Origin of the sequence: Actinomadura sp. NPDC048394, from assembly GCF_040651755.1 — a bacterium.
GTDB lineage: Bacteria > Actinomycetota > Actinomycetes > Streptosporangiales > Streptosporangiaceae > Spirillospora > Spirillospora montaniterrae.
Genome location: NZ_JBEZJL010000008.1, coordinates 1 through 110284, shown reverse-complemented (window position 1 = coordinate 110284; position 110284 = coordinate 1). Strand labels below are relative to the sequence as shown.

The 110284-nt window shown below is 73.8% G+C and carries 108 protein-coding genes, 1 pseudogene and 1 riboswitch (1 of these 110 cut by a window edge); of the genes and pseudogenes, 51 read left to right on the top strand and 58 right to left on the bottom strand.

The features are described 5' to 3' along the window. On the top strand, nucleotides 1-258 hold the final stretch of the coding sequence (locus tag AB0C78_RS07465) for a TetR family transcriptional regulator (RefSeq protein WP_360743143.1). Its footprint begins 339 nt before the window's first position; only the last 258 of its 597 coding nucleotides appear in the window; the start codon falls outside the window, past its left edge; its stop codon occupies nucleotides 256-258. On the opposite strand, the gene AB0C78_RS07460 is transcribed toward AB0C78_RS07465, so the two are convergent. The 6 genes from AB0C78_RS07460 to AB0C78_RS07435 form a co-directional block, all read right to left on the bottom strand. Next, nucleotides 251-913: a hypothetical protein gene (locus tag AB0C78_RS07460; protein ID WP_360743140.1), complete on the bottom strand. Its 663-nt coding sequence runs from the start codon at nucleotides 911-913 to the stop codon at nucleotides 251-253. The two genes, AB0C78_RS07465 and AB0C78_RS07460, sit on opposite strands and share 8 nt — an antisense overlap. An 80-nt stretch (nucleotides 914-993) precedes the next feature. Then, nucleotides 994-1665 (bottom strand): response regulator transcription factor, encoded by a 672-nt coding sequence (locus AB0C78_RS07455; protein WP_360743364.1) that lies wholly within the window; start codon nucleotides 1663-1665, stop codon nucleotides 994-996. Further along, the gene (locus AB0C78_RS07450; protein WP_360743137.1) at nucleotides 1662-2837 is read right to left on the bottom strand and encodes a sensor histidine kinase; all 1176 of its coding nucleotides are present in this window, start codon (nucleotides 2835-2837) and stop codon (nucleotides 1662-1664) included. The genes AB0C78_RS07455 and AB0C78_RS07450 overlap by 4 nt, the downstream gene beginning before the upstream one ends. Nucleotides 2838-2886: 49 nt before the next feature. Next, entirely contained in the window at nucleotides 2887-3294 is a 408-nt protein-coding gene (locus AB0C78_RS07445) for a VOC family protein (protein WP_151540508.1), read from the bottom strand. A 48-nt stretch (nucleotides 3295-3342) separates the two neighbouring features. Beyond that, complete coding sequence (locus tag AB0C78_RS07440) at nucleotides 3343-3681, bottom strand: helix-turn-helix transcriptional regulator (protein WP_360743361.1); 339 nt, start codon at nucleotides 3679-3681, stop codon at nucleotides 3343-3345. A gap of 93 nt (nucleotides 3682-3774) precedes the next feature. Beyond that, nucleotides 3775-5160: an MFS transporter gene (locus AB0C78_RS07435; RefSeq protein WP_360743133.1), complete on the bottom strand. Its 1386-nt coding sequence runs from the start codon at nucleotides 5158-5160 to the stop codon at nucleotides 3775-3777. A 104-nt stretch (nucleotides 5161-5264) separates the two neighbouring features. On the opposite strand from AB0C78_RS07435, the gene AB0C78_RS07430 reads away from it, so the two are divergent. Next, on the top strand, nucleotides 5265-6158 hold the full coding sequence (locus AB0C78_RS07430; protein WP_360743130.1) for a LysR substrate-binding domain-containing protein: 894 nt from the start codon (nucleotides 5265-5267) through the stop codon (nucleotides 6156-6158). 7 nt (nucleotides 6159-6165) lie between these two features. Here the strand turns inward: AB0C78_RS07430 and AB0C78_RS07425 are convergent, their stop codons facing one another. Continuing rightward, nucleotides 6166-7902, bottom strand: a complete 1737-nt coding sequence (locus AB0C78_RS07425; protein ID WP_360743127.1) for a pyruvate dehydrogenase — start codon at nucleotides 7900-7902, stop codon at nucleotides 6166-6168. A gap of 117 nt (nucleotides 7903-8019) precedes the next feature. On the opposite strand from AB0C78_RS07425, the gene AB0C78_RS07420 reads away from it, so the two are divergent. The 4 genes from AB0C78_RS07420 (at nucleotide 8020) to fahA (ending at nucleotide 11913) form a co-directional block, all read left to right on the top strand. Beyond that, nucleotides 8020-8550 carry a MarR family winged helix-turn-helix transcriptional regulator gene (locus tag AB0C78_RS07420; RefSeq protein WP_360743124.1) on the top strand — a complete coding sequence of 177 codons (531 nt, stop codon included), beginning with the start codon at nucleotides 8020-8022 and terminating at the stop codon, nucleotides 8548-8550. Nucleotides 8551-8702: 152 nt separating this feature from the next. Continuing rightward, entirely contained in the window at nucleotides 8703-9905 is a 1203-nt protein-coding gene (locus AB0C78_RS07415; RefSeq protein ID WP_360743121.1) for a homogentisate 1,2-dioxygenase, read from the top strand. Next, nucleotides 9902-10744, top strand: coding sequence for a hypothetical protein (locus tag AB0C78_RS07410; protein WP_360743118.1), 843 nt, complete (start codon nucleotides 9902-9904; stop codon nucleotides 10742-10744). Before AB0C78_RS07415 ends, AB0C78_RS07410 begins: the two co-directional genes overlap by 4 nt. Next, nucleotides 10741-11913 carry a fumarylacetoacetase gene (gene fahA, locus AB0C78_RS07405; RefSeq protein WP_360743115.1) on the top strand — a complete coding sequence of 391 codons (1173 nt, stop codon included), beginning with the start codon at nucleotides 10741-10743 and terminating at the stop codon, nucleotides 11911-11913. The genes AB0C78_RS07410 and fahA overlap by 4 nt, the downstream gene beginning before the upstream one ends. Here the strand turns inward: fahA and AB0C78_RS07400 are convergent. Together AB0C78_RS07400 and AB0C78_RS07395 are read right to left on the bottom strand one after the other, a co-directional pair. Continuing rightward, nucleotides 11869-13125, bottom strand: coding sequence for an MFS transporter (locus AB0C78_RS07400; RefSeq protein WP_360743112.1), 1257 nt, complete (start codon nucleotides 13123-13125; stop codon nucleotides 11869-11871). The genes fahA and AB0C78_RS07400 overlap by 45 nt on opposite strands. Further along, complete coding sequence (locus AB0C78_RS07395; RefSeq protein ID WP_360743109.1) at nucleotides 13122-13985, bottom strand: MBL fold metallo-hydrolase; 864 nt, start codon at nucleotides 13983-13985, stop codon at nucleotides 13122-13124. Before AB0C78_RS07395 ends, AB0C78_RS07400 begins: the two co-directional genes overlap by 4 nt. Before the next feature lie 108 nt (nucleotides 13986-14093). Between AB0C78_RS07395 and AB0C78_RS07390 the strand changes: the two genes are divergently transcribed. Then, the gene (locus AB0C78_RS07390; RefSeq protein ID WP_151540500.1) at nucleotides 14094-14522 is read left to right on the top strand and encodes a MarR family transcriptional regulator; all 429 of its coding nucleotides are present in this window, start codon (nucleotides 14094-14096) and stop codon (nucleotides 14520-14522) included. Nucleotides 14523-14594: 72 nt separating this feature from the next. Here AB0C78_RS07390 and AB0C78_RS07385 read toward each other — a convergent pair whose 3' ends face one another. Then, nucleotides 14595-15203, bottom strand: coding sequence for a hypothetical protein (locus AB0C78_RS07385; RefSeq protein ID WP_360743105.1), 609 nt, complete (start codon nucleotides 15201-15203; stop codon nucleotides 14595-14597). A 149-nt stretch (nucleotides 15204-15352) separates the two neighbouring features. Continuing rightward, nucleotides 15353-15937 (bottom strand): hypothetical protein, encoded by a 585-nt coding sequence (locus AB0C78_RS07380; protein WP_360743102.1) that lies wholly within the window; start codon nucleotides 15935-15937, stop codon nucleotides 15353-15355. 378 nt (nucleotides 15938-16315) lie between these two features. Between AB0C78_RS07380 and AB0C78_RS07375 the strand changes: the two genes are divergently transcribed. Then, complete coding sequence (locus AB0C78_RS07375; protein ID WP_360743099.1) at nucleotides 16316-17419, top strand: helix-turn-helix domain-containing protein; 1104 nt, start codon at nucleotides 16316-16318, stop codon at nucleotides 17417-17419. Between the two features lie 31 nt (nucleotides 17420-17450). On the opposite strand, the gene AB0C78_RS07370 is transcribed toward AB0C78_RS07375, so the two are convergent. Together AB0C78_RS07370 and AB0C78_RS07365 are read right to left on the bottom strand one after the other, a co-directional pair. After that, nucleotides 17451-18461, bottom strand: coding sequence for a nitronate monooxygenase (locus AB0C78_RS07370; RefSeq protein ID WP_360743096.1), 1011 nt, complete (start codon nucleotides 18459-18461; stop codon nucleotides 17451-17453). After that, the gene (locus AB0C78_RS07365; RefSeq protein ID WP_360743093.1) at nucleotides 18458-18853 is read right to left on the bottom strand and encodes a hypothetical protein; all 396 of its coding nucleotides are present in this window, start codon (nucleotides 18851-18853) and stop codon (nucleotides 18458-18460) included. Before AB0C78_RS07365 ends, AB0C78_RS07370 begins: the two co-directional genes overlap by 4 nt. 53 nt (nucleotides 18854-18906) lie before the next feature. On the opposite strand from AB0C78_RS07365, the gene AB0C78_RS07360 reads away from it, so the two are divergent. Further along, entirely contained in the window at nucleotides 18907-19839 is a 933-nt protein-coding gene (locus tag AB0C78_RS07360; RefSeq protein WP_360743090.1) for a 2-hydroxyacid dehydrogenase, read from the top strand. A 26-nt stretch (nucleotides 19840-19865) separates the two neighbouring features. On the opposite strand, the gene AB0C78_RS07355 is transcribed toward AB0C78_RS07360, so the two are convergent. From AB0C78_RS07355 to AB0C78_RS07340, 4 genes are all read right to left on the bottom strand, one after another. After that, complete coding sequence (locus AB0C78_RS07355) at nucleotides 19866-20960, bottom strand: NAD(P)-dependent alcohol dehydrogenase (RefSeq protein WP_360743087.1); 1095 nt, start codon at nucleotides 20958-20960, stop codon at nucleotides 19866-19868. A 12-nt stretch (nucleotides 20961-20972) separates the two neighbouring features. Next, complete coding sequence (locus AB0C78_RS07350; protein WP_360743084.1) at nucleotides 20973-22220, bottom strand: cytochrome P450; 1248 nt, start codon at nucleotides 22218-22220, stop codon at nucleotides 20973-20975. Nucleotides 22221-22456: 236 nt separating this feature from the next. Then, complete coding sequence (locus tag AB0C78_RS07345) at nucleotides 22457-23227, bottom strand: crotonase/enoyl-CoA hydratase family protein (protein WP_360743081.1); 771 nt, start codon at nucleotides 23225-23227, stop codon at nucleotides 22457-22459. Nucleotide 23228: 1 nt separating this feature from the next. Continuing rightward, the gene (locus AB0C78_RS07340; RefSeq protein ID WP_360743078.1) at nucleotides 23229-24995 is read right to left on the bottom strand and encodes an acyl-CoA dehydrogenase family protein; all 1767 of its coding nucleotides are present in this window, start codon (nucleotides 24993-24995) and stop codon (nucleotides 23229-23231) included. Between the two features lie 112 nt (nucleotides 24996-25107). On the opposite strand from AB0C78_RS07340, the gene AB0C78_RS07335 reads away from it, so the two are divergent. Further along, nucleotides 25108-25839 (top strand): PaaX family transcriptional regulator C-terminal domain-containing protein, encoded by a 732-nt coding sequence (locus AB0C78_RS07335; protein WP_151540489.1) that lies wholly within the window; start codon nucleotides 25108-25110, stop codon nucleotides 25837-25839. A gap of 70 nt (nucleotides 25840-25909) precedes the next feature. On the opposite strand, the gene AB0C78_RS07330 is transcribed toward AB0C78_RS07335, so the two are convergent. Continuing rightward, nucleotides 25910-26623, bottom strand: coding sequence for an SDR family oxidoreductase (locus tag AB0C78_RS07330; RefSeq protein WP_360743073.1), 714 nt, complete (start codon nucleotides 26621-26623; stop codon nucleotides 25910-25912). 82 nt (nucleotides 26624-26705) lie between these two features. Between AB0C78_RS07330 and AB0C78_RS07325 the strand changes: the two genes are divergently transcribed. Together AB0C78_RS07325 and AB0C78_RS07320 are read left to right on the top strand one after the other, a co-directional pair. Next, entirely contained in the window at nucleotides 26706-27101 is a 396-nt protein-coding gene (locus AB0C78_RS07325; protein ID WP_360743070.1) for a helix-turn-helix domain-containing protein, read from the top strand. 34 nt (nucleotides 27102-27135) lie between these two features. Then, on the top strand, nucleotides 27136-28554 hold the full coding sequence (locus AB0C78_RS07320; protein ID WP_360743067.1) for an amino acid permease: 1419 nt from the start codon (nucleotides 27136-27138) through the stop codon (nucleotides 28552-28554). Here AB0C78_RS07320 and AB0C78_RS07315 read toward each other — a convergent pair. The 4 genes from AB0C78_RS07315 to AB0C78_RS07300 form a co-directional block, all read right to left on the bottom strand. Beyond that, nucleotides 28541-28960, bottom strand: coding sequence for a thioesterase family protein (locus AB0C78_RS07315; RefSeq protein ID WP_360743064.1), 420 nt, complete (start codon nucleotides 28958-28960; stop codon nucleotides 28541-28543). The two genes, AB0C78_RS07320 and AB0C78_RS07315, sit on opposite strands and share 14 nt — an antisense overlap. 138 nt (nucleotides 28961-29098) lie before the next feature. Further along, nucleotides 29099-29731 carry a superoxide dismutase gene (locus tag AB0C78_RS07310; protein WP_360743061.1) on the bottom strand — a complete coding sequence of 211 codons (633 nt, stop codon included), beginning with the start codon at nucleotides 29729-29731 and terminating at the stop codon, nucleotides 29099-29101. Nucleotides 29732-29802: 71 nt separating this feature from the next. Further along, nucleotides 29803-33195 (bottom strand): DUF4132 domain-containing protein, encoded by a 3393-nt coding sequence (locus tag AB0C78_RS07305; protein WP_360743058.1) that lies wholly within the window; start codon nucleotides 33193-33195, stop codon nucleotides 29803-29805. Nucleotides 33196-33237: 42 nt separating this feature from the next. Then, nucleotides 33238-33873: an MBL fold metallo-hydrolase gene (locus tag AB0C78_RS07300; RefSeq protein WP_360743055.1), complete on the bottom strand. Its 636-nt coding sequence runs from the start codon at nucleotides 33871-33873 to the stop codon at nucleotides 33238-33240. Nucleotides 33874-34014: 141 nt separating this feature from the next. Between AB0C78_RS07300 and AB0C78_RS07295 the strand changes: the two genes are divergently transcribed. Further along, a complete protein-coding gene (locus AB0C78_RS07295; RefSeq protein WP_360743052.1) occupies nucleotides 34015-34494 on the top strand; it encodes a MarR family winged helix-turn-helix transcriptional regulator in 480 nt (159 codons plus the stop codon). Nucleotides 34495-34513: 19 nt separating this feature from the next. Here AB0C78_RS07295 and AB0C78_RS07290 read toward each other — a convergent pair whose 3' ends face one another. The 3 genes from AB0C78_RS07290 to AB0C78_RS07280 form a co-directional block, all read right to left on the bottom strand. Beyond that, nucleotides 34514-35440: a LysR family transcriptional regulator gene (locus tag AB0C78_RS07290; protein ID WP_360743049.1), complete on the bottom strand. Its 927-nt coding sequence runs from the start codon at nucleotides 35438-35440 to the stop codon at nucleotides 34514-34516. A gap of 11 nt (nucleotides 35441-35451) precedes the next feature. Then, nucleotides 35452-36405, bottom strand: coding sequence for an EamA family transporter (locus AB0C78_RS07285; RefSeq protein ID WP_360743046.1), 954 nt, complete (start codon nucleotides 36403-36405; stop codon nucleotides 35452-35454). Between the two features lie 89 nt (nucleotides 36406-36494). Then, entirely contained in the window at nucleotides 36495-37343 is an 849-nt protein-coding gene (locus AB0C78_RS07280) for a helix-turn-helix transcriptional regulator (RefSeq protein ID WP_360743043.1), read from the bottom strand. A 120-nt stretch (nucleotides 37344-37463) separates the two neighbouring features. Here AB0C78_RS07280 and AB0C78_RS07275 point away from each other — a divergent pair, with 120 nt between their 5' ends. Further along, the gene (locus tag AB0C78_RS07275) at nucleotides 37464-38447 is read left to right on the top strand and encodes an aldo/keto reductase (RefSeq protein WP_360743040.1); all 984 of its coding nucleotides are present in this window, start codon (nucleotides 37464-37466) and stop codon (nucleotides 38445-38447) included. A 76-nt stretch (nucleotides 38448-38523) separates the two neighbouring features. Here AB0C78_RS07275 and AB0C78_RS07270 read toward each other — a convergent pair whose 3' ends face one another. From AB0C78_RS07270 to AB0C78_RS07260, 3 genes are read right to left on the bottom strand one after another with little or no spacing between them, the layout of a single operon-like run. Beyond that, nucleotides 38524-38820 carry a hypothetical protein gene (locus AB0C78_RS07270; protein WP_360743037.1) on the bottom strand — a complete coding sequence of 99 codons (297 nt, stop codon included), beginning with the start codon at nucleotides 38818-38820 and terminating at the stop codon, nucleotides 38524-38526. A 59-nt stretch (nucleotides 38821-38879) separates the two neighbouring features. Next, nucleotides 38880-39878 carry a ribonucleotide-diphosphate reductase subunit beta gene (locus tag AB0C78_RS07265; RefSeq protein ID WP_360743034.1) on the bottom strand — a complete coding sequence of 333 codons (999 nt, stop codon included), beginning with the start codon at nucleotides 39876-39878 and terminating at the stop codon, nucleotides 38880-38882. After that, nucleotides 39878-42148 carry a ribonucleoside-diphosphate reductase subunit alpha gene (locus tag AB0C78_RS07260; RefSeq protein WP_360743031.1) on the bottom strand — a complete coding sequence of 757 codons (2271 nt, stop codon included), beginning with the start codon at nucleotides 42146-42148 and terminating at the stop codon, nucleotides 39878-39880. The genes AB0C78_RS07265 and AB0C78_RS07260 overlap by 1 nt, the downstream gene beginning before the upstream one ends. A 93-nt stretch (nucleotides 42149-42241) precedes the next feature. Beyond that, a riboswitch (cobalamin riboswitch) is annotated at nucleotides 42242-42468 on the bottom strand. 108 nt (nucleotides 42469-42576) lie between these two features. Between AB0C78_RS07260 and AB0C78_RS07255 the strand changes: the two genes are divergently transcribed. From AB0C78_RS07255 to AB0C78_RS07240, 4 genes are all read left to right on the top strand, one after another. After that, nucleotides 42577-43191, top strand: coding sequence for a hypothetical protein (locus tag AB0C78_RS07255; RefSeq protein WP_360743028.1), 615 nt, complete (start codon nucleotides 42577-42579; stop codon nucleotides 43189-43191). A 76-nt stretch (nucleotides 43192-43267) separates the two neighbouring features. After that, the gene (locus tag AB0C78_RS07250; RefSeq protein ID WP_360743025.1) at nucleotides 43268-43984 is read left to right on the top strand and encodes a YcnI family protein; all 717 of its coding nucleotides are present in this window, start codon (nucleotides 43268-43270) and stop codon (nucleotides 43982-43984) included. Beyond that, on the top strand, nucleotides 43981-44529 hold the full coding sequence (locus AB0C78_RS07245) for a copper resistance CopC family protein (protein WP_360743022.1): 549 nt from the start codon (nucleotides 43981-43983) through the stop codon (nucleotides 44527-44529). Before AB0C78_RS07250 ends, AB0C78_RS07245 begins: the two co-directional genes overlap by 4 nt. A gap of 63 nt (nucleotides 44530-44592) precedes the next feature. Then, nucleotides 44593-45372 carry an antibiotic biosynthesis monooxygenase gene (locus AB0C78_RS07240; protein ID WP_360743019.1) on the top strand — a complete coding sequence of 260 codons (780 nt, stop codon included), beginning with the start codon at nucleotides 44593-44595 and terminating at the stop codon, nucleotides 45370-45372. Nucleotides 45373-45375: 3 nt separating this feature from the next. Here AB0C78_RS07240 and AB0C78_RS07235 read toward each other — a convergent pair whose 3' ends face one another. Further along, nucleotides 45376-45972, bottom strand: a complete 597-nt coding sequence (locus tag AB0C78_RS07235) for a hypothetical protein (RefSeq protein WP_360743016.1) — start codon at nucleotides 45970-45972, stop codon at nucleotides 45376-45378. Between the two features lie 11 nt (nucleotides 45973-45983). Beyond that, nucleotides 45984-46679, bottom strand: a complete 696-nt coding sequence (locus tag AB0C78_RS07230; RefSeq protein ID WP_360743013.1) for an NAD(P)H-dependent oxidoreductase — start codon at nucleotides 46677-46679, stop codon at nucleotides 45984-45986. 78 nt (nucleotides 46680-46757) lie between these two features. On the opposite strand from AB0C78_RS07230, the gene AB0C78_RS07225 reads away from it, so the two are divergent. Further along, nucleotides 46758-47612, top strand: coding sequence for a sigma-70 family RNA polymerase sigma factor (locus tag AB0C78_RS07225; protein WP_360743010.1), 855 nt, complete (start codon nucleotides 46758-46760; stop codon nucleotides 47610-47612). On the opposite strand, the gene AB0C78_RS07220 is transcribed toward AB0C78_RS07225, so the two are convergent. After that, on the bottom strand, nucleotides 47574-48233 hold the full coding sequence (locus AB0C78_RS07220) for a class I SAM-dependent methyltransferase (protein ID WP_360743007.1): 660 nt from the start codon (nucleotides 48231-48233) through the stop codon (nucleotides 47574-47576). The genes AB0C78_RS07225 and AB0C78_RS07220 overlap by 39 nt on opposite strands. Nucleotides 48234-48450: 217 nt before the next feature. Between AB0C78_RS07220 and AB0C78_RS07215 the strand changes: the two genes are divergently transcribed. Genes AB0C78_RS07215 through AB0C78_RS07205 form a run of 3 tightly spaced genes read left to right on the top strand, consistent with a single transcriptional unit; the run spans nucleotide 48451 to nucleotide 52667 of the window. Beyond that, nucleotides 48451-50133, top strand: coding sequence for an AMP-binding protein (locus AB0C78_RS07215; RefSeq protein ID WP_360743004.1), 1683 nt, complete (start codon nucleotides 48451-48453; stop codon nucleotides 50131-50133). Continuing rightward, nucleotides 50130-51773: an AMP-binding protein gene (locus AB0C78_RS07210; protein WP_360743001.1), complete on the top strand. Its 1644-nt coding sequence runs from the start codon at nucleotides 50130-50132 to the stop codon at nucleotides 51771-51773. The genes AB0C78_RS07215 and AB0C78_RS07210 overlap by 4 nt, the downstream gene beginning before the upstream one ends. Before the next feature lie 12 nt (nucleotides 51774-51785). Next, a complete protein-coding gene (locus AB0C78_RS07205) occupies nucleotides 51786-52667 on the top strand; it encodes a helix-turn-helix transcriptional regulator (protein ID WP_360742998.1) in 882 nt (293 codons plus the stop codon). Here the strand turns inward: AB0C78_RS07205 and AB0C78_RS07200 are convergent. Next, nucleotides 52613-54064: an MFS transporter gene (locus AB0C78_RS07200; RefSeq protein ID WP_360742995.1), complete on the bottom strand. Its 1452-nt coding sequence runs from the start codon at nucleotides 54062-54064 to the stop codon at nucleotides 52613-52615. The two genes, AB0C78_RS07205 and AB0C78_RS07200, sit on opposite strands and share 55 nt — an antisense overlap. 387 nt (nucleotides 54065-54451) lie before the next feature. On the opposite strand from AB0C78_RS07200, the gene AB0C78_RS07195 reads away from it, so the two are divergent. Continuing rightward, complete coding sequence (locus AB0C78_RS07195) at nucleotides 54452-55222, top strand: TetR/AcrR family transcriptional regulator (RefSeq protein ID WP_360742992.1); 771 nt, start codon at nucleotides 54452-54454, stop codon at nucleotides 55220-55222. 54 nt (nucleotides 55223-55276) lie between these two features. On the opposite strand, the gene AB0C78_RS07190 is transcribed toward AB0C78_RS07195, so the two are convergent. Then, the gene (locus AB0C78_RS07190; protein ID WP_360742990.1) at nucleotides 55277-56536 is read right to left on the bottom strand and encodes an alanine racemase; all 1260 of its coding nucleotides are present in this window, start codon (nucleotides 56534-56536) and stop codon (nucleotides 55277-55279) included. 144 nt (nucleotides 56537-56680) lie between these two features. Between AB0C78_RS07190 and AB0C78_RS07185 the strand changes: the two genes are divergently transcribed. Continuing rightward, nucleotides 56681-57187, top strand: a complete 507-nt coding sequence (locus AB0C78_RS07185; protein ID WP_360742987.1) for a helix-turn-helix domain-containing protein — start codon at nucleotides 56681-56683, stop codon at nucleotides 57185-57187. On the opposite strand, the gene AB0C78_RS07180 is transcribed toward AB0C78_RS07185, so the two are convergent. Beyond that, nucleotides 57111-57920 (bottom strand): ABC transporter permease, encoded by an 810-nt coding sequence (locus AB0C78_RS07180; protein WP_360742984.1) that lies wholly within the window; start codon nucleotides 57918-57920, stop codon nucleotides 57111-57113. The two genes, AB0C78_RS07185 and AB0C78_RS07180, sit on opposite strands and share 77 nt — an antisense overlap. 107 nt (nucleotides 57921-58027) lie before the next feature. Here AB0C78_RS07180 and AB0C78_RS07175 point away from each other — a divergent pair, with 107 nt between their 5' ends. After that, entirely contained in the window at nucleotides 58028-58870 is an 843-nt protein-coding gene (locus AB0C78_RS07175; protein WP_360742981.1) for a polysaccharide deacetylase family protein, read from the top strand. Here the strand turns inward: AB0C78_RS07175 and mca are convergent. Beyond that, a complete protein-coding gene (gene mca / locus AB0C78_RS07170) occupies nucleotides 58851-59756 on the bottom strand; it encodes a mycothiol conjugate amidase Mca (protein ID WP_360742978.1) in 906 nt (301 codons plus the stop codon). The genes AB0C78_RS07175 and mca overlap by 20 nt on opposite strands. 61 nt (nucleotides 59757-59817) lie before the next feature. After that, nucleotides 59818-61281, bottom strand: coding sequence for a DHA2 family efflux MFS transporter permease subunit (locus AB0C78_RS07165; protein WP_360742975.1), 1464 nt, complete (start codon nucleotides 61279-61281; stop codon nucleotides 59818-59820). Nucleotides 61282-61476: 195 nt separating this feature from the next. Here AB0C78_RS07165 and AB0C78_RS07160 point away from each other — a divergent pair, with 195 nt between their 5' ends. Then, on the top strand, nucleotides 61477-62613 hold the full coding sequence (locus tag AB0C78_RS07160; RefSeq protein ID WP_360742972.1) for an RDD family protein: 1137 nt from the start codon (nucleotides 61477-61479) through the stop codon (nucleotides 62611-62613). Between the two features lie 21 nt (nucleotides 62614-62634). On the opposite strand, the gene AB0C78_RS07155 is transcribed toward AB0C78_RS07160, so the two are convergent. Then, complete coding sequence (locus tag AB0C78_RS07155; RefSeq protein WP_360742969.1) at nucleotides 62635-64839, bottom strand: MMPL family transporter; 2205 nt, start codon at nucleotides 64837-64839, stop codon at nucleotides 62635-62637. A 196-nt stretch (nucleotides 64840-65035) separates the two neighbouring features. Between AB0C78_RS07155 and AB0C78_RS07150 the strand changes: the two genes are divergently transcribed. The 3 genes from AB0C78_RS07150 (at nucleotide 65036) to AB0C78_RS07140 (ending at nucleotide 67928) form a co-directional block, all read left to right on the top strand. Then, nucleotides 65036-66364: a sensor histidine kinase gene (locus AB0C78_RS07150; protein WP_360742966.1), complete on the top strand. Its 1329-nt coding sequence runs from the start codon at nucleotides 65036-65038 to the stop codon at nucleotides 66362-66364. Next, the gene (locus AB0C78_RS07145) at nucleotides 66328-66972 is read left to right on the top strand and encodes a response regulator transcription factor (protein WP_360742964.1); all 645 of its coding nucleotides are present in this window, start codon (nucleotides 66328-66330) and stop codon (nucleotides 66970-66972) included. The genes AB0C78_RS07150 and AB0C78_RS07145 overlap by 37 nt, the downstream gene beginning before the upstream one ends. 83 nt (nucleotides 66973-67055) lie before the next feature. After that, nucleotides 67056-67928, top strand: a complete 873-nt coding sequence (locus AB0C78_RS07140; RefSeq protein ID WP_360742961.1) for a hypothetical protein — start codon at nucleotides 67056-67058, stop codon at nucleotides 67926-67928. 21 nt (nucleotides 67929-67949) lie between these two features. Here AB0C78_RS07140 and AB0C78_RS07135 read toward each other — a convergent pair whose 3' ends face one another. Further along, nucleotides 67950-68711: an enoyl-CoA hydratase-related protein gene (locus AB0C78_RS07135; protein ID WP_360742958.1), complete on the bottom strand. Its 762-nt coding sequence runs from the start codon at nucleotides 68709-68711 to the stop codon at nucleotides 67950-67952. Between the two features lie 202 nt (nucleotides 68712-68913). Here AB0C78_RS07135 and AB0C78_RS07130 point away from each other — a divergent pair, with 202 nt between their 5' ends. Together AB0C78_RS07130 and rho are read left to right on the top strand one after the other, a co-directional pair. Next, complete coding sequence (locus AB0C78_RS07130) at nucleotides 68914-69675, top strand: PEP/pyruvate-binding domain-containing protein (protein WP_360742955.1); 762 nt, start codon at nucleotides 68914-68916, stop codon at nucleotides 69673-69675. Between the two features lie 507 nt (nucleotides 69676-70182). Continuing rightward, nucleotides 70183-71280 (top strand): annotated as a pseudogene (rho, locus tag AB0C78_RS07125) (transcription termination factor Rho); the annotation flags it as partial. Here the strand turns inward: rho and AB0C78_RS07120 are convergent. The 3 genes from AB0C78_RS07120 to AB0C78_RS07110 form a co-directional block, all read right to left on the bottom strand. Next, nucleotides 71277-72854 (bottom strand): serine/threonine-protein kinase, encoded by a 1578-nt coding sequence (locus AB0C78_RS07120; RefSeq protein ID WP_360742952.1) that lies wholly within the window; start codon nucleotides 72852-72854, stop codon nucleotides 71277-71279. The pseudogene rho and the gene AB0C78_RS07120 overlap by 4 nt on opposite strands. Before the next feature lie 135 nt (nucleotides 72855-72989). Further along, the gene (locus AB0C78_RS07115) at nucleotides 72990-74564 is read right to left on the bottom strand and encodes an acyl-CoA synthetase (protein WP_360742949.1); all 1575 of its coding nucleotides are present in this window, start codon (nucleotides 74562-74564) and stop codon (nucleotides 72990-72992) included. Nucleotides 74565-74736: 172 nt separating this feature from the next. Further along, nucleotides 74737-76038, bottom strand: a complete 1302-nt coding sequence (locus AB0C78_RS07110) for an esterase-like activity of phytase family protein (RefSeq protein WP_360742946.1) — start codon at nucleotides 76036-76038, stop codon at nucleotides 74737-74739. 177 nt (nucleotides 76039-76215) lie between these two features. On the opposite strand from AB0C78_RS07110, the gene sigE reads away from it, so the two are divergent. The 3 genes from sigE (at nucleotide 76216) to AB0C78_RS07095 (ending at nucleotide 78414) form a co-directional block, all read left to right on the top strand. Then, the gene (gene sigE / locus AB0C78_RS07105) at nucleotides 76216-76746 is read left to right on the top strand and encodes an RNA polymerase sigma factor SigE (RefSeq protein ID WP_360743358.1); all 531 of its coding nucleotides are present in this window, start codon (nucleotides 76216-76218) and stop codon (nucleotides 76744-76746) included. Between the two features lie 132 nt (nucleotides 76747-76878). Next, nucleotides 76879-77694 carry an alpha/beta fold hydrolase gene (locus tag AB0C78_RS07100; RefSeq protein ID WP_360742943.1) on the top strand — a complete coding sequence of 272 codons (816 nt, stop codon included), beginning with the start codon at nucleotides 76879-76881 and terminating at the stop codon, nucleotides 77692-77694. A 171-nt stretch (nucleotides 77695-77865) separates the two neighbouring features. Continuing rightward, the gene (locus tag AB0C78_RS07095) at nucleotides 77866-78414 is read left to right on the top strand and encodes a YceI family protein (RefSeq protein ID WP_360742940.1); all 549 of its coding nucleotides are present in this window, start codon (nucleotides 77866-77868) and stop codon (nucleotides 78412-78414) included. A 108-nt stretch (nucleotides 78415-78522) separates the two neighbouring features. On the opposite strand, the gene AB0C78_RS07090 is transcribed toward AB0C78_RS07095, so the two are convergent. Beyond that, nucleotides 78523-79872, bottom strand: a complete 1350-nt coding sequence (locus AB0C78_RS07090; RefSeq protein ID WP_360742937.1) for an ATP-binding protein — start codon at nucleotides 79870-79872, stop codon at nucleotides 78523-78525. Between the two features lie 150 nt (nucleotides 79873-80022). Here AB0C78_RS07090 and AB0C78_RS07085 point away from each other — a divergent pair, with 150 nt between their 5' ends. From AB0C78_RS07085 to AB0C78_RS07075, 3 genes are all read left to right on the top strand, one after another. Further along, nucleotides 80023-81492 (top strand): glutamate--cysteine ligase, encoded by a 1470-nt coding sequence (locus AB0C78_RS07085; protein WP_151543871.1) that lies wholly within the window; start codon nucleotides 80023-80025, stop codon nucleotides 81490-81492. Nucleotides 81493-81558: 66 nt separating this feature from the next. Beyond that, a complete protein-coding gene (locus AB0C78_RS07080; RefSeq protein WP_151543870.1) occupies nucleotides 81559-82242 on the top strand; it encodes a response regulator transcription factor in 684 nt (227 codons plus the stop codon). Then, nucleotides 82242-83288: a HAMP domain-containing sensor histidine kinase gene (locus tag AB0C78_RS07075; protein WP_360742932.1), complete on the top strand. Its 1047-nt coding sequence runs from the start codon at nucleotides 82242-82244 to the stop codon at nucleotides 83286-83288. Before AB0C78_RS07080 ends, AB0C78_RS07075 begins: the two co-directional genes overlap by 1 nt. 68 nt (nucleotides 83289-83356) lie before the next feature. Here the strand turns inward: AB0C78_RS07075 and AB0C78_RS07070 are convergent, their stop codons facing one another. After that, nucleotides 83357-83911, bottom strand: coding sequence for an NUDIX hydrolase (locus AB0C78_RS07070; RefSeq protein WP_360742929.1), 555 nt, complete (start codon nucleotides 83909-83911; stop codon nucleotides 83357-83359). 2 nt (nucleotides 83912-83913) lie between these two features. After that, nucleotides 83914-84663, bottom strand: coding sequence for a GntR family transcriptional regulator (locus AB0C78_RS07065; RefSeq protein ID WP_360742926.1), 750 nt, complete (start codon nucleotides 84661-84663; stop codon nucleotides 83914-83916). A gap of 120 nt (nucleotides 84664-84783) precedes the next feature. Between AB0C78_RS07065 and AB0C78_RS07060 the strand changes: the two genes are divergently transcribed. Beyond that, the gene (locus tag AB0C78_RS07060; protein WP_151543866.1) at nucleotides 84784-85011 is read left to right on the top strand and encodes a hypothetical protein; all 228 of its coding nucleotides are present in this window, start codon (nucleotides 84784-84786) and stop codon (nucleotides 85009-85011) included. Between the two features lie 186 nt (nucleotides 85012-85197). Here the strand turns inward: AB0C78_RS07060 and AB0C78_RS07055 are convergent, their stop codons facing one another. After that, nucleotides 85198-86475: a helix-turn-helix domain-containing protein gene (locus tag AB0C78_RS07055; protein ID WP_360742921.1), complete on the bottom strand. Its 1278-nt coding sequence runs from the start codon at nucleotides 86473-86475 to the stop codon at nucleotides 85198-85200. 265 nt (nucleotides 86476-86740) lie between these two features. On the opposite strand from AB0C78_RS07055, the gene AB0C78_RS07050 reads away from it, so the two are divergent. Next, nucleotides 86741-88402, top strand: a complete 1662-nt coding sequence (locus AB0C78_RS07050) for a ubiquinol-cytochrome c reductase cytochrome b subunit (protein WP_360742918.1) — start codon at nucleotides 86741-86743, stop codon at nucleotides 88400-88402. Nucleotides 88403-88480: 78 nt separating this feature from the next. Here AB0C78_RS07050 and AB0C78_RS07045 read toward each other — a convergent pair whose 3' ends face one another. Both AB0C78_RS07045 and AB0C78_RS07040 read right to left on the bottom strand, forming a co-directional pair. Beyond that, entirely contained in the window at nucleotides 88481-89983 is a 1503-nt protein-coding gene (locus AB0C78_RS07045; protein ID WP_360742915.1) for a UbiD family decarboxylase, read from the bottom strand. An 11-nt stretch (nucleotides 89984-89994) separates the two neighbouring features. After that, complete coding sequence (locus AB0C78_RS07040) at nucleotides 89995-90576, bottom strand: UbiX family flavin prenyltransferase (RefSeq protein WP_360742913.1); 582 nt, start codon at nucleotides 90574-90576, stop codon at nucleotides 89995-89997. Between the two features lie 62 nt (nucleotides 90577-90638). Between AB0C78_RS07040 and AB0C78_RS07035 the strand changes: the two genes are divergently transcribed. Next, nucleotides 90639-91547 carry a LysR family transcriptional regulator gene (locus AB0C78_RS07035; RefSeq protein WP_360742910.1) on the top strand — a complete coding sequence of 303 codons (909 nt, stop codon included), beginning with the start codon at nucleotides 90639-90641 and terminating at the stop codon, nucleotides 91545-91547. A gap of 3 nt (nucleotides 91548-91550) precedes the next feature. Here AB0C78_RS07035 and AB0C78_RS07030 read toward each other — a convergent pair whose 3' ends face one another. From AB0C78_RS07030 to AB0C78_RS07020, 3 genes are all read right to left on the bottom strand, one after another. Beyond that, nucleotides 91551-92807, bottom strand: coding sequence for a cation:proton antiporter (locus AB0C78_RS07030; RefSeq protein ID WP_360742907.1), 1257 nt, complete (start codon nucleotides 92805-92807; stop codon nucleotides 91551-91553). A gap of 6 nt (nucleotides 92808-92813) precedes the next feature. Beyond that, on the bottom strand, nucleotides 92814-93296 hold the full coding sequence (locus AB0C78_RS07025; RefSeq protein ID WP_192809322.1) for a cation:proton antiporter regulatory subunit: 483 nt from the start codon (nucleotides 93294-93296) through the stop codon (nucleotides 92814-92816). 191 nt (nucleotides 93297-93487) lie between these two features. Next, nucleotides 93488-94264, bottom strand: a complete 777-nt coding sequence (locus tag AB0C78_RS07020) for a helix-turn-helix domain-containing protein (protein WP_360742903.1) — start codon at nucleotides 94262-94264, stop codon at nucleotides 93488-93490. Between the two features lie 19 nt (nucleotides 94265-94283). Between AB0C78_RS07020 and AB0C78_RS07015 the strand changes: the two genes are divergently transcribed. Further along, nucleotides 94284-94736 carry a hypothetical protein gene (locus AB0C78_RS07015; protein ID WP_360742900.1) on the top strand — a complete coding sequence of 151 codons (453 nt, stop codon included), beginning with the start codon at nucleotides 94284-94286 and terminating at the stop codon, nucleotides 94734-94736. Nucleotides 94737-94765: 29 nt separating this feature from the next. On the opposite strand, the gene AB0C78_RS07010 is transcribed toward AB0C78_RS07015, so the two are convergent. Further along, nucleotides 94766-95308, bottom strand: a complete 543-nt coding sequence (locus tag AB0C78_RS07010) for a hypothetical protein (RefSeq protein ID WP_360742897.1) — start codon at nucleotides 95306-95308, stop codon at nucleotides 94766-94768. A 212-nt stretch (nucleotides 95309-95520) separates the two neighbouring features. Next, entirely contained in the window at nucleotides 95521-95868 is a 348-nt protein-coding gene (locus AB0C78_RS07005) for a hypothetical protein (RefSeq protein ID WP_360742894.1), read from the bottom strand. Between the two features lie 271 nt (nucleotides 95869-96139). On the opposite strand from AB0C78_RS07005, the gene AB0C78_RS07000 reads away from it, so the two are divergent. Together AB0C78_RS07000 and AB0C78_RS06995 are read left to right on the top strand one after the other, a co-directional pair. Next, complete coding sequence (locus tag AB0C78_RS07000; RefSeq protein ID WP_360742891.1) at nucleotides 96140-97222, top strand: S1 family peptidase; 1083 nt, start codon at nucleotides 96140-96142, stop codon at nucleotides 97220-97222. Between the two features lie 116 nt (nucleotides 97223-97338). After that, nucleotides 97339-97809: a carboxymuconolactone decarboxylase family protein gene (locus tag AB0C78_RS06995; RefSeq protein WP_360742888.1), complete on the top strand. Its 471-nt coding sequence runs from the start codon at nucleotides 97339-97341 to the stop codon at nucleotides 97807-97809. 40 nt (nucleotides 97810-97849) lie between these two features. On the opposite strand, the gene AB0C78_RS06990 is transcribed toward AB0C78_RS06995, so the two are convergent. After that, nucleotides 97850-98416 carry a TIGR03086 family metal-binding protein gene (locus tag AB0C78_RS06990; protein WP_360742885.1) on the bottom strand — a complete coding sequence of 189 codons (567 nt, stop codon included), beginning with the start codon at nucleotides 98414-98416 and terminating at the stop codon, nucleotides 97850-97852. 128 nt (nucleotides 98417-98544) lie between these two features. Here AB0C78_RS06990 and AB0C78_RS06985 point away from each other — a divergent pair, with 128 nt between their 5' ends. Beyond that, a complete protein-coding gene (locus AB0C78_RS06985) occupies nucleotides 98545-99123 on the top strand; it encodes a TetR/AcrR family transcriptional regulator (RefSeq protein ID WP_360742882.1) in 579 nt (192 codons plus the stop codon). 60 nt (nucleotides 99124-99183) lie between these two features. After that, the gene (locus AB0C78_RS06980) at nucleotides 99184-99807 is read left to right on the top strand and encodes a LysE family translocator (RefSeq protein ID WP_360742879.1); all 624 of its coding nucleotides are present in this window, start codon (nucleotides 99184-99186) and stop codon (nucleotides 99805-99807) included. 13 nt (nucleotides 99808-99820) lie between these two features. Here the strand turns inward: AB0C78_RS06980 and AB0C78_RS06975 are convergent, their stop codons facing one another. The 3 genes from AB0C78_RS06975 to AB0C78_RS06965 all read right to left on the bottom strand — a co-directional run bounded on the left by AB0C78_RS06975 (nucleotide 99821) and on the right by AB0C78_RS06965 (nucleotide 101773). Continuing rightward, the gene (locus tag AB0C78_RS06975) at nucleotides 99821-100402 is read right to left on the bottom strand and encodes a carboxymuconolactone decarboxylase family protein (RefSeq protein ID WP_360742876.1); all 582 of its coding nucleotides are present in this window, start codon (nucleotides 100400-100402) and stop codon (nucleotides 99821-99823) included. Then, complete coding sequence (locus AB0C78_RS06970) at nucleotides 100392-100700, bottom strand: hypothetical protein (RefSeq protein WP_360742873.1); 309 nt, start codon at nucleotides 100698-100700, stop codon at nucleotides 100392-100394. The genes AB0C78_RS06975 and AB0C78_RS06970 overlap by 11 nt, the downstream gene beginning before the upstream one ends. Before the next feature lie 140 nt (nucleotides 100701-100840). Then, entirely contained in the window at nucleotides 100841-101773 is a 933-nt protein-coding gene (locus tag AB0C78_RS06965; protein WP_360742870.1) for an NADP-dependent oxidoreductase, read from the bottom strand. A gap of 87 nt (nucleotides 101774-101860) precedes the next feature. Between AB0C78_RS06965 and AB0C78_RS06960 the strand changes: the two genes are divergently transcribed. Continuing rightward, nucleotides 101861-102433: a TetR family transcriptional regulator gene (locus AB0C78_RS06960; protein ID WP_360742867.1), complete on the top strand. Its 573-nt coding sequence runs from the start codon at nucleotides 101861-101863 to the stop codon at nucleotides 102431-102433. A 118-nt stretch (nucleotides 102434-102551) separates the two neighbouring features. After that, nucleotides 102552-103871, top strand: a complete 1320-nt coding sequence (locus AB0C78_RS06955; RefSeq protein WP_360742864.1) for an aldo/keto reductase — start codon at nucleotides 102552-102554, stop codon at nucleotides 103869-103871. Between the two features lie 45 nt (nucleotides 103872-103916). On the opposite strand, the gene AB0C78_RS06950 is transcribed toward AB0C78_RS06955, so the two are convergent. Further along, on the bottom strand, nucleotides 103917-104372 hold the full coding sequence (locus AB0C78_RS06950) for a MarR family winged helix-turn-helix transcriptional regulator (RefSeq protein ID WP_360743355.1): 456 nt from the start codon (nucleotides 104370-104372) through the stop codon (nucleotides 103917-103919). Between the two features lie 96 nt (nucleotides 104373-104468). Here AB0C78_RS06950 and AB0C78_RS06945 point away from each other — a divergent pair, with 96 nt between their 5' ends. Beyond that, nucleotides 104469-105146, top strand: a complete 678-nt coding sequence (locus AB0C78_RS06945) for a hypothetical protein (RefSeq protein ID WP_360742861.1) — start codon at nucleotides 104469-104471, stop codon at nucleotides 105144-105146. Continuing rightward, nucleotides 105136-106674, top strand: coding sequence for an MFS transporter (locus AB0C78_RS06940; protein WP_360742858.1), 1539 nt, complete (start codon nucleotides 105136-105138; stop codon nucleotides 106672-106674). Before AB0C78_RS06945 ends, AB0C78_RS06940 begins: the two co-directional genes overlap by 11 nt. A gap of 110 nt (nucleotides 106675-106784) precedes the next feature. Here AB0C78_RS06940 and AB0C78_RS06935 read toward each other — a convergent pair whose 3' ends face one another. Beyond that, nucleotides 106785-108203, bottom strand: coding sequence for a hypothetical protein (locus tag AB0C78_RS06935; RefSeq protein ID WP_360742855.1), 1419 nt, complete (start codon nucleotides 108201-108203; stop codon nucleotides 106785-106787). Nucleotides 108204-108748: 545 nt separating this feature from the next. Here AB0C78_RS06935 and AB0C78_RS06930 point away from each other — a divergent pair. After that, nucleotides 108749-109486 (top strand): hypothetical protein, encoded by a 738-nt coding sequence (locus tag AB0C78_RS06930; protein ID WP_360742852.1) that lies wholly within the window; start codon nucleotides 108749-108751, stop codon nucleotides 109484-109486. Further along, the gene (locus tag AB0C78_RS06925) at nucleotides 109479-110168 is read left to right on the top strand and encodes a class F sortase (protein WP_360742849.1); all 690 of its coding nucleotides are present in this window, start codon (nucleotides 109479-109481) and stop codon (nucleotides 110166-110168) included. Before AB0C78_RS06930 ends, AB0C78_RS06925 begins: the two co-directional genes overlap by 8 nt. Nucleotides 110169-110284: the final 116 nt, after the last annotated feature.

Here is a 110284-nt window from a genome sequence, read left to right as displayed (position 1 = left end):
GCCCGCCTCGCCCGCGCCCACCCGTCCGTCCTCGCCCGCCAGCTCGCGCACTACGCCACCTTCGAGCGGGCCCTCGCCGACCTCGTCGCCGACCGCGACGGCCTCCCGCCCGGCTCCACCCGCGCCGTCGTCCTGGCCGGCGCGTTCATGACCGCGCTGCGCATCGCCGCCCTCGCCTGGACCGAGCAGGACCCGCCCCGCCCCATGGCGGACGTCACCGACGAGACCCTCGCCGAGATGGCCACCTCCTTCACCTGACCGCCTCGACCGGCGCCGGGCCGTCCGACGCGTCCTCCGCGTCCGGTGCGCCCGACGGCTTCGCGGGTCCCAGGCGGCCCATCGCCATCAGCACCCCGAGGTGCGCGAACGGCAGCAGGAGCAGGAGGTCGGCCAGATGCGCGACGACCGCCTCGCGCGGGATCCGGCTCAGCGGGAACAGCACCGCCCCCACCGACATCAGGGCGGCGGCCGGCAGCGGGACGGCGCGCAGCCGGATCAGCACCGCGCCGAGCACGAACACGCTGATCGGGAAGAGCGGCCCCGCCATCCAGAACGCCGCCTCCGCCGCCGCCTGGTGATCGCGGAGCAGGTCCACGGCCGTGTCGTGCGGGACCCCGAACAGCTCCTCGCAGAGCCCCTGCACGCCGAACGCCGCGCCCCCGACGCACCCGTACACCGCCAGCGGGAACGCGAACGCCGCGTACCGGGGCGCGCGCCGCTCGACGAGCCGGAACAGCGCCGCCAGCCCCGTCACCCAGAACACCGTCGCGACGACGACGAGCGCGCCCGCCGCGATCCCCTGATCGCCGTCGTTCCAGAAGAACGTCGACAGTCCCTGCACGGCCGGCGCCGCGACCAGGCAGCCCCCGGCGACGACCCTCGTGTGAGCGTCCGTCCTCGTGTGAACATCCATGGAAGCGACGCTAGGAAAGCGCGCCCGCGATTCCATCGGCCCCGGGAGCGGACCCGGCTACCGCGTCCGCGGCACGGCCCCTACTCCGATCGCGGTACCCCGGCCAGCCCGGACTGGTAGGCGAGCACCACCAGCTGCGCGCGGTCCCGCGCGCCGAGCTTCGCCATCGCCCGGTTGACGTGCGTCTTCGCCGTCGCCGGACGCATCGCCAGCCGGTCGCCGACCTCCCGGTCCGACAGCCCGTCCGCGACCAGCGCCACCACCTCCCGCTCCCGGCCGGTGAGCGCCGCGAGGCGCTCCGGCGCCACCGGAGGCCGCCCCGCCCGGTCCGCGAACACCGAGATCAGCCGCCGGGTCATCCGCGGCGCGATCAGCGCGTCGCCCGCGTGCACCGTCCGGACCGCGTCCCGCAGCGCGTCCGGCTCCAGGTCCTTCAGCAGGAAGCCGCTCGCCCCGGCCTGCAGCGCCGCGAACAGGTACCGGTCCAGGTCGAACGTCGTCAGCACCACGACCTTCACCCCGGACGGCCCGGCGCCCGCCACGATCCGCCGCGTCGCCGCGAGCCCGTCGCACCCCGGCATCCGCACGTCCATCAGGACGACGTCCGGCCGCCGGTCGCGGGCCAGCGCGACCGCCTCGTCGCCGTCGCCCGCCTCCCCGACGACCTCGATGTCGTCCGCGCGCTCCAGCAGCACGCGGAACCCCGCCCGCACCAGCACCTGGTCGTCGGCCAGCAGCACCCGGATCGTCATCCCGTCCCCCCGCACGGCAGCCACGCCCGCACCCGGAACCCGGACTCCCCCGGCCCGGCGGTGAGCGTCCCGCCGAGGGCCGCCGCGCGCTCGGCCATGCCGCGCACCCCGTACCCGTCGCCGTACCCGTCGGCGGACGGCGGCCCGCCGCGGCCGTCGTCGTCGACCTCCACGTCCAGGCCGTCCGCCCGGTACCGCAACCGGACCCGCACCGACCCGGCGTCGCCGTGCCGCAGCGCGTTGGCCAGCGACTCCTGGACGATCCGGTAGGCCGTCAGCTCCACGACCCCGGGCAGCGGCCGCCGCTCGCCCTCGACCTGCAGCTCGACGCGCGGCCCGGCGGAGCCGTGACCGCGCACGAGGTCGGGCAGCCGGTCGAGGCCGGGCACCGGGGCCTCCACCCCGGGGCCGTCCGCGTCGCGCAGCACGCCCACCGTCGCGCGCAGCTCCGCCATCGCCTCCGCGCCGGCCCGGCGGATCGCCCGGAGCGCGTCCGCCGCCTGCTCCGGGTCCTCGGTCAGCAGCTCGGCGGCCACGCTCGCCTGGACGCCGATGACCGCGATCGTGTGGGCGGAGACGTCGTGCAGGTCCCGCGCGATCCGGATGCGCTCCTCGGCGACGCGCCGCGCGGCGGCGTCCTCCTGCCGGGCCGCGAGCGCCTCCAGCCGCGCCTCGTACTCCGCGCGCCGCTGCCGCCGGCTGCGGACGGCGTCGCCGAGCAGCAGCATCGCGGCGAACACGACGGTCGTCCCGTCGAGCAGCGCGGTGAACGGATGGGCGCCGCCCTCGGAGCGGGCCGACACGTCCGAGAAGATGAGCACGCCCGCCAGCACGAACCCCGCCCACCGCCGGGGCGCGACCGCGACCGAGTACAGCGCCGCCCACACCGGCACGGCCGGCGCCCCGCCCGGGTACCCGCGGCTGTGGTAGACGATCCACAGCAGCGTGACCAGGCCCAGCACGAACGCGGGCCACCGGCGCCGCGCGAGCAGCGCCGCCGCCATCGCGAGCCCGATGCCGTAGGCGGCGAGGTCCGGACCCCGGCCGTCCGGGCCGGCGGCGCCGGTGCGGATCCGGTACGCGGTCACGGCGAAGGCGGCCGCCGCGAGCGCCGCGTCCAGCACCCAGGGCGCCACCGCCACCGAGCGGCGCCGCACCCGGATGCTCCCCACGGGACCACCCTAAGGACAACGCCCCGCAGCCGGAGCTGTCCGGAGGCGGTCAGCCCTGCTGGGTGAAGCGGATGCTGTTGCCGAACGGGTCGCGCAGCGCGGCGTCGATGCCGTACGGGCGCTCGGTGGGCTCCTCGGTGAACTCCACCCCGCGGCCCCGCAGCGTCTCGTAGGTCTTGCGGCAGTCGTCGGTGCCGAAGACGAGGTGGCCGCCCATCGCGCCCTTGGTCAGCAGCTCGCGGACCTGCTCGGCCGTCTCCTCCGACAGCGCCGGCGGGCCCGGCCGCTCCAGCAGGATGTGCCGGCCCGGGTCGCCGGGGACGCTGACGGTCAGCCAGCGCATGAAGCCCATGTCGACGTCGGCGCTCACCTCCAGGCCGAGCTTGCCGACGTAGAAGTCGAGGGCCTCGTCCTGGTCCAGGACGTAGATCTGGGAATGCGTGATCGTGGTGAACATGCAGCTCAGGCTAGCGAGCGCGCCCCGCGAAGACTTATCCGAAACTGCTCATCCGGCGGGACGCGTCCAGGCCATCGTGAAGCAGGTCGGCACGTTCACGGCCGTCGCCTCCCGCCGGTACTCGCGCGGCGACCGGCCGACGATCGCGCGGAACGTCCGGCTGAACGTGCCCAGGCTGGCGAAGCCGACCTCGAAGCAGATGTCGGTCACGCTGCGGTCGGTCTCCCGCAGCAGGAACATCGCCCGCTCGACGCGGCGGCGCTGCAGGTAGCGGTGCGGCGTCTCGCCGAAGGCGGCCCGGAACGCGCGGGTGAAGTGCGCCGGTGACACGTGCGCGATCCGGGCCAGCGCCGGGACGTCCAGGGGCTGCGCATAGGCGCGGTCCATCGCGTCCCGCGCGCGCAGCAACCTGCGGTTGCTCTCCTCCACAGCACGGCTCACACCCCCATCCCACCACGCCCGGCCGGGACGGCGGGAGTCTCAGCGGTCTGAGAGAGCGCGGGCGAGCAGCCCAGTCAGGACGGCCAGGACCAGCACCGCCGCGGTCGTGACCATGGTGGCGTGGTCGTAGGCGGACAGGGCGATGCCAGGCGTTCCGGGCGCCGCGCCGAGCGCGCCCGCGAACAGGCCGCCGATCAGCGCGACGCCCGCGGCGTTCGCGACCTGCGTCGCGGTGAGCAGGACGCCGCTCGCGGCGCCGCCGTCCGCCGGGTCGACCCCGGCGAGGACCCGGCCGATCAGCGGCGCGGCGACCAGCCCCTCACCGATCCCGGAGACCGCCAGTGCGGGCAGCAGCCAGCCGATCTGCGCGTGCCCCGGGACGGTCGCGACGATCACGAGCATCGCGCCGAGGCTGACCGCCATCAGCGCCGCGCCGGGTACCAGTGCGGCCCGGCTGCGTCCGGTCAGGCTGGCGACCGCGAACCCGACGCCGAGCGGCGCGAAGATCAGCCCGCTCCGCAGCGGGCTCTGCCCGAGGCCCGCCTGCAGGTGGTAGGCGAGCAGCAGGAACAGGCCGGCGTTGCCCGCGTAGAAGGCGAGGACGGTGAGCAGCCCCCGCACCATCCGCCGCTGGGCGAGCAGCCGCATCGGCACCAGCGGGTTCGCCTGCCGCCGCTCGAAGGCGCCGAACGCCACGAGCAGCGCGGCACCGGCCGGCGGGAACGGCAGGCTCCACACCGGCCAGCCCAGCGCCGCCGGGAGCAGCAGGCCGGCGAGGGCGAGCGCGAGGATGCCGGCGCCGCCGAGGTCGAGGCGGGAGCGCGCGCCGCGCCCCTCGGTGACGGTCGCGCCCGCGACCGCCAGGGCGGCGAGCCCGATCGGCACGTTGACGAGGAACGCCGACCGCCAGCCGAGCCCGAGCGGGTCCCAGGCGAGCAGCGCGCCGCCGACGATCTGCCCGGAGATCGACGCGAGCCCGATCGTCGCCCCGTACAGCCCGAGGGCGCTCGCCCGCGCCGGGCCGGTGAACGACGCCTGGATGATCGACAGGACCTGCGGCAGCATCACCGCGGCGGCCAGCCCCTGCAGCACCCGCGCGCCGATCAGCAGCGGCGCGGACGGCGCCGCCGCGCACAGCACCGAGGTCACGAGGAACAGCAGGACCCCGGCCAGGAAGGCGCGGCGCCGCCCGTACAGGTCCCCGAGACGGCCGCCGGTCACCAGCCCGACCGCGTAGGCGAGGGTGTACCCGGCGGCGACGAACTGCACCTCGCCGAACGAGGCGCCGAGCCCGTGCTGGATGGACGGGACGGCGACCGTCACGATGCTCGCGTCCAGCAACCCCATGAACGTCGCGAGCAGCACCGATCCGAGGGCGATCCACTGCCGCGCGCCGGCCGTCCCGGCGGCGCGCGGGCCTGTCATTACGGTGACCATGCGGCCATTCCGCCATGCGCGCGGCGGCGCCGTCCAAGTCCGGCGTCTTCTCCTGTGAGAAGCCGGAGTTATCACCGGCTATCGTCGGCGGCATGGAGTTGCGGCATCTGCGGTACTTCGTGGCGGTCGCCGAGGAGCTGCACTACGGCCGCGCCGCACGGCGCCTGCACGTCGCCCAGCCCGGGCTGAGCCAGCAGATCAAGGCGCTCGAACGCGAGCTCGGCGCGGAGCTGTTCGCCCGCAACCGGCGCGGCGTCGCGCTGACCGGGGCGGGGGCCGCGCTGCTGCCCGCCGCCCGCGACGTCCTCGCCCGCGCCGACGCGGCCGCCGACCTCGTCCGGCGGCACGGGACCGGGGAGGCCGGGCGGCTCACCGTCAGCCTCACCCGGTCCGCGCCCGGCGGCGCCGTCACCGACCTCGTCGACGGGTTCCGGGCCGCGCACCCGGCCGTCGAGGTTCAGCTGACCAGCGGCTTCACCGGCCTGCACGAGCAGCGGCTGCGCGAGCGGGCCATCGACGCGGCGATCGTCCGGCCGCCCATCGAGTTGCGCGACGACCTCGCCGTCCTGGAGATCGGCGACGAGGCGATCGTGGCGGCCGTCCGCGGCGACGACCCGCTCGCCCGCAAGCGGCGGCTGCGCACCGCCGACGTGGCGGGCCGCCCGCTGGTCTGGTGGCCGCGCGAGCACGGCCCCGGCATGTGGGACCGGATGCTCGACCAGGTCTTCGGCGAGGGCGTCCGGCCGACCGTCGCGCACTGGGAACCCGAGGAGGAGCGGATGCTGCACGCCGTGGCCGCGGGGCACGGCATCACGTTCATCACCGAGGGCAAGGCGGGCACGCTGCACGTTCCCGGCGTCGTGACCCGGCGGTTCGCCGATCCCGTCCCGACCGTCCCGATCGCGCTCGCGTGGCACCGCGCCAACCGGAACCCGGCGCTGCGCCGGCTCATCGCCCACGCCCGCGCGGTGGCGGACTCCGGGTGACCGCGCCTTAGGGGCGGGGGATGTTGCGGAGGTTGCTGCGGGCCAGGTCGAGCATCTTGCCGACGCCGCCGGTCAGCACGGTCTTCCCGGCGGCGAGCGCGAACCCCTTCACCTGCTGCGGGGTGATGTGCGGCGGGATCGACAGGGCGTTCGGGTCGGTGACGACGTCCAGCAGGTACGGGCCGGGCGCGGCGAGCGCGGTGGCCATCGCACTGCGGACGTCGGCCGGACGCTCGACGCGCGCGGCCTCGATGCCGGCGGCCTGCGCGATCGCGGCGTAGTCGACGGCCTCGTGGTCGGTCTCGTAGGACGGCAGGCCGTCCACCATCATCTCCAGCCGCACCATGCCGAGCGACGCGTTGTTGAACAGGATGATCTTGACCGGGATGCGGTGCAGCTTCACCGTGAGCAGCTCGCCGAGCAGCATGCCGAGCCCGCCGTCGCCGGAGACGGAGACGACCTGGCGGCCGGGCGCGCCGTACTGCGCGCCGATCGCGTGCGGCAGCGCGTTCGCCATGGAGCCGTGGACGAACGAGCCCATCACGCGGCGGCGGCCGTTCGGCGTGATGTAGCGGGCGACCCAGACGTTGCACATTCCGGTGTCGACGGTGAATATCGCGTCGTCGGCGGCGAGGTCGTCGAGGACGTCCGCGACGTATTCGGGATGGATCGGAATGTGCTTCTCGATGTCGCGCGTGTAGGCGGAGACGACGCCCTCCAACGCACGCGTGTGCCGGTGCAGCATCTCGTCCAGATAGGACTGGTCGCGTTTCTGCTCGACCTTGTCCATGACGAGCCGGAGCGTCTCGCCGACGTCGCCATGGACGGCGAGGGTCAGCGGCGTGCGGCGTCCGAGCTTGGCGGGATCGTCGTCGATCTGGATGGTGTGGCGGCCCGGGAGGAACGGGTCGTAGGGGAAGTCCGTGCCGAGCATGAGGACGAGGTCCGCCTCCTGCATCGCCTCATAACACGCGCCGTAACCGAGGAGCCCGCTCATCCCGACGTCGAAGGGATTGTCGTACTGGATCCATTCCTTGCCGCGCAGCGCGTGCCCGATCGGGGACAGCAGTTTGTGCGCGAGCTGCATCACCTCGGCGTGCGCGTTCTGCACGCCGGACCCGCAGAACAGCATCGGCTTCCGCGCCCGGTTGAGGGCGTGCGCCAATTGGTCGACCTGCTCGGCGGGCGGTTTCACGATGCCCTTGCGGAAGAGGAAGTCGTGCTCGCCGGTCGGGTTCTCGGCGTCCTTGCTCGCGACGTCCCCGGACAGCGCGAGGACGGCGACGCCGCCGAGGCCGACGGCGTGCTGGATCGCGGTGCGCAGGATGCGCGGCATCTGCCCGGGCGTGCTGATCAGCTCGCAGTAGTGGCTGCATTCGGTGAACAGCCGCTCGGGATGCGTCTCCTGGAAGTAGCCGCTGCCGATCTGCGTGCTCGGGATCTGCGAGGCCAGCGCGAGGACGGGCGCCCCCGACCGGTGCGCGTCGTACAGGCCCTGGATCAGGTGGGTGTTGCCCGGGCCGCAACTGCCCGCGCAGACGGCGAGCCGCCCGGTCGTCTGCGCCTCGGCGGCGGCGGCGAACGCGCCGGCCTCCTCGTTGCGGACGTGCACCCACTCGATGTCCCCGCCGGTGCGGCGGACCGCGTCCACCACCGGGTTGAGGCTGTCGCCCACCACGCCGTAGATCCGCCGGACGCCCGCCTGGCGGAGCACCTGGATGAACTGGTCCGCGACCGTCGCCATGATCCCCCCACTCGCCGACTGCACAGGGAGACGTGCCCATGATCGTCCCGGCGACACGTCGCAGAGTGATCAAACCCTGTATCACTTCGGCGGCCGCCCGGGGCTAGGCTGGCGGCCATGGACGACGAGCCCGCGGACCTGGACTTCTGGTCGTTCGTCGATCTCGCCGGCGGCCGGCTGGCGGACGAGTTCGGCTTCCCGCACCGGCTCGCGACCCGGCTGCTGCTGACGCTGAACCGGGCGTCCGCGATCGTCACCTACGACCTGGAGTCCACGGTGCACCGGCCGCGCGGGCACTCCTGGGCGGGGTTCCGGCTGCTGTTCGTCACCTGGCTCGCCGGGCCGCTGGAGCCGGGCCGCGCCGCCGCGCTCGCCGGGATGAGCCGCGCCGCCGTGTCGAACCTGGCGAAGACGCTGGTCGCGGACGGGCTGATGGTGCGCACGCCGGGCGAGCGGGACGGCCGCTCGGTGATCCTGTCGCTGACCGAGGACGGCCGCCGCCGGATGCTGGAGATCTTCGCCGGCCAGCACGAGCGGGAGCGGCAGTGGGCGGGCGTGCTCACCGAGACCGAGCAGCGGATGCTGATCATGCTGCTGGAGAAGCTGATCGAGGGCCGGCACGCGTTCGACGTCCGCGAGCGGAGCTGACCCGCGGGCCCGCCCGCTCCGCTGTCCCGCCGCGCCGCCCTCCGCCACTCGTCTCCGTGGCCGGAACCGGGGCCTTTCCTCGGCCCGCCTGGAGCCGTAGTGTCACAGGGAGATAGTAAACGCATTAATCATCTGCGGGAGGCGAGGGACCCATGGCGCACTATCGGCGGGTCGGCGACGTGCCGCCGAAACGGCACACCCAGCACCGGGACGCGTCCGGCCGGCTCTACTTCGAGGAGCTGATGGGCGAGGAGGGCTTCTCCTCCGACTCGTCGCTGCTGTACCACCGCGAGATCCCGTCCGCGATCGTCGACTCGCGCCCCTGGGACGTGCCCGACCCGTCCACCACGCCGAACCAGCCGCTCAAGCCGCGCCACCTCCGGCTCCACGACCTGTTCCCCAAGGAGGCCTGGGCGGGCACCGACGCCGTCACGGGCCGCCGGCTGATCCTCGGCAACGCCGACGTCCGGCTCTCCTACGTCGTGTCCGCGGCGGACTCGCCGCTGTACCGCAACGCGACCGGCGACGAGATCGTCTACGTCGAGTCCGGCGCCGCGACCGTCGAGACGATCTTCGGTGCGCTCGACGCGAAGCAGGGCGACTACGTCGTCATCCCCACCTCCACCACGCACCGCTGGCTGCCCGCCGGCTCCGGCGACGAGCCGCTGCGCGCCTACGTCATCGAGGCCACCGGGCACGTCGCGCCGCCCAAGCGGTACCTGTCGCGGTTCGGACAGTTCCTGGAGAACGCCCCGTACTGCGAGCGCGACCTGCACGGCCCCGGCGAGCCCCTCACCGCCGCCGGCACCGACGTCGAGGTCCTCGTCAAGCACCGCACGTCCCGCGGCATCGGCGGAACGCGCTTCACCTACGCGAACCACCCGTTCGACGTCGTCGGCTGGGACGGCTGCCTGTACCCGTTCACGTTCAGCGTCCACGACTTCGAGCCGATCACCGGCCGCGTCCACCAGCCGCCGCCCGTCCACCAGGTGTTCGAGGGCCACAACTTCGTCGTCTGCAACTTCGTGCCGCGCAAGGTGGACTACCACCCGCTGTCCATCCCGGTGCCGTACTACCACTCCAACGTCGACTCCGACGAGGTCATGTTCTACTGCGGCGGCGACTACGAGGCCCGCAAGGGCTCCGGCATCGGGCAGGGCTCGGTGTCGGTGCACCCCGGCGGCCTCGCGCACGGCCCGCAGCCCGGCGCGTACGAGCGCAGCATCGGCGCCGAGTTCTTCGACGAGCTGGCCGTCATGGTCGACACCTTCCGCCCCCTCGAACTCGGCGAGGGCGGCCTGGCCTGCGAGGACCCCGCATACGCGTGGACCTGGGCGGGAAGGCGGACCCCATGAGCGACCTGCCCGCCTTCGCGCGCGGCCTGTGCGACGACGCGGCCGTGTTCCCGCCCGGCCTCGCGCCGCTCCCCGACGCCGTCCAGGGCCACCGCCGGCACCGGTCCGCGCCGTACGCCGCGCTCGTCGGGCCGCTCGTGCTGCCCGCGACCGCGCTGGACCAGCTGCACCCGCTGCTCACCGGCGACCCGCTCGACCTGTCGATCACCGCGCCGAACGGGCCCGCGCAGGCCGCGCGGGCGGTCGCGGCCGCCGCGGACCTGCCCGTCGCCGTGCACGCCGTCGAGGTCGCGGTGCCGACCGGGATGACCGCGGCGGACCTGCTGTGCGGCCTGGAGCGCATCGACGTCCCGGTGTTCGTGGAGGTGCCGCGCGACGAGCGCCGTCCCGCGATCCTCGCCGCGCTCGGCGAGACCGGGCACCGCGCGAAGTTCCGCACCGGCGGCGTCCACGCGAACCTGTACCCGGCGCCGGACGAGCTGGCCGCCGCGGTCCTCGCCGCCGTGCGCGCCGGCGTCCCGTTCAAGGCGACCGCGGGGCTGCACCACCCGGTCCGCAACACCGACCCGGAGACGGGCTTCCACCAGCACGGATTCCTCAACCTGCTGCTCGCCGCCGACGCCGCGATGCACGGCGCGGACGTCCCCGAGGTCGCCGCGGTCCTCGCCGACCGCGACGCGGCGTCCATCGCCGCCCGCGTCGCCGGCCTCGGCGACGCCCGCGCGTCCTTCGCCCGCGCGCGCTTCCTGTCGTTCGGCACGTGCAGCATCACCGACCCGCTCACCGAGCTCGCCGCCCTCGGCCTCCTCCCCGCCTCGCTGATCAAGGAAGACGCATGACCCGCATCCCGATCCCGGACGGTTCGCTCTACGGGCTCGACAACCTGCCGTACGGCGTGTTCGCGCCGGACGGCGGCGAGCCGCGCGTCGGCGTCCGGGTCGCGGACTCCGTCGTGGACCTCGCCGCCGTCCTCGGCGACGACGTGTTCTCCCGGCCGTCGCTCAACGCGTTCATGGAGCAGGGCCACGAGCGGTGGGTCGAGGTCCGCGAGCACATCATCGACGCCGTCTCGGACGACCTGCCGGACGGCGCCGTCCACGCGCTGGACGCGGTGACGCTGCACCTGCCGTTCGAGGTCGCCGACTACGTCGACTTCTACGCGTCCGAGCACCACGCGTCGAACCTCGGGCGGCTGTTCCGGCCGGACGCCGAGCCGCTGATGCCGAACTGGAAGCACCTGCCCGTCGGCTACCACGGACGCGCGGGCACCGTGGTCCCGTCGGGCACCGGCATCGTCCGGCCGAGCGGGCAGCGCAAGGCGCCGGACGAGGCCGCGCCCACGTTCGGGCCGTGCCGCCGCCTCGACGTCGAGGCGGAGGTCGGGTTCGTCGTCGGCACCGGCTCGCCGCTCGGCACGCCGGTCGGCGTGGACGGCTTCGCCGAGCGGGTGTTCGGGGTCGTGCTGGTCAACGACTGGTCGGCGCGCGACATCCAGGCGTGGGAGTACGTGCCGCTCGGCCCGTTCCTCGGCAAGAGCTTCGCGACGTCGGTGTCGCCGTGGGTGGTGCCGCTGCTCGCGCTGGAGGCGGCCCGCGTCCCGACCCCGCTCCAGGACCCGGAACCGCTGCCCTACCTGCGGGAGAAGGACCCGTGGGGCCTGGACCTCGACCTCGTCGTGGAGTGGAACGGGCAGGTCGTGTCGCGCCCGCCGTACCGGGAGATGTACTGGTCGCCCGCGCAGATGCTCGCGCACATGACGGTGAACGGCGCCTCGTCCCGCACCGGGGACCTGTTCGCGTCCGGGACGGTGTCGGGCCCGGAGAAGGACCAGCGCGGCGCGTTCATCGAGCTGACCTGGGGCGGGAAGGAGCCGGTCGAGGTCGGCGGCGAGCCCCGGACGTTCCTGGAGGACGGCGACACCGTCACGGTCTCCGCCACCGCGCCGGGCCCGGGCGGCGCCCGCCTAGGCCTCGGCGCGGTGACCGGCCGCGTCCTCCCCGCACGCTGATCCGCGGCGCGCCGTCATCATGGCGGGCCGCATGACGGCGACGCGCCGCAGGTCAGAGAGGTCGGAGATGGTCGTGGCCATGAGGGTCGCGGCGGCGAGGGCGGCCACCGCGGCGAGCAGCGCGGCGGCCGCGAAGCCGAGCGACGCCGACAGGGCGCCGAACGTGAACGGGGCGATCGTCGCGCCGGTGTAGACGCCGACCTGGACGGTGTGGCCCGCGTTCTCGGCGCGGTCCGGCAGGAGGCGGAGCGCCGCCGACAGGAGCAGGCCCGTCCAGCCCCATCCGGCGGAGAACGCCAGGACGGCGCCGGCGAGGAACGCGGCCGGGTTCCCGGCCGCGATGAGCGCGAGCCCGGCGGCGCCGCTGAGCATCATCCCCGCGATGACCGTGCGGTCGCCCCGGGGTGCCCGGTCGGCGAGCGCGCCCGCGACCAGCCGGACCGCGATCGCGATGACCGCGCTCATCGCGAGGAGGTCGCCGGTGAGGCCGTCCGGCACCCCGGAGTGCGCGCCGAGCTGCACGAAGTACGAGGCCACCGCGTTGTTCCCGGTCGCGGACAGCGCCGCCGCGACGGCCCACAGGACCAGCGTCCGCCGGACGGCGCGCGGCATCGGCGCGGTCGCCGCCGCCGTGCGCCGCCGTTCCGTCGGGGGCGTGCGGGTGAGCGGGGCCAGCGCGACGGGGACGAGCGCGAGCAGCCCGGCGATCGCCATCGCGGCGCGCCAGCCGTAGGGGTGGACGACGAGCGCGACGAGCAGCCCCGGGACGAGGGTGCCGGCGCCGAGCGCCGCGCCGATCGTCCCGGCGGCGAGGGAGCGGCGGCGGTCGGGCGCGCGGGCGGCGATGAGGCGCCCGGCGGCCGGCTGGACGAGCCCGTTCGCGAACCCCGCCACGACCAGCACCGGGAAGAGGACCGCGACGTGCCCGGCGCGCGAAAGGCCCAGCATCGACAGCGACGCGACCGCGGCCGCCGCGGACAGCGCGACCGGGACGGGCAGCCGCGCCGCCAGCCGCTTCGCGACCGGCGAGCCGAGCGCGCTCGCCGCGTAGAACGCGCTCATCGCCAGCCCCAGCGTGGTCCTGCTCGTGTGCAGGGCGTCCTGCATGGACGGGGCGAGCGCGCCGACCGTGAACCCGGGCATCACCGCCGCGGTCGCGGCGAGCGCGGCGGTGATGATCGCGGGCCAGCGCCGCCCGGCGAGGCGGGTCATCGGGACTCCGGGCGCCAGCCGGGGGTGCCGGGGACGACCCGTCCGAACTGCACGTCGGCGAAGTGGATACCGAAGCCGAGGGTGTCCGGCCCGGCGAGGTCGGCGACGAGCCGGCGGCGGACCTCGGCGGACAGCACCGGATCGTGGTCGGGCGCGGCGGACCACTCCGGGTGGTCGATCTGGACGGGGCTGTGCAGCGCGTCGCCGAACGCGATGAGCCGCCGCCCGCCCGAGGCGATCTCGTAGGTGGCGTGCCCGGCGGTGTGCCCGTACGTCGTCCGGACCCGGACGCCGGGGAAGATCTCCTCGCCGCCCGCGACCGTCTCGACCTGGTCGGCGAACCCGTCGAGGATGTCGGCGCCGGTGCCGGACAGGTGCCGGTGCTCCCACTCGGCGGCGGTGAGCAGGACGCGCGCGTCGGCGAACGGCGGGCGGCAGGCGGGGGCGGCGGGCCAGAGCCAGCCGACGTGGTCGCTGTGCAGGTGGGTGACGGCGACGGCCTCGATGGTCGCGGGGTCGCGGCCGAGCGCGGCGAGGCCGTCGAGCAGCGCGCCGCCGCGGGCCGCGCCGAACGGCTCGGCCGGGTCGTCGGGCCAGGACCGGGGCCCGACGCCCGCGTCGATCAGCAGGGCGCGGTCGCCGCGCTCGACCAGCAGCCCGCCGATGCTCGCGACGAGGTTCCCGGACGCGTCGAGGTACTCGGGGTGCGCGTCCCAGAACTCCGCGGTCGAGCCGGGCAGCCACGCGCGGGGCTTGAGCGCGACGGCGCCGTCCGGGACGTAGCTGACCTTCAGGTCGCCGAGCCGGATCGTGCTGGGGCCGGCCTCGGTGGCGAGCCGGTTCCGCGTGTCGGTGGGCATGGGTGTCTCCCTTCGTCACGGCCGCGCCCTGCGGCCGCCGCACGACGAGAAACTTACAACTAGAACTATTCAAGCTGCAACCATTGCAGCTTGATGTAAGCTCGGGCCATGAGCACCGATCCGGAGTTCGCCGCCACCGCCGAGCGGGAGCTGTGCGGGCTGGTGACCGGGCTGTCCCGGCAGATCGAGGAGCACGTCCGCGAGCGCGCCGCGACGCTCGGGCTCACCGGCCCCCAGGCCACCGCGCTCCGCGAGCTGACCGGGCCGATGACGATGCGCGACCTCGCCGACCGGATGAGCTGCGAGCCGTCCAACGCCACGTTCGTCGTCGACAAGCTGGAGAAGCGCGGCCTCGTCGAGCGCCGCCCGCACCCGCAGGACCGCCGCGCCAAGCAGCTCGTCCTCACCCCGGACGGCACCGACCTGCGCGCGCGCCTGCTCGAACTGCTCGCGAAGGACTCGCCCCTCGGCGGCCTCGGCCAGGACGAACTCGGCGCGCTCCAAGACCTCCTCCTGCGCGCCCGGCAGCCGCACTGACCACCCCCGTTCACCTCCCGAACGCGCCGAGCCGACCCGGCTGGCCGCCGTCCTCCTTGACGGCACCCCGTCTCAGGCGCCGTGGGCGCGGCGCCGGTAGTAGGCGAACGTGACGGCCGCGAGCAGCGGCCCCCAGGCGACCAGCGGGATGTAGGCGACGACGGCCAGGGCGCCCTGCCAAGTGTGGACGTTCAGCGGCGAGTCGGCGGTGAGCCGTTCGCCCGTGAGGTTGCGGCCGACCGCCAGCATCGCGACCGCCCACGTCCACAGGCTCGTCAGGATGGCCGCGCCGATCGCGCCCGGGACGACCGCGGCGAGCGTCGGCACGCGGCGTCCGCGCAGGAACGGCACCCACCTCGGGAACACCTCGCCCCACGTCGACACGAGCCCGACCGCGGTGAACGCCAGCAGCTCCGAAAGGACCGACAGCAGCACCACGTACAGCTCGATCGGCATCCAGGCCGGCAGGTTGCCGCTCTCGTCGCCGCCCGTGTCCCGGACGATCGGCAGGTGCAGCGCGACGGCCGCGATCCGCCACAGGCTGGACGGCAGCACGGCGAGCGGCACGATCAGCGCGGCGGTCCGCGCCCAGCGCGGCGTCCCGGCGGCGGGCGCGTGCGCGGAGGCCCATATGGCTTGCAGCCGCCGGGGGCGCGCGGCGGCAACAGCGGAATCAGTCATGCCTCGACGGTCGCGCGCGCACCCCCCGCCGCACCTCCCCCGGCGGCACGACCCGCCTCCCCCACGGGAGGGAAACCGCCACCGCGCCGCAGGGAAGGGCGAGGCCCGGCCGGAGTGGGGCGCACCGGCCGGGCCTCTGAGGGGAGCGGTCAGGTGATGTTCTTCGGGCGGTACGCCTTGTACTGGCTGCCCTTGGCCAGCCCGTAGGTGCGGGTGCGGTGGTCCGTGCCGTAGTGGCCCCGCTGCTCGTAGGCCCAGTAGGCCGTGTGCTTGCTGCTCGTCCACTTCTCGAAGATGACGACGTGCCGGGTGGTGTTGCTCCCGATCGCGTCGATCACGAGGTCGCCCATCTTGAGCTGCGACATCGAGATCCGCTTGCTGTAGGTCGAGGACGCGAGGCCGACCGTGTTCGGGCCGGGCTTCGGCAGCCGCAGCGCCATGGACGCGTAGCCCGAGCAGTCGGTGCGGTAGCCGCCGTGGGTCTTGGACTGGCTGTAGGGGACGCGGCTGCTCGTGTGCGGGTGCCAGGTCTTGGCCCGGGCGATGACCTGCGCGCGGGTCACCTTCGGGACGGACGCGACCGCGACGGTCGCGCCGGCGTCGGCCTGCAGCCGCGCGCCCTGCGGCGCCGCGGAGTGCTCGGCGGGGGACGTCAGCCCGATCAGCCCGGCGGCGGTGCCGGCGGCGAGCGCGAGGGAGCCGGCCCCGATGAGGATGGCCCGAGGGGAAGCCATTGATGAACCTCCGTGAATGGTCGTTGAATTGCGTCCGCGAGGACGCCGTGAGCGGGTTTCGTCGATCGACCCGGCAGACGTTAGGGACCGTTCTGCGGAGGTGCGGAGGCCTTGCGGCCAGGTTGGGACAAAGAGACACGGGCAAGGCTCTGACCAGCAGAGACACCCCTCCGGACGGGACGCGGGCGGGACAGCCGGGCCTTTGCGGGACACCGCTGCCGATCACCCTTGGTGCGCATTCGGGAACGCACGGCGACGATCGCGGTTCCGGCCATTCCAGCGGCCGGACTGGGCATAATGGTCCGCCGCGACGGAGAGTGCCGGGCGTTGCCCGCGGCCCATTGCGGGCCTGCGGTCCGACCTGCAGGAGATGCACCGATGAGCCGAAGCCGCCCGCCGGCCCCACTGCCCGACGACCTGCCGGACGCGGTCCGCGTCCTGCTCACCGAGCTGCGCGAGCTGCGCACGGCGTCCGGGCACGACCTGCGCTCCCTGGAGCGCCGGACGCACGCCAGCCGGTCGTCGTGGAGCCGCTGGCTCGGCGGGGAGACCTTCGTGCCGCGCACCGCCGTCACGGCGCTGGCGCAGCTGTGCGGCGGGGACCGGCATCGCCTGGAGGCCCTCTGGGACGTCGCCGATCAGGCCCGCGAGGCGGCCGCCGCGTCCGGAACGCCCGACGTCGCGCCGACGGCCGCGCCGCCCGGCGAGCTGACCACGCCGCCCGCGCCGACCGCGCCGACCGCGCCGACCCGCGAAACGACCCCGCCGCACGGCGAGACGGCCGTGCCCGACGACGAACCGGCAGCGCCCGGCAGCGCGACGCCTACGCCGACCACGGGCGGGTCGCCTGAATCGTCAGGCTCCTTGCCGCCGGTGCCGAGGAGGCGTGGTCCGAAGATGGTGCTCATCGGTGCCGTGGCGGGATGCGTGCTCGTCTCCGGGGCCGCCGGCGTGCTGCTCGGGACGACGCTGCGCACCAACGCGCAGGAGACCCCGCACGGGCCCGCGCGCGCGTCCGCCTCGCCCGCGCGCGCTACCCACGCCACCGTCCACGCGATCTACCGGCACGAGGTCGTCGCGCGCGCGCAGAACTGGCATCCGCACGCGCCGGGCCGCGTGCCCTACGACCAGGCGGCCAGCTACCAGGGCTACCGGGCCGACGGGTCGGGGTACGCGTCCATGGCGCTCGGGTTACCGGCGCCCGGCCCCAACTCGGCCGCGCTGCTGGCGTCCTACTGCGACCGGATTCCGCCCGCGCGGCTCGGGCCCGGCGACCTCGTCGTCAACGCGACCGGTGGCCCGGACGCCCGCGAGGTCATGATCTTCGAGCGGTGGACCGGCCCGTCCCGCACCGCCTACTGGGCGTACCAGCAGCGCCGCGGCTACGGCACCGACCACCTCGTGCGCGGCGCCGGCCTCACCCGCGACGGGCGCCACGTCGCCTGCCATCCGCGCAACCTGCGGGACGACCCGGTCGGCTGACGCGACCGGGAAAGGCGAGCGCGGCCGCGGCTCAGAGGCGGGACGCCAGGTGCCCGACCAGGTCGGCGGCCGGGCTCTCGGCGGCGGCGCGGAACGCGGTGCCGGCCCACAGGTTGACGATGTCCGGGTCGCCCTGCGCGGCGGCGGCCTTGCGGAGCGGCGACGTCACGTAGTGGACGTCCGGGTAGGCGGCGGGCGCGCCGGCGGAGTGCTCGGTGAGGAACCGGTTGACCAGGCCGCGCGCGGGCCGTCCGCTGAACGCCCTGGTCATCGCGGTGGACGTGAAGCGGGGGTCGGCGAGCGCAGCCTTGTGCAGGGCGCTCGCGCCGCTCTCGGGGCAGCGCAGGAAGGCCGTCCCGAGCTGGGCGGCGACGGCACCCAGCGACAGGATCCCGGCGACGTCGTCCGGGGTGCCGAGGCCGCCTGCGGCGATGACCGGACGGTCCGTGATGGCGAGGACGTCGCGGAGCAGGTCGCGGAGCGAGAGCGCGCCGTCGAAGGTGTTGGTGAACGAGCCGCGGTGCCCGCCCGCCTCGGTGCCCTGCGCGCACAGCGCGTCGGCGGCCGACGCGAGCCGGGCCTCCTCGGCGGTCGTCACGGTGACGACCACGGTGACGCCGCGCTCCTGGAAGGCGCGGATGACGGCGCCGTCCGGGCAGCCGAACGTGAAGCTCACGACGGCGGGCGGGGCGGACAGCAGGTCGGCGATCTTGGCGTCGTAGGCGTCGTCGCGGGCCGCCGGGGTGCCGGGGTCGACGCCGAGCCGCCGCGCCTCGGGCGCGAGCGCGTCGCGGTACGCGGCGACGGCGGCGGGGTCGATGTCGTCGTGCGACGGCATGAAGAGGTTCACGCCGAACGGGCGGGACGTCAGCGCGCGCGCCCGGTCGATGTCGGCGCGCATGGCGCCGGCCGTCTTGTAGCCGGCGCCGAGGAACCCGAGCCCGCCCGCGTCCGACACGGCCGCGGCGAGCTCCGGCGTGGACGGCCCGCCCGCCATCGGCGCCTGGACGATCGGCAGGTCGGGAAGCCAGGATGCCGTCATACCGGTTCCCTTTCCGGGGCGCGGCGGACCAACCACCGCCAGCGCGGCTGCTCGAACACGACGACCGCCGCGCACAGCACCGTCACCGCGATGGCGACGGGCACGGGCCAGGCGGCCCAGGACGCGGCGACGGCCGCGGCGAGCTGGAGGAGCACCAGCCCGATCGTCACGGCGCCGGGCACCGGGACCATCACGCGGGCCTTGTCGCCGGGCGTGGAGAACACGGTCGGCAGGCCGATCAGGACGACGTCGGCGAGCACCGCGAGGACGATCGAGTGCGGCGCGAGGGCCCAGGGCGCGGCGACCCAGGCGATGATCTCGGCGAGGAAGCGGAGCGCGGAGGCGGCGCGTCCGTCGGGGGCGGCCCCTCCGGGGCTCGCGGTATGCGTCACGATCGGAAAGATAGCCCGCGGAACACCGGTCGCGGCGACTGGGTTCGGCGAACGTGAACCGACCGAGAGGGACCAGGATGCGGGTGCTGCTGCACTACGACATGGACCACACCGAGCCCGGCCTGGACATCGTCTCCTGCTCCGAGCAGGACGACGCCCGCTTCCACGAGCTGCTGCCGGACACCGAGGTCATCTGGCATGTGCTGCGCCCGCTGACCGCCGCCGACATGGACCGGGCGCCGAAGCTGAAGCTGATCCAGAAGCTCGGCACCGGGGTGAACACGATCGACCTGGACGCCGCCGCCGAGCGCGGGATCGCGGTCGCGAACATGCCGGGCCGCAACGCGCAGGCCGTCGCGGAGACGAGCCTGCTGCTGATGCTCGCGGCGCTGCGCAAGCTGGTCGCGTTCGACGCGCGGACGCGGCGCGGCGAGGGCTGGCCCGCCGCCCGGTCGCTGGTCGGCGGCGAGCTGAAGGGCCGGACCGTCGGGCTGCTCGGCGGCGGCGAGATCGCGGGGCTGCTGCGCGGGATGCTGGAGGCGGTCGGCGCCCGCGTCCTGTACACCTCGCGGCGGCCGCGCCGCGACGACCCGTCCTGGCGGGAGCTGGACGACCTGCTGCGGGCGAGCGACGTGCTGTCGGTGCACATCCCGCTGACCGACGAGACGCACCACCTCCTCAACGCCGAGCGGCTCGCGCTGCTGCCGCCCGGCGCCGTCGTGGTGAACACGGCGCGCGGCGCGGTGATCGACGAGTCCGCGCTGGTCGCGGCACTGGCGTCCGGACATCTCGGCGGCGCCGGCCTGGACGTGTTCGAGCGCGAGCCGGTCGATCCGGGGAACCCGCTGCTCGCGCTCGGCAACGTCGCCGTGATGCCGCACGTCGCGTGGCTGACCGGCGAGACGTGGGACCGGTACTTCGAGGTCGCGGCGGAGAACTGCCGCCGCCTCGCCTCCGGCCGCGACCTCCTCCACCGCGTCGTCTAGGGGATACCGCGCCGTCTAGGGGATGTCTAGGGGATCAGGACGGGCTTGACGACCTTGCCGGACGTCGTGTCCGCCTCCGCCTGGTTGATCTGGTCGAGCGGGTAGGTCTCGATGAGGCGGTCGAAGGGGAACACGCCCTTGCGCCACAGGTCGATCATCATCGGGATGAAGGTGTGCGGGACGGCGTCGCCCTCGATGATGCCCTTGACCGTCCGGCCCATGAGCAGCAGGTTCGGGTCGAGCCGGTACTCCTCGGACCCGACGCCGACGAGGCCGCAGACGCCGGTGGTGCGCAGCGACGCGACGGCCGCCGACACCACGGACGGGACGGCGGTCGTGTCGAAGGAGTACTGGACGCCCTCGCCGCCCGACAGCGCCCGGATCCGCCCGGCGATGTCGTCGTCGGCGCCGTTGATCGTGTGGGTGGCGCCGAGCTCGCGGGCCAGGTCGAGGCGCGCGTCGTTCAGGTCGACCGCGACGATCGTGGTGGCGCCCGCGACCTTCGCCGCCATCACCGCCGCGAGCCCGACCGCGCCCGCGCCGAACACCGCGAGGCTGTCGCCGGCCCGCACGCCGAGCGAGATCAGCACCGACGCGGCGCCGGTCTGCACGCCGCAGCCGAGCGGGCCCAGCTTCTCGATCGGCACGTCCTTGGTCACCGGGACCACGTTCTGCACCGTGCCGAGCGCGTGCGACGCGAACGACGACTGCCCGAACCACCGGTTGCCGACCGCGTTCCCTTCGGCGTCGAGGGCGCGGGGCGTGCCGTCCAGCGGCACCGCGATCATGTTCAGCGCGGCCATCTGCGGGCACGCGCCGGGCTTGGCGTCCCGGCAGTTCGCGCACGTCCCGCACGAGTCGAACGACATGACCACATGGTCGCCCGGGGTGACGCCGGCGACGCCCGGCCCCACCGCCTCGACCACCCCGGACCCCTCGTGCCCGAGGATCACCGGCTTGCCGACCAGGTCGCCCGGCACCCGGCCGAGCAGGTCGGTGTGGCACATCCCGACGCCCGCGATCCGGACGACGATCTCGCCCGGCCCGGGGTCGGCGAGCTCCACGCGCTCGATCGCGTAGGGGGCGTCTGCGGCGCGCAGCACCGCGGCGTCGATCTGCACGAGGGCGTCCTCTCAGGCCAGCGAGTAGCGGACGGGCAGCCGCTTCAGGCCGCCGACGAACGTGGTCGCGATGCTCTCCGCCGGGCCCGCGAGCTCGATCGAGCCGAGCCGCGGCAGCAGCTCCTCGAAGAAGGCGCGGACCTCGATGCGGGCCAGCGCCGCGCCCAGGCAGTAGTGCACGCCGAACCCGAACGCCAGGTGCTTGTTCGGGTCGCGGCCCACGTCGAACGCGAACGGGTCGTCGAACACGTCCTCGTCGCGGTTCGCGGAGGGGTAGGACAGTAGCACCGCGTCGCCCTCGCGGATCGTCGTGCCGCGCAGCTCGTAGTCGCGGGTCGCGGTCCGCATGAACTCCTTCACCGGCGTGACCCAGCGGATCATCTCGTCCACCGCGAGCGGCATCAGCTCCGGGTTCTCGGTGAGCCGTTTCCGCTGGTCGGGGTGCTCGATGAGGGCCTGCAGGCCGCCCGCGATCGTCGCGCTGGTCGTGTCGTGCCCGGCCGTCGCGATGATGACGTAGTACGACGCGGTGTCGAAGTCGTTGAGCGGCTCGCCGTCGATCCGCGCGTTCGCGATGGCGGACGCGAGGTCGTCGGTCGGATGCTTGCGGCGCTCCTCCGTCAGCCCCTGGAAGTACGCGAAGAAGTCCAGCAGGACCTGCAGCTTCTCCTCGTTCGACTGGCCGCGCTGCAGCTCGTCGTCGTCGCCGCCGAACAGCTCCTGCGTCAGCTTCAGCATCCGGTCGAAGTCGCTCTCCGGCAGGCCGAGCAGCGACAGGATGACGTACAGCGGGAAGTGCACCGCGACCTGCCGCGCGAAGTCGCACTCGCCGCCGAACTCCACCATCCGGTCGACGTACCGCTTCGCCAGCTCCTTCACCCGCGGCTCCAGCGCCCGCATCGCGCGCGGCCGGAACCAGTCCGCGCCGATCGCCCGGATGACCCGGTGGTCGGGGTCGTCCATGTGGATCAGCGTGCGCAGCGCGATGCCCTGCTCGGCGCGCTGCCGGTTCAGCTCGTCGAACTCGGCGGTGCCGAGCAGCGGCCGGGGCGCGTTCAGGAAGATCTCGTGGTTCCGCTCGATCTCCAGCACGTCCGCGTGCTTCGTGATCGCCCAGAAGGGCGTGTAGTCCGGCGCCTCCACCCACCGCACCGGCGACTCGCGCCGCAGCAGCGCGAGCGCCTCGTGCAGCCGCGCGTCGTCGGCGTACGCCTTCGGATCCGCGAGCGCCCGGCCCGCCTCGTCCACCGTCAAGGTCATGTGTTCCGGCTCCTTTTATTGCACCGCCCTCGGCGGTCGGGCGTTGAACGCCCTCCCTTCAACGGGCGCTGCGGCGATCGCTGCATCGCTCCGGCTCGCCCAGGGGCTCGCTGCGCGATCGGATTCTCGCAAGCTCGAATCCGGCTTCGCTCGCGATCGCAACGCTCGGGTGGTTGGAAGTCGAGCTTAGAACGCCGTGGGCGTGACCGTAAGTGCTGGGTTACTCGCGGGCGCCATTAGCCCAGGTCAGTGAAGTCTCCGTGGCGGCCTTGGCCGGCGGTGAATCTTCCGGCGCCTTCGAGGGCGTCTTGCAGGGAGCCTAGGCCGTGGCGGTACTCGACGGCGAGCGCCTCGTCCTCCGGCAGGCCCTCGGCGTCCAGCACGGACATGCGGTCGTTGCGCAGGCACGCCTGCGGGAACCGGGCGAGGTCCGCCGCCAGCTCCTCCGCCGCCTCCCGGGACGTCCCCGGCGAGACGAGCCGGTTCGCGAGGCCGATGTCGAACGCCTCCCGCGCGCCGACCGGACGGCCCGTGAGGATCAGGTCCATGGCGCGGCTCGTCCCGATGAGGCGCGGCAGCCGGAACGTCCCGCCGTCCACCAGCGGGACGCCCCAGCGGCGGCAGTACACGCCGAACGTCGCGTCCTCCTCGACGACCCGCAGGTCGCACCAGAGCGCCAGCTCCATGCCGCCCGCGACCGCGTGCCCCGCGACGGCCGCGATCACCGGCTTCGACAGCCGCATCCGGGTGCAGCCGAGCGGGCCGTCGGCGGGCGGCGCGTCCACCCGCGGGCTCCGCTCGGTGCCGATCGACTTCAGGTCGGCGCCCGCGCAGAACGTCCCGCCCTCGCCCCACAGGACGGCGACGCTCGCGTCCGGGTCGGCGTCGAAGGCGCGGAACGCCGCCGCGAGCTCGTCCGCGGTCGTCCCGTCCACGGCGTTGCGCGCCTCCGGACGGGACATGATCACGGTCGTGACGGGCCCGCGGCGCTCGGTCCTTACCGGCATCTCACTCCCCCACGTGGACGAACGCGCCGTCCGCGAGGTCCTTGAAGCGGTCGAGGTCCTCGGCCGGCGCGTCGATCGCCCGCAGCGGGCCCGCGTCGGCGAGGTGCCTGCGAGCATAGAGGCGCGCGACGAGCGCCTTGCGGTCGGCGCCCGAGTCGGCGCGTTCCCAGCTGGCCTGCTCCAGCAGCAGCGCCGCCGCATAGACGTCGGCCATGTACTGGGCGAGCGGGTACAGGCGCGCCTCGGCGGTGCTGCGGTCGAGGCCGCGCCACTTCCCGATCGCCTCGCGGACGTGCCCGATCCGCGCGGACACGAGGTCGGCGGTGGCATCGTCGCCGCCGGGCGCGTTCGCGACGGCCTCGGTGAGCCGGTCGAGGAACGGCTCGTGCGCGTCGTTGCGTTCGATGGCACGGCGGACGTCCAGGCACAGGATGTTGTCGCCGCCCTCCCAGATCGGGTTGACCTGCGCGTCCCGCAGGATGCGGGCGACCGGCCACTGCTCGATGTACCCGTTGCCGCCGTGGATCTCGATCGCGTCGCTCGCCGCCGTCACGCCGAGCCGCGCGGCGCGCAGCTTGATGAGCGCGGCGCCGATCCGCAGCCGGGGCTTGCCGAGGTACCCGTCGAACACCAGCGCCTGGACGGCCTCCGTCTCGACGATCATCTCGGCGAGCTTGCGGCGCATCAGCGGCTGCTCGTCCAGCGCCGCCCCGAACGCCTCGCGCGCCCGCGTGTAGCAGAGCGACTCCACCAGCGACCGGCGCGCGCAGCCGAGCCCCATCATCGAGATGCCGAGCCGCGCGCCGTTCGTCAGCTCCATCATCCGCGCGAGGCCCTTGCCGTCCCCGCCCTCGCCCGCGCTCGACGCCGGGGCCAGCAGGAACGCCTCCGCGTCGGTGAACTCGATCTCCGCGGACGCCACCGACCGGGTGCCGAGCTTGTCCTTCAGCCGGCGGATCCGCACCCCGTTGCGCGCCCCGTCCCGCCGCTCACGCAGCACCAGGAACGGCGCGATGCCGCGCACCCCGTCCACCGCGCCCTCCGGCTTGGCGAGGACGACGAACGCCGACCCGTTCGCGTTCGACGCGAACCACTTGAACCCGTTGAGCCGCCACGCGTCGCCGTCCCGCGTCGCCGTCGACTCCAGCGCCCCGAGGTCGGAGCCGCCCGACCGCTCGGTGAGCATCTGCGCGGCCTCGCCGGAGAACGCGCCCGCCGCGAAGATCTCCCGGACGCGCTCCTTCACCTCGTCCGGCGCGAACAGCTCGGTGAGCCCGACGACCATGTCGCCGCCCGTGCCGAGCGCGCACGCCATGCCGATGTCGGCCTGGTCGAGCAGGTAGCTCCAGGCGACGCCGAGCGGCGCCGGGTCCACGCCGTTCGCCTTCGCCTCGGCGATGAAGTCCGGCCGGGTGAACGACGTCGCCACCAGCTCCCGCCGGGACGCCTCGAACGAGCCCGGCATCACGACCTCGCTGATGTCGCGGCCCCACCGGTCGTACTTCTCCAGCCGCGGCGGGTTCCGGTCGGTCTCCTCGGCCCACGCGTTCACCGGGCCGCCCATGAGCGCGCCCAGCTCGCGCAGCCGCGGCTCCGCCCAGCCGAAGCCGTCGCCGAGGTGGCGCCGCATCAGGAAGCGCAGCGTCGGGTCGCAGTCGTACCAGTTGAGGCCCGCCGCCCCCTGGTAGCGCTCCGTCGCGTACCGGCGGGCCTTGTCCGCGCCGCCGAACGGGAGCCGGTCGAACGGCTCGGTCAGGTAAGAGGCCATGCCCCGGACATTACGCTTCTTTGTCACGTGATGGAAGACTGTAATCTCACCGGTGTCCGCACCCGGACGGCGCGCCCCGCCGGGCCCGCACCGGATAAAGTCCGCAGCAGCCATGGACACGCTCCAGATCCGCCCCCTCACCGCGCGCTCGGTCGTGCTGAGCACCCTGCTGGGCGTCCACCCGCCCCGCCTCGCCGCCCGCCACCTCGTCCGCGTCGGCGACCTGTTCGGCATCGCCGAGGGCACGATCCGCGTCGCGCTCTCCCGCATGGTCACCTCCGGCGACCTCGTCCAGACCGACGGGAAGTACGCCCTCACCGACCGGCTCCTGCGGCGCCAGGCCCGCCAGGACGAGAGCCGCCGCCCCCGCACCCGCCCCTGGGACGGCACCTGGGAGATCGCCGTCATCACCGCCGAGCGCCGCCCCGCCGCCGACCGCGCCGCCCTCCGCCAGGCCATGTCCGCGCTGCGGCTCGCCGAGCTGCGCGAGGGCACCTGGCTGCGCCCCGCCAACCTCGACCGGCCCCGCACCGAGACCGTCGTCCGCCAGTGCACCTTCCTCGAAGGCCGCCCCGAGCAGGACCCCGCCGTCCTCGCCCGGACGCTCTGGGACCTCGACGGCTGGGCCGCCACCGCCGAGGCGCTCCGCGCGTCCCTCACCGGCGCCGGCACCATCGCCGAGCGCTTCACCCTCGCCGCCGCCGCGCTCCGCCACCTGCTCCACGACCCGATCCTGCCGCCGGAACTCCTCCCGCCCGGCTGGCCCGGCGACGCCCTCCGCACCGGCTACGAACGCTTCGAGACCGACTTCGCCCGCCTCCTCACCAGCGAACTCCAGCCCTGACCACCGCGCCCGCCGCCCGCTCACGGCCCCGCGCCCGCCGCCCGCTCACGGCCCCGCTCACGGCGCCCGCTCACGGCGCGGCGAGCACCCGGAACCCCGCGTCGACCGGGATGCGCGCGCCCGCCACCGCGGGCAGCGACCCGTCCACCACCGCGGCGATCACCGCCGCCACGTCGTCCGGCTCCACCATCCGCCCCAGCACCGACCGTCCGGCGAGGGCCTCCTCGATCTCCGGCGTCCGCGCGGCCGACGACCCCTCGGTGCGCACCGCGGCCGGCGCGACCACGTTGACCGCCACCGGGCTCGCCTCCGCCGCCACATGCCGCGCGAACGCGTCCAGCGCCGCCTTCGCCGTCGTGTGCGCGCCGGTCATCGGCCGCGTGAGGTCGGCGCTCAGGCTCGACACGTAGACGATCCGTCCGTGCGCCGGCATGTCCGGCAGCACGGCCTGGGTCACGTGGTACGCGGCGGCGAGCTCGCCCTCCACCTTCCCGATGAACGCCTCCCACGGCAGCGACCGCACCGGCCCGAACGACGGGTCGATGTTCGCGTTGCACACCAGCGCCGTGACCGGCCCGCACGCCGCCGCGAGCGCCGCCACCTCCGCCGGGTCGCGGACGTCCGCGCGTATCGCCGTCCCGCCGGTCTCCGCGGCGACGGCCTCCGCCGACGCCTCGTCGCGGAGGTAGTTGACGACCACGCGGTATCCGCGGCGGGCGAGTCTCCTTGCGGTGGCGGCGCCGATGCCACGGCCCCCACCGGTCACGAGCGCGACTGGTTCCATGCCGGCCACGCTAGGAGACAGGGCTAACCTTTCGAAAGTACGTACCTATAGGTAAGCCCATGCCGCGAGAGTTGGTGCCCTGATGGACGACGTCTTCCGCCGCGACTGCCCCGCCCGCGTCGTCCTCGACCACGTGACCCGCCGGTGGGGCATCCTCGTCCTCACCGCGCTGGACTCCTCCGACCTGCGCTTCTACGAGCTCCGCGACCGCATCGAGGGCGTCAGCGAGAAGATGCTGTCGCAGACCCTGCGCACCCTCGTCCGCGACGGCCTCGTCCTGCGCACGGTGGAGCCGACCGTCCCGCCCTCGGTCACCTACGCCCTGACCCCGCTCGGCCGCGGCATCACCGTCCCCCTCCGCGGCCTGACCGGCTGGATCCGCGACCACGCCGCCGAGATCATCACCGCCCAGCACACCTACGACACCGCCTCCGCCGAGAACGGCAGCGGGTTTGGGGGGCGCGGGGTGGGCACATGATCTTCCGTGGCGACGGTGCCTGGGAGGTGGCTGCATGCCTTCGGTCCTGGACGGGATGGTCCGGCGGAAGCCGATCGAGCAGATCGAGGACGAGTCGGGGGGTGCGGGCCTCACCCGGACGCTCGGGCTGTGGCAGCTGACCGCGATCGGGGTCGGCGGCATCATCGGCGCGGGGATCTTCTCGCTGGCCGGGGCGGTCGCCAACGAGAAGGCCGGGCCGGCGGTGCTGATCTCGTTCCTGGTCGCGGGGGTGGCGAGCGCGGCGGCGGCGTTCTCGTACGCGGAGTTCGCCGGGCTGATCCCCAAGGCGGGGTCGGCGTACACGTACGGGTACGCGGTGCTCGGCGAGTTCACCGGGTGGGCTATTGGCTGGGACCTGCTGCTGGAGTACACCGCGATCGTGGCGGTGGTCGCGATCGGGATATCCGGCTACTTCGACGACCTGCTCGGCTTCATGCACGTCCACCTGCCGCTGTGGATGAGCGGGGCGCCGGGCACCGAGCCTAAGGGCGTGGCGGACGGCAGCTACAAGGTCAACCTGTTCGCGGCGCTGCTGTGCCTGCTGATCGCGTGGGTGCTGAACCTCGGGATGCGGAACGCGGCGCGGTTCGAGACCGCACTGGTGTACCTGAAGGTCGGGATCGTCCTGCTGGTGATCGTGGTCGGCGTCTTCAAGATCCGGAGCGGGAACTACTCGCCGTTCTTCCCGTTCGGCCTGTCCGGCGCGTTCACCGGGGCCGCGACGGTGTTCTTCGCCGTGTTCGGCTACGACGCGATGAGCACCGCGGCGGAGGAGTCGCAGGAGGCGCGCAAGCACATGCCGAAGGCGATCATCTACTCGCTGGCGATCTCGATGATGCTGTACGTCGCGGCCTGCCTGGTGCTGACCGGGATGGTCGACTACCGGAGCATCAACCCGGACGCGGCGTTCTCCTCGGCGTTCAAGTCGGTGGGCCTGAACACCGTCGGGATCATCATCGCGGTCGGCGCGATCCTCGGCGTCCTGACGGTGCTGTTCACGTTCATGATGGGCGCGACGCGGGTGTGGTTCTCGATGAGCCGGGACGGGCTGCTGCCCGGCTGGTTCGCCCGGACGCACCCGGTGCGGCACGTGCCGACGCGGATCACCTGGATCCTCGGCGCCGCGTCCGCGGTGATCGCGGGGTTCCTGCCGATCGCGGAGGCGGCGGAGCTCACCAACATCGGGATCCTGCTGGCGTTCATCGTGGTGTGCGTCGCGGTGATCGTGCTGCGCTACCGGCGTCCCGAGCTGCCGCGGGAGTTCCGGACGCCGGGGATGCCGGTCGTCCCGGCCGTCGGGATCGTGTTCTCGGTCTGGCTCATCACGTTCCTGGAATGGCAGACGTGGGTGCGGTTCGCGGTGTGGTTCCTGGTCGGCTGCGTCATCTACTTCGCCTACAGCCGCCGGCATTCGCTGCTCAACCGGGGGTGACGACCAGCTTGGACATCTCGGTGCGCATCGGCTCGGCGATCGGCACCGGGCGGCGGGTCTCGCGGTCGACGAAGACGTGGACGAAGTGGCCCTCGGCGATGAGCGCGTCGTCGGACGCCCGGTACATGCCGATCTCCCAGCGGACGCTGGAGGTGCCGAGCTTGCCGATCCGCAGGCCGAGCCGGATCGTGTCCGGGAACGACACCTCGGCCTTGTACTGGCAGTGCGACTCCACGCACAGCGCGATCGACGGCGCGTCCAGCGGCGCGAACCCCGCCTTGCCGATCATCCACTCGTTGATGGCGGTGTCCATCAGCGAGTAGTGCACGGCGTTGTTGACGTGGCCGTAGACGTCGTTGTCCTTCCAGCGCGTCGGCACGCTCACCTGGTGCGGGTAGTCGCTCATCACGCGCGCCAGTCTATGTACCCGCTGGTAACACGCGGCACGGCGCCCTCCAGGCCGCAAGGAAAGGGTTCTGAGCACGATCCCGGCCTGGAGAGCGCCGTGGTCCCCGGCGCCCGCGGCGCCTACGCCGCGCGGGCCCTACGCCGTGCGGGCCTTGTCGAAGCGGGCCTTGTCGAAGCGGGCCCTGTCGAAGCGGGCCTTGACGTCCGTCCAGTTCACGAGCGACCAGAGCTTCTCGACGTAGTCCGGACGCACGTTGCGGTACTGCAGGTAGTACGCGTGCTCCCACGCGTCGAACACCAGCAGCGGCGTGGTGTTCATGCCCACGTTCCCGTGGTGGTCGTAGACCTGCTCGACGACGAGGCGCTCGCCGAGCGGCTCCCACGCGAGCACGCCCCACCCGGACCCCTGGACGGTGGACGTCGCGGCCGTCAGCTGCTTCTGGAACGCCTCGAACGTCCCGAAGTGCTCGCCGATCGCGGCGGCCAGCTCGCCGTCCGGGCGGTCGCCGCCGTCCGGCGACAGGTTGTCCCAGAAGATCGAGTGCAGGACGTGCCCGGACAGGTTGAACGCGAACGTCTTCTCCAGGCCGACCAGCCCCCCGAACTGCTCCTTGTCGCGCGCCTCGGCGAGTCTCTCCAGCGTGTCGTTGGCGCCCTTGACGTAGGCGGCGTGGTGCTTGGAGTGGTGCAGTTCGAGGATCTCCCCGGTGATCGCGGGCTCCAGCGCGGCGTAGTCGTACGGCAGGTCGGGCAGCGTGTAGTCGGCCATGCCGCCACTATTGCAAATGAGTCGCAGTTACGTCCAGCACGCAACAAGCGCGCCGCCCGACCCGCCGGGGATCAGCGCGAGGTCGCCTCCTCGAGGTCGGCGATCACCTCGGAGGCGGTCACCGGGTCCAGCTCGCCGAAGCGGTACGGCCCGCCTTCGAGGCCGAGATGGGAGAAGTGCTCGGGAGCCGGGTCGGCGCCGATCCAGACCGCCTCGAACGTCTGGTCCCCCGAAGCGCGCACGTCGCCCGCGTACAGGCCCGTCGCCAGCGTGACGACGACGTACCGCCGGTCCGCGACCGGGCGGACCATGCAGTCGATCCCGCCGTCGGAGTTGACCGGGCCCCGGTGCCAGCCGCGCCGCTCCAGCCCGAGCACGTTGCCGAACGGGACGGTCGCGTTCTCGAACCGCGCCAGCCGCCCGCCGGCCCTCTCCTCCTCGGTGAGGGCGTGCACGACCCGTCCGAGCTGCGGGAACGGCTGCGTGATCTCGTAGTCGGCGAAGACTCCGGACCAGTCGTCGAGCGCGTCCCCGAGGTGCAGCGGATGGGCGATGCCGATGGCGGCACCGTCCGGCAGCGCGACGGCGGTGTCGGTGACGTCCGCGCAGGTGCGGTCCTCGGCGAGCCGGAACGCGGTCGCCGTGCCGCCGTGCTCCGCGAGCCAGACCAGGCGCCGGGCGATATGCCACACCAGCGGATGCCGCACGAAGAACGCGGTGAACTCGTCCGGCGTCCACCGGCGGCCCGTCGTCATCGCCAGTTCCAGGCGCCGGAGCTGGAGGCCCGCGATCGCGCGGACGTCCTTCTTCAGGTCCATGTACCGCCGGTGCGCTGCGGGGGCAAGTGCGGGGTCGTCCCGCACACCGGGCTTGGGCGGGTCCGCCCGCCATCCGCCGTTCTCGTCGAGGACGTAGGGGCGCAGCGTCTCGTCGAAGCCGGCGGTGAACCGCCGCGGCCCGTAGTCGAGGACGAGCGTGCCTGCTGCGTCCAGGCCGAAGTCGGGGACCAGCCGGTCGCCGAGCTGCTCGGGGGTGAGGCCGCGAGCAGCCGCGATCTCCTCGATCTTCTCCTGCGCGCGCTGCTTGAGGCCCTTGTACCGGGCCTTCTGGGAGATGGCGTGGAGCTCGCGCAGGGCGAGGTCCGTCCCGATCCGGGCGAGGACGTCGAGCCCGCGCACCGCGTGATGGTGGCCGCCCTCCCCCGGCCAGGCGCGGATCAGGGGCACCAGCTCGCGCACGACCTCGTCGTCGCCGAGCCGTCCGAGGACGGTGAAGCGCCACGCGTCCTTCGGCGCCGCGCCGTCCTCCCGCCAGCCGCGGAACAGCGCCCAGCCGAACGCGGCGAGCGACCGCTCGTCGCACGCGTCCAGGACGCCGTCGAGCCCGGGCTCCGCCTCGTCCGACGCGGACATCGCCAGCAGGGTGAGCAGGTGCCGGACGGCCGGGACGGGCAGCGCCCGCTCGCCGCCCCGCAGCAGCACCTGGGGAAGCGCCTCGGCGTTCACGGTGGACTCCGGGGCCTTCTTCCGGGGAACCAGGTCCTCCGGGTCGCCGGACAGTACCGACTTCACGGCGGCGACGGCCTGCTCGCCGTGCGGGCGCGCGGCGTCGACCACCGCGTCCTCGCCCTCGCCGCCCGCGACGAAGTGGAGCGCGTACTCGGCGGCGGTGCGCGCCCGCCCGGCCTTGCCGAGGGCCGCGGGGAGCAGGTAGGGCAGCGCCGCCCGGCCGTGCCGGGCGAACCAGGCGGCCGCCGGCTCCCGGGCCCCGGCGACGCGCAGCAGCCAGCCGGCCATCGCCTCGGCGACCTCGGCGTCCAGGAACGGCAGCAGCAGCTCGGCGCCGCGCGCCGGGCGGGCGCGGGCGAAGCTCAGCGCGACCGGGAGCGCGTCGAGGCCGAAGCGGGCGATGATCGGCCGGAGCCAGTGGTCCGGGCTCCACGCGTTGCGCGTGCCGAGCCCACGCTGGTTCCAGTCGCCGGGCCGCCACTCGCGCAGCGCCGGACGGACCAGCTCCTCCGGCCCCTTCGCCAGCATCGCGCCCTGCCAGTACAGCTCCCGCTCGACCGGGTGCAGCGCCACGCCCGCGCGGATGTTCGCGATCCGCTTCTCCCAGGTCGGGTCCACCGCGGCCGTCGGCCGGACGGCGTGGATCGTCACGCCGCCCCCGCCGGGGTCGGCGATCGGCGTGGCCAGCCAGGCGTCGCGTTCGCCGGGCTCCCACACGACGTCCCGCCGCTCGGGGACGGCGAGGCCCTTCACGACCACCGGCTTGCGTTTCGGCTGCGTGCGGGCCCACGGCGGATCGATCAGGAGGCGGGGCAGCTCGTCGGCCGAGGCCTCGGGGACCCGGCCGTCCGCCGCGGTCAGCTTCTCCACGACCGCGCGGGCCTCCGCCGGGAGATCCGGCGGGGCGGGCACGGCGCCGCTGCGCAGATGGTCGGCCAGCAGTTCCCCGGCCGTGGCGTCGCCCGCGGCCGCCGCCGTCGCCAAGACGCGGACCGCGCGCGCCGGGAACCGCCGCATCGTGTCGCGCAGCGCGGCGCGCATGTGCGTGTTCCCGCAGCGCGCCAGCATGAGCCGGAACGCCTCGTCGCTCGGCAGCCGGCCCAGCGCCTCCAGCAGCCCCTTGCGGCGCGGCGCGCTGTCGTGGTGGTGGTCGAACGCCTCGGCCATGAACGGCGCGATGGCAGGACCCACGCCCTCGGCCAGCGTGACGAGGTTCGCGATCGAGTAGCAGTCGGAGACCGAGATGCGCGCCGCGGCGCCCAGGATCTTCAGGTGCTCGGCCGATCCCAGGGACCGCAGCAGCAGCTCCCTCGGCACCGTGTGCTCCGGGAGGGCACAGCATTCGGCGACCCAGTCCAGCTCCGTCGGGACGAGGTAGGCGGCGACCATCCGGCGCATCGGCGTCGTGCGCAGCCCGGCGAGCACCTCGACGGCCTCGCGGTACGCGGCGTCGTCGGCGCCGGCCAGCACCGTCCGGAGCCGCTTGGCGGCATCCCCGAGCTGGTACTCGTTGAAGCTCGGGGCGTCCAGCGCGACCACACCGCCCTTGGCGGTGCCGTAGGCGCTGCCGGACGCAACGCCGACCCGCTCGACGAAGGCCCGGACGGCGAACGGCAGCCCGTACGTCGTGATCCAGGCGTCCAGGAACCGGACGGTCGCCTCGCCCGTATGGGTCTCCGACTCCGGGACGACCGCGACCACCGCCGCGCCCAGCGGATCCGGCTTGCCGGCGAGATGCTCCCGTGCCGCCGCCGCGAGGGCCGGGTCGGTCTTGGCGTGGCTCAGCGCCGTCTCGATCCCGGCCGCGTAGGGGGCGACGACCTCCGCCTCGGGCGTCCTGGAGATCTCGGTCTTCGGCCCGGGGTGGCCGCCGCGCCGGGGATGCAGGTGCCGCTTCCAGGACCGCGGGACCTCCAGGACGTCCTCGCCGGGCGGCGGGGGGCTCTTTTTGATCATGCCCGGACACCGTAGTGGAGGGCGCCGACATCCCCCGCCGGTTCAGAGTTCGCGGGCGTCCCCCGGCGCGAGGAGCGCCATCTCCAGGCCGGTCAGGCCGTTCAGCATCGCGGCGACCGAGTTCTGCCCCAGCTCGCTGAGCATCAGCTCGTGGATCTGCAGCAGGTGCGCCGGCCGGACGCCCCGGACGAAGTCGACGGCCTCGCCGACCTTCGTCCACGGCCCGCTGGTCGGCAGCAGCAGCGTGTCGACCGGGACGTCGGGGACGTGGTAGGCGTCGCCCGGGTGGTAGACCCGGCCGTCGATCAGGTAGCCGGTGTTGTCGACGATCGGGATGTCGGGGTGGATCACCGCGTGCCGCTCGCCGTGCACGGTCACCGCGAACTCCCCGATGTGCAGCGCGTCGCCGGACGCGACGGCCCGTACCCGCCCGCCGTGCTCGCCCAGCTTCCCGAGCACCGAGGCGGGACCGTAGACGTGCAGGTCGGGACGCTTGTCGAGGGCGGCGCCGAGCAGGGCGTCGTCGAAGTGGTCGAAGTGCTCGTGGGTGATCAGGACGGCGTCCGCGACGGCGACGGCGGCCTCCGCGTCCGGGGTGAACGTCCCCGGGTCGATGACGATCGTGGTGCCGTCCTTCTCCAGGACGACGCAGGCGTGGGCGTGCTTGGTCAGCTGCATCGGCGGCCTTCCTTCCATCAATCGCTCGGCGAACATCAGCTGCCCGGCGAACTCATACAGCAAAGGTGTACAGCTTCAACTGTACACCTTTGCTGTATAGACTGGCCGGGACGCCGCATCCCCCGGAGGCCGGAGGCCGCCATGCCGGACCACGAGCACCTCGCCGAGCGGCTGCGCACGTCCATCGGCGCGCTCGTCCGCACCACCCGGTCGCGGGCCGACGCGCTCGCCCCGCCGATCGCGCAGACGCTCGGCCTCCTCGACCGCGACGGCGAGGCGAGCATCGCCTCGCTCGCGCAGCGGCGCCGCGTCCGGCACCAGAGCCAGAGCCGGACGGTCAAGGACCTCGAAGACCTCGGCTACGTCCACCGGCGCCACGACCCGCACGACGGCCGGGGCCGCGTCATCGCGATCACGCCCGAGGGCCGCGCCGCCCTCGACCGCGACCGCCGCGCCCGCCGCGACCGGCTCGCCACCGCCATCGCCGCCGCCCTCACCCCGGCCGAACAGGACCTCCTCGCCGAACTCCCCGCCCTCCTGGACCGCCTGACCGCCCACGCCGCCGACCCCGCCCACGCCGCCGACACCACCGACCCGTCCGACGCCGGCGACCCGCGCTGACCCGGCGGCCGGCCCGAGGTCAGCCGCGGGGCGCGCCGGCGGCCGTGTCGTGGAGCAGTTCCAGCACGCGCCGCAGGTCGGGGCGCTTGCCGGTGCCCGCCCGGCTGACGGTGTAGATCGTCCGGGAGACGGGCTGGGCCAGGGGATGGAGGCTGACGGCGCCGGTCGTCTCCGGCAACGCCATGCGGGGGACCAGCGCGGCGCCCGCGCCCGCCGCGACCAGGGCGGTCAGCACGGCGAAATCGCTGCCGCAGGCACGGATGTCCGGGACGAATCCGGCGGTGCCGCAGGCTCGCTGGATCATCTCGTGGCAGGACGTCTCCGGCCCGGGCGCCAGCCACGGCACGTCCGCCAGAAGCGAGAGGTCCGCGGGCTGCCCGGCGGTCAGGTGCAGCGCGTCGGCCTGGGCGGGGTGCAGGGCGAGCAGCACCGGCTCCTCCATCAGGACGGCCTGCTCGCACGCGGCGGGGAAGTCGCGCGGCAGCACGGTGTAGCTGTGCACCAGAGCGAGGTCGGTGGAGCGTTTGCGCAGCTGGTCGAGGGCTTCGTCGGGCTCCACGACGGACAGCCGCAGCGAAGGGGCCTGCGAGGCGTCCGCGTCGGCCAGCCGCCGCCACAAGGGCGCGATGAGAGCGCGGGCGGCGGAGGGGAAGGCGGCGATCCGGACGATGCCCTGCCGGCCGGTCTGCAGGGCGGCCAGCCCCGACTCGGCCGCCGCCAGCTCCGCCAGGATGATCTCCGCATGCGCCACCAGCAGCTCTCCGGCCGCGGTCAGCCGGAGCGTGCGCCCGACCTTCTCCACCACGGGCGTGCCCGCTTCCTTCTGCAGGGCGGCGAGGTGTTGGGAGACCGCGGGCGGCGTCAGATGCAGGGCCTCGGCGGTGGCGGCGACGGTGCCATAGGCGGCCAGGTGTTGGAGGATCCGCAGACGGCGTACGTCGAGCACGGACGGGCTCCTTACTTGGATCGCTCGAATCGGGGTGGCTCCAAGTGTGTCCCGACGGCCTCGGGCTCGTCGCTTTCCGGGGCGTCGTCGGGGTCCGGAGCCGCCCCGCTCCGGTGGATGAGGATCACGCCCGCCGCGCTGACCGCACCGCCCGCCAGCTCGATCGGGTGGGGCACCTCGCCGAGCCAGACGAAGGAGACGATCAGCGCCACCGGCGGCACCAGGTACAGGGCCGCCGTGGAGGCCGCGAGCGGCAGGCGGGCGACGGCGTAGGCCCAGATCACGAAGCCGAGCGCGGACGGCAACAGGCCCAGGTAGAGGGCGGAGGCCAGCGCGTCCGCCGGTGCGTGGACGGCGGCGGGCCACGCGGCGGGGAGCAGGGGCAGCGCGAAGACGGTTCCCGCGACCATCGCGTAAGTGGCGACCTCCAGCCCGGTGTAACGGCGGAGCAGGGGCTTGGTCGCGAAGTGGTACGTCCCTTGGACGACGGCGGCGGCCAGGACGATGAGCGCCGAGACGGTGAACCCGCCGGCGCCCTCGGCCAGGCCGACCATGGCCGCGCCGGCGAGCGCGATGACGCTGCCGACGACGACGGTGCGGGTCAGCCGCTCCTTGAGGACCAGGCTGCCCAGCAGGACGCTGAACACGGGGGCGGTCGCGATCAGCAGGCTCGCGGTCCCGGCCTCCACCCGGACCTCGCCCCAGTTGAGCAGCGCCTGGTAGGCGGTGACGCCGGTGGCCCCGCACAGGGCGATCATCGGCAGGTCGCGGCGCCGGGGCGCGCGCACCTTCGCCAGCGGCGCCACCGCGCACAGCGCCATGGCCGCGACCACGATCCTCAGGAACGATAGGGCCGCCACGCCGAGGCCGTCGATGCCGACCCGGATGGCGGGGAAGGCCGAGGCCCACAGCACGACGGTGCCCGCCAGCGCGAGGAAGTGAGCGGAACCGAAGCGGGAGAGCATGCGGCCAACGTCCCGCACCCCAGAGCAAAGATCCAGTTACTTTTCATTGCGGGAAGCCTTAGCCGTACTTACGCGTCGGAGGCCGCCGCTCAAGAGCGGGCCATGACGGCGAGCCTCTCCAGCGCGGCCCGCGTGGGACCTTCCTCGGGGGCGGTGAGCGTGACGAACTGGTGGTCGGGCGTCCCCGGCAACACCATGCCGATGTAGTCGAGGGACAGCCGGCCGACCACCGGATGCCGGTACTCCTTGCGGCCCATCCCCGGACCCTTCACGTCCTGCCGGTCCCACCAGGTGCCGAAGTGCGGGGTCCGGGACAGCTCGCGGACCAGGGCCCGCGTCGCCGGGTCGTCCGGGTCGCGGCCGGTGGCGGTGCGCAGCTGCGCGATGCCGTGCCGGGCCACCTCCTCCCACTCCACGTAGAACGTGCGGGCGCGCGGGTCGCAGAGCGCGTACCGCAGCATGTTGCGGCGCGCCGGGGGCGCCTCCGCCAGGTGCGGCATGAGCGCGGCGGCCGTCCGGTTCCAGGCCAGCACGTCCAGCCGCGGGTTGATCACGTACGCCGCGACGGGGTCGATCGCGTCGAGCAGCCGTCGCACCGACGGGTCGACCGGGCCGTCCGCCGCCCCGCCCGGAGCCGCGTGCGCTCCGGCGGAGGGCGGCGACGGCAGGGACAGCGCCAGCCGGTAGAGGTGGTCGCGCTCGTCGTCGTTGAGGACGAGCGCCCGGGCGAGGCCGTCCAGCACCGACGGCGAGGGGCGGATGCCGCGGCCCTGCTCCAGCCGCATGTAGTAGTCGGGGCTGATCCCGGCCAGCAGCGCCACCTCCGCGCGGCGCAGGCCGGGGGCGCGGCGCCGCCCGCCGTCGGGCAGGCCCACGGACGAGGGTTTGATGCGGTCGCGCCGGGAGCGCAGGAAGTCCGCCATCTCGCGTGTCGCCATGGCCTCCAGTGTGCCCGGAGCCTAGCCCTCCGGGTCCTAGCCATCGGCGGGCACTGGTCGTCCCGGCGGACCGGAGGCAGGGTGAAGGCGTATCCCTGAGAGACGAGAGGTGGCTCACCAGTGCGCTATCGCACCCTTGGAACGGGCGGCCCGCGGGTGTCGGCGGTGGGGTTCGGCGCCATGACCCTGGCGCCGGTGTACGGCGGCGTCGAGGAGGGCGACGCCGCCGCCGACGCGCTCCTGGCCGCGCTGGACGCCGGTGTCACGTTCGTCGACACCGCGGACATCTACGGCGCCGGGTCCAGCGAGACCCTGATCGGCCGCATGCTGGAGAAGCGGCGGGACGAGTACGTCCTCGCGACCAAGTTCGGCGGGAACCAGGACGCGAACGGGATCCTCGTGCCCGGCATGGGGCGGCCCGAGTACGTCCGGAAGGCCCTGGACGCCAGCCTGGCGCGGCTCCGGACCGACCACGTCGACCTGTACTACCTGCACCGGCTCGACCCCACGACCCCGATCGAGGAGACGGCCGGCGCGCTGGGCGACCTCGTCCGGGCCGGGAAGATCGGCGGGTACGGGCTGTCGGAGGTGTCGGCGCGGACGCTGCGCCGCGCGCACGCCGTCCACCCCGTGACCGCGCTCCAGACCGAGTACTCGCCGTTCCAGCGGGCGCCCGAGAGGGAGCTGATCCCGGCGTGCGCGGAGCTGGGCGTCGCGTTCGTCGCCTACAGCCCGCTCGGGCGCGGGCTCCTCGGCGGCCAGGTCCGCGGGTTCGACGATCTGGAGGCGGGCGACTGGCGGCGCGGCAACCCCCGCTTTCAGGCCGGCAACGTGGAACGGAACGTCTCCCTCGCGGACCGGGTGGCGACGCTCGCCGCCGAGCAGGGCGTCACGACGGCGCAGCTGGTGCTGGCCTGGCTGGTCGAGCGGGGCGCGCTGCCGATCCCGGGGACCCGCAAGGCCGCGAACGCCCGCGCCAACGCCGCCGCCGGCGACCTGGCGCTGGACGCGTCCGTCTTCGCGCGGCTGGAGGAGATCGTCCCGCCGGACGCGGCGGCGGGCGCCCAGGGCAACGAGTCCTACCTCGCCAACCTCGACACCTGACCCGCACCGGACGGCCCGCCCCGGTTCGGGGCGGGCCGTCCTGGGCGCGTCAGCGCCGCGGGCCGTCCTGGGCGGGTCAGCGCCGCGGGCCGCCGCGCAGGCGCGAGAGAAGGTTGCGGGCCTTCTCCTGGTTGCGCGGGTCGTTGATGAACCGCTCCGCCTTCGCGCGCGCCTTCTGCGCCTGCGGGCTGCGGGCGAGCTGCTCGGCCTTGGCGCGGGCCTTCTGCCCCTGCGGGCCGTGCGCGAACTGCTCCGCCTTGGCCCGCGCCTTCTGCGCCTGGGGGCTCTGGGCGAACTGCTCCGCCTTCGCCCGGGCCTTCTGCCCCTGCGGTCCCCGGACGAACTTCATGATCCGGTCGATGAGAGAAGCCACGTTCTTCCTCCTCGGCCTAGCTTCTCCCAGTTCAACGCGCGCCCCCGCCGGAAAGTTCGTCAGAACGCCTCGTCGAACGCCACCTCGCCCTCGACCCCGATCTGGTACGCCGAGACGCGGCGCTCGAAGAAGTTCGACAGCTCCTGGACGTCCTGCAGCTCCATGAACGCGAACGGGTTCGCCGTCCCGTACCGGACGGGCAGGCCGAGCCGGGCGAGCCGCTGGTCGGCGACGTACTCCAGGTAGGCGCGCATGTCGCCGGCGCTCATCCCGGGCAGGCCGTCGCCGCACAGGTCGCGGGCGAACGCGAGTTCCGCCTCGACGGCCTCCTCCAGCATCGTGGTGACCTGCGCGGTCAGCTCCGCGTCGAACAGCTCCGGCTCCTCCGCCCGGACGGTGTCGACGACGGAGAACGCGAACTCCATGTGCATCGACTCGTCCCGGAAAACCCAGTTGGTTCCGGACGCGAGGCCGTTCAGCAGGCCCCGGGACCGCAGCCAGTAGACATAGGCGAACGCGCCGTAGAAGAACAGGCCCTCGATGCACGCGGCGAAGCAGATCAGGTTGAGCAGGAACGCGCGCCGGTCGGCGGCGGTGCGCAGCTCGTCCAGCGACCCGAGCGAGTCGATCCAGCGGAAGCAGAACTCCGCCTTCGCGCGGATGGACGGGATGTGCTCGATCGCCGCGAACGCCCGCGCCCGCTCGTCCTGGTCGGGCAGATAGGTGTCGAGGAGCGTCAGGTAGAACTGGACGTGCACGGCCTCCTCGAACAGCTGCCGCGACAGGTACAGTCGGGCCTCCGGCGCGTTGACGTGCTTGTACAGGTTGAGGACGAGGTTGTTCGCCACGATCGAGTCGCCGGTGGCGAAGAACGCGACGAGCCGGTTCACCAGGTGCAGCTCCGCCGGCGTGAGGCGGGCGAGGTCCGCGAGGTCGGAGGCGAGGTCCACCTCCTCGACCGTCCAGGTGTTGCGGATCGCGGCGCGGTAGCGCTCGTAGAAGTCGGGGTAGCGCATGGGCCGCAGGGTCAGGTCCATGCCGGGGTCGAGCAGCGGCATTACTGGCACGCCTCGCAGGTCTCGGGGTTCTCCAGGGAGCAGACCGTCGCGGCGACGGTCGTCTGCGCGATCCGCGTGGCAGGACGGGAGCGCAGGTAGTAGGTGGTCTTGAGGCCCTTGCGCCACGCGTAGGCGTACATCGAGGACAGCTTCCCGATCGTCGGGGTCTCCATGAACAGGTTCAGGGAGTGCGACTGGTCGATGTACGGGGTGCGGGCGGCGGCGAGGTCGATGAGCGCCTTCTGCGGCAGCTCCCAGGCCGTCCGGTACAGCTCGCGCATCTCCTCGGGCAGGTCGACCAGGCCCTGGATCGAGCCGTTCGCCCGCTTGATCGCCTCGCGGACGGCGTCGTTCCACAGCCCGAGCGACTTGAGGTCCTCGACGAGGTACCCGTTGATCTGCAGGAACTCGCCGGACAGCGTCTCGCGCTTGAACAGGTTGGACACCTGCGGCTCGATGCACTCGTAGCAGCCCGCGATGGACGCGATCGTGGCGGTCGGCGCGATCGCGATCAGCAGCGAGTTGCGCAGCCCGACGTCGGCGATGCGGGCGCGGAGCGCGTCCCATTCGGCGGGACGGGTGGGCGCGGCGTCCGGGAAGTGGTCGAGGTGCAGCTGCCCGCGCGCGGTGCGGGTCTCGGCGTAGGCGGGGAGCGGGCCGTGCGCCTCGGCGAGGTCGGCGGACGCGCCGTACGCGGCGAGCGCGATCTCCTCGGCGATCCGGGTGGACAGCTCGCGGGCCTCGGCGGAGTCGAACGGGAGCCGCAACGTGAAGAACACGTCCGCGAGACCCATGACGCCGAGCCCGACGGGACGCCATTTCCGGTTGGCCGTTTCCGCCTCGGGCGTCGGGTAGAAGCCGCGGTCGATGGTGCGGTCCAGGAACCGGACGGCGGTGCGGACGGTCGCGCGGAGCCGGTCCCAGTCGATCCCGGACGGCGCCACGTGCGCCGCCAGGTTCACCGACCCGAGGTTGCACACCGCCGCCTCGTTGTCGCCCGTGACCTCCAGGATCTCGGTGCACAGGTTCGACAGGTGGACGGTCCGGCCCGGCTCGGCGGTCTGGTTGCAGGCCCGGTTCGCGGCGTCCTTGAAGGTCATCCACCCGTTGCCCGTCTCCGCGAGCGTGCGCATCATCCGCCCGTAGAGCTTGCGGGCCGGGACCTGCCGGACGTACCGGCCCTCCTTTTCGGCCGCCCGGTACGCCTTGTCGAAAGCGTCGCCCCAGAGGTCGGTGAGCTCCGGGACCTCCTTCGGGTCGAACAGCGACCACGTCCCGTCCGCCTCGACGCGGCGCATGAACTCGTCCGGGACCCAGTTCGCCAGGTTCAGGTTGTGGGTGCGGCGCGCGTCCTCGCCGGTGTTGTCGCGCAGCTCGAGGAACTCCTCGACGTCGGCGTGCCACGGCTCCAGGTACACGCACGCGGCGCCCTTGCGGCGGCCGCCCTGGTTGACGGCGGCGACGGAAGCGTCCAGCGTGCGCAGCCACGGGACGATCCCGTTGGAGTGCCCGTTCGTGCCGCGGATCAGCGACCCGCGCGAGCGGACCCGCGTCCAGGAGATCCCGATCCCGCCCGCGTACTTGCTGAGCCGCGCGACCTGCCCGTACCGCTCGTAGATCGCCTCCAGCTCGTCGCGCGGCGAGTCCAGCAGGAAGCACGACGACAGCTGCGGGCGGCGCGCCGCCGAGTTGAACAGCGTCGGCGAGCTGGGCAGGTACGACAGCGTGCTGAGCAGCCCGTACAGCTCGGCGGCCTCCTCCACGCTCTCGGACAGACCGACGGCCACCCGCAGGAAGAAGTGCTGCGGGCGCTCCAACACGAGCCGGGTCCGCGGATGCCGCAGCAGGTAGCGGTCGTAGAGGGTGCGGAGGCCGAAGTAGCCGAACCGGTCGTCCGCCTCCTCATCGATCAAGGCGTCCAGGGCGGCGGCGTTCGCGGCGACGAACGCGGCGGGGCCGTCCGCGAGGAGTCCCTCGGCGTGCGCGGCGGCGACGGACTCCGCGAAGCTCCGGACGCCCGCCTCGGCGGTCTCGTCGCGGATCCGGCCCGCGAGCAGCCGCGCGGCGACCCGCGAGTACCCCGGCTCCGCCGCGACCAGCGCGGCGGCCTCCCCGATCGCGAGGTCCCGCAGGTCCGCGGCGCTCGCGCCGTCCCCCGCGCGGACCGCGCCGAGCACCCGTTCCGGCGCGGTCCCCTCGATGCCGGCACAGGCCGCCGCGACGTCGGCGGCGATCCCCGGCGCCGCCGGCGCCTGCATGGTGACTGTCACGTTCTCTCCCTCGTGAGCCGGCCTCGCGAGGGCATGCGAACGGGAGCGACGGCATGCTGCCGCGCACCGTCCCCCGGCTCACCCGCGAAGCCTCGGACGTACGGCGTGCATGGCAGGTCTTCGGACTCGCGGGCGCCGCGCCTCCGTCCGGAGGCACGACCTACTGGCCGTCGCTTCCCGATCCGGTCGCCCGGTTCAGTGCCTGTGACGGCGGTCGTTCCCGCTCACCGCTGCGGGGCAGTCCCGGACTCGCACCGGGTTCCCTCTTGCGACGCCCCCGCCGCGAGCGGCGGGGGCGAACCAGCACGGGATTGAACCCTACATCTTGTTGATCCTCATTGCGCAACCCCAACATGTAGGGCGCGTCGGGATCGGATCCCGGGGGTCGGATGCGGCCGCCCGGACGGAGGTGGGACGATGTCCCCGTCATGTCCCCGCGTCCCAGGCAGCCGGTCTTCCGCACCGCGCGCGCGGTCGTCTTCGCGACCGTGTGCGTCACGCTGGCGACCCTCGGCCACGACCTCGCCTCGCACGACCCCGTGCCGGGCTGGGCGGTGCTCGCCGGATTCGGCGCGGTCCTCGCCGTCACCCTCGCCCTCGCCGGCCACGAGCGCTCCCTCCCGACGATCATGGGCGGGCTGCTCGGCGGCCAGTTCGCGCTGCACACCCTGTTCGCGAGCGCGACCGAGGGCATGCGCGACTGCGACACCACCGCCCATGCGGGACACGCCGCCGCGGCGCCCGCGATGCACGGCTCCGGCACCTCCATGACCCTCGCGCACGTCGCCGCCGCCATCGCCGCCGCCTGGTGGCTGCGGCGCGGCGAGCGGGCCGCGTGGTCCCTCGCCCGGCGCCTCGCGTCCGCCGCCGACCGGCCGATCCGGCTGCTGCTCGCGCTGCTGCTGATCGAACCGGCGGAGCGCCCGGTGCGTACCCCCGTGGTGCCGGTGGCGGCCGGCGCGCTCGCCACGGGACGCGCGCTCCGGCACCAGGTCGTCCGGCGGGGACCCCCGCCGCGTTCGAGGGCGCTCGCCCGCCTCTGAGGCGAGCGCCGTACGTCACCGGCCGCCGGACCCCCGGCGCCCGGCCATTCCCGTACGACTCGAACGGAGTTCCGTCTTGCCTTCCCGCACGCATGCCCGCCGGCTCGGCACGCTCGCCTCGCTGACCGGCCTCGGTCTGATCGCCTTCGCCACCGCCGCGTCCGCGCACGTCACCGTCAACCCGAAGACCGCCGAGCAGGGCTCCTACGCCAAGGTCTCGTTCCGGGTGCCGAACGAGGAGGACCACGCCGACACCACCAAGCTCGTCGTGAACCTCCCGGCCGACCACCCGGTGGCGTCGGTGTCGGTGCGTCCCGTCCCCGGCTGGACGGCGAAGGTCGTCGAGTCCACGCTGCCGAAGCCGATCAAGACCGAGGGCGGCGAGCTGACCAAGGCCGTCACGCAGATCACCTGGTCCGGCGGCAAGATCGAGCCCGGCCAGTTCCAGGAGTTCGACGTCTCGCTCGGCCCGCTGCCGACCGACACCGACACGATGATGTTCAAGGCCGACCAGACCTACTCCGACGGCCAGGTCGTCAAGTGGGAGCAGGACCCGGGCGACGGCTCGAACGAGCCCGAGCACCCGGCGCCCACGCTGAAGCTGACGCCCAAGGGCACCGGCGACGCCGCCACCGCCGGGCTCACCGCGCAGTCGAAGCCGGCCGCCGCGAAGACCGAGGCGAGCTCGGACGACGGCACCGCGCGCGTCCTCGGCGGCGTCGGCATCGGCGTCGGCGTGATCGGCATCGCGGTCGGCGGCTACGGCCTGTCCCGCGCGCGGAGCCGGGCGTGAGCCGGGCCGTCCGGCGCACCGCCGCCGGCGCCGGCGCGGCCTTCGCCGCGCTCGCGCTCGCGCTGGCCGCGCCGCCCGCGTCCGCGCACACGTCGCTGACCGGCGCGAACCCGGCCGCGAACGCGACGATCGCGCCGCCCACCCAGATCGTCCTGACCTACGCCGACCCGGTGCAGCTGCCGCAGGTCGTGCTGACGGACGCGAAGGGCGGGCGGCACGAGGCGGGCAAGGCCCAGGCGGTGGACAACAAGGTCACCGAGGCGGTGAAGGGCACGCTGCCGAACGGGGTGTACACGGTCGGCTGGCGCGTCGTGTCGCCGGACGGCCATCCGATCAGCGGCACGTACACGTTCACCGTCACCGGGTCGACCGGGGCCGCCGGGGGCGCGCCCGCCGCGTCCGCGCCCGCCGCGAAGGCGTCCGGCAACGGCTCCGGCGGCTCGTCCGGCTGGCTGTGGATCGGCCTGGCCGCCGCCGTCGTCGCGCTCGCGGGCGGCGGGTTCGCCTGGTACCGGCGCACCTCGGGAGCGTCCCCGAACGAATGATCATGAAGTCTTCCGGTCGGGTGATTACGTTGTTACAGTGATTACCCGACCGGAGGATCATTCATGGGGGCCCCGATGATCGTCGAGTACATCCGCTACCGGATCGACCGGGCGAGGGCGGAGGAGTTCGAGGCCGCCTACGCCCGCGCCGCCGTCCCGCTCGCCGCCGCCCCGCAGTGCGTCGACTACGAGTTGTCCCGCTGCGTCGACGAACCCGAGTGCTACATCCTGCGGATCCGCTGGACGTCCGCCGACGACCACTCCCGGGGCTTCCGCTCCGGCGAGCACTTCCCCGCCTTCTTCGCCGAGATCAAGCCGTACGTCCAGCAGATCGAGGAGATGCGGCACTACGAGGCGACGCCCGTCCACGGCAAGGGCTCGTCCGTCCCCACCATGTACGACTGGGCCGGCGGCGCCGACGCCCTGCAGCGCCTCACCGAGGTCTTCTACACCACCGTCCTCAAGGACGACCTGCTCCGCCCCCTCTTCGAGCACATGGCCCCCGACCACCCGAAATGGGTCGCGACCTGGCTGGGCGAGGTGTTCCGCGGCCCCGAGCGCTACAGCCGGGAACGCGGCGGCTACCACCACATGGTCCGGCAGCACCTCGGCAAGGCGATCACCGAGGCGCAGCGCCGCCGCTGGGTGAGCCTGCTCATGGACGCCGCCGACGAGGTCGGCCTGCCCGCCGACCCCGAGTTCCGCGCCGCGTTCGCGTCCTACATCGAGTGGGGCACCCGCATCGCGCTGGCGAACTCCCAGCCGGGCGCGACCCCGCCCCTCGAAGCCCCCATGCCCCACTGGAGCTGGGGCGAAGCCCCGCCCTACACCCCCACCAAATAGCCGCTACGCCTCCGCCATCTCGCGCAGCCGCCGCGCCGCCTCAGCGGCGGGGCCACCGCGCCCCGGCCCAGCGAGGATCGCACCCGCCAGCGCCTTCAACGCCTCCTCCGGCACCGGCGCCCGCCGCCGGTCATCGAACAGCACGACGTCGATGAGCCCCTCGTCCCCCTGGACCTCGAGGCGCGCGACCCGCGGGGCCGTTACGGTCCCGGCGCTGCGGGCCGGCGGGTTCCAGCGTGCGGCCGGCGGGTGCGGCACGTCCTCCACCACGACATGCCGCACGGTCGAGAGATCGCAGCTTTGCGCCCCGTACTCCAGATGAGCGTGCAGCACCGTCCCGTCCAGCCACACCCGTGGATGGGCGAACCAGTGGCGTACGCCGAAGAGCGCCGAGACGAGGCCGATGGCCACGATCAGCGCGACGATGCCGGCCGCGCCGGCGAGACCCGCCGTGGAATCGCTTCCCATCCGGCCGGCCTCGACGAGGAGGCCCGCGCCCAAGGACGCCACCACGAGCGGACCGAGAGTCAGCCCGAGAACGGCACCCGCTTTCCGGGCGCCGGTGAGGCCGCTCAGCACGACGACGATCTCCGGATCCACCGCACCCCCTTTTAGCGGGAGGCTAGGGCGATTACTGCCTCCTGCGCTTCGGCCAGCGATTGTGCCGCCATTTCCCGGAAACGCGCCAGGTGCGGGACGAGGTCGGCCAGGGTCATTTCCGCATTGACGAAGGTCACGCCGTCGTCGGCGATACCGAGATTGCCGAAATAGGCGCGCAGGTACGGCTCCTGGAAGTCGAATCCCTCCCGTGGCGTGCCGGGGCCGTACGCGCCGCCGCGCGCCGTCACGACGACGACACGCGTCCCGTGCAGGAGGCTCCGGCCGCTGTCCGGGTCGGTGTACGCGCCGGGAAAGGTGATCCGGTCGATCCACGCCTTGAGCGACGCGGGGACCGAGAAGTTGTACATCGGGGCGCCGATCAGCACGGTCCCCGCGTCGAGGACCTGCTCGATCAGCGGCCGGGTCAGCGCCCATTCCCGTTCCTCGGCGGCGTCCTCGATGAGCGCGTCAACTTTCGCGGGCGGGACGTAGCCGTTCCTCTCGACGCGGCGCCCGAGCGCGCAATAGGCCGCCGAGATCGGCGGCACCGGATCGGCGACGAGATCGCGGTACCGGTGCCCGGACGTCCCGTGCCGTTCCCGCCACGCGTCCGCGAACCGCGCGGACAGGTGCCGGGTGATGGAATCGCCGGAGTGGCTGGAGTCCAGGTGCAGCAGCGAGGTGACCTGGTCGTGGGCCGATAGCATGGCGGAGCGCGTCTCCTTCGCTCTCGTGTCGTCCTTGTTCCCACACCTATGACGACCCGCACCACCGAAAGGGGACCGATGGACGAGCAGGTGTTGGCCGAGCGGTTCGACGAGTGCCGCGGCCACCTGCGGGCGGTCGCGTACCGGATGCTCGGCTCGCTGGACGAGGCCGACGACGCCGTCCAGGAGACGTGGCTGCGGGCGTCCCGCGCGGGCGCCGGGGACGTCGCGAACCTGCCCGGCTGGCTGACCACGATCGCCGGGCGGATCTGCCTCGACATGCTGCGCGCGCGGCGGCGCCGCGACGAGGACCCCGCGGGCCTCGACGGCCTCGCCGCACTGGAGCGGGCGGGCGGCCGCGATCCCGAGGAGGAGGCGGTCCTCGCCGACTCGGTCGGGCTGGCGATGCTCGTCGTCCTCGACCGTCTCGGCCCTGCGGAACGCGTCGCGTTCGTGCTGCACGACCTGTTCGCGGTGCCGTTCGCGGAGATCGCCGGGATCGTCGAGCGGACCCCGGAGACGACGAAGAAGCTGGCGAGCCGGGCCCGGCAGCGCGTGCACGGGTCGCCGTCGGTGCCCGCCGCCGATCTCGCGCGGCAGCGGGAGGCGGTGTCGGCGTTCCTCGCCGCGTCCCGGTCGGGCGACATGGACGCGCTGCTCGCGGTGCTCGCGCCGGACGCGTTCCGGCGCGCCGAGGGGGCGGCGGAGGTCCGGGGCGCCCGCCGCATCGCCGGGGAGACCCTCGCCAACCCCGTCCGCGCCCGGAACGCCCGCCTTGCCCTGGTGGACGGGCGGGTCGGCGTCATCGTCGCCCCGCGTGGCCGCCTGGCGGCCGTCCTTCAGGTCGCGGTGGAGGACGGCCGCATCGCCGGCTTCACCGTGATCAGCGGCCCGTCACGCCTGCGCGCCGTCCCGATCGCCGTCCTCGGCTGACTTGCGGACGAGGAGGTGGCCCTGGCGGTGGCGCTCGCCTTCGGTGGGCTCGCGGCGCTGCCGTGCGACCTCGGTGAAGCCGGCCTCGGTCGTCAGGTCGGCGAGGGCGTCGATGGGCCAGCGGGTCGCCGGCGCCACCTTATGGTCGAACGGGACGGGCTCGCCGCTGTCGGAGACGAAGAAGCCGAGCAGCAGGTGGCCGCCGGGCGCCAGCATCCGGTGGAACGCGGCGAGCAGCCCCGGGACGTCCTCCACCGGCGCGTGGATGATCGAGTACCAGGCGAGGACGCCGCCGAGTTCACCGTCGCGGACGTCCACCTCGGTCATCGGAGCGTGGTCGAACCGGACGCCCGGGTGCGCCGCGCGGGCGATCCGGATCATCTCCGCGGACACGTCGGCGCCGAACGCGTCGCAGCCGAGCGAGCGCAGGTGGGCGGTGAGGTGCCCGGGGCCGCAGCCGAGGTCGGCGACCGGCCCGGCGTCCCGGGCGAGCCGCCCGAACGCGTTGATCATGCCGAGGTCGAACGGCATGTCGAGGTAGGCGGTGCTGAACAGGTCGGCGTACAGGTCCGCGACGGAGTCGTAGCCGGCGCGGGTCTCGTCCAGGTGGGAGGCGGTCATGGACGACGACCCTACGGCGACCGCACCGGCCGATGATCGCGGACGGCGTCCGCGTGCCCGCCGGCGCCGAGCAGGCCGGTGAGCACAGGGTGCTGCTGCTGCGGTCCGCCTTCGTCGCGGAGGGGTAGGACTACCCCCGTTCGGGGGTGGCGTGGGTCACTCCGGATGTTCGACCATGCCCCTGACCAGGTGTCCGTGCGGCTACGAGGAGAGACCAATGCCCGCAGTCGAGTTCCGCGCGGCGCGCGACTTCCTGCTCGCGCATCGCGACGACTACGCGACCGCGTACGAGAAGTTCCGCTGGCCGGTGCTGACCGGGTTCAACTGGGCGCTCGACTGGTTCGACAGGATCGCCGAGGGGAACGACGCGCCGGCGCTGTGGATCGTCCAGGAGGACGGCGCGGAGGAGCGGTACTCGTTCGCGGAGATGGCGCGGCGGTCGAACCAGGTCGCGAACCTGCTGCGCGGGGCGGGGGTGCGGCGCGGCGACCGGATCGTGCTGATGCTCGGGAACCAGGTCGAGCTGTGGGAGACGGTCCTCGCGGCGATGAAGCTCGGCGCGGTGCTGATCCCGTGCACGCCGCTGCTCGGCCCGGCGGACCTGCAGGACCGGCTGACGCGGGGACGGGCCCGCCATGTGGTGACGGGCTCGTCCGACACGGGCAAGTTCGCGGGTCTGGACGGGGAGTTCACCCGGATCGCGGTCGGCGACCCGGTGGACGGGTGGCTGCGGTACGCCGACGCGTACGAGGGAAGCGACGTGTTCTCCCAGTACGGGATGACGATGTCGTCGGACACGCTGCTGCTGTACTTCACGTCCGGGACGACGGCGCAGCCGAAGCTGGTCGAGCACACGCACGCGTCGTACCCGGCGGGGCACCTGTCGACGATGTACTGGCTGGGGCTGCGGCCTGGGGACGTCCACCTGAACATCTCGTCGCCGGGGTGGGCGAAGCACGCGTGGAGCAACATCTTCGCGCCGTGGAACGCCGAGGCGTGCGTGTTCATCTTCAACTACACGCGGTTCGACGCCGACAAGCTGCTGGACGCGATGGAGCGGTGCGGCGTGACGAGCTTCTGCGCGCCGCCGACGGTGTGGCGGATGCTGATCCAGTCCGATCTCGGCCGGCTGCCGACGCCGCCGCGCGAGGTGGTCGCGGCGGGCGAGCCGCTGAATCCCGAGGTCATCCAGCGGGTGAAGGACGCGTGGGGCCGGACGATCCGGGACGGGTTCGGGCAGACGGAGACGACCGTCCAGATCGCGAACACGCCCGGCCAGACCGTCAAGCCGGGCTCGATGGGGCGCCCCGTGCCGGGCTACAAGGTCGCGCTGATCGACCCGGTGTCCGGGGAGCCGGGCGAAGAGGGCGAGATCTGCCTGGACCTGGAGGACCGGCCGCTCGGGCTGATGACCGGCTACCACGGCGACGAGGCGCGCACCGAGGAGGCGATGGCGGGCGGCTTCTACCACACCGGCGACATCGGCTCCCGCGACGAGGACGGATACATCACCTATGTCGGGCGCGCGGACGATGTGTTCAAGGCGTCCGACTACAAGATCTCCCCGTTCGAGCTGGAGAGCGTGCTGATCGAGCACGCGGCGGTGGCGGAGGCGGCGGTGGTGCCGTCGCCGGACCCGGTGCGGCTCGCGGTGCCGAAGGCGTACGTGACGCTCGCGGCGGGCTGGGAGCCGACCGCGGCGACCGCGAAGGCGATCTTCGAGCACAGCCGGGCGCAGCTGTCCCCGTACAAGCGGCTGCGGCTGCTGGAGTTCGGCGAGCTGCCGAAGACGATCTCCGGGAAGATCCGCCGGGTGGAGCTGCGGACGGCGGAGATCGGCAAGCATCCGGGCGCGGACGACCGGCCGCCCGGCGAGTTCCGTGAGGAGGACCTGCGATGACGCTGTCCTACGCGTCGGGCGTCTCGGCGACGCCGCTGCTCGGCGACACGATCGGCGCGAACCTGGACCGGACGGTGGCCGCGTTCGCCGACCGCGAGGCCCTCGTGGACATGGCGACGGGCCGCCGCTGGACCTACGACCAGTTCGCCGCCGACGTCGACGCGGTCGCGCTCGGCCTGCGCGACCTCGGCGTGACGAAGGGCGACCGGGTCGGGATCTGGGCGCCGAACTGCGCGGAGTGGATGCTCGTCCAGTACGCGACGGCGAAGCTCGGCGCGATCCTGGTGAACATCAACCCGGCGTACCGGGTGCACGAGCTGGAGTTCGTGCTGAACCAGGCGGGGATCCGCACGCTCGTGGCGGCGCCGTCGTTCAAGACGTCCGACTACGCGGCGATGATCGAGGAGGTGCGGCCGCGCTGCGCCGCGCTGGCCGACGTGGTCCTCATCGGCACGGACGCGTGGGACGCGCTGGTGGCGGCGGGACGGGCCGGCGACCGGCACCTGCTGCACGGCATCGGCGAGGGCCTCGGCGCGGACGACCCGATCAACATCCAGTACACGTCGGGGACGACCGGGTTCCCGAAGGGCGCGACGCTGTCGCACCACAACATCCTCAACAACGGGTTCTTCGTCGGGGAGCTGTGCGGCTACGACGAGGAGGACCGGGTCTGCGTGCCGGTGCCGTTCTACCACTGCTTCGGCATGGTGATGGGGAACCTCGCGGCGACCAGCCACGGCGCGTGCATCGTCATCCCGGCGCCCGCGTTCGACCCGAAGGCGACGCTGGACGCGGTGGCGGCGGAGCGCTGCACGTCGCTGTACGGGGTGCCGACGATGTTCATCGCGGTGCTGAACGAGCCGTCCGCCGACACCCTGGACCTGTCGAGCCTGCGCACCGGGATCATGGCGGGGTCGCCGTGCCCGGTGGAGGTGATGAAGCAGGTCATCGACCGGCTCGGGATGGCGGAGGTCGCGATCTGCTACGGCATGACGGAGACGTCGCCGGTGTCGACGCAGACCCGCGCGGGCGATTCGCTCGACCGCCGCGTGTCCACGGTCGGGACGGTCATGCCGCACCTGGAGATCAAGGTGGTGGACCCGGAGACGGGCGTCACCGTCCCGCGCGGCACGCCCGGCGAGTTCTGCACGCGCGGCTACTCGGTGATGCTCGGGTACTGGGAGGAGCCGGACAAGACGGCCGAGGCGATCGACGCGGCCCGCTGGATGCACACCGGCGACCTCGCCGTCATGGACGACGAGGGCTACGTCAACATCACCGGCCGGATCAAGGACATGGTGATCCGCGGCGGCGAGAACGTGTACCCGCGCGAGATCGAGGAGTTCCTCTACACCCATCCCGACATCGTGGACGCGCAGGTCATCGGCGTCCCGGACGAGAAGTACGGCGAGGAGCTGATGGCGTGGGTGCGGCTGCGCGAGGGCGCGCCGGAGCTCACCGCCGAGGCGCTCCGGGAGTTCTGCCACGGCAAGCTGGCGCACTTCAAGATCCCGCGGTACGTGCACGTCGTGGACGAGTTCCCGATGACCGTCACCGGGAAGATCCGCAAGGTGCAGATGCGGGCCGAGGCCGTGGACATCCTCGGGCTCGGCGACGCGGCCGCCGCGCAGCACGCCTGAGTTTCCGGACGCGTGACCTTCCGTGATCGGCCGCACGCGGGCATGCTGGTCGGCATGGGCGACGACGCCGGGGCGGTCCGGTCGGCGGTGCTGACGCTGCACCGCACGACGGGCCTGCCCATGGTGTTCGGCGGCGCGCTCAGCGGCCGGGACCGGATGCGCATCACCGAGCTGGTCGGCAACACCACCGACTCGCTGAACGGCCTCGTCGTCCGGCACGGCAACGGGCTCGGCGGCAAGTCGATGGCGACGGGCCGGCCGATGTGGGTGAGCAACTACCCGTGCGCGGCGTCGATCAGCCACGACTACGACAAGCCGGTCGGCCGCGAGGGGCTGCTGTCGATCGTGGCGGTGCCGGTGGTGGTGCGGCGGCGCGTCCGCGCCGTGCTGTACGGGGCGCTGCGCGAGCCGCTGTCGCTCGCGGACCGGATCGTCGGCGCGGCGGTGCAGGCGGCCCGCGACCTGGAGCAGGACCTCGCCGTCCGGGACCGGGCCGACGAGGCGCTGGCGTGGCGCCCGCCGGGGACGCCGGACGCGGCGGCGCGGTGGGAGGAGGTCCGCGCGGTGCACGCCGAGCTGCGGGCGCTCGCCGAGCAGGTGGCGGACGCGCCGACCCGCGACCGGCTCCGCGCGATGACGCTGCGGCTCGCCGCCGCCGGGCTGGACCCGGACGCGGCGGAGCCGGCGGCGGCGCCGCGCCCGGTGCTGTCGCCGCGCGAGGTGGACGTGCTGTCGTACGTGGCGATCGGCTGCACCAACGCGGAGGCCGCGGCGCGTCTCGGGCTGCTGCCGGAGACGGTGAAGAGCTACCTGCGGTCGGCGATGCGCAAGCTCGACGCTCACACCCGGCTGGAGGCGGTGACGTCGGCGCGCCGCGCCGGGCTGCTGCCCTGACCGCCGGGCGGGGCCTGTTCGCGGCGGGCGGCGAGCCATCCGGCGAGCCCGGCGGCGCACGCGGCGAGCGCGGTGCCCGCGAACGCGGCCGTCACGACGGTGAACGCGTGCCGGGGCGGGCCGCCGAGGCCGAGGTAGAGGGTGCCGAAGACGGCGACGCCCGCGACGGCCGACAGCTGCGAGTTGGTGTTGAGGACGCCGCTGAGGTCGGGGGCGAGCCGAGCCGGGACGTCCGCGGTGGCGCGCCCGAGCTGGGACGCGAAGCCGAGGCCGAGCCCGAGGCCGCCGAAGCCGAGCAGCACGGCGAGGAGCGCGCCGTCCGCGTGGGACAGGCCGGTGGCCAGGTACGCGGCGGCGAGGATCAGGTATCCGGCGATGGGGGCGTGCGCGGAGACGCGGGCCGGAAGGCGCGGCAGCAGCGGCCCCGCGACACCGAAGGCGGCGACCCATGACACGAGGACCAGGCCGGAGAACGTCGCGCTCTTCCCGAGGCCCTGCTGCAGGTAGAGCGCGAGGGTGAACAGCATCCCGAAGTAGGTGGACGTCGCGAGCGCGATCGACCCGAGCGACCACGCGACGACGGGCCGGGCGAGCACGCCCAGGTTGACCAGCGGTGTCCCGCCGCGCGCCGCGACGTTCCGCTGCCGCCGGACGAACAGCGCCAGCACGGGGACGCTCGCGGCCAGGCAGATCCACGTCCAGGCGGGCCAGCCGGCCTCCCGCCCGAAGATCAGCGGGACGATCGCCAGCGGCACGCCCGCCGACAGCAGCGCGACGCCGCCGAGGTCGAGGCGGCCGGCGCCGTGCCCCGCGTCGCGAGGCAGGACGCGGGCGCCCGCGGCGAGCAGCGCGATCCCCGCCGGCACGTTCACCAGGAAGACGGGCCGCCAGCCGAGCCCGAACAGGTCGGCGGACACCATCACTCCTCCTAGGACCTGCCCCGCGACGGCACCGCCCGACAGCGCCATCACCAGCATCCCCTGCGCGCGCGCCCGCGCCTTACCGGTGAAGTGAATCTGGATGCCCGACAGCACCTGCGGCACCATCAGCGCGCCCGCCGCCCCTTGGACGAGCCGCGCCGCCGCCAGCGCCCCGGTGACGGGCGCGAGGCCGCAGGCCAGCGACGCGGCGGTGAACGCGGCGAGGCCGAGCAGGAACATCCGCCGGTGGCCGCGCGCCTGGCCGAGCCGCGCGCCGGTGACCAGCAGCACCGCGTAGGTCAGCGTGTACCCGGACACGACCAGCTCCAGCGCGCCGCCGGACGGGTGCAGGTCGTCCTGGACGGACGGGGCCGCCACGTTCACGATCGCGGTGTCGACGTTCACCAGGAACTGGCCGAGCATCAGCACCGCGAGCATCCCGCGCGGGGGCCGGGCGCCGTCGTCTGTGGGAGTCATGGCGGGTCAACCCCGCGCGCGCACGGCCCGTTGCAGGGCGCCCGGTGCTGAGGGCGCGGCCCGGTGTAGGACGGGCGGCCCGTTGCGGGGCGCATGGCCCGTTGCGGGGCGGGCGATCGGCCCGGCGACGGGGTCAGCCTTCGTGGTGCGGCGGCGGCACGCGTCGTCCAGTGCAGATCGGCCCCCGTGGCGCACTGCCTGGACGTAGCGACATCACCGCGCACCGGCTGCGCCGGGCCCTGATCGCTCGGCCGTCCCGCCGTACGCGCCGGCGGAGACGTCCGGCCCCCGATGTGCAGGGAAAACCGTAACATCCCCGCGAACACGATTGTTCGTGAAAACTTTATCTACTGGGCGGAAACCGGGCGAACGGCTAGCGTTTGCGGCGTGAGGTCGGGCGGTGCGGGCGCGAGGTCGGGCGGCGCGGGATCGGGCGGCGCGGGATCGGGGTCGGGCGGCGGCGCGGGATCGGGCGGCGCGGGATCGGGGTCGGGCGGCGGCGCGGGATCGGGCGGCGCGGGATCGGACTGCGGCGGCGCGGGGGGCGGGTCGCTGCCGCGCGGGCGGCACCATCTGAGCCGCGAGCAGGTCAGGGCGTCCCAGCGGGCCCGGCTGCTGGAGGGCATGACGGCGGCGGTCGGCGAGCAGGGTTACGCGCGCACGACGGTCGCGGACGTGCTGAAACGCGCGCACGTGTCGCGCGAGACGTTCTACGAGCACTTCGCCGACAAGCAGGAGTGCTTCATGTCGGCGTACGAGCACGCCGCCGACCGCATCCTCGGTGTCGTGAACGAGGCGCTGAGCGCGCGCGACGAGCCGGTGATGGGCCGCCTAGAGCGCGCGCTGCGCGCCTACCTGCGCGAGCTGGCGGCGGACGCGGCGGCGGCCCGCACGTTCCTGCTGGAGGTCTACGCGGCGGGGCCCGCCGCCGCCGCGCTGCGGTACCGGGTGCAGCGCCGCTTCACCGAGGTCGTGGACGGCCTGCTGGCCGAGGACGAGCGGTTCCGCGCGCTGCCCGACCCGGAGTTCGCCTGCCGGATGCTCATCGGCGGCATCGCGTCGCTGGTCACCGGACGGGTCGCGCTGGGCGAGCACGCGACCCTCCCGTCCCTCTGCACGCCGATCCTCAAGCACGTCGCCTCCCTCCTCGACCGCTGAAGCCCGGCCAGAAGCAGGCCCGGCCAGAAGCAGGCCCGGCCAGAAGCGGCGCGGTCAGAAGTAGGTGCGGATGTAGTCGGTCACGGCGGGGTGGTCGGCGTCCGCGTCGTCGACGACCGGGATGAGCGTCCACTTGTCGAGCGCGGTGCAGGGGTGCGACAGGCCCAGCCGGACGATGTCGCCGGGCTCGACGGACGCGTCCCGCAGGTAGGCGTGCTGGTCGTTCAGCGCGGTGACGCGCGCGCCCTCGACCGGGGCGGAGCCCTTCCCGCGGACGAGCTGCGGCCGCGGCAGGCCCGCGTCGAACGGGACGTCGCGGCGCCCCACGTCCAGCAGCGCGAGCGCGGGCTCCGGCGCGGACACGACCCGCCCCCACGCGTGCATGGCCGGGCGCAGCCGCTCGCCGCCCGCGCCGGCGCCCCGGCCGAACGGCGTGATGTCCTGGTAGAAGCCGTCGTCGTGGACGATGTACGCGCCGGACCGCAGCACCACCTGCGCGTCGAGGCCGCCGAGGACCTCGGCCACCTGGTCGAAGAACGCGCTGCCGCCCGCCGTGACGACCGGCTCCTCCGTCTCGTACGGAAGCCGCCCGTGCAGGTTCGCGAGCCGCCGCAGGTAGGCGTCGACGGCGGCGAGGCTCTCCTCGGACGCGTCGTGCGCGAGGGCGCCCTCGTAGCCGCCGATCCCGGCGAGCCGCAGCGAGGGCGCCGCGCGGATCGCGTCGGCGACGGCCCGCGCGTCGCCGTCGTCGCGGACGCCGGTCCGTCCGTTGGGGCCGCCGAGCTCGACGCACACGTCGATCCGCCGCTGCGCCCGCGCGGCGCGCAGCGCCTCGTCCATCAGCTCGACGGACCGCACCGAGTCGGCCCAGCAGACGAACGCGAACTCGGGGTCGCCGTCCAGCTCGCCCGCGAGCCAGGCGAGGCCGGCGGGGTCGAGCGGCGCGCCCGCGAGCAGCAGGCGGCGGACGCCGAACGCGCGCGCGACGCGCAACTGCGGGAACGTCGCGAGCGTGATGCCCCAGGCGCCGGCGTCGAGCTGCCGGCGCCATAGCTCCGGAGCCATCGTCGTCTTACCGTGCGGTGCCAGTTCCATACCGGCGGCGCTCACCCAGTCCGCCATCAACCGGACGTTGTGGTCGAGCGCGCCGGCGTCGAGGGTCAGCAGGGGCGTGCCGAAGTCGTCCAGCGGCAGCCGCGCGTCCCGCGCCTGCGCGACCGTCGTCCCCTGCGCGGACGCCGGGATCGCCTTGAACCGCCAGTCGAGCGGCTCCCCGTCCAGCGCGTCCAGAGCCTTCGCATCGATCCCCGTCACCGGCATGCCCTCCCCTGTCGCCTCCGCCCGCAATGATCCTTCCCCGCGCCGCGCGGGCCGACCCCCGCCCCGGCGGCGGCTCCGGCGGTCCGGGGCCGCGGGTACGCTGCGCTCCGGCATCGGCCGCCGGGAGGAGGGAACCCGATGAGCCAGAGCCTCGGGCGCGGGCTGAGCATCCTGATCGAGCTCGGCGACGGCCCGCACAACCTGGACGAGCTGGCCGGCAAGCTCGGCGTCCACAAGACGACCGTCCTGCGGCTGCTGCGCACGCTGGAGGCCGAGCGGTTCGTGCGCCGCGACGAGCACCACCGCTTCCACCTCGGCGCGCGCCTCGCCGCGCTCGCCGACACCCTCGGCCGGCCCGGTACCGGCGCCGACGTCCGCGCCGCCGCGGCGCCGCACCTCGCGGCGCTCAACGAGGCGACCGGGGGCGCCGCCCGCCTCGTCACCGGCCCGCCCGCGCTGCTCGACGACCTGGAGCGCGCCGGCGCGCCCGGCCGCTACGCCGCCGCGCCGGTCCGCGACGCGACGGGCCGCGTGGTGGCGGCGGTGACCGTCCCCGGCGGGGGCGACCTCACCGGCCTGCGCGCGGCCGCAGACGCCATCTCCGCCGACTACGCCCGTCCGGACGCTCCGCGCCCGCCCGGGTGAGGACGCCCGCCGCCACGAGCTCGAGCGTGATGAGCACCGCGACGACCTCGATGGCGAGCAGGCCGATGAGCACCAGCAGCTGCGTCGCGCCCGCCTGGACGGGGTCGGCGCCGCCGAGCAGCACGCCGACGAACGCGCCGGGCAGCGTGACGAGCCCGACCGTCCGGGTCTGGTCGAGGACGGGGAACAGCGCGAGCGCGGCGGCGGGGCGGCACACCTCCATCGCCGCGTCCCGCGGCATGAGGCCGAGCGCGAGCCCGCCCTCGTACTCGCCGCGCCGCGTCGCGAGCTCGTCGAGCGCGCGCCGCCCGGTGAGGCCCGTCGCCGACATGGCGCCGCCGATGAAGATGCCGGCGATCGGCAGCACCGACACGGTGCGGAACGGGACGAGCCGCGACGCGAGCAGCAGCGCGAGGACGGGCCCGACGCCCGCGACGATCGGCAGCGCGGTCGTCCACGCGCCGGCGCGCAGCGACCCGGTGATGCGGCGGCCCGCCGTCACCACGGCGATGACGACCATGCCCGCGATGAACGCGGCGGTGTAGCCGGCGTCGCGCAGCACCGCGGCGATGAGCGCGGACACCGCGGCGAGCTGCACGGTCGCGCGCACGGCGACGACCACCATGTCCCGGCCGAGACCGATCCGGCCGAGCCGCGCGAGCGCCGCCGCGAACACCGCGAGCGCGCCGAGGACGAGCGCCAGGAGTGGTCCGACCGCGGGCCCCGCGCTCATCCCCACCCCCCGGACCAAACGATCTTCTGTAACCGCTCTTCCCATTTGAGCCGATTGTGATCCGCAAGGCCGCTCAAGGGAGCGAAAAGCCCGATAGCGTGGGACTTGTGGAGGACGAGGAGGCAGGCGGGACGTCCCGCCGCAGAGCGCTCTGGCTGATGGGGGCCGCCGCCGTCGGCCTCACCGCGATCGGTGCCGACGAGGCGCATCCGTCCCGGGTGTCGCACGCCGCGGCGAAGCCGTCCGTGCCGACGCCGCGCGCCCGTCCCGTCATCCATCCGAAGCCGGCGCCGTCCCCCACCCCGACGCCGCGCCCCGCGAGCTGGACGCAGGCGCGGCTGACCGCGCTGGAGACGCCCGTCCGCGAGCTGACGCAGCTGTCCCCGGCGCCGCCGCCGAAGACGATCGCGCTCACCATCGACGACGGCCCGCACCCGGTGTACACGCCGAAGATGCTGGACCTGCTGGCGGAGCACGAGATCCACGCGACCTTCTTCATGATCGGCGAGCAGGTGAAGGAGTGGCCGAAGCTGGTGCGCCGGGTCGCCGCCGCCGGCCACCAGATCTGCAACCACACCGAGACGCATCCCATCACCATCGCGGGCCTGCCGAGGAAGCGGGTCAAGAAGGAGATGGTCCAGGCGCGCGACCGGATCGCCGACACGACCGGCATCGAGCCGCAGTTCTTCCGGTCGCCGGGCGGCGCGTGGTCGAAGACGATCCTGGAGCTCGTCGCGGAGCACAACATGCTGCCGATCGACTGGGCGGTCGATCCGCGCGACTGGTCGCGGCCGGGCGTCGGGCACATCCGCCGGACGATGCTGCGCGGCAAGGCGGGCAACATCATGCTGTGCCACGACGGCGGCGGCGACCGCTCGGAGACCATCGCGGCGCTGCGCAAGGTCATCCCGAAGATGAAGAAGCGCGGCCTCACGTTCGTGGCACTCTGACCTCCCGGTCGGCCTCCCGGAGGCCGGCGAACAGGTCGGTCTCCGGGAGTTCCGTCGCGACGTGCGAGAAGGCGAGCCGGTAGTCCTCGGTGGGCCACACCTCCCGCTCGACGTCGCGCGGGTGCAGCATGAACCCGGCGTCCGGGTCCACCTGCGTGGCGTGCGCGAGGAGCGCCGCGTCCCGGACGGCGAAGTACTCCGCGCACGGGACCCGCGTGGTGATCTCGAGGTCCGCGGCGCCGTCCGGCCATTCCGCGAGCACCGGGCCCATCGGCGACTCCAGGCCGCGTCCGATCATGCCGTCGTGCAGCGCCTGGAACCACGCCCGCGAGAACGCGCCCTGGTAGTACAGCTTCGCCGCCTGCCAGGGCGCGCCCGTGCCCGGGTAGCGCGCCGGGTCCGCGGCGGCGCCGAACGCCTCCGCCGTGACCTGGTGCGTCTTGATGTGGTCCGGGTGCGGGTAGCCGCCGGTCTCGTCGTAGGTCACGACGACGTGCGGGCGGAACTCGCGGATGAGCGCGACCAGCGGGCGCGCCGCGTCCCGGAGCGGCTGGAGCGCGAAGCAGCCGTCCGGCAGGTCCTCGCCGTCACCGGGCAGGCCCGAGTCGGTGAAGCCGAGGAACCGCTGCCGGACGCCGAGGATCTCCCGCGCCGCCGCCATCTCCCGGCGCCGGACCGCCGGCAGGTCCGCGCGGACCTCCGGACGGTCCAGCGCCGGGTTGAGGACGCTGCCGCGCTCCCCGCCCGTGCAGGTCGCGACGAGGACGTCCGCGCCCTCGGCCGCGTACTTCGCCAGCGTCGCGGCGCCCTTGCTGGACTCGTCGTCCGGGTGCGCGTGGACGGTCAGCAGCCGCGGCCGCTCCCCAGGAGTGATGCGGAGGTTCATCTGTTCCTCTCTCTCGGCGGGACGTTCGGGGACGGGACTGGTCAGCGAGTGACGCGGAGGTTCACGCGGCCTCCTTTCCGGGCTTGCGGGACGAGTAGAAGAGGGCGGGCACCAGCGTCAGCGCGGACAGGCCGACCGCCCACCAGAACGTGGCGCCGTACGCGGCGGCCGGTGCGTGGTGGCCGAGCGACCGCTGCAGCACGACGGCGAGGACGGCGGTGCCGAGCGAGCCGCCGACCCGGTTCAGGGTGTTGACGGCTCCGGCGGCGCGGGCCGTCTCGTCGGGGCGGACGGCGGCGTAGACGGTCGCCATGCCGGGCGCCATCACCACGCCGAGGCCGGCGCCGCGCACCACCAGCGACAGGGTCAGCAGCCAGCCCGCCGGGTCCGCGCCCAGTTGCGTGAACGCGACCGTCCCGGCGAGGGTCAGGACGATGCCGGTGACGATGAGCGGCCGCGGCGCCATCCGGTCGACGAGCCGCGAGGCGTAGAACGTCGCGACGGCGGTGCCGAGGGCCTGCGGGGCGAGCAGCAGCCCGGCCTTCAGCGCGGACGCGTGCTCGACCTGCTGGTAGTAGAGCGGCAGCAGGAGCATCGAGCTGTAGAGCGCGGCGCCCTGCAGGAACGAGTTGGCCGTCGCGACGGCGAAGCCGCGCCGGGCGAACAGGCCGAGGTCGATGAGCGCGGTGCCGCGCCGCCGCAGCGCGTGGATCCCGTACGCGGCGAGCAGCACGGTCCCGGCGGTGAGCGAGGCGAGGACGCGCGCCGCGCCGAACCCCGCCGTCCCGACCTCGGAGAAGCCGTAGACGAGCGCCGCGAGACCGGGCGACAGCAGCGCGAGACCGCGGACGTCCAGCCGCCGCGCCGCCTCGCCGGCCCTGGCGAACGCGGGGACGAAGCGCGCCGCGAGCACCAGCGTGACCAGGCCGAGCGGGACGTTCACCAGGAACATCCAGCGCCAGTCGAGCCGCTCGACGATGAGCCCGCCGAGCACCGGCCCGAGGACGGGCGCGAACGTCAGCGGCAGGACCGTGATGCCGAAGACGCGGCCGAGCCGTTTCGGTCCGGCGGCCCGCACGACGATCGACTGGCCGATCGGCTGGATCAGCCCGCCGCCGATCCCCTGCAGCACCCGGAACGCGATGAGGCTCCCGGCCGACCAGGCGAGCCCGCACAGCGCGGACCCGGCGGTGAACAGCGCGACGGACGCCATCCACATCGTCCGGGCGCCGAACCGGTCGCTCGCCCAGCCGGCCAGCGGCATCACCATCGAGATCGCCAGCAGGTACCCGGCGGACACCCACTGCAGGGTCGTGACGGGGGCGCCGAAGTCGCGGGCGACCGCGTCCAGGCCGACGCCCACGATCGTCGTGTCGAGCAGGGCGAGGATCGGCCCGAGCACCAGCACGAACGACGTCTTCAGCAGCGCCGGGTCGAGCCGTTCCGGGGCGCCGGACGGGTCGGCGGGCGCGCCGGCGGAGGCCGCGGCGGACGCCGGGGCGGGTGCGCGAGAGGGCGCGGTCATGGACACCTCCAAGTGAGTAGAACCAGCACAACTCTAGAGTCGTCCTACTTAGAGGTCAATACTATTTTTAGGCTCACTACATCTTCTGTCGGGACGCCCGGCGGGCGCCTGGCAAGAGACGGTCATTCGATGGCGGCGCGGGACCGCGGGTCCTTAGGATCGCGATGATCAACGTCGAGCCAGAGGGGTTCCCCCGTGTACGGCCCTCCGCCCTCCCCGTTCCCCGCGCCCTACGGCGGCCCGCCACCGCCCCCGCCGCAGTACGAGCCGGGCGAGGCGGCGAGCGAGGCCGCGCCGCGCGCCCGCCGCCTGCTGGCCTGGTCGATCGACTCCGGGATCCTGCTGGTCGTGGCGCTGCTGCTCGCCGCCATGACGTGGGGGCGGCTGCAGTCCTACGTCGCCGAGGACCTGCCCCACAAGGCGTGGTCGGCCGGCATCGAGCTCCTGCTGTCGGGCGGGAGCGTGCAGAAGGCCGCCGGCGAGCTCGGCGCGGGCGTGTGGGGCTCGTTCGTCGCCATCGTCGAGCAGGGCCTGCTGCTGCTCGTCCTGGCCGAGCTGCTCCTGCAGTTCACCGGGACGGCGTGGCTCGGGCGGACGGTCGGCAAGGCCGCGATGGACCTGCGCGTCGGGCACAGCGCCGTCCCGGCCAAGCCGGGCAAGGCGCGCGCCGCGCGCCGGGCGCTCGTCACGACCGCGTCGGGCAGCGGCCTGTACGCGCTCGCCTGGGTGCTCCTGCTGGAGGGCCTGTTCTTCTTCGCCGTCCTGCTGTGGCTGCTCGCGATCGCGGTCTTCCTGGCCAACAGCCTGCCCGCCCTCGTCGGACGGCGGCGCCGCACGCTCGCCGACCTGGTCGGCGGCACGGTGGTGGTGCGGGCGGGCGGCTACCAGCGCGCCGCGGCGGCGGCCCGGCAGGGCGCCGTCGTCGCGTGGGACGGCGCGCAGGCCGCGGGCCAGGTGGTCGGGCAGGCGGCCCGCGACAACGCCGCGCGGCTCGCCCAGCACGACCGCGTGCGGCAGGCGGTCGAGTCGGAGCAGGCCGAGCGGCTGCGGGAGCTCGGGCGGGCGTCCGCCGGGAAGCTGCGCGAGGCCGCGGCGAGCGAGCGGGCGCAGCAGGTGCAGGACGCGGGCAAGCGGCTCGGCGGCCGCGTCAAGGACGCCTACCGGGAGCGCAGGGCGGGCCGGGCCGTCGAGCGACCGGCGCAGCCCGCCCTGCCGCCACCGCCCCCGGCGCTACCGCCCCCGCCCCCGGCCATGCCGCAGCAGCAGTATCAGCAGCAGTACGAGCAGCAGCAGTACCAGCAGGCGCCGTACGAGCAGCCGCCGCCCGGCTAGAGGCCGGGCGGCGGCGGACCGCTACGGGACGGGGACGGGCGGCGGCGCCGCGGCCGGGGCCGGCACGGCCTCGCCGTGCGACACCCGCGGCAGCCAGCCCAGCCAGCGCGGCAGGTACCAGTTCGCGCGGCCGAGCAGCGCCATCGCGGCGGGCAGCAGCACGATCCGGACCACGGTCGCGTCGATCAGCACCGCCACCGCGAGCCCCACGCCGAGCTGCTTGAAGTCCTGCATGGACAGCGTCCCGAAGATCGCGAACGTGGCGATCATGATGACGGCGGCGCTGGTCACGACCCCGGCGGTGGCGCGGACGCCCTCGCCGACCGCCCGCGCGGTGTCGAGGCCGCGGTCCCGCGCCTCGCGGATCCGCGACACCACGAACACGTGGTAGTCCATCGACAGCCCGAACAGCACCACGAACACGAACAGCGGGATCCACGACTCCAGCGCGCCCGCGCCCCGCGTCCCGACCAGCGAGTCGCCCCAGCCGTGCTGGAACACCGCGACCATCACCCCGTACGCGGCGCCGACCGACAGCAGGTTCAGCGCGATCGCGGTCAGCGCGATGACGACGGACCGGAAGAACACCAGCATGAGCAGGAACGTGACGCTCATGACGAACAGGAACACCGGCGCGATCGCGTGCTTGAGCTGGGCGTTGTAGTCGGTGGACCAGGCGAGCTGCCCGCTCACCGGCGCGTCCGCGACCCGTCCGACGGTCTGCGGGACGATCGTGCTCCGCAGCGTCTCCAGCGCGTGCTTGGACGTCGCGTCCGAGCCGGAGCCGGCGAGCGGCACCTCGATCTCGGCGACGTTCGCCTTCCGGTGCACGGTCACCTCGATCGGCGCGTTCATCTCGCCGGACGCGAGGGCCCGCCGCTTCAGCTCCCCGATCGCCGCCTTGACCTGCGGGGCGTCGATGTCGCGGGCCTTCACGACGACGTTCGCGGGCGCCGGGTTGCCGGGGAACGCCCTGTTCAGCTCGGTGTAGGTCTGCGCGATCCTCTCCCCGGGCGGGATCTGCTGGTCGATGCCGAGCTTCGCGGTCTTCATGCCGAGGGCGGGCGCCGCGAGCGCCAGCAGCAGCCCCGCCGACAGCACCGCCGCGATCCCGGGACGGGCCAGGACGGGCTTGAGCAGCGTCCCCACGACCCCGGCGCGCTCACCGCGACGACCGGCGCGCTCACCGCGGCCCGCTCCGCGCCGGCGCGGCAGCCGGATCCGCCCGAACTCCACCTTGTCGCCGAGCAGCGACAGCAGCGCGGGCAGCACGGTCACCGAGCCGAGCATCGCGATGCACACGACGAGGATCGTCGCGACCGCGAACCCCTTGAACAGCAGCAGCCCGGACAGGAACATCCCGGACATCGCGACCATGACGGTGACGCCGGAGACCAGCACGGACCGTCCCGAGGTCGCCGCCGCGATCGCCAGCGCCGTCTCCCGGTCCCGGCCGCGCCGCCGCTCCTCGCGCTCGCGCTGCAGGTAGAACAGGCAGTAGTCGACGCCGACGGCGAGGCCCATCAGCAGCATCACCGAGTTCGTCGTGTCGTCCACGTGCACCGCGTGGCTCGCGACGGCCAGCAGCCCGCCCGCCGCGAGGTAGGCGGTGAACGCCAGCACCACCGGCAGGACGGCCGCGAGCAGCGCGCCGAACGCGACGAGCAGGATCCCGATCGCCAGCGGCACCGCGGTCATCTCGGCGCGCTTGAAGTCCTTGCCGAGCGCGTTGTCGAACCAGGCATCCGCCGTCGCGCCGCCGAACTCCCCGATCTTCACCGAGGGGTTGTCGCGCTGCGCCTTCGCCACCGCGTCCTCGATCGCGGGCAGCGGGTCGGGCGCGCCGTCCGGCGCCTCCTTGAGCGTGAACTGGACGATCACGTGCCGCCGGTCCCGCGCGACCGCGTCCGGCCGCAGGTCCGCGACCTTCCCGGTGGCCCGCACGTTCGCCCGGACGGCCGCGACCGCGCGCCGCGTCTCCGGCGCGCCCGCCGGACCGGTGACCAGCACGGTCTCCGAGTCCGGGTCGTCGATGCCCGCCTCGTCGATGATCTTCTCGGCGTGCGCGGAGCGCCCGGCGCCCTGCTCGTGCTCCGCCATCGTGGTCTGGCCCACCGCGCCGCCCAGCACCGAGGCCAGGACGACGAACAGCAGCCAGCCGAGCACGGCCGCCATCCGGTGCCGCGCGCTCCAGCCGCCGAGCGCGGCGGCGAGGTTCCTTCTCATGGGAGTCCCCTGGGGGTCGTCGGTGCGGGGTGACACCAAGAAGCCAATAGGGGCCGCGCCCCCGCCGACATGGCCCTGAACACCGTCCGGGGGTGTATTCAGGTACACCCCCCGCCCGGGTTGCGGGCACACTGTGCGGGACGGGCGCCGGCCGGAGACTGGACGCACGACGGCAGGCGACGACCGGAGGAACACGGTGAACGAGCACGCGGTGAACGAGCGGCCGGTGAGCGAGACCCCCTGGCAGCGGTGGATCAGGGCGCCGTGGCGCGGGCTCGGGCTGTGGCTCCTGGGGATCCCGGCGACCTTCGTGGGCCTGTGGTTCATCACGGTCGTCTCGCTGGTCTCGGGCTTCGTCGGGATCCTGCTGTTCCCGTCCGCGACGATGGCGCTGCGCAAGCAGCTCGACGTCTACCGCGACCGGATCGAACGCTGCACGGGGCGCCGGATCGAGCGGCCCTACCTCCCCGAGCCCGCGCCCGAACCCGGCCTCAAGGGCTCGGTGCGGCGCTTCGTCGCGCTGGCCCGCGACCCCGCCACCTGGCGCGACTACCTGTGGGTGGCCGCCGACCCGTTCGTCGCGCTGTTCACCGCCGCGCTGCCCGGCCTGCTCGTCCTGTACGGGCTGTGGGGGTACGCCGTCGCGACGTTCGCCGGCGGGATGATCGGCCACTACGGCGGCAGCGACTGGTACGCCTACATCCACGTCACCGAGGGCTACGGCCGCGACACCGGCCGGGTCGTGTCGACGGCGGTCGTCGCGACGCTGTGCATCGCCGCCGGATACCTGCTCGGCCCCACGATGATGCGGGTGTACGGCCGGTGGGGCGAGGCCGTCCTCGGCCCGACGGAGAAGTCCCGGCTGGCGCTGCGCGTCCGGCACCTCACCGAGACCCGGTCCGACGCGGTGGACGCGTCCGCCGCCGAGCTGCGCCGCATCGAGCGCGACCTGCACGACGGCGCGCAGGCCCGGCTCGTCGCGATGGGCATGAGCCTCGGCGCCATCGAGCACCTGCTCGACAAGGACCCGGAGAAGGCGCGGATCCTGCTCGCGCAGACCCGCGAGTCGTCCGCGAAGGCGCTGCACGAGCTGCGCGACCTCGTCCGCGGCATCCACCCGCCGGTGCTCGCCGACCGCGGCATCGGCGACGCGGTGAAGGCGCTCGCGCTCGACCACCCGCTGCACGTCGAGGTCGCCGCCGACCTGCCGGCCCGTCCCGAGCCGCCGGTCGAGTCCGCCGCCTACTTCGCGGTGTCGGAGATCCTCACCAACGCGGCCAAGCACTCCGGCGCGTCCCGCGTCTGGGTCGACATGCGCCACGAGCGCGGCATGCTGCGGATCACCGTCACCGACGACGGGCGCGGCGGCGCGTCCCTGGACGGCGGCACCGGACTGCGCGGGATCGAGCGGCGGATCGGTACATTCGACGGCGTGCTCGCCCTCAACTCCCCGGTGGGCGGCCCGACCATCGTCACGCTGGAGCTGCCGTGCGCGTTGTCCTCGCCGAAGACCTCGCCCTCCTGAGAGAGGGCCTCGTCAGCCTCCTGGAGACGCACGGCTTCGAGATCGCCGACGCCGTCGACAACGGGCCCTCCCTGCTGAAGGCGCTCGTCGACCACCGCCCGGACGTGGCGGTGGTCGACGTGCGCCTGCCGCCGTCCTTCACCGACGAGGGCCTGCAGGCCGCGCTGGAGGCGCGCCGCCGGATCCCGGGCCTGCCGGTGCTGGTGCTGTCGCAGTACGTCGAGCAGCTGTACGCCCGCGAGCTGCTCGCCGACGGCACCGGCGGCATCGGCTACCTGCTGAAGGACCGCGTGTTCGACACCGCCCAGTTCGTCGACGCGGTCCGCCGCGTCGCCGCCGGCGGCACCGCGATGGACCCGGAGGTGATCTCCCGGCTCGTCGCCAGCGGCACCCGCGACACCCCGCTGAGCCGGCTCACCCCGCGCGAGACCGAGGTGCTGGAGCTGATGGCGCAGGGCCGCTCGAACGCGGCGATCGCCGAGCAGCTGGTGGTGACCGAGCGCGCCGTCACCAAGCACACCGCGAACATCTTCGCCAAGCTCGACCTGCCCGTCACCGACGACACCAACCGCCGCGTCCTCGCCGTCCTCGCCTACCTGAACCGCTGATCCGAACCGCCGGCGGAGCGGACTACCGGGGTCCCCGTGCGGTGAAATAGGTTGCTCGGGCGAGTGGCCCTTGGGAGGGCGCGATGAAGGTGATCCTGGTCCTGCTCTGCCTGGCGATCGCGGGCCGTGAGCTCTACCTGGCGTTCGACCGCCGGCGGCGGGCCGGCGCGCCCGAGATCGCCGACATCCGCACCCAGCTCACCGCGCTCAAGGACACCCGCGACGAGCTGGAGCACTTCCGCTCCGCGCAGCGCGAGCGGCTGGAGCGGCTCACCGCCGAGCGGACCGCGGAGCTGGCGCCGCTCGCCGCCGGGCAGGACCGGCTGGCGGAGTCGCTGCGCGAGACCGACGACCGGATCGGCTCCCTGGTCGCGCAGATCAACGACCGGATGGTGCCGGAGGTCAACGAGCGGCTGAACACCCAGAAGGCGGCCCTCGAACGGCTCACCGCGGACGTCGCCGCGCTCCGCGCGCACCTCGTCGCGCGGCTCGACCAGGCCGTCGCCGCGTCGCTCGGCGCCGAGCCCGCCGACCTCGTCGCCGCGTCCCTCACCGCGGTCCCCGCCGCGGCCCGCGCCGCGCTCGCCGGCCCGTTCGAGCGGTTCCTCGAACGGTACGGGCTGTGGTGCGAGCTGGCGGACGGCGACCGCTACTACCTGTCCGGCCGCAGCCCGCGCGGGCTGGAGCGCGACTTCCTCGAGCTGCTCACGGCGCGCGCCGCGTCCGGCGCACCCGCCGAGGCGGAGGCCCTGCTCACCGCGCTGCGCGGCACCGCCCGCGCGACGGCGCAGGTCGGGCCCCTGCTCGTCGTCCGGACGCCCGAGGAGCTGCTGTGCGGCGTGCTGCCGCTGGCGGAGCTGCGCCTCCCGGAGACCGCCGCGCTGCTGGACGACCCGTCCCGCGCCTCCGCCCGCCTACGCCGCCTCCCGGCCGCCCGCCTCCTTAACGCCTCCTAGCCCCCCGCACCACCGCGCGTCCTACCGGGAAGTCCAGGTGAAGTTGGGTGGGCGGCGTTCGAGGAAGGCGGCGATGCCCTCGGCGACCTCGCCGCGCGCCGCGACCTCCTCCAGCCAGCCGCGGACCTTCTCGTCCACCGGCTCGTCGGCGGCGATGGCGTCCACGATGTCCTTGGTCGCCTGCTGGGTCAGCAGCGAGCGCGACGCGAGGGTCTCGGCGAATGCCGCGACGCGCGCCGGGAGGTCGGCGGTGATCTCGTTCAGCAGCCCGATCCGCAGCGCGTGGTCCGCGTCGACCAGATCGGCGGAGTACAGCAGGTACTTCGCGGCGGATGGGCCGACGAGCCGGACGAGCCGGGCCGTCGCCGCCGCCGGGTACACGATGCCGAGCTTGGCGGGGGTGATCCCGAACCGGGCGCCGGGCGCCGCGAACCGCAGGTCGCACGCCGCGGCGAGCTGGCAGCCGCCGCCGACGCAGAACCCCTCGATCGCGGCGAGCGTCGGCTTCGGGAACGCGGCGAGGGCGCGCTCGGCGACCGTCGACAGGTGCGAGTCGTCGTCGCGGTGGATGTCGGGCAGCTCGGCGATGTCCGCGCCGGCGCAGAAGTTCCCGCCCGCGCCGGTGAGGACCACGACGCGGACGCCGGGATCGGCCTCCAGGCCGGCCAGGACGCCGGGCAGGGCCCGCCACATGTCCGCCGACATGGCGTTCCGCTTCTCCGGCCGGTCGATGGTGATCGTCCCCACCCCGACCGCGACCTCGCACCGCAACCCGCCGCCCATGGCCCTCCCTACCGCTCCACCAGCGGCATCATCGTACGGACCCGGCACCGCGCGATTTCCTCCACCCCAAGGACGACGCGCGCGCCCCCCCGGATACTCCCTTCGGGGGGATTAGGGACGGCCCTCGCGAGGGAGGAATTCCGGGAACGCCCGGCGGATTATAAATTCACGAGGGGTATCCGACCCCGAAACGGAGCTCGTGGTGCAACAGAGTGCACACGCCTTCTGGACGATCAACCTGGACGACCCCCTGGCCGCCGCGCCCGACATGGCCGGGGCCAAGGCGTCCGACCTGGCGCGCGCGGCGCGCAACGGGCTGCCGGTGCCGCCCGGCTTCGTGATCCCCGTGCAGTGCTTCCCCAGGGGCGAGCGCTACCGGAACACCGGCGAGTTGCGGAAGGCATGGGCCCGCCTCAGCGGGAACGGCGCCCGGGCTCTCGCGGTGCGGTCCTCGTCCACGCACGAGGAGGGCGCTAAGGGCCGGTACGTGTCCGCCCTGGACGTCAAGGGGTGGCCGGAGTTCCTCAAGGCCGTGACGGGCGTGGTGGCGTCCGCGACCGGGCCCGCGACCACCGCGATCCTCGTCCAGCCGCAGCTGGACCTGGTGTCGGGCGGTGTGCTGTTCGGCGCGGACCCGCTGGAGAGCCGGACCGACCGGGTGATCGTCTCCGCCGCGCCGGGCGGCCCGCGCGCGCTCCGGGACAGCCAGGCCGCCACCACCTACGCGCTCAACCGGCGCGGCAAGGTCATGGGCGTGGAACGCGACAGCGGGGCGCCGGACGAGGAGCCCCTCACCCGGCCGCAGCTGCGGGCGCTGGTCAAGCTGGCCGCGCGCGCCGCGGCGCTGTTCGGCGGCCCGCAGGAGATCGAGTTCGGGTTCGACCGGGACGGCGCCCTCTGGCTGCTCCAGACGCGCCCCCTGTCGTCGCTCACCCTGCCCCGGGCCCGCCGCCCCGCCAGCTGACCCGCCGGCCGACCGGCCGCGCCGACCAACCAGCAGCGCCGCCGTGGCCGGACGCGGCCGGATCCGAGGACGCACCGATGACCTTGGGGAATGCGCGAACGGCCTCCGGTGCTGTACTGTCAAGGCAGCGCCTTTGATTTCCCGCGCTCCGCGGTTGAGGCGCACTTCTTCCCCGCCCGGGCCATCTGAGAGCCCGGTGATCCCCCGTCCGGACGCGCCGACGAGCGTCCCGGACCGTCGCACAAGGGAGCCGACGTCAGCCCGGTGAACCGAGCTGCATTTCTCGCATTCTCCTCGCGTACGAGCCGCGGGCTCCGCCGCCGTACGCGGGATTCGACTCCAGGGGGCGCGGCGCACACCGCGCCGCCCTGAGAAGGGACCCGTATGTCCACTCCCACACTCACTTCGGAACGCCGCCCCGCCGAGAGCAGGGCGCACGCCGTTCCCAGCGCACGCAAGGGCGCCCAGCAGCAGGCGCGGCGGCCCGCCGCCGACGACCAGCCCGCGGTCCCGTTCCACGGGATCCTCGCCGTCCAGGACAAGCACGCGTTCGTCCGCACGTCCGGGTACCTGCCGGGCAACGACGACGTGCACGTCTCGCTCGCGCAGGTCAAGACGTACCACCTGCGCCCCGGCGATGCCGTCGCCGGCACGGCCCGCCCGCCGAAGAGCGGCCGGGAGAAGTTCGGCGCGCTCGCCACCGTCGAGTCGGTGAACGGGCTGCCGCCCGAGCAGGCCGCCGGCCGCCCCGAGTTCGCCAAGCTGACCCCGCTGTTCCCGGACGAGCGGCTGCGCCTGGACACCGGCCCGCTCGCGACCCGCGTCATCGACCTGGTCGCGCCGATCGGCAAGGGGCAGCGCGGCCTGATCGTGTCGCCGCCGAAGGTCGGCAAGACGATGGTGCTGCAGGCCCTCGCGAACGCGATCAGCCAGAACAACCCCGAGGTGCACCTCATGGTGGTGCTCATCGACGAGCGCCCCGAAGAGGTCACCGACATGCAGCGGACGGTCCGCGGCGAGGTGATCCACTCGACGTTCGACCGGCCCGCGCAGGAGCACACCTCGCTCGCCGAGCTGGCCGTCGAGCGCGCCAAGCGGCTCGTCGAGCAGGGCCACGACGTGGTGATGCTGCTCGACTCGATCACCCGGCTCGGCCGCGCCTACAACCTCGCGGCGCCGTCCAGCAGCCGCATCCTCGCCGGCGGTGTCGCCACCACGGCGATCTACCCGCCGAAGAAGTTCTTCGGCGCCGCCCGCAACATCGAGAACGGCGGTTCGCTGACCATCCTCGCGACCGCGCTGGTGGAGACCGGCTCCCGGATGGACGACGTGTTCTTCGAGGAGTACAAGGGCACCGGCAACATGGAGCTGAAGCTCGACCGGGGCCTCGCCGACCGCCGGGTGTTCCCCGCCGTCGACATCGAGGCGTCCGGCACCCGCCGCGACGAGCTGCTGATGTCGCCCGAGGAGCTCGCACTCACGTGGCGGCTGCGCCGCGCCCTGCAGGGCCTGGAGCGGCAGCAGTCCATCGAGCAGCTGCTGGAGAAGATGAAGGGCACCTCGTCGAACGCCGAGTTCCTGCTCCGCCTCCAGAAGGGCCTCTAGCCCTTCCGCGGCCTGAACGTCCTGAGGACGCGGTCGTAGAGCCGCTGCCCCGGCGTCCAGTGCGCTTCGGGCGCGTGGAAACAGAACTCGTATCCGGCGGCGCGGCTGCACAGCACGTGCTCCCCGCCATGCCCGCCGGCCCCGCCGGACCCGCCGGCGCTGCGACCGCCGTCGCCGTCGCCGTCGCCGTTCCAGGCGAACTCCCATTCCGCGGCGTCCTCGCCCAGGTCAGGGGCGGCCTCCAGGCGCAGCCGGTGGTACCCGGGATACCGGTGCCGCGCCACGGCCCTCCGCTCGGCGGCGCGCAGCCCGTCCAGCGGCCCGCCCGGGGCCGGGGAGATCCGCAGCCCCCGCCCGGACGCCCGGTCCTCCCACTCCATGACGTCGTCGCGCCGCTCGCTCTGCCATCCGGCCGGGACGCGGACCGAGTACGCGCCCTCCTCGGTGTACTTCACCATCTTCGCCTCGACGCCCGCGGCAGGGCGCAGCGCCACCGAGTCGCTCTTGCCGACGGAGTTCCATCGCGCCGTCCACGTGCCGACGCCCGCCGCGACCACCGCGAGGACCGCGACGCTCAGCACGGCGCCGGGCCGCAACCGCCGCCCGACCAGCACCGGGACCCGCAGCGTCCGCCGGACGCGCGCCGCCGCCCCGAGCCGGGACGGCCCTGGCCTCGGCCCGCGCGGTTTCGGCATCGGGACCAGGACGGCGGCCGTCGCGCCCGCCGGTTCGGCGTCCGCGACCTCCTGCAGCATCCGGGCGGCCGTCTCGGCGGACAGCCGGTCCTCGGGACGCTCCCGCAGCAGCCCCTCGATCACCGGGGTGAGCGCCCCCGCCCGGACGGGCCGCGCGTAGTCGCCGAGCAGCACCGCGACCATCGACGCGAGCGCGTGGCAGCGCAGGAACGGCGAGAACCCCTCGACGGCGGTGTACAGGGTCGCGCCGAGCGACCACAGGTCGGACGCCTCGACGCTCGGCAGCCCGTGCACCCGCTCCGGCGCGAGGTAGGCGGGCGACCCCTCGATGCCCGCCGCCATCGTCTCGGCCTGCAGCGGCCCGCCGGGACCGCGGCCCCGGTCGGTGTGCAGCGCGAGCCCGAAGTCGGTGAGCAGGACCCGGCCGTCGTCGCAGACCAGGACGTTGCTCGGCTTCACGTCGCGGTGCAGGATGCCCGCGTCGTGCGCGGCGCGCAGCACCGACAGCACCGCCGCGCCGATCCGCGCCGTCCGCCGCACGCCGAGCGGCCCGCCCTCGCCGACCAGCCGGTTCAGCGAGCACGCCGGCAGGAACTCCATCACGATCCACGGCCGGCCGTCCTCGACGAGGACGTCGTGGACGGCGGCGACGCCGGGATGGCGGAGCGCGGCGGTCGCCCGCGCCTCGGCGAGCAGCCGCCGGCACAGCGCCCGGCGCTCGGCCTCGGTGATGCGGCCGGGCAGGCGGATCTCCTTGACCGCGACGTCGCGGTCCAGCATCTCGTCGTAGGCGCGCCAGACGGTGCCCATGCCGCCGCGGCCGACCACGGAGAGCAGCCGGTACCGCCGCGCGAGCGGTAGCGGCCGGTCCCCGTTCATGGGGAGGTTATGCGCCCGGAATCGGCCCCGCACGCCCCGCCGCCATCAATTCTTTCTTGACCGCTTTCCGGCGCGTCGCTGGTTGCGGAGGACGCCTTTCCCCCGTCCGGCGGAGCCCCCGTCCGGCGGAGTGGATCAGGCGAAGACGGACCTGGCCCATTTGTAGTCGGACTTCCCGACCGCGGTGCGCTGCACCTCGTCGACCACCTTCAGCTCGCGCGGCAGCTTGTAGCCGGCGAGGCGGCCGCGGCAGTGCTCGGTCAGCTCGTCGAGCGTGAGCGTCGCGCCGGGGCGCGGGGAGACGACGGCGGCGACGCGCTGCCCGAACCGCTCGTCCGGCAGGCCCACGACGACGGCGTCGTACACGTCCGGGTGGTCCTTCAGCGCGACCTCGACCTCCTCCGGGTAGACCTTCTCGCCGCCGGTGTTGATCATGAGGGAGCCGCGGCCGAGCAGGGTGATCGTGCCGTCCTCCTCCAGGCTCGCGAAGTCGCCGGGGATCGACCAGCGCGTTCCGTCGGCGTCGGTGAAGAACGTCGACGCGGTCTTCGCCGGGTCGTTGTAGTAGCCGAGCGGGATGTTGCCGCTGCGCGCGAGCTTGCCGATCTGGCCGGGCGCGACCACCTTCAGGTCGTCGTCCAGGACGGTGATGCCCGGCTTCATCATGAACCGGGCCGTGCCCTCCTTGGCGTCCACGGACGGCCCGCACGCGCCGGTCTCGGACGCGCCGTAGTTGTCGAGGAACATGATGTTCGGCAGGTGCTCCCGCAGGGCCGCCTTGGCGCCCTCGGTCAGCGGCGCGCCGCCGGACGCGATCGCCATCAGCGAGGACGTGTCGTACGCGCCCGTCGCGACGGCCTTGGCGACCGGGCGGGCCATCACGTCCCCGACCAGCATCAGCACGTTCGCCTGCTCCTCGGCCAGCAGCGTCAGCGCCTTGCCCGCGTCGAACGCGTGGTCGGTGTAGAGGACGACCTTCGCGCCGCTGAACAGGCCCATGAACGCGACCCACTGGCCGGCGCCGTGCATGACGGGCGCGCAGTCGAGCACGGCCATCGGCGGCTGCTCGGCGTTCGCGGCGATCGCCTCCGGGGTGGCGATGGGGTCGCCGAGGACGTTCCCGCCGCCGAGCGCGCCGAAGAAGATGTCCTCGCAGCGCCACTCGACGCCCTTGGGGTAGCCGGTGGTGCCGCCGGTGTACATGATGTAGCGGTCGTCGCTGGAGCGCTCCGGGAAGCCGTCGCCGGACGCGGCCGCCGCGAGGGCGTCCTCGTACCGGACGGCGTCCGGGATGTCCGCGGATGAGCCGTCCTCCAGGACGACGACGTGCCGCAGCTTCGGCAGGTCGCCGCGGATCTCCTCGACCTTCTCCAGCAGCGACCGCTCCCCGATGAGCGCGACGGAGTCGGAGTCGGACAGCACGTGGTGCAGCTCGGCGGCGACGTACCGGTAGTTCACCGGGATCGGCACGGCGCGGATCTTGAACGCGCCGATCATCGCCTCGACCCACTCCGCCCGGTTGTAGGCGAGGATCGCGACGTGCTCGCCGGCCTGGACGCCCGCCGCGGCCAGATGGTGGCCGACCCGGCTCGCCCGCTCGTTGAGCTGCGCGTACGTGCGCCGCTCGTCCCCGGCGACGAGGGCGGGCCGGTCGGGGCCCGCCGCCGCCAGGATTTCGAGCAGATCGGCCAGGTTGTAGCTGCGCGCCATGCCACGTCCTCGGATGTCGGGGTGGGTGGGGACGCCTCCGATCATCCTCGGCGACCGGTGATCGGCTCAATGCCTGTTGTCATCGAGTCCAATGAGTTCGGTCACACGGTGCCGGCCCGCACCGCGTGCCCGTACTGCGCGTCCGGTCAGGGCGTCCGCTCAGCGCGTTCGGTCAGCGCGGCAGCGGGACGTACGTCAGCCTGGTCGGGACGCCGCTGTCGACCAGCCGGCCGTCCGGGCCGAACGTGCCGAGCCCGAAGTCGTTGTCGTTGATCACCGCCAGCGTGCGGCTGTCGGCGAGCGCTACGCCCTCGATCTTGCCGGGGACGCCCGGGACCGTGCCGAGGTCCACGGACAGGGTCTTCGGCAGCGGCGCGATGCCCGACGCGGACTGCTCCAGCGACGGGGTCGTCGCCTCGTCGTCCCAGCGCATGCCGAGGATGTCGGTGGCCTTGCGCAGGTCGACCCGGTAGAGCTTCGCGACGTTGTCGGTCCGCTCGTCCACCAGCAGCTCGTGGTCGTTCACGGCGGTCAGCGCGGAGATCTTCATCTCCTTCTGGTCGCCGCAGTCGGCCGGGTCGAACGCGCACACGTCCTCGAACCGGTACGCGTACTCGCCGGACACGGCGCCCTTCCGGAGGTCGAACCGGAACACGCGCGCGATCCGCGACTTCTTGTACGCGCTCTTGTCCGGATTCGACAGCGGGCTCTGCACCGCGACGTACAGAGACTTACCGTCGGGAGATACGGTCAACCCCTCGAAGCCACGGTTTTCGGTCCGCTTGTTCAGGATCGAAGGCAGCACCGCCTTCACCGGGTAACCGGGCTTCCCCGTCCACCCCTGCGGGACGTACCGCTCGACGACCCGTCCGCGGGCGTCCAGGTGCAGCAGCGACGGGCCGTACTCCTCCGCCACCCAGAAGTCGCCGTCCTTCGTCCGGACGAGCCCTTCGGAGTCGATGCCGTCGGCGTTGTAGGCGAGCCGCGTCTTCCCGTCGAAGCTGTACGGCGCCGACTCGCGGCCCTCGACGTTCGGCAGGCCCGTCACCGGGCGGCCGACCGCGTTCGTGATGGGCAGCGCCCGGGTGACCTTGATCGAGCCCTTGCGGACCCGCAGCTTCACGATCGTCGGGTCGAACGACGGGACGGGGAACGTCACGCGGTCCTCGCCGTCCACGGTGACCGTGCCGTTCGGGCCGCGGTCGGTGATCGCCCAGAACTCGTCGGCCGGGGCGCCCTTCTCGTGGAACAGGTCGCTGCCGATCCCGCCGAGCGCGATCCCGTGGTCGTCGGCGATGCTGCCGGGCAGCAGCCCGTTCTGGAACCGCGCGAGCGGAATGCGCGGAAGCGTCGCGCTCGCCGGGGACGGCCGGGACGCGGCGAGCGCCGTCCCGGGGGCGAGCACGGCGGCGGAACCGGCCGCGAGGGCGAGGCCGGCGATGAGCGTCCGGTAAGGAAATGAGCGATCTGTCACAGGCGGGACCGTAGAGCCCGCGGGTGTCCGGACGATGATCCCCAGGTGAAGGGCCGGATCGTCCGGCAGCCGGATCCGGCCACGCCGGAGGCTTCTTACACCGGTCTTATCTGGGTACCGGCATGCTTGGCCGTAACGATTTCGTATCAGACGGGGGTCGTGGTGAGCGCAGGCACGATGGCGTGGACTCCTCCAACGTGGGAGGAGATCGTCACCGAGCACTCCACAAGGGTGTTCCGGCTGGCGTACCGCCTTACCGGCAACCGGCACGACGCCGAGGACCTGACCCAGGACGTGTTCATCCGGGTCTTCCGCTCGCTGTCGTCCTACAGCCCCGGCACGTTCGAGGGCTGGCTGCACCGCATCACCACCAACCTGTTCCTCGACCGCGCCCGCCGCAAGCAGCGCATCCGCTTCGACGCGCTCGCCGACGACGCCGCCGAGCGGCTCCAGGGCCGCGAGCCGAGCCCCGCCCAGTCCTACGACGAGCGCCACCTCGACGCCGACATCCAGAAGGCCCTGGACGGCCTCGCCCCCGAGTACCGCGCCGCCGTCGTGCTGTGCGACATCGAGGGCCTCACCTACGAGGAGATCGCCGCGTCCCTCGGGGTGAAGCTCGGCACCGTCCGCTCCCGCATCCACCGGGGCCGCGCCCAGCTGCGCAACGCCCTGGAGCACCGCCGCCCCGCCGAGGTCACCCCGACCTGACCGCCCGCAGCGGTCACCCCGACCTGACGGTCCCGGCCGCCCGCCGCGGCGCCCCGGCCCGGCGGCCCCTGTGCCATCGCGTGACCAGCGTCACTAGTGACCGGCGAGTAACTTCGGGCTTACCCTCGGCGCGTGGACATCGTCTTCGACCGCCGCGGCGAGGGCCCGCCGCTGGTCCTGCTGCACGGCATCGGCCACCGCCGGCAGGGCTGGTCCCCGGTCCTGGACCTGCTCGCCGCGGAACGCGACGTCATCGCCGTCGACCTGCCCGGCTTCGGGGAGTCCCCGCCGCTGCCCGACGGCACCCCCTACACGCTCGACTCCGCCATCGACGTCCTCGCCGCGGCGTTCGCCGACCTCGGCCTGGACCGCCCGCACATCGCCGGCAACTCGCTCGGCGGCCTGTTCGCCCTCGAGGCCGCCGACCGCGGCCTGGTCAGCTCCGCGACGGTGCTGTCGCCCGCGGGCTTCTTCAACGCCGCCGAACTGCGCTACGCGTCCTCGGTGCTGCGCGCGTCCCGGCTCGGCGCCCGCGTCCCCGACGCCGTGCTGACCCGGCTGGCCCGCTCCCCGCGCCGCCGCGCCGCCATGTTCGGCATGATCTACGGCCGTCCCGACCTCATGGACCTGGAGGCCCTCACCGGCGACGCCCGCGCGATGCGCGACGCCGCCGGCTTCGAGCCGACGCTCCGCGCCGGCCGCGCCACCCGGTTCGCCGGCTCGTGCGCGGACGTCCCGGTCACCATCGCGTGGGGCACCAAGGACCGGCTGCTGCTGCGCAGCCAGGCCGTCCGGGCGCAGCGCCGCCTCCCGCACGCCCGGTTCGTCTGGCTGGAGGGCTGCGGCCACGTCCCCATGGCCGACGACCCGCCGCAGGTCGCCCGCGTCCTGCTGGACGGCAGCGCGCACCCGCTCCTCGGCGCCCGTCCCGAGACCGCCGCGTCCTAGCCCGCGTCCTAGCCCGGGTCCTAGCCCGCGTCCTAGGCCCGCCTCCTGGCCGGCGGCCGGCGAAGAGCCCGCCGCCGGGCGGGAACAAGGGGCGGTTGACATGTGTTTGAGCCTTCAACTAACCTCGGGTTAGTCGTTGAATTTTCAAGCACTAGCGCCACTGGAGTCACCATGAGCATCGACACCATCGCCCCGGGCCTGACCGCCGGCACCTGGAACATCGACCCCACCCACTCCGAGGTCACCTTCTCCATCCGGCACCTGATGACCAAGGTGCGCGGGTCCTTCACCGAGTTCTCCGGCTCCGTGCAGATCGCCGAGGACCTCGCCGGCTCCACCGCCACCGCCGAGATCAACGTGGCCTCCCTCGACACCCGCAACGCCGACCGCGACGCCCACGTGCGCACCGCGGACGTGCTGGACGTCGAGAACCACCCGACCATGACCTTCAACACCAAGGGCGTGCGCGCCGAGGGCGGCGAGTACTACCTGGACGGCGACCTGACCATCAAGGGCGTCACCCGCCCGGTCACCCTGACCGTCGAGTTCAACGGCGTCGCCGAGGACCCGTGGGGCGGCACGCGCGCCGGGTTCTCCGCCGAGACCACGATCAACCGCAAGGACTGGGGCATCGAGTTCAACGTGCCCCTGAAGGGCGAGGGCGCCCTGCTGGGCGACAAGGTCAACCTCCAGCTGGAGATCCAGGCCGTCCGCGCCTGAGCGGCGCCTGGCGCAAAGAACCATCCTCCTGGGCGCCCACCCCGCACGGGCGCCCACCGGAAAGGGCCGTTCCACACCCCGTGGACGGCCCTTTCCGCCGTCCAGGGGTCATTCCGGGGCCAGCGGGAGGCGGAGCGCGAAGCGGGCGCCGCGCGCGTCGTCCTCGACGCGCAGCGTGCCGCCGTGCGCCTCCGCGATCTCCCGGGCGATGGCGAGGCCCAGGCCGGTGCCCCCGGCGCCCCGGCTGCGCGCGGTGTCCAGGCGGGTGAACCGCTCGAAGACGCGCTCGCGGTCCGCGGGCGCGATGCCGACGCCGTCGTCGGTCACGGTGAGCAGCGCGTGCTCGCCGTCGCGGACCGCCTCCACCGCGATGACGCGGTCGGCGTACCGCTCGGCGTTGTCCAGCAGGTTGCCCAGCAGCCGGACGAGCTGCATCCGCACGCCCCGCACCGTCACGCCGTGCGCGAGCTCCTTCTCGATCTTCACCTGGAAGGTGCGGCGGCCGATCTCCGCGCCGGCCAGCGCGGACAGGTCGATCGGCTCCTGCGCGACCGTCCCGCCCGTCCCGATCCGGGCGAGCAGCAGCAGGTCGGTGACGATCGACTCCAGCCGGTCGGTGTCGTGCAGCGCCTGCTCGACGACGGCGGGCAGGTCGTTGTCCTCGGGGTGCATCGAGGCGTCCTCGAGGTTGGCGCGCAGCCCGGCGATCGGGGTGCGCAGCTCGTGCGAGGCGTCCGAGGCGAACTGCCGCTGCCGCCCGACCGCCGACTCCAGCCGGTCGAGGGTCGCGTTCGCGGTGCGGGCGAGCTGCGCGATCTCGTCCTCGCCGGGCGGCTCCGGGACCCGCCGGCTCAGATCGGTGGCGCTGATCTCGGCGAGCTGGGCGCGGATCGCCTCGACGGGGCCGAGCGTCCGGCCGACGACCCGCCAGGTGATCCAGGCGGCGAGCCCGGCGAGGGCCGCCACCCCGGCCGCGAGCAGCCCCTCCAGCAGCCCGTTGACCAGGTAGGACGGCATCGGCTCTGCCGCGTACACCACGACGGAGTCGGGTGCGGTGGTGGCGCGGATCGCCTCCGCGACCAGGCAGCGCCGGTGCGGCCAGCTCCCGCGGCACTCGGTGAAGTCGCGCACCCGCAGCCCCGGGGACGGCCAGAGCCGGCTGACCGGCGGGCGTCCCGCGGCGGCCGGGGTGGCCTCCCGGACGAGCCCGCCCGGCTCGACGACCTGCACCAGCACGCGGCCGCCGCTGTCGTCGGGGATCGGGCCGCGCAGCGTGCCGTCGCGGACGCCGCCGCTGACCCGCCGCGCGTCGACCTGGGTGCGCTGCAGCAGGTCGGCCCGGACGATCGTGCGGACGGCGAAGTCGACGCCGGCGGCGGTGACGCCCCAGACGAGGGCCGCGATGATCGCGGCGACGACGGTGTCCCGGGCCCTGATCGACCGGGGGCGCATCCGCATGCATCACAGAGTGTCACGGGATACCGGGTCGCCGGTACAGGTTACCGGCCAGTCACTAAACGTGGCCCGAAATCACCCGCCGGGTTTTCCACCCCCTCCGCCGGGACATCCCGTTTTATGACGGTTCCTCCGAAGCACAGGGACGGACACATGGGCAGGGACGTGGCTTCGGTCACCATCAGCGGCGAGGACCGCCGGCGCTACCGCGACAAGGTCCGCAGGTGCCTGGACGTACTGGCCCGCATGCTCGGCGAATCCCAGTTCGACTTCGAACGGCCCCACATCGGCCTGGAGATCGAGCTCAACCTGATCGACGAGCTCGGCGACCCCCTGATGCGCAACGCCGACGTGCTCAAGGCCATCGCCGACCCGGCCTGGGCCACCGAGCTCGGCCAGTTCAACCTGGAGATCAACATTCCGCCGCGCGAGCTCGGCGGCGAGGGCACCGGCGCCCTGGAGACCGAGGTCCGCGACCAGCTCGAGCACGCCGAGGACCGGGCCGGCGAGGTCGGCGGCGAGCTCGTCATGATCGGCGTGCTCCCGACCTTACGGCGCAGCGACATCGGCGAGGAGACCCTCTCCTCCAACGCCCGCTACAAGATGCTCAACGACCAGATCTTCCGCGCGCGCGGCGAGGAGATGCACATCGCCATCGACGGCCCCGAACCGCTGCGCATGCACACCGACACGATCCTCCCCGAAGCCGCCTGCACCAGCGTCCAGTTCCACCTCCAGGTGAGCCCCGACCAGTTCGGCGCCTACTGGAACGCCGCCCAGGCCGTCGCGGGCGCGCAGGTCGCGATGGCCGCGAACTCCCCGTTCCTGTTCGGGCACCGGCTCTGGCACGAGACCCGCATCACCCTGTTCGAGCAGGCCACCGACACCCGCCCCGACGAGCTGAAGTCCCAGGGCGTCCGGCCCCGCGTCTGGTTCGGCGAGCGCTGGATCACCTCCGTCTTCGACCTGTTCGAGGAGAACACCCGCTACTTCCCATCACTGCTCCCGCTCTGCGACGACGAGGACCCGCTCGCCGTCCTCGACGAGGGCGGCATCCCCGAACTCGGCGAGCTGACCCTGCACAACGGCACCATCTACCGCTGGAACCGGCCCATCTACGCCGTCGTCAAGGGCCGCCCCCACCTGCGCATCGAGAACCGCGTGCTGCCCGCCGGGCCGTCCGTCGCCGACGTCGTCGCCAACGGCGCTTTCTACTACGGCGTCGTCCGCATGCTCGCCGAGCAGGACCGTCCCGTCTGGACGCGGATGTCCTTCAACACCGCCGAGGAGAACCTGCACCGCGCCGCCCGCGACGGCATCGACGCCACCCTCTACTGGCCCGGCGTCGGCGAGGTCCCGGCCGCCGAGCTCATCCTGCGCAAGCTGCTCCCCCTCGCCCACGAGGGCCTCGACCGCTGGGGCGTCGACCCGGCCCGCCGCGACCGGCTCCTCGGCATCATCGAGCGCCGCTGCGTCACCGGCCGCACCGGCGCCGCCTGGCAGATCGCCACCGTCGACGCCATCGAGGAGTCCACCGCCGCCCCCCGCCACGAGGCCCTCCGCCTCATGACCCGCCGCTACGTCGAGAACATGCGCACCAACGCCCCCGTCCACGAGTGGTGACCCGTCTACACAGGATCTGCACAAGTCGGGCACGGGGTGGTCGTGCGGTGTGCTTAGAGTGCGCGTGTGAGCGAGACGCGGATCCTGGTGGTGGAGGACGAGCCGACGATCGCGCGGGCGGTGGCGGACCGGCTGGCCGCGGAGGGGTTCGCGGTCGACACGGCGGCGGACGGGCCGTCCGCCGTGGAGCGGGCCCGCGCGTTCGGGCCGCACCTCATCGTGCTGGACGTGATGCTGCCCGGCTTCGACGGCCTGGAGGTGTGCCGGCGCGTGCAGGCGGAGCGCGCGACGCCGGTGCTGATGCTGACGGCCCGTGACGACGAGACGGACCTGCTGGTCGGGCTCGGCGTCGGCGCCGACGACTACGTGACGAAGCCGTTCAGCATGCGGGAGCTGGTGGCGCGGATCCGGGCGGTGCTGCGCCGCGTGGAGCGGCCCGGGGTGGACGCGGCGGGGCACGGGCCGATGCGGGCCGGGCCGGTCGAGGTGGATCCGCGGGCGCGGCGGGTGCGCCGCGACGGCCGCGAGGTGCACCTGACGCCGACGGAGTTCGACCTGCTCGCGTGCCTGGTCCGGAACCGGGGCGCGGTGCTGACCCGCGCGGTCCTGCTGGAGCAGGTGTGGGACTGGGCGGACGCGTCCGGGACGCGGGTCGTCGACAGCCACGTGAAGGCGCTGCGCCGCAAGCTCGGGCAGGGCCTCATCCGCACGGTGCACGGGGTCGGCTACAGCCTGGAGGCCGCGCAGTGATGGAGGCGAGGGTTTTCCACAGGCTGTGGACGAGGTGGCCGCGGCCGCTGGACCCGCTCCGGTCCATCAAGATGAAGTTCGGCGTCGTCGTGGTGGTGACGGCGTGCGTCGCGGTGCTCATCGTCCTGTGGGGGTACCCGCTGGGGTTCCGGGCGCGGCAGACGATGCCGGTCGGGGTGCTGATCTCGCTGGTGGTGATCCAGCTCCTCGCGCACGGGATGACGGCGCCGCTGCGGGAGATGACGGCGGCGGCGCGGGCGATGGCGCGCGGCGACTACAGCCGCCGGGTGCGGGCCACGTCGCGGGACGAGGTCGGCGAGCTGGCGCAGGCGTTCAACCGGATGGCGGCGGACCTCGCGGAGGTGGACCGGCAGCGCCGCGAGTTCGTCGCGAACGTCTCGCACGAGCTGCGGACGCCGATCAGCGCGCTGCGGGCGGTGCTGGAGAACGTCGCGGACGGCGTCACGCCCGCGACGCCGGACGTCCTGGAGTCGGCGCTCGACCAGACCGAGCGGCTCGGCCGGCTCGTCACGCAGCTGCTGGACCTGTCGCGGGTGGAGGCGGGCGCGGCGCCGCTCGACCTGGACGAGCTGGACGTGGCGGCGTTCATCGGGGACGTGACGGCGGAGGCGGCGGCGGGCCATCCGGACGCGCGGTTCGAGGCGGACGTGCCGCCGGGCCTGCGCGCGACCGCCGACCGCGACCGGCTGCACCAGGTCGTCGCGAACCTGCTGGACAACGCGGCGAAGCACGGCCCGGCGGGCCGTCCGGTGACGGTGACGGCGCGGCCCGGCGCGGCGCCCGGCGGGCTGGTCATCGAGGTCGCCGACGAGGGGCCGGGCATCCCGCCGGAGGAGCGCGCGCGGGTGTTCGAGCGGTTCTCGCGCGGCGCGGCGAACGGCCGGGCCGGGACGCCGGGCGGCGGGACGGGCCTGGGCCTCGCCATCGCGAACTGGGCGACGGAGCTGCACGGCGGCGACATCACCGTCCTCGACACGGACGAGGGCTGCCGGATCCGCGTCGCCTTGCCCGGCCCCCCGCGCTGACCCGCGCCGACCCGCGCCGCGCCGCGGTGGCCCCGCGCCGAGCCGTCGGCGTCGCGGCTCGCCGCAGGTCAGCGGTGTTCGTGGAGGGTGAGGAGGGTGTAGGCGGCGACGGTGGAGTCGTCGGTGACGCGGCCGTCGCGGATCATCTCGAGGAACTCGGCGCGCGGGACCAGGCGCTGCCGCATGTCCTGCTCCTCGGGTTCGCGGTCGGCCTCGCCCGCCTTCAGGTCGGTGGCGAGGAAGACGTCGAAGCCCTGGCCGCTCGTCCCGTGCGAGCAGTTCAGGTGGCCGAGGTGGGTGAGGGCCCCGGCGCGCAGGCCGGTCTCCTGGGCGAGTTCGAGGCGGGCGAGCTCCTCGGGCTCGGCGCTCTGCCGGTCGGGCAGCGAGCCCTGCGGGAAGCACCAGGTGCGCTTCCCGATCGGGTACCGGAACTCCTCCACCATGTGGAAACCGTCGCCCTCGACCGGGATGACCAGCGCGAAGTCCGGTTTCTCGATGATGCCGTAGATGCCGCGCGACCCGTCGAGGCGCTCGACCTCGTCCTCGCGGACGAGCATCCACGGGTTCTCGTAGACGACCCGCGAGCCGACGCGGCGGACGGCGGGCTCCTGCTCTTCGCTCATCTTCAGGCTCCCGGGCCGTAGCGGTACACGAGCTCGTGCCGGTCGCCCACCACGACGCGGTGGGTGACCTCGACGACGCGGCCGTTCTCGTCGGTGCCGCGCCGCCACAGCGTGAGGACGGGCTGCTCGGGGCCGATCCGCAGCGTCTCCTGCTCGTCGGCGCGGGGCAGCCGGCAGGTGACGGTCTCCTCGAAGGCGATGCGGTGCCCGGCCTCCTCGAGCCGCGAGTAGATCCCGCCGGGGCCGGTGTCGATCTCGCGCAGCCGCGGGATCTCGTCGACGATGTCGAGGATCACCCAGGTGGTGGCGGTCTGCACGGGCGGCTCGCCCTCGACGCCCTGGACGCGCGCCCGTTCCAGCACCCGCGTGCCGGGCGGGACGTCCAGGTGCCGGGCGAGCCGTTCGCCCGCCTCGATCTCGGCGACGGTGGTGCGGGTGAACGGGCGGCGGCCGTCCTTCTGCGCGGACACGTGGAAGCCGCGCCAGGCGCCGACCTGCCGGGTGATGTCGGACGCGGCGCGCCGCACCGGCGCGGCCGTCCGGACCTGGACGCCGGCGCCGTGCCGGGCCTCGACGAGGCCCTGCTCGGCGAGCATCCGCAGCGCGCGGCGGACGGTGGAGCGGTCGGCGCCGAACGCGCGGGCGAGGTCGCGCTCGGACGGCAGCCAGGCGCCGGGTTCCAGCTCGCCCTCGACGATGCGGGCGGCGAGCGCGCTGGTGATCGCCTGGGCCTTGGTGGGGGGACGCGGCATACCGGATCCTTCTCTGCTGCCTGCCGGGAAGCCTTGCAGGCATTCTGCCGAACCCGGCGCGGGACCGGGGTGGTCGGCCTAGGGTAGACCTACCATAGGCCGACCAAGGAGTCCGCGTCGATGTCGCTGATCACCTGCATGCCCGGCTGGCACGGCGAACGCTCGGAGCGGGGGCTGAGGGCCACCCGGGTCACCCCATTGTCGGACTACCAGCTGCTCAACGGCTGCCTGGAGGAGATCACCGCGCTGGACGAGGGCGAGCTGTGGCTGCTGTGCGACGCGCAGACCCGCCTCGCCGAGCGCGTCGCCACCGCCGAACGCCTCCGCGGCGGCGTCCGCTTCGGCTGACCGCCGCGCGGCGTTCCGGACCGGCCGCGACGCGCGATTCGGCCGACCCGGAGCGCCCAGCCGCAGCGTCGGGTCCGGCCGACCCGGAGCGTCCGGCCGCAGCGTCGGGTCCGGCCGTCCCGGAGCGTCCGGCCGCAGCGTCGGGTTCGGCCGGTCGGGGCGCCCGGTCCGGCCGTCCGGGCCGTGTCAGGTGCGGCGGAAGGTGACGACCTCGGCGCTGTCGCCGACCGCCTCGCGGGCCTGCGGGATGATGCGCTCGCCCGCGTTGTCGGCGAGCAGCGCCCGGGCCCGCAGCACGATCTCCAGGTCGAAGCGCAGGTCCGGGTCGAGGAGCTGGTCGCCGAACAGCTCCTCCAGCTGCCGCAGCCGGTACCGGACGGTCTGCGGGTGGACGTGCAGCCGCATCGCGACCTCGTTGGCGTTGCGGCCCGACTGCAGCCACGCGAGCAGCGTCTCGGCGAGCCGGTCCTGCTGGCTGGCGCGCAGGTGCGACAGCGGCGCGAGGCGCAGGTCGGCGAGGGAGGTGATGAGCCCCTCGTCCTGGAACAGGATCAGCGTCGACATGTGCTCGACGCTGCGGATGACGCCGTCGTGGGCCTCGATGACGCCGCGCTGGACGAGGCACAGCGTCTTGCGCGCCCACTGGATCGACCGGGCCGCCTCCATCAGCGGGACGGTCGGGCCGACGACGGCGAGGGTGCCGGACAGGGCGCGGTCGACGAGCTTCGCGCGGCCGGGGCCGTCCGGGTCGGGGATGATCAGGCTGGGGGTGCGGCGGGTCAGGTCCGCGAGCACGTCCGGCGGGAACGCGGGCTGCCGGGTGTCCTGCCCGGGACGGCCGAGGGCGACGGCGGCGACGGTGCGGGGCAGCGGCCAGTGCGCGGCGGCGGCGAGGTCGGCGATGGCCTCCTGCGCGGCGGGCGGGTCGGCGAACAGCAGGTCGAGCAGGCGCTTGCGGCGGCGCTGCATCTCGCCCGCGACGGCGGCCTTGGCCTGCGAGAACCCTTCGGCGGCGGCCTTGGCCAGCTCGTCCTGGAACTGCATCAGGGCCTCCCCGACGGCGCCCAGGGTGCGGGGCGAGACCTGCTGGGCCTCGGCGCCCTCGGTGATCCGCCGCCAGGCGACCATGCCGCCGACGCGCATCGCGGACTGCATCGCGTCGAGGCTGCGGCCCTCGCCGGCCTCGCCGCGGCCGATGGCGCGGAAGAAGTCGGTGACGGAGGCGGGCTCGTGGCCGGGATCGGCCACCCGGTCGACGAAGTAGTGCAGCACGCGCTCGACGGCCTGGCGCAGCGTCCCCGAGTAGGAGCCGTCGCCGGGGCGGTCGTACTCGCGGACCTTGGTCTGGATCTCCTGGATCATGTCGTCGGCCACCTCGTCGAGGTGCGGCCTCATGTGATCCGCCAGTTCCCTGGGCAGATCCGCCCACGGGCGCCCGAACGTGGTCGAACCGTCGTCCGACACGGAACCTCCCCGCCGCTCGTCCCCCTGCGTTGCGCGCCGTACACACGGGGTAATTACTTACTTATGGGACTCGTGTGGGGCAAATCATGACCCGTGGCGTGCCCGGGCGCAAAGTCTAGGTCGAGATACGACCAGGTTCGGCCGGTCGGTTCGATGGTTATCCACAGTCGGCGCGACCCCTGGCCTGACCGCCCGTCCGGTGCGACAGTGAAGGCACAGCAGAGCAGGCGCACGTCCCGGACCAGCAGGCGTGAGGTGGTGCCCGGTGCCCGCGAGCCCAGCCGACCGCGTCCCCCCGAAGGCCCTCGCCGCCCCCGGCCGCGCCGTCGACGAGCGGTTCGGCGGCGCCGCGTTCGCGCGCAAGGCGCTCCGCAAGGCGTTCCCGGACCACTGGAGCTTCCTGCTCGGCGAGATCGCCATGTACTCGTTCCTCATCATCGTGCTGACCGGGGTGTTCCTCACCCTGTTCTTCGTCCCGAGCATGAACGAGACGGTCTACGACGGGTCGTACGTGCCGCTGAAGGGCGTGCGGATGAGCGAGGCGTACGCCTCCGCCCTGCACATCAGCTTCGACGTGCGCGGCGGGCTGCTCATGCGGCAGATCCACCACTGGGCCACCGACGTCTTCATGGCGGCCATCGCCGTCCACCTGCTGCGCAACTTCTTCACCGGCGCGTTCCGCAAGCCCCGCGAGCTGAACTGGCTGATCGGGATCCTGCTGTTCATGCTGGTGATGGTGAACGGCCTGTTCGGCTACTCGCTGCCGGACGACCTGCTGTCCGGCACCGGCATCCGGATCCTGGAGGGCGTGCTCGCCTCCGTCCCGCTCGTCGGCTCGTACCTGGTGATGTTCGTGTTCGGCGGCGAGTTCCCCGGCACCGACATCATCCCGCGGCTGTACATCGTCCACATCCTGCTGATCCCGGGTATCCTGCTCGCGCTGATCCCGCTGCACGCCGTCGTGCTGACGTGGCGGCAGACGCACACCCAGTTCCCAGGGAAGGGCAGCACGAACACGACCGTCCGCGGCTACCCGTTCTTCCCCGTCTTCATCGCCAAGACCACCGCGTTCTTCCTGTGGGTCTTCGGGGTCACCGCGCTGCTCGCGACGTTCTTCCAGATCAACCCCATCTGGCTGTTCGGCCCGTACGACCCCGGCGCGATCAGCTCCGGCTCGCAGCCCGACTGGTACATGGGCTGGCTCGAGGGGTCGCTGCGGATGATGCCGGCCTGGGAGATCAACGCGTGGGGCCACACCGTCCCGATGAACGTGCTCGTCCCGGCGCTCGGCGTGCCGGGCCTGCTGTTCACCGGCCTCGCCGCCTACCCGTTCGTCGAACGCTGGGTGACGGGCGACAGCCGCGTCCACCACCTGCTCGACCGGCCCCGCGACGTCCCGGCCCGCACCGGCATCGGCATGGGCGGCGTCGTCTTCTACGGGGTGCTCTGGGCCGCGGGCGGCAACGACGTCATCGCCGACCGGTTCGACATCCCGCTGTTCTGGACGACCTGGTTCTTCCGCTGCGCGATCATCCTCGGCCCGGTCCTCGCCTACGCCGTCGCGTACCGCATCTGCCTCGGCCTCCAGCGCCGCGACCTCGGGCTCGTCCGGCACGGCCTGGAGACCGGCGTCATCCGGCGCCTCCCGAACGGCGAGTACATCGAGGTGGAACGCCACCTCCCGGCCGAGGAGACCGCGGCGATCACCGACGACCGCCCGCCCGCCGCCGTGTCGCTGGCGCGTCCGGACACCAAGGGCGTCCAGGCGCCGGAGCGGCGCTCCGGCCTCGGCCGCGTCCGCGTCGCGCTGAACCGCCGCTTCGTCCACGACCTCGCCGCCCCCGACCGCACCACCACCCGCGCGGGCCCCGACCACGGAGCCCCCGAGCACACGGCGGAAGAGGAGCGGCCCGCGCTAGGCCCCTGAGCCCCGCGGTGGGTGTGCCCGCGCGCGGCGGACCCCGGCTCCCCCCGAAGCCGGCGGCCCGCCCGCGCGGCCTCCCCCTCAGCCTCCCTGAGGAGCGGGGAAGCCGTATTTCGGCCAGTTGGTGAGGACGCGGGCGCGGATGTCGGCGGGCCAGCCGTTCTCGAAGCTGCCCTTCACCGGGCGGCGGCCCTCGGGGAACAGGTCGGCGAGCAGGCAGTTGTAGACGACCTTGCCCGCCATGAAGCTGTGCGCCTCCTCGCGGTCGAGGTAGACGGCGAGCTGCATGCTCAGCTTGTGCGGGAAGTGGAACTCGCCGCGCTCGGGGTGGGAGCGGGTCGCGAACGCCCAGACGACCTCGGACAGGTCGGTGATGTCGACGTCGTCCTCCACCACGAGGATCTTGGGGGCGTTCACCGACGGCTTGCCGGTGAAGATGACGTCGGCGATGCGGCCGATGAGGTCGGCGGAGGAGATGCCGAGCGTCGCGTGCCAGTCCTGGCGCATCGACACGACGAGCCAGTGCACCGCCGCCTCGAACGGGTACCAGGCTGACGCGGCGGGCAGGCCGGCCTTGCGGAGCTGGTAGAGGATCTCGGCGGCGCTGGTCGTGCCGATGACGGTGTGGTCCTCCTCGACGGGCGGGCCCGCGGCGACGACGGCCTGGAGGGCGCCGTCCCGGTAGGTGATCGCGCTGACGCGGAAGAGCGCCTTCGGGGACGACTCGGTCGCGTTGTAGCCGGGAAATTCGTTCATCGGCCCCTCCATGACGGTCTCGTCGATGGAGATGTGGCCCTCGATCACGATCTCGGCGGTGGCGGGGACGAGCAGGTCCACGGTCTCGGCGGGGACGACCTCGATGCCCTCGCCGAACAGCGCGCCCAGGTAGTGGCTCTCGTCGGCGCCCTCGGGGATGGGCATCCCGCCGACGAACGGCAGCCCGGGCTCGACGCCGATGGCGAGCGCGATCGGCATCGGCTTCCCGATCTCGGTCCATTTCGCGCGGATGATGCCGAGATGCTGGGGCGGCGGGATGAGGCAGGCGAGGGTGTCCTTCCCGGCGATCATCATGCGGTTGACGGACCAGTTCGTCCACGACCCGTCCGGGGTCTTGGCGATGTTCATCCCGTAGGTCTGGATGTAGCGGCCGCCGTCGTTGCCGTGGATCAGCGGCGTCGGGAACGCGAACAGGTCGATCGCGTCGCCGGTCATGACGTTCTGCTTGCAGGGCGCGGCGGCGCGGTCCACGACGACCGGCGGGACGCCCTCGGCGTCCCGGGCCGCGACGAGGGCCTCGACGATCTCCTGCCCGGGCGCCTCGGCGGGCAGCCCGAGCGCCAGCGCGATCCGGGCGAGGGGGTGGCCGGACGCCGACAGCGCGCCGGGCGCGCCGAGCAGCCCGAACCCGGTGCCCTGGTAGCCGGTGAGGTTGGTGAACAGCGGCGCGGGCGCGCGCAGGTCGTAGCAGCGCCGGATGATCGCGCCGGCCTCCAGGTTCCAGTCGACCTCGGCGTCGATGCGCTGCAGGTCGCCGATCCGGTCCAGCTCGTCGATGTATTCGCGCAGGCTGCGCAGGTGCTTCAAGGTGGGTCCTCTCACCGGGAGGTCGGCTGTTCGCCCCAGCGGGGCAGGGCCGGGACGTCGATCCCGAACAGGTCGAGCGCGCGGCCGACGGTGTGGTCGACGAGGTCGTCCACGCTCGCGGGCCGCAGGTAGAAGGCGGGGACGGGCGGCATCACGACCGCGCCGGACTCGGTCGCGGCCGTCATCGCGCGCAGGTGGCCGAGCGTCAGCGGCGTCTCCCGGACGAGCAGCACCAGCCGGCGCCGCTCCTTGAGGGTGACGTCGGCGGCGCGCGTCAGCAGGTTGTCGTTGTTCGCGTACGCGATGGCGGACAGCGTCCGCACCGAGCACGGCGCGACGAGCATCCCGCCGGTCGGGAACGAGCCGGACGCGATGGCGGCGCCGACGTCCGCCGGGCGGTACGCCACGTCGGCCATCGCCGCGAGGTCGCGGGCGGACAGGTCCGTCTCGTACGCCCGGGTCTGCTGCCCGGCGGGCGTCACCACCAGGTGCGTCTCCACCCCGGCCTTGCGCGCGAGTTCCAGCGCGCGCACCCCGTAGGCGATGCCCGTCGCGCCGCTGATCCCGACGACGAGCCGCCGTTGCCTCTCCACCCGCCCCACGATCCGGGATGCGGATCTTCCGCATCAAGGACGGCATTCGCCATGATTGATAAGTGGGGCTAATCGGGGATGGCGGGCCGGACCGGGTGCGGCTGGAGCAGGCCGAGGTCGAGGTGTTCCTGGCGCTGGCCGGCGAGCTGCATTTCGGCCGGACCGCGGAGCGGCTGCGGATCTCGCAGCCGCGGGTGAGCCAGCTGCTCCGCTCGCTGGAGCGGCGGATCGGCGGGCGGCTGTTCGAGCGCTCCAGCCGGCGGGTGGCGCTCACCCCGCTCGGCGAGCGGCTGCTGGAAAGCGCCGCGCCCGCCTACGAGGCGCTCGTCCTCGCGCTCACCGACGCCCGCAACGTCGCGCGGGGGCTGCGGATCGGGTTCCTCGGCCCGTTCTTCAGCACGCTGGACGACGCCATCGCCGTGTTCCGCGAGCGGCATCCCGACTGCCAGGTCCGGACGCTGCAGTCGTCGTGGACGGACCCGTTCGCGCGGCTGCGCAGCGGCGAGATCGACGTGCTGGTGTGCCCGTGGCCGGTCGAGCAGGAGGACCTGCACGCCGGGCCGGTCGTAGCGGAGTACCCGCGGCTGCTGGCGGTCGCCGCGTCCGATCCGCTGGCGGACCGGCCGTCCATCGACCTGGAGGACCTCGCGGACCTGAAGGTGATCGCGCCGCCGCCGTCCGTCCCGGCGGAGTGGCTGCGGACGTTCTGGCCGCCCGAGAGCACGCCCGGCGGGCGGCCGATCCCGCGCGCCGGTCAGGCCCGCACCGAGCCGGAGATGCTGAGCCTCGTCGCGCAGGGCGCGGGGGTGTTCGTCACGAGCACCGCCGTGGCGCGGCACTTCAGCCATCCGGGCGTGGCGTTCGTGCCGTTCACGGGCATGCCGCCGTCGCGGGCGGTGCTGGTGTGGCACGCCGGGAACCCGAGCCGCCGCATCGCCGAGTTCGCCGCGATCGCGGCCGGGACGGGGTGACGCTCAGCGCCCCGTTTCGGACGGGTCGGGGCGCGGGGCGGGGGCGACGGGCACGTCGTCGTCGGTCTGCGGGGCCCGCTCGCGGCGCGCGTCCCGGCGGTCGTTCCGGCGCGCGCGGACGGCCCTGGTCAGCGGTTCGGCGCCGCGCGCGAGGACGGGCCCGGCGACCGCGAGGATCAGCACGTACGCGGCGGCGAGCGGGCCGAGGCGGGCGTTGGTGCCCGCGCCGACCGCGAGCCCGGCGATGACGATGTTGAACTCGCCGCGCGGGACGAGCGCGACGCCGGCGCGGAGCCGTCCGGTGGCGGCGACGCCGGCGCGGCGGGCGGCGAACCAGCCGGTGGCGAGCTTCGTCGCGATGCCGACGGCCGCCAGCAGCGCGGCGATGCCGAGCACCGGGGGCAGGTCGTGCGGGTCGGTGTGCAGGCCGAAGAAGACGAAGAACACGGCGGCGAACAGGTCGCGCAGCGGCGACAGCAGCTTGTGGGCGGTGTGCGCCAGCGACCCCGACAGCGCGATCCCGACCAGGAACGCTCCAACGGCCGCGGACACCTGCAGCTGCTGCGCGATCCCGGCGACCAGCAGGGTCAGCCCCAGCACCTTCAGCAGCAGCACCTCCTCGCTCGGCGAGGACACGAACCGCTCCACCCACGCGCCGTGCCGCAGCGCGACGAAAAGGATCACCGCGATCGTCGCGGCGGCGACGGCGAGCGCCACGGCGCCGCCGACCAGCCCCGCCCCCGCGAGCAGCGCGGTGAGGATCGGCAGGTAGGCGGCCATCGCGAGGTCCTCGAACACCAGCACCGACAGCAGCGCGGGCGTCTCCCGGTTGCCGAGCCAGCCGAGGTCGCCGATCACCTTCGCGGTGATGCCGGACGAGGTGACGTAGGTGATGCCGCCCATCGCGACCGCGGCGACCGGCCCCCAGCCGAGCAGCAGCGCCGCCGCGACGCCGGGCAGCGCGTTCAGCGCCAGGTCGGCGAGCCCGACCGGCGCGGACGTCTTCAGCGTGCCGACCAGCTCGTCGGCGGTGTACTCCAGGCCGAGCGTGAACAGCAGCAGGATGACGCCGACCTCGGCGCCGATGGACACGAAGTCCTCGCTGGTCGTCAGCGGGTAGACGCCGCCGGACCCGAACGCGAGGCCGGCGATGAGGTAGAGCGGGATCGGGGAGATGGAGAAGCGGACGGACACGGCGCCGAGCAGCCCGAGGGCCAGGATGATCGCGCCGAGTTCGATGAGCTGGACGGCCGACTCCATGCGGGGTCAGCCGTCGGCGAGGATCGCGGCGACGGCCGCCGTGCCCTCGCCCGTCCCGACGACCACCACCACGTCCCCGGCGGCGAACACGAAGTCGGGCCGGGGGCTGGCGACCACCTGCCCCTCGCGGACCACCGCGACGATCGACGCGCTGGTCCGGGTGCGCGCCTGGGTGTCGCCGAGCGGGCGGCCGACGTACGGCGAGCCGGGCGCGATCGGCAGCTGCTCGGTGACCAGGCCCTCGACCTGCCGGTGCAGCTCGGCGAGGTGCTCGACGATCCGGCCGGTGCCGAGCAGCTCGGCGATCGCGCTGGCCTCCTCGGCGGTCAGCGCGACCGTCGCGACGCAGCTGTCGGGGTCCTCGCGGTCGTAGACGACGAGGTCGCGGCGGCCGGACCGGTGCGAGATGATGCCGAGCTGCCGGCCCCGCTCGGTCGTCATGACGTGCTGCAGGCCGATCCCCGGCAGGGCGGTCCGTTCGACGTCCACGGTGGTGCGTCCTCCCTCTGTCGTCGGCCGGTCCGGCGGCGCCCGCGGCGCCGCGGTCCGGCCCCGGCGCCGCGGTCCGGCCCGGCGGCGCGCCAGGTCACGGACGGTAACCGGCAGGACCGGCCATCATCGCAGATAGCGGACACCGAGGTCACACCCGGCTCGGCCGGCGCCTCCCGCGCGCCCCCGGGTCACCCCACGCGACCGGGCTCGTCGAGGACCAGATCGGGGGCGAGCGCGGCGAGCGCCGTGGGGGTGAGCCCGAACATGCCGCGGAAGGTGTCGCTGAGATGCGACGGCGACGCGAACCCGGCGTCGGCGGCGGCTCGCGTGAAGTCGTGCCCGGCGGCGAACGCCTCCGCGACCCGCAGGATCCGCGCCCACTGCACGTACCGGCGGAAGCTCGTGCCGGTCTGGTCGGAGAACGTCCGCAGGAAATGCGACCGGGACAGCCCCGCCTCGCGGGCGGCCGCCTCCGCGCGCTGCGGCCGCGCCGGATCGTCGCGGATCCGGGCGGCGGCGCGGGCGATGCGCGGGTCGCGGGCCTTCGCGACGGGAATGCTCGCCGCCGCGAGCAGCCGCTCGACGTCCACGTCGTCGCGGCCGGCGAGGTCGATGAGCTCCGCCTCCCGGTGGTGGTCGCTGCCGAACCCGCCGGCCGTGCTCCGCATGCCGCCGAGGCAGCGGGCCATCCGCGCGGACGTCGGGTCGAAGAAGCAGAACAGCATCCGGCCCGTCCCGCCGAGGACCTCGTGCCGGACCCGGGCGCGGAACAGGAAGCTGCGGACCGTGCGGCCGGGCAGCCCGTCCGCGCGGACGGTGAACGGCGCGTCGAGGCCGACGCCCAGGCAGGCCACCGCCGTCGCGTGCGGGCCGAGGCCGAGCGAGGGCCCGACGTAGACGACGTGCCCGAGCCGGACCCACAGCCGCACGGGAGCGCACGTTCGTGGAAGTGCCGGTGCGGCCATGCGGTGAAGCATAAGCGCCGTGAACACTCGTGAAGAAAGCACCCGTACCGTGTCCGCCGGCACCGGCACGCCCACCGACGAGCAGGACGCCGGACCCGCCGAGGACGGCGCGCTCGCGGTCGCGCTGCGCGGCCTCGCCGCCGGCCGGATCGCGCTGGGCGTCGCGTCGATCGTCGCGCCGCACGCGATGGCCAGGGCGTCCGGCGTGCGCCCGTCCCCGGAACTCGGCTACATGACCCGCATCTTCGGGGCGCGGGCGATCGCGCTCGGGCTCGGGTACCTGACCGCGCGGGGCGCCGAACGGTCCCGCTGGCAGCGGCTGGCGCTGCTGGTCGACGCGCTCGACACCGCGCACGGCGCCGCCCGGCTCGCCCGCGGCGACCTCCCGCGCCCCACCGCGCTCGGGTACACCGCGCTGACCGGCGCGTACCTGGCGATCGGCGCGACCCGCCTGGCCCGCGACCTCGCCTGACGCCCCCGCGCCGCGCCGAAGGCCCGGCGCTAGCCGGCTCCGGCAGCGGTCGCGGGACCGGTCCAGATCGAGGCGATGCGGGAGACGTACCGGCCGCCCGCCGCGTCGCCGGGGACGACCAGTTGCGGGCCGTCGGAGTCCATGTCGCGGCCGTCCACGCGGGCGGCCAGCAGCGCGGCGGCGCCGCCGTAGCGGGGGTCGATCTCGCCCCACGACATGACGGCGGTGTGCCCGTCCCGCCCCGTCACCGCGATCAGGAACCGCACCCGGTCCTTGCCGATGACGGGATCGAACCGGGGGCCGGCGGCGAGCAGGACGTCCAGCAGCAGCGGGCCGGTGTAGACGTGCCGCTGCTCGCCGAGCCGACCGCAGGCGAACCCCGCCTCGACGGTGCGCTGCGGCATCGCGCGCAGGTCGGCGACCGCCAGCAGCGCCGCACGCTCCAGGTCCCCGGACAACCGGAGCCGCGTCCCCGCTGGTTCGCGGGCGACGGGTTCGCGGACGCCGGGCACCGGGGCCGGACGGGGCGGGGTGGCCGCTTGCGGGGGCCGGGAGGAGATCCCCTTGTCCATGCGTTCCTCCGGAACACCATGAGGCGAGCCGACGGCACGGCCCGCTCCCTCCGATGCTTCCGCAGCTACGGCTCTCGCCAAACATTCGGCTGGCAAGTACAAGGGGTAACGGCTCTGGAGACTCGCATTTGCGGGAACGCGAGATCCGGCCGGGAAGGCGTCCGGCCGTCCCGCCGTGGTGTCGGCGGGACGGCCGGGTGCTTCAGTGCGGGCTACCAGCGGTGGCCGTGGTCGCCGTGACCGCCGTGGCCTTGGTCGCCGTGACCGTGGTCGCCGTAGCCGCCGTGGCCGTGGTCGCCGTGGTCGCCGTGGTTCCCGTAGCCGCCGTGGTCGCCGTGGTGGTGGCCGTAACCGTGGTGGTGGCCGCGGTCGCGGACGCATCTGTGCCAGTACGGGTCCCAGTGGGTGCCCCACGGGCAGGGGCGGGGATGCGCCTGCGCGGCCCCGGTCGTCTCCGCGGCGCTCGCCGAGGCGGCGGGGGCGAACGCGGCCAGGCCGGCGGCCATGACCAGTCCGGCGGCGGCCAGCGCCGCCGAGCGCAGCGGACTCGGGATCTTCATGCTTCCTCCAGGGGTTCGGGGCCCGTCCGGGCCCGTGTTTCCTCCCCTCCATTACCCGCAGCGCGACCGGACGACTACTCATCGTGAGTAGATCATTACGGCTCTGACCTGCGGACTCAGGACCCCGGCGCGCGCGCCGCCAAGGCGTTGAACTCCGCCGGGCGCGGCGCCGTAACACCTCCCGTAGATCGTCATCTCGGGAGCTGGAGGGCTCATGAGGCGCCGGAACGCCGCGAGGGAACGTCGTCTGCGTACCGTGGTCGGAGCGAGCGTGGCGGTCGCCGGTGCGGCCGGGCTCGTCGCCGGGTCGCTGTACGCCGTCCACACCGGGGAGGGTCCGCAGGCGGCGAAGCTCGCCGGGGACGCGCAGGCCCGCGGAACCCGGGCCGGCGGCGCGCAGGCCCGGAGCGCGCAGCCGCGGGCGGCGGCGCTCGCGGCACGGGTCGCCGGACGCCTCGGCGGCCGGACGGCCGGCGGCTACCTCGACGCGGCCGGACGGCCCGTCGTCACGGTCGCCACCGCGGCGGACGCGGCGACGGTGCGGTCGGCGGGCGCCGTCCCGAAGATGATGCGGACGAGCCCGCGCGCCCTGGCCAGGACGACGGCCGCGCTGCGCCGGTCGATGGCGGGCACGCCCGGCACCGGATGGGCCGTCGACCCGGCGACGTCGCAGGTCGTGATGTGGGTCGACGACTCGGTGAAGGGCGCGCGGATGGCCGGGGTCGAGCGCGAGGCGGCGACCATGGGGACGGCGGTGCGGATGGTGCGCGTCCCCGGGCGGCTGCACACCCTCGCGCTCGGCGGCGACGCGATCTTCGGGGGCGGCGCGCGCTGCTCGCTGGGCTTCAACGTGCAGCGCGGCGGGCAGCCGTTCTTCCTCACCGCCGGGCACTGCGGGAACATCGTGAAGGACTGGACCGCCGACCAGGAGGGCGCGCAGGCCCTCGGCACGACGGTGCAGAGCGACTTCCCGGGCAACGACTTCGCGCTCGTCCAGGCCACGGACGCCGGGCAGAGCGCGGTCGACCTGCACGACGGCACCGCGCAGCCGATCGTGCAGGCCGCCGACGCGGTGGTCGGCCAGCAGGTAGCGCGCAGCGGCAGCACGACGGGCGTGCACACCGGGCGGGTCACGGCGGTCGGCGCCACGGTGAACTTCCCCGAGGGGACGGTCACCGGGATGATCCAGACGACCGTCTGCGCGGAGCCGGGCGACAGCGGCGGGCCGCTGTTCAGCGGGACCACGGCGCTGGGACTGACGTCGGGCGGGTCGGGCGACTGCCAGGCGGGCGGCGTCACGTTCTTCCAGCCGGTCACCGAGGCGCTCCAGGCGTTCGGCGCGCAACTCCCTTGACGCAGGCGCGGGGGCGCGCGGACGGTGCCCTGAAAGCGCGCGGGCGGTGCGTCACATTTCGCGGATCGGTTCCGTCATGGAGGTATCAGCACCTACACCGCCATGAGGAGATCACGATGGACGCTCGGATCGACTTCTACGGGAGCGACCTGGCCATGAAGGTCGCGAAGTACTTCAACTCCGCGGGCAAGGCCATCGCCGACTCGAGCCTTCCGGCCGCGACGCAGGAGCTGGTGCGGATCCGCGCGAGCCAGATCAACGGCTGCGGCTTCTGCCTCGACATGCACACCAAGGACGCCGCGGCCGCCGGGGAGACCCAGCAGCGGATCAACCTGGTGGGGGCGTGGCGCGAGGCCACGGTCTACACCGACGCCGAGCGCGCCGCGCTGGAGCTGACCGAGGAGGGCACCCGCCTCGCCGACGGGTCCGGGGTCAGCGACGAGACCTGGGCGAACGCCGCCGAGCACTTCGACGAGGAGCAGCTCGCGGCGCTGGTGGGGCTCATCGCCGTCATCAACACCTACAACCGCCTCAACGTCATCACGCGGCAGCCCGCCGGCGACTACCAGCCCGGCCAGTTCGCCTAGCCCTACCGGCCGGCAGCCGGCGGCCGGCGGACAGGGGGCGTCAGCGGGCGAGGTCGCGGCCGAGGAAGGCCAGGAGCCGCCGGTGCGCGGGGGCGCCGGCGGGGGCCGGACGTTCGGGGCCGAACATGCCGGGACGCCGGAACGCGCCGAAGTCCATGCCCCGCATGACCGCGAGCAGGTGGTCGCAGGCGGGGTCGTCGGCGAGCGCGTCCTGGCCGGTGGCGACGGCCAGGTCCACGCCGTGGACGAGGATCTCGGTGAGGTGGATCAGCGCGGCCATCGGCGCGGGGACCTCGCCGAACCCGAGGCGCACGGTGCCCTGGAGGGCGTCCGGGCGCCGCCAGGCCGCGCGGTCGAGGTCCGCGGCGCGGGCGAACGCGGCGTGCGGGTCGTCGCCGAGCCAGTCCGCGTCGTGGTCGGCGCCGGCGGCGGTCCCGGTGAGTTCGGCGGCGAAGATCCGCATGCCGCCGACCAGGTGGGCGAGCTCGTCGCGCACGTCCCAGCCCGGGCAGGGGGACGGCGCGGCGAGCCGCGCGGCGTTGATCCCGTCGACGACGGCGGCCGTCGCGGTGAGGGCCCGGTCGATCCGCTCGATCACGTCGTTCATCTCGGTTCCTTTCGGCACGCCGCGGGCGTCCGGCCGACGCGTCTAAAGCAGCTGATGACTGCGTTTAACCGGACCCTAGAACCGGAAGGGCTGCAAACGCAAGTGAGAGCTGCGTTAAGCTCGCGGTCATGGAGGAGAAGCGGCAGCGCCGTCCGGGTGGGCGCAGCGCCCGGGTGCGCGCGGCGGTGCACGAGGCCGTCACCGGGCTCGTCGCCGAACGCGGGTACGGGACCTTCACCGTCGCCGAGGTGGCGGCCCGCGCGGGCGTCGCCGACACCAGCGTCTACCGGCGCTGGGGCACCCTCGAAGCGCTGCTCATGGACGTGGCGATCACCTGGCTGACCACCCAGTCACCGATCCCGGACACCGGCACCCTGGACGGCGACCTGCGCGCCTACGCCGCCAACGTCGCCCGCGACATCACCGGCCCGGACGGCCTGGCCGTCCTTCGGCTGGTCATCGCCCTGTCCGCGGCGGGATCCGACGGGATCCAAGCCCGCGACGCGTTCCTCGCCGAGCGCTCCCGGCAGCTCCAGGCCATGCTCGACCGCGCCCGCGACCGGGGCGAGCACCCGCCCGAGGGCCTCGACGTCCTCGACCACATCCTGGCCCCGATGTACATCCGCGTCTTGTTCGGCGCCGGGCCCCTCACCCCCGCGTACGTCGACGCGCTCGTCGACCGCCTCGCCCTCGTCACCGGGACCTGACCCGGCTCGCGCCCCCGTAAAGGCATTGTCGGGATACGGGCGGCTCTGGATACTTGGCGAATGATGTCCTCGCTCGTGGCATTCGTCGGCGCGGCGTTCCTGATCGCGATGGTCCCCGGCCCCAGCACCGCCGTGATTTTGCGGCGCGCGGTCATGAACGGCCGGGTCAACGGCATGGCGACCGTGCTCGGCAACGAATGCGGCGTGCTGCTGTGGGGACTCGCCGCCGCGTTCGGCCTGTCGGCCCTGCTGCTGGCCTCGCGCCTCGCCTACGACGCGATGCGGATAACGGGCGCGGTGGTCCTGGTGTACATGGGGGCGCGCGCGCTGTGGAAGGCCCGGCACAAGGGCGGCGCGGACGAGGAACCCGCCCCGGCCGCGGCCGTCTCGCACGGGCGCGCGTTCCGGCAGGGCCTGATCACCAACTTCGCGAACCCGAAGGCGGGGGTGTTCGCGGTGTCGTTCCTGCCGCAGTTCGTCCCGCACGGCGCGCCGGTCCTGGCGACGCTCGTCCTGTTCTCGGTGATCTGGGCCGTGGTCGACATGATCTGGTACCTGCCGATGGTCTGGCTGGCCGGACGCGCCCGCGTGCTGCTGCAGCGCGCGTCGATCCGCCGCCGGATGGAGCAGGTCTCCGGGCTCGTCCTGCTCGGCCTGGGCATCCGCCTGGCCGCCGAGTCCTGACGCGCCGCCCGCCCTACCGGTAGCCGCGCTTGAGCAGGAACTTCGCGCCCGCCGCATAGCCCTCGGGGCTGAGCAGTTCGAACCCGAAAGCGTCGGCGAGCCGGCCCGTGGTGTTGAACGCGGCGCACACCGCCAGCGCGTCCCTGACCTGCTCGGGCGTCGCGCCCGCGGCCAGCACCTCCCGGACGTCGCCGGCGCCGACCTCCCCGTCCCGCGTCAGCCTGCCGAGCATCCGCAGCGTCGCCCGCAGCGGCTCCTCGACCGGGGGCGCCTCCACGTCGGCCAGCACCGCCGCGACCCGCGGCGCGTCCCCGTACGCCTGCGCCGCGGTCGCGGTGTGCGCGCCGATGCAGAACGCGGACCCGTTCACCTTCGACACGTAGGCCGCCATCAGCTCCCGGTCGCCGACCGACCACGCGGACGGCCCGCGCATCGCCTCGTGGGTGAACTCCTTGGCGAGCGCGCCGTAGAAGTCGGGCCGGTAGAAGGTCAGCTTCGCGGCGTCCGGCAGCGGCCGGCCGGAGAAGAGCCGGACGGCGGCGAACAGCATCTTCGCCCCGGGACGGTAACCGCGGTTCAGGACGTCAAGGCGCATGATCCGGCCCCTCCTCGGCGGTCGCCTCGGCCAGGGCCGCGAGCCCGGCCTCGTACATCCGCGACGACCGGCCGACCGCCGCGCACACCACCAGCTCGAACAGCTGGTCCTCGGTGCAGCCGGACGCCTTCGCCGCCGCGAGGTCCGCCTCGGTGACCTGCGCCGGGCTGTCCGCGACCTTGCCGATCAGCGCGTCCAGCGGCGGGGCGAGGCCCTCGTTGCGGAAGGCGCGCGCCCGCAGCTCCGCGGACGCCCGGCCGTCCCCGTGCAGCACGCGGTCGACCAGGGCCTGGTGCACTGCCCGTTTCCTGTCCTCATCCGGCACGGCGCCCCCTCCTGTGCGGCTCGGGCCATCTCTGCCTTCACCCGATAGACGAACGGCGGCCCCCCGAATGTGACACCACCGCCACCGGATCTACCCGCCGTCCCACCGGACACCTATCGTGACCCGCCGATCTCCAGGACGAGCTTGCCGCGCGCCCGTCCGGACAGGCTCAACTCCGCGGCCGTACGCCAGTCCTCCAGCGGGAATGTGCGCGCCACCGGCACCGTGAACCGGTCTTCGGTCGCCAGTCGCGCGTACTCGCCGAGCACGTCGTAGCGCAGGGCCCCGGGGGCGTCGCCGAAGGCGGTGCGCACGCCCAGGTCGGCGGCGGCGGCGAAGTCGGTGATCGTCAGGACGTGCTCCGGCGCCTTGACGGCGCGCACGACCTCCGGCAACGCGCCGCTGACCGGTGCCGCGTCGAGGGCGAGGTCGACCGGCCCGCCCGCCAGCGCCGCCACGCGGTCGGCCATGCCGTCGCCGTAACCGGTGACCTCGGCGCCCGCCGCTCGTAGCGCACCGGCGTAGGTCTCACCGGCGGTGGCGATGACCCGCGCGCCGTCCCGGACCGCCATCTGCACCGCCGCGTACCCGACGGTCGTCCCGGCGCCGTTCACCAGCACGGTCATGCCGTCGCGGACGCCGAGCTGGTCCAGGCCGCGGCGGGCCGTCTCGACCGCCATCGGCAGCGCGGCTGCGCCGACCGCGTCCAGGCCCGGCGGGCGCGGGAACCACACGTCCAGGACCGCCTGCTCGGACGCGCCGGCCGTCGGACCGGTGAAGGGCGCCGGGCCGAACACCGGGTCGCCGGGCTCGACGCCGGTCACGCCGTCGCCGACCGCGTCGACCGTGCCGGACACGTCGAGCCCGACGCCGCGCGGCAGGTCGCCGGCGAACAGGCCGCCGCACAGCGCCCAGTCCGCCGGGTTCAGCCCGCACGCCTCGACCGCGACGCGGACCTGGCCGGGGCCCGGCACGGGCGGTTCGGCGTCGTCGAGGCGAAGGACGTCGAGCGCCGCGCCGTACTCGTGGAACCGAAGGGTGCGCATGGAACCTCCCAAGTAGTGACAGCAGATGCTGTCATCACTTCACGCTAGCATGTGATGACAGCATCTGCTGTCGCTATACTTCCGGGCATGGCACGCTGGGAGGGCGACACGCGGGGCCGCCTCGAACGGGCGGCGCTCGACCTGTTCGACGAGCAGGGCTACGACCGGACGACGGTCGCGCAGATCGCCCGGCGCGCGAACCTCACCGAGCGCTCCTTCTACCGCTGGTTCGCCGACAAGCGCGAAGTGCTCTTCGGCGGCGGGGACCTCCAGGAGCGGTTCCTCACCGCCATGGACGACGTCCCCCCGGGCACCGGCGCGCTGCCGACCTTGCTGGCCGCCTTCGCCACCGCCCCGGAGGTGCTCCGTCCCCGCGACTTCCTGGAGAGGCGGGCGGCGGTCATCGCCGCCAACCCGCCCCTGCGGGAACGCGAACTGATCAAGCTCGTCTCGCTGTCCGAGGCCCTCACCGCCGCCCTGGAGCGGCGCGGCTGCGACCCGCGGACGGCGCGGCTCGCCACCGATGCCGGCCTCGCCGTCCTGCGCCTGGCGACCGAACGGTGGCTGGCCGACGAGGAGACCGACTTCGCCGAAGCCCTGGCCACCGGCGCGGCGGACCTCGTCGCCATCACCGCCGAAGCCGTCCCGCAACGCGACTGAGGCCTGAGCGACCGCAGGAGGCGCGGCGTCCGGCGCGTCGGCGCCCGTCCAGCGGCGCGACGCGTTCGCTTGCCGCGAGCTTGCGTTGGAGCGCGCTCCAACTCCTACTGTCGGAAACGTGAAGACCTGGTCCATCCGTGAGGCCTCCGGCAAGTGCGGGCTGCCGCCGGACACGATGCGCTGGTACGAGAAGGCGGGCCTGGTCGGCCCCGTCGAGCGGGGCCCGGACGGACGGCGCCGGTACACCGGCGCCGACATCGACCGGCTGACCCTGCTGCGCAAGCTGCGCGCGACCGGCATGCCCATCCGCGAGCTGCGGCGCTACGCCGAGCTCGTCCGCTCGGGGGCGGGCGAGCCGGAGCGGTTCGACGTGCTGCGGCGGCACCGCGCGTTCGTCGCCGAAGCCCTGGCGACCCAGCGGGAGTACCTGCGGCTCCTCGACCGGAAGATCGGCATCTACCGGGCCCGCGCGCACGGGACGGCGCGGCACGGGGAGGGCGCGGAACTCGGCGGCCTGGCCGTGTCCGCCCAGGGCCTGGGCTGCATGGGGATGAGCGAGTGGCGCGGCCCCACCGACTGGGACTCCGCGACGGAGACGATCCGCCGCGCGATCGACCTCGGCGTCACGTTCCTGGACACCGCGGACGTGTACGGGGCGGGCCACAACGAGGTGCTGGTGGGCCGCGCGATCTCGGGCCGGCGCGACCGCGTCCAGCTGGCCACCAAGTTCGGCGTGGACAGGTCGGCCGGCGCGGGCACCGCCGTCCGCCGCGGCGAGGCCGGGTACGTCAAGCGGGCCTGCGAGGCGTCGCTGCTGCGGCTGGGCGTCGACGTGATCGACCTGTACTACCTGCACCGGCCTCCGCAGACGGCCGAGATCGAGGAGACCGTCGGCGCCATGGCGGAGCTGGTCGCCGAGGGGAAGGTGCGCTTTCTCGGCCTGTCCGCGGTCGACGGCGACCTGCTGCGGCGCGCCCACGCCGTGCATCCGATCGCCGCGGTGCAGAGCGAGTACTCGCTGTGGAGCCGCGGGATCGAGGTCACCGTCCTGGACGCGATGCGCGACCTCGGCGTGGGTCTTGTGCCGTACTCACCGCTGGGCCGCGGCTACCTCACCGGCACCGTCGACTCCGGTGCCGAGGACGCCCGGCGCGGCAACCCGCGCTTCGGCCCCGTCGCCGAGCACGCCGCCGCCAACCGGGCGGTCATCGATGCGGTCCGGGCGCTGGCGGACGCGAAGGGCGCCACCCCGGCGCAGGTGGCGCTGGCCTGGGTGCACGCCCAGGCCGGGCGGCTGGGCGTGCCCGTGGTGCCGATCCCCGGCACCAAGCGGGTGGCGCGGCTGGAGGAGAACCTCGCGGCCCTGGAGCTCTCGCTCACCGACGACGACCTGGGCTTTCTCGGCTCGCTCGCCGGCACCGGGTCCTCGACCTCCTGACGGCGCGCGATAGCGCCCGGTAGGTGGCCGCCTCGGCCCGGCGGGTCAGGGCTGGGCGTCGGTGAGGCGCGTCAGCAGGGTGATGAACTGGCGCCGCTGGGCGGGCGTGAGGGGCGCGAGGAACTCCTCCTGGATGCCGTCGATGACCTTGTCGAGTTCGAGGAGCCGTTCGACGCCCGCCGGGGTGATGGTGACGATGTTGCGGCGCTTGTGGGCGGGGTCGGCCGAGCGCTCGACGAGGTCGATCGATTCGAGCCTGGTCAGGGCGGCGGTGACGTCGCTGCGGTCGATGCCGGTCTTGCGGCCGAGGTCGGCCTGGCTCGCCGGTCCCCACTCCTCCAGCGCGGCGAGGAGCCGGTAGTGGTAGCTGCGCAGCCCGCCGCCGTGGGACTCGAAACCGGCGCCGAGCAGCCCGGACGAGCGGAGGTAGGCGCGGCTGACCAGCCAGGTGGCGCGTCCTTGGAGCCGGGCCGGGGTGCGGCCGCTCTCGTGGCGGGGCATGGGCACGCGGCCAGTCTAGCGGTTGTGGGTAGCCCCAACACTCGCTATGTTGGCATGACCAACACTCATAGAGGTGCCGACCAGGGAGACCTCACCGTGAACATGCCAGCGAACGGCAAGCCCGACCGCGTTCTCATCGTCGGCCGCAGCCCCGGCGTGCTCGTCGCCGCCGTCGACCTCCTGCGGGCCGGGGGCTACTCCGCGGACGCCACGAACCAGTTCGACCACGTCCTGGACGACTACGACGTCACCGGTCTCGACGTCCTGGTCTTCGGCGGCATGGTCCCCGCCGAGACCAAGCAGCGGCTGCGCGAGGACGTCCTCGAACGCAACCCCGACGTGACGTTCGTCCAGGGGCTCGCCGGCATCGGCGGTCTCATCGCCGCCCAGGTGCGGGCCGCCACCTCGGGCGACGCCCTCGACGGCGGCGAGGTCGCCTACGACGCCGAACAGCGCTCGCTGCGCGTCACGCTCACCGATCCCGCCCCGGTCACCGTCGAGGCCTGGTGGGGCACCTCGTTCGTGCCCCCGGAACCCAAGAGCGCGTCGATGTACGTGTTCGACGACCGGCTCGACCCGGGGACCCACGTCATCCCGATTCCGGACCGGGTACCGGCCGTGGCGTCCTTCGCCGGGGTCACCGTCGGCTCGGTCACCCGCGTGTTCACCGTCGGGCCCTTGCCGGCCGCCGTCACGCGGATGGCACCGGTCTCGGCCGCCGACGACCGGCTCCCCGAGGTCGGCCGCGTCGCGACGAGCAGCGATGACCGGTAACGCGGACGACCGGGCTCCGCGGCCCGACGCCGCGGGCGGCACCCTCGGCATGTCGCCGGACGAAGCGGCCGCGACGGACGTCCCCGCGGCGAACGTCCCCGCGACGAACGTCCCCGCGACGGACGTCCCCGCGGCGGTCGCGGATCCGCGCCGGCTCGGCGTCGCCACGTGGGTCATCGCCTTCGCGCGGTTCCTGGTCGTGCTCGACGGCACGATCATGATCGTCGCGCTGCCGAGCATCCAGGACGCGCTGAAGATCTCCCCGGCGAACCTGAACTGGGTGATCAACGCGTACTCGCTGACGTTCGGCGGGCTGATGCTCGTCGCCGGGCGGGCCGGCGACCTGTACGGCCGCAAGCGGGTCTTCAGGATCGGCCTGGTGCTGTTCGGAGCGGCCTCGCTGCTCGGCGGGCTGGCGCCCACCGGCGCCGCCCTGATCGGCTTCCGCGCCGTCCAGGGGATCGGGGCGGCGATCGCCACCCCCGGCGCGCTGTCGCTGCTGGTCGCCACCTTCCCCGAAGGCAGGCACCGCACCAGGGCCCTCGGCCTGTACGGCGGGATGACCGGCCTCGCCTCGGTGATGGGCCTGGTCCTCGGCGGCGTGCTGACGACCTACGTGAGCTGGCGCTGGGTGCTGCTGGTGAACGTCCCGGTGATCATCGGCGTCCTGCTCGGCGTCGGCGCCCTGGACGAGGGCGGGCCCGCCGCGCGGACGAGGATCGACGTCCCGGGGGCGGTCACCGCCACCCTCGGCGCCGGCTCGCTGGTCTACGCGGTGGACCGGGTCGGCGAGCACGGCTGGAGCGACGCCGTGGTCATCGGCTTCCTGGCCGCCTCGGCCGTCCTGCTGGCCGCCTTCGCGGCCCTCCAGCGCACCGGCCGCACGCCGATGATCCCGCGCGAGGTGGTCGGCGACCGCGGCCGGGTCGGGGCGAACGTCGTCACGCTGCTGATGTCGACGGGCAGCTTCGCCACGTACTACTTCCTGACCCTCTACATGCAGCAGGTGCTGGGCTACTCCGCGTTGCGGACCGGCCTGATGTACCTGCCGCTCGCGGTGGGCTTCGGCATCGCGGCCGGCGGTGTGGGCCCGCAGCTGCTCGCCCGCACCTCGGAGAGGGTCGCCCTGTCGCTGGCCCTGGCGCTCGCCGCCGCGGGCACCGCCTGGTTCTGCTTCCTGACGGCGCACTCCGGCGTCTACACGGTGATGTTGCCGGCGTCGCTGGTCACCGGCCTGGGCTTGGGCGCCACCGTCGTCGTCGCGACCGGGATCGGCGTCCGCGGCATCGACGGCTCCGAGGCCGGCATCGGCTCCGCGCTGCTCACCGCCGGCTCGCAGATCGGCGGCGCGCTGGGCCTGGCGGGGCTGGCGACCGTCGCGGTCACGACGACCGAGCACGCGGTGAAGGGCACGCCCCTGGCGGACGCGCTCGTCCACGGCTACACGGCGGGCTTCAAGGTCGCCGTCGGCCTGTACCTGCTCGGCATCGTGGTCTCCCTGGCCACCATCACCCGCAACGCCGGTTGACTGTGGCGTGTCGCCCTTATGCACGGGGCCCTTAAGGGCGACACGGCCACGAGTCAACGGACGCGGGTCAGGGCTTCGGGGTCAGGGTTCGGGGGTCAGGGCTTCGGGGGTCAGGGCTTCGGGGTCACGTAGACCATGCGCTTGCCGTAGTGCTCGGTGAGCGTCCACAGCCCGCTGCGGCCCGCGTCGGAGCCCGGCCAGTACGACAGGTCCTCGGGGCCGATCGCCGTGAAGTGCGGCGGGGCGAGGGAGCGCAGCAGGCCCGTCTTCCCGTCCGGTTGCGCCGCCTGAATCAGCACCCCGGCCGACGTGTCGCCGCGGCTCTGGTTCATGAACCATTTGCCGTCGTAGCGGGCCGCGCCCTGGATGCCGTCCGCCGGCATGGCGTACGCGGTGTCGGCGTGCCAGCAGGGGATCTCCGCGTGCCCCGGCAGGTTCGAGACGCAGGTGGCGTTCAGGTCCGGCTGCCCGTTGTCGCCGTTCAGCGGCCAGGTGGCGACCCGTCCGTTGGTGTCGCTCTTGGTCGCGTCGCAGAACTCGCCGGTGACCAGGTGGTCGTTGCCGCTGCGGTCGAGGGAGACGAACGAGGTGTTCGGGGAGCTGCCGTTGCGGCACTCGTACTTGCCCGTGGCCGTGCGCGGCACCGTGTTGGTGTACGCGGCGACCTCCGGCATCACGTAGCGGTAGCCGTGCGAGTAGAACTTCCCGTCCTGCCGGCCGATCTTCGACTTGTCGGTGAGGTCGGCCTTATCGCCGGCCGACTTCAGGTCGAAGATGTAGCGCATGTCGAACACGCGCAGCCCGCGCGCCGTGTCGGCCACGTAGAGGTAATTGCCGTACCAGGCGATGCCGCCCGCGTGCAGCGAGCCGTGGTCGCTGTCCTGCGTCGTCCGCAGGCTCATGTAGCTGGCGTTGCCGGACGCGTTGACGAACGGGTACACGAGCAGCACGTGGGCGTACTTGCCGGTGTTCGGATCGATGATCGAGATCCGGACGCCCTTGACGCAGTTCTGCTCGACCCAGGCGCCGTCCTTCTTGTACTTGCACTTCTCGCCGACCGTGGTGCCGTGCTGCTGCTGGTACCAGGTGGTGACGACCGGCTGGGCGGAGCCCCAGTACTTGTCGTCCTGGGCGTCGGCGACCGTGGTAACGCCCTGCGGCGTCCACTCGTAGTTGCCGGACGCGGCGGAGTCGGCCGTGTCCCAGCAGAAGCTGTAGGTCACGTCGGGCTGGCGGCCCGTCGTGCCGTCGATGGCCTTGGAGTTGCACGCCTTGCCGTTGGCGGTGCTCCCCTGGCGCGGGGCCTCGGCCAGGATGTTCTGCACACCGAGCTTGGGGAGCTGGGCGTCGAGCTGCTTGACCCGATCCTGCAGCTCGGCCTGGTTCCAGGCGGGCCGCATGTAGTAGTTGTCCAGGCTGGGGGTGGGCGGGTCGTCGGCGTGGGCGGGGCCCGCGACGGCCGTCAGGCCGGCGGCGGCGACGGCGGCCGCCGCGCACGCGCGGGCCGGCGCCCTCAGGTGCCGTTTCATGGGAGCTCTCCTCGGGCGGTCACCTGGCCAGGGAGCTGGCCAAGATCATGTACCGGGACAGCGCCCCAAACTGGCACACTTCATCCGTTTTGTCGCACATGGCGGCGACTACGGCCCGCGTTGTTCCTTGCTCGTATCGTTACAACCCCCAGCACGTCACGAAATGACAGCCTCAGGTTGCATAAAGCGATGTGACGGAGGTCACTCTCCTCCGGTGACGGTGGAGCCGGCGCACAGGCGGCGTCGCACGGGACTCCAAAGATCGTTTCTGTTCAGGGAGTCGCGCGAGGCGCGGACGAGGTTTACACCATTCCCACAGATTTCCGGAAATGGCCAGTCAGCTCGTTTTTCCGTTGCATTTCGGTTGTGCGACGGTTGATCCCGCTAAGCTCCAGGCCCATCGTTCTCGTCCGGCACACCGGGCCTCGCTTCACGAGCGCACCCGCCCTGCAAGCCGCGCGGTCCCGCGGCTTCCCCCGCCATCGGCCAGGTGCGAATCCAGCCCGGCGCGCATGGAGAGACCCCCCGATCAGAGGAGTAGGCAAATGCGTGCAACTCGGCTGGCCGCGGCGGCGGTCGCCACCGGGTCCCTGGTGCTCGGGACGGCGGGTCCCGCACTCGCCGCGCCCGCGCAGGACGGCCCGAAGGCCGGGCAGTTCTGCAAGAAGGCCGACATCGGCAAACAGGTCAAGCTCGCGGACGGCACGCTGCTGAAGTGCGTGCTGAAGACCGGGGAGAAGGTCCCCCACTGGGTGGACGTCACCGGCCAGCAGCCGCCGACCTCGCCGCCCACCGAGCCGAAGCCGACGTTCACGTTCGGGTTCGACAAGGTGAAGCTGTCCAGCCGGGTCGTCGCGCCCGGACGGCACACCACGTTCACGGTCACCTGCCCGAGCACGGTCACCATCACCAGCAACGGCTACACCCGCAGCCCGCTGCCCGTGACGAAGGCCGGCAAGGCGACCTGGACCGCGACCGGCACGTTCAAGAGCAGCCTGCCCGACCCGGCGGTCGCGACGGTGGTCTGCAAGGGCTACGGGTCCGTCAAGTACAGCACGCACCCGTCGAAGAACCCGGGCAAGCCCGGCGGCGGCATGCAGCCGGCGAAGCCGAAGATCCCGAACGGGCGGATCGACACCGGTGACGGCAGCATGTACGGCCGGACGGCCGGTTCCGGCGCGCCGCTGATGGCGATCGGCTGGGGCGCGCTCGCGGCCGCGGGGCTCGGCGCCGTCGCGCTGCGGGCCCGGCGGACGGCGCGGGAGCGGTCGGACGTTGCCTGAGTCGCGAGCCTCGGCCGGCGGCGGCCGGGACCGGGGGGCCGCGGTGCCCGCCGGGCTCGGCCGCGCCGGGTGCGCGGTGGCCGGGGCGCTGCTCGCCGGGCTGCTGATCAGCGCCTGCGGGGGCGGGGGCGGGCACGCCGCGACCCCGGCCTCGCCGGCGCCCGCGCCCGCGGCGAGCGGCACGCCCCGCGGCACCACGGCCGCGTCGAACGTCTCGGCGCTGGCCCCGTCCGCGCCCGTCAGGATCACGATCGCGCGGATCGGGGTGGCGGCGCCGGTCGGCGAGATCGGGCTGCTGCCCGATGGGCGGATCCAGGAGCCGCCGCTGAGCAGGCCGAACCTGGCGGGCTGGTACAAGGAGGGCCCGACGCCGGGCGAGGTCGGCCCGGCGGTGATCCTCGGCCACGTCGACGCGAACAAGAAGGCCGCGGTGTTCTTCCGGCTGAAGGAGCTGAAGCCGGGGGACAGGATCCAGATCGGCCGCAAGGACGGGACGACCGCCACGTTCACCGTGGACCGGACGCAGCGCGTCGACAAGGACGCGTTCCCGCACCAGAAGGTCTTCGGGGAGTCGCTGGACCATCCGGCCCTGCGGCTGGTGACCTGCGGCGGCGCCTTCGACCCGAAGGCCGGCCACTACACCGAGAACCTCATCGTCTACTCGACGATGACCGCCTCCTGACCTCGACGTGGGGGGGGGGGGTGGGCGGGCGGCGGCGCGGGGCGGCCGACCACGAGCACCCCGTGGGGGGTCAGGGGGGGGGGTGGTGACGGCGCGTAAACGACCAGAACCAGCAT

Excerpts from the sequence above, each read along its gene's own strand:
- AB0C78_RS07440 (WP_360743361.1), bottom strand. The coding sequence starts at position 3,681 with ATGGACCGCGCCTATGCGCAGCCCCTGGACGTCCCGGCGCTGGCCCGG.
- AB0C78_RS07095 (WP_360742940.1), top strand. The coding sequence starts at position 77,866 with ATGAGCATCGACACCATCGCCCCGGGCCTGACCGCCGGCACCTGGAAC.
- AB0C78_RS07460 (WP_360743140.1), bottom strand. The coding sequence starts at position 913 with ATGGATGTTCACACGAGGACGGACGCTCACACGAGGGTCGTCGCCGGG.
- AB0C78_RS07410 (WP_360743118.1), top strand. The coding sequence starts at position 9,902 with ATGAGCGACCTGCCCGCCTTCGCGCGCGGCCTGTGCGACGACGCGGCC.
- AB0C78_RS07430 (WP_360743130.1), top strand. The coding sequence starts at position 5,265 with ATGGAGTTGCGGCATCTGCGGTACTTCGTGGCGGTCGCCGAGGAGCTG.
- AB0C78_RS07140 (WP_360742961.1), top strand. The coding sequence starts at position 67,056 with ATGAAGGTGATCCTGGTCCTGCTCTGCCTGGCGATCGCGGGCCGTGAG.
- AB0C78_RS06930 (WP_360742852.1), top strand. The coding sequence starts at position 108,749 with ATGCGTGCAACTCGGCTGGCCGCGGCGGCGGTCGCCACCGGGTCCCTG.
- AB0C78_RS07305 (WP_360743058.1), bottom strand. The coding sequence starts at position 33,195 with ATGATCAAAAAGAGCCCCCCGCCGCCCGGCGAGGACGTCCTGGAGGTC.
- AB0C78_RS06985 (WP_360742882.1), top strand. The coding sequence starts at position 98,545 with ATGGAGGAGAAGCGGCAGCGCCGTCCGGGTGGGCGCAGCGCCCGGGTG.
- AB0C78_RS07330 (WP_360743073.1), bottom strand. The coding sequence starts at position 26,623 with ATGGAACCAGTCGCGCTCGTGACCGGTGGGGGCCGTGGCATCGGCGCC.
- AB0C78_RS07295 (WP_360743052.1), top strand. The coding sequence starts at position 34,015 with ATGCCGGACCACGAGCACCTCGCCGAGCGGCTGCGCACGTCCATCGGC.
- AB0C78_RS07325 (WP_360743070.1), top strand. The coding sequence starts at position 26,706 with ATGGACGACGTCTTCCGCCGCGACTGCCCCGCCCGCGTCGTCCTCGAC.
- AB0C78_RS07445 (WP_151540508.1), bottom strand. The coding sequence starts at position 3,294 with ATGTTCACCACGATCACGCATTCCCAGATCTACGTCCTGGACCAGGAC.
- AB0C78_RS07030 (WP_360742907.1), bottom strand. The coding sequence starts at position 92,807 with ATGGAGTCGGCCGTCCAGCTCATCGAACTCGGCGCGATCATCCTGGCC.
- AB0C78_RS06980 (WP_360742879.1), top strand. The coding sequence starts at position 99,184 with ATGATGTCCTCGCTCGTGGCATTCGTCGGCGCGGCGTTCCTGATCGCG.
- AB0C78_RS07090 (WP_360742937.1), bottom strand. The coding sequence starts at position 79,872 with ATGCGGATGCGCCCCCGGTCGATCAGGGCCCGGGACACCGTCGTCGCC.
- AB0C78_RS07350 (WP_360743084.1), bottom strand. The coding sequence starts at position 22,220 with ATGACCTTGACGGTGGACGAGGCGGGCCGGGCGCTCGCGGATCCGAAG.
- AB0C78_RS07180 (WP_360742984.1), bottom strand. The coding sequence starts at position 57,920 with ATGAGCGCGGGGCCCGCGGTCGGACCACTCCTGGCGCTCGTCCTCGGC.
- AB0C78_RS07185 (WP_360742987.1), top strand. The coding sequence starts at position 56,681 with ATGAGCCAGAGCCTCGGGCGCGGGCTGAGCATCCTGATCGAGCTCGGC.
- AB0C78_RS07070 (WP_360742929.1), bottom strand. The coding sequence starts at position 83,911 with ATGAGCGAAGAGCAGGAGCCCGCCGTCCGCCGCGTCGGCTCGCGGGTC.
- AB0C78_RS07395 (WP_360743109.1), bottom strand. The coding sequence starts at position 13,985 with ATGCCCACCGACACGCGGAACCGGCTCGCCACCGAGGCCGGCCCCAGC.
- AB0C78_RS07320 (WP_360743067.1), top strand. The coding sequence starts at position 27,136 with ATGCCTTCGGTCCTGGACGGGATGGTCCGGCGGAAGCCGATCGAGCAG.
- AB0C78_RS07210 (WP_360743001.1), top strand. The coding sequence starts at position 50,130 with ATGACGCTGTCCTACGCGTCGGGCGTCTCGGCGACGCCGCTGCTCGGC.
- AB0C78_RS07340 (WP_360743078.1), bottom strand. The coding sequence starts at position 24,995 with ATGGCCTCTTACCTGACCGAGCCGTTCGACCGGCTCCCGTTCGGCGGC.
- AB0C78_RS07370 (WP_360743096.1), bottom strand. The coding sequence starts at position 18,461 with ATGACGGCATCCTGGCTTCCCGACCTGCCGATCGTCCAGGCGCCGATG.
- AB0C78_RS07220 (WP_360743007.1), bottom strand. The coding sequence starts at position 48,233 with ATGACCGCCTCCCACCTGGACGAGACCCGCGCCGGCTACGACTCCGTC.
- AB0C78_RS07415 (WP_360743121.1), top strand. The coding sequence starts at position 8,703 with ATGGCGCACTATCGGCGGGTCGGCGACGTGCCGCCGAAACGGCACACC.
- AB0C78_RS07115 (WP_360742949.1), bottom strand. The coding sequence starts at position 74,564 with ATGGCGCGCAGCTACAACCTGGCCGATCTGCTCGAAATCCTGGCGGCG.
- AB0C78_RS07300 (WP_360743055.1), bottom strand. The coding sequence starts at position 33,873 with ATGCAGCTGACCAAGCACGCCCACGCCTGCGTCGTCCTGGAGAAGGAC.
- AB0C78_RS07165 (WP_360742975.1), bottom strand. The coding sequence starts at position 61,281 with ATGACCGCGCCCTCTCGCGCACCCGCCCCGGCGTCCGCCGCGGCCTCC.
- AB0C78_RS07335 (WP_151540489.1), top strand. The coding sequence starts at position 25,108 with ATGGACACGCTCCAGATCCGCCCCCTCACCGCGCGCTCGGTCGTGCTG.
- AB0C78_RS07310 (WP_360743061.1), bottom strand. The coding sequence starts at position 29,731 with ATGGCCGACTACACGCTGCCCGACCTGCCGTACGACTACGCCGCGCTG.
- AB0C78_RS06995 (WP_360742888.1), top strand. The coding sequence starts at position 97,339 with ATGGACGCTCGGATCGACTTCTACGGGAGCGACCTGGCCATGAAGGTC.
- AB0C78_RS07155 (WP_360742969.1), bottom strand. The coding sequence starts at position 64,839 with ATGAGAAGGAACCTCGCCGCCGCGCTCGGCGGCTGGAGCGCGCGGCAC.
- AB0C78_RS07265 (WP_360743034.1), bottom strand. The coding sequence starts at position 39,878 with ATGCCGCTGCTCGACCCCGGCATGGACCTGACCCTGCGGCCCATGCGC.
- AB0C78_RS07075 (WP_360742932.1), top strand. The coding sequence starts at position 82,242 with ATGGAGGCGAGGGTTTTCCACAGGCTGTGGACGAGGTGGCCGCGGCCG.
- AB0C78_RS07005 (WP_360742894.1), bottom strand. The coding sequence starts at position 95,868 with ATGAAGATCCCGAGTCCGCTGCGCTCGGCGGCGCTGGCCGCCGCCGGA.
- AB0C78_RS06990 (WP_360742885.1), bottom strand. The coding sequence starts at position 98,416 with ATGAACGACGTGATCGAGCGGATCGACCGGGCCCTCACCGCGACGGCC.
- AB0C78_RS06940 (WP_360742858.1), top strand. The coding sequence starts at position 105,136 with ATGACCGGTAACGCGGACGACCGGGCTCCGCGGCCCGACGCCGCGGGC.
- AB0C78_RS07315 (WP_360743064.1), bottom strand. The coding sequence starts at position 28,960 with ATGAGCGACTACCCGCACCAGGTGAGCGTGCCGACGCGCTGGAAGGAC.
- mca (WP_360742978.1), bottom strand. The coding sequence starts at position 59,756 with ATGAACCTCCGCATCACTCCTGGGGAGCGGCCGCGGCTGCTGACCGTC.
- AB0C78_RS07380 (WP_360743102.1), bottom strand. The coding sequence starts at position 15,937 with ATGGCTTCCCCTCGGGCCATCCTCATCGGGGCCGGCTCCCTCGCGCTC.
- AB0C78_RS07020 (WP_360742903.1), bottom strand. The coding sequence starts at position 94,264 with ATGGCCGCACCGGCACTTCCACGAACGTGCGCTCCCGTGCGGCTGTGG.
- AB0C78_RS06950 (WP_360743355.1), bottom strand. The coding sequence starts at position 104,372 with ATGCCCCGCCACGAGAGCGGCCGCACCCCGGCCCGGCTCCAAGGACGC.
- AB0C78_RS07120 (WP_360742952.1), bottom strand. The coding sequence starts at position 72,854 with ATGAACGGGGACCGGCCGCTACCGCTCGCGCGGCGGTACCGGCTGCTC.
- AB0C78_RS07085 (WP_151543871.1), top strand. The coding sequence starts at position 80,023 with ATGGGCAGGGACGTGGCTTCGGTCACCATCAGCGGCGAGGACCGCCGG.
- AB0C78_RS07425 (WP_360743127.1), bottom strand. The coding sequence starts at position 7,902 with ATGGCGACGGTCGCGGACCAGTTCATCCAGGTGCTCCGCCAGGCGGGC.
- AB0C78_RS07010 (WP_360742897.1), bottom strand. The coding sequence starts at position 95,308 with ATGGACAAGGGGATCTCCTCCCGGCCCCCGCAAGCGGCCACCCCGCCC.
- AB0C78_RS07280 (WP_360743043.1), bottom strand. The coding sequence starts at position 37,343 with ATGGCGACACGCGAGATGGCGGACTTCCTGCGCTCCCGGCGCGACCGC.
- AB0C78_RS07345 (WP_360743081.1), bottom strand. The coding sequence starts at position 23,227 with ATGCCGGTAAGGACCGAGCGCCGCGGGCCCGTCACGACCGTGATCATG.
- AB0C78_RS06975 (WP_360742876.1), bottom strand. The coding sequence starts at position 100,402 with ATGCGCCTTGACGTCCTGAACCGCGGTTACCGTCCCGGGGCGAAGATG.
- AB0C78_RS07375 (WP_360743099.1), top strand. The coding sequence starts at position 16,316 with ATGAGCCGAAGCCGCCCGCCGGCCCCACTGCCCGACGACCTGCCGGAC.
- fahA (WP_360743115.1), top strand. The coding sequence starts at position 10,741 with ATGACCCGCATCCCGATCCCGGACGGTTCGCTCTACGGGCTCGACAAC.
- AB0C78_RS06960 (WP_360742867.1), top strand. The coding sequence starts at position 101,861 with ATGGCACGCTGGGAGGGCGACACGCGGGGCCGCCTCGAACGGGCGGCG.
- AB0C78_RS07285 (WP_360743046.1), bottom strand. The coding sequence starts at position 36,405 with ATGCTCTCCCGCTTCGGTTCCGCTCACTTCCTCGCGCTGGCGGGCACC.
- AB0C78_RS06935 (WP_360742855.1), bottom strand. The coding sequence starts at position 108,203 with ATGAAACGGCACCTGAGGGCGCCGGCCCGCGCGTGCGCGGCGGCCGCC.
- AB0C78_RS07065 (WP_360742926.1), bottom strand. The coding sequence starts at position 84,663 with ATGCCGCGTCCCCCCACCAAGGCCCAGGCGATCACCAGCGCGCTCGCC.
- AB0C78_RS07135 (WP_360742958.1), bottom strand. The coding sequence starts at position 68,711 with ATGGGCGGCGGGTTGCGGTGCGAGGTCGCGGTCGGGGTGGGGACGATC.
- AB0C78_RS07420 (WP_360743124.1), top strand. The coding sequence starts at position 8,020 with ATGGACGACGAGCCCGCGGACCTGGACTTCTGGTCGTTCGTCGATCTC.
- AB0C78_RS07255 (WP_360743028.1), top strand. The coding sequence starts at position 42,577 with ATGTCCCCGCGTCCCAGGCAGCCGGTCTTCCGCACCGCGCGCGCGGTC.
- AB0C78_RS07390 (WP_151540500.1), top strand. The coding sequence starts at position 14,094 with ATGAGCACCGATCCGGAGTTCGCCGCCACCGCCGAGCGGGAGCTGTGC.
- AB0C78_RS07225 (WP_360743010.1), top strand. The coding sequence starts at position 46,758 with ATGGACGAGCAGGTGTTGGCCGAGCGGTTCGACGAGTGCCGCGGCCAC.
- AB0C78_RS07200 (WP_360742995.1), bottom strand. The coding sequence starts at position 54,064 with ATGACTCCCACAGACGACGGCGCCCGGCCCCCGCGCGGGATGCTCGCG.
- AB0C78_RS07060 (WP_151543866.1), top strand. The coding sequence starts at position 84,784 with ATGTCGCTGATCACCTGCATGCCCGGCTGGCACGGCGAACGCTCGGAG.
- AB0C78_RS07240 (WP_360743019.1), top strand. The coding sequence starts at position 44,593 with ATGGGGGCCCCGATGATCGTCGAGTACATCCGCTACCGGATCGACCGG.
- AB0C78_RS07385 (WP_360743105.1), bottom strand. The coding sequence starts at position 15,203 with ATGACTGATTCCGCTGTTGCCGCCGCGCGCCCCCGGCGGCTGCAAGCC.
- AB0C78_RS06965 (WP_360742870.1), bottom strand. The coding sequence starts at position 101,773 with ATGCGCACCCTTCGGTTCCACGAGTACGGCGCGGCGCTCGACGTCCTT.
- AB0C78_RS07400 (WP_360743112.1), bottom strand. The coding sequence starts at position 13,125 with ATGACCCGCCTCGCCGGGCGGCGCTGGCCCGCGATCATCACCGCCGCG.
- AB0C78_RS07215 (WP_360743004.1), top strand. The coding sequence starts at position 48,451 with ATGCCCGCAGTCGAGTTCCGCGCGGCGCGCGACTTCCTGCTCGCGCAT.
- AB0C78_RS07455 (WP_360743364.1), bottom strand. The coding sequence starts at position 1,665 with ATGACGATCCGGGTGCTGCTGGCCGACGACCAGGTGCTGGTGCGGGCG.
- AB0C78_RS07230 (WP_360743013.1), bottom strand. The coding sequence starts at position 46,679 with ATGCTATCGGCCCACGACCAGGTCACCTCGCTGCTGCACCTGGACTCC.
- AB0C78_RS07435 (WP_360743133.1), bottom strand. The coding sequence starts at position 5,160 with ATGACAGGCCCGCGCGCCGCCGGGACGGCCGGCGCGCGGCAGTGGATC.
- sigE (WP_360743358.1), top strand. The coding sequence starts at position 76,216 with ATGGCGTGGACTCCTCCAACGTGGGAGGAGATCGTCACCGAGCACTCC.